This is a genomic window from Trinickia caryophylli, assembly GCF_034424545.1.
Classification (GTDB): Bacteria; Pseudomonadota; Gammaproteobacteria; order Burkholderiales; family Burkholderiaceae; genus Trinickia; species Trinickia caryophylli.
Genome location: NZ_CP139970.1, coordinates 2,405,461 through 2,518,281 on the forward strand (window position 1 = coordinate 2,405,461; position 112,821 = coordinate 2,518,281).

Annotated in this window: 109 protein-coding genes, 1 pseudogene and 1 riboswitch (2 of these 111 cut by a window edge); of the genes and pseudogenes, 57 read left to right on the top strand and 53 right to left on the bottom strand. The window is 64.5% G+C overall.

What is annotated here, in order from left to right; all coding sequences use genetic code 11:
• The 6 genes from U0034_RS10810 to U0034_RS10835 all read right to left on the bottom strand — a co-directional run.
• Positions 1 to 956, bottom strand: the 5' portion of a protein-coding gene (locus U0034_RS10810; RefSeq protein ID WP_085228455.1) for a CobW family GTP-binding protein. It extends 109 nt beyond the left edge of the window; only the first 956 of its 1,065 coding nucleotides appear in the window; its start codon is at positions 954 to 956; the stop codon falls past the left edge of the window.
• A gap of 150 nt (positions 957 to 1,106) precedes the next feature.
• Complete coding sequence (locus U0034_RS10815) at positions 1,107 to 2,396, bottom strand: class I SAM-dependent rRNA methyltransferase (protein WP_085228456.1); 1,290 nt, start codon at positions 2,394 to 2,396, stop codon at positions 1,107 to 1,109.
• Positions 2,397 to 2,489: 93 nt separating this feature from the next.
• Positions 2,490 to 3,419 (bottom strand): tyrosine recombinase XerC, encoded by a 930-nt coding sequence (gene xerC / locus U0034_RS10820; RefSeq protein ID WP_085228457.1) that lies wholly within the window; start codon positions 3,417 to 3,419, stop codon positions 2,490 to 2,492.
• A gap of 52 nt (positions 3,420 to 3,471) precedes the next feature.
• Positions 3,472 to 4,218, bottom strand: coding sequence for a DUF484 family protein (locus U0034_RS10825; RefSeq protein WP_085228458.1), 747 nt, complete (start codon positions 4,216 to 4,218; stop codon positions 3,472 to 3,474).
• Between the two features lie 54 nt (positions 4,219 to 4,272).
• Entirely contained in the window at positions 4,273 to 5,139 is an 867-nt protein-coding gene (gene dapF / locus U0034_RS10830; protein ID WP_085228459.1) for a diaminopimelate epimerase, read from the bottom strand.
• Between the two features lie 52 nt (positions 5,140 to 5,191).
• On the bottom strand, positions 5,192 to 6,076 hold the full coding sequence (locus U0034_RS10835) for a lipid A biosynthesis lauroyl acyltransferase (protein WP_085228460.1): 885 nt from the start codon (positions 6,074 to 6,076) through the stop codon (positions 5,192 to 5,194).
• Between the two features lie 274 nt (positions 6,077 to 6,350).
• Between U0034_RS10835 and metK the strand changes: the two genes are divergently transcribed.
• Positions 6,351 to 7,538 (top strand): methionine adenosyltransferase, encoded by a 1,188-nt coding sequence (metK, locus tag U0034_RS10840; protein ID WP_085228461.1) that lies wholly within the window; start codon positions 6,351 to 6,353, stop codon positions 7,536 to 7,538.
• A 153-nt stretch (positions 7,539 to 7,691) separates the two neighbouring features.
• On the opposite strand, the gene U0034_RS10845 is transcribed toward metK, so the two are convergent.
• The 11 genes from U0034_RS10845 to U0034_RS10895 all read right to left on the bottom strand — a co-directional run bounded on the left by U0034_RS10845 (position 7,692) and on the right by U0034_RS10895 (position 18,752).
• Complete coding sequence (locus U0034_RS10845; RefSeq protein ID WP_085228462.1) at positions 7,692 to 7,889, bottom strand: hypothetical protein; 198 nt, start codon at positions 7,887 to 7,889, stop codon at positions 7,692 to 7,694.
• A 66-nt stretch (positions 7,890 to 7,955) separates the two neighbouring features.
• Complete coding sequence (locus tag U0034_RS10850; RefSeq protein WP_085228463.1) at positions 7,956 to 8,645, bottom strand: nitrous oxide reductase accessory protein NosL; 690 nt, start codon at positions 8,643 to 8,645, stop codon at positions 7,956 to 7,958.
• 2 nt (positions 8,646 to 8,647) lie between these two features.
• Positions 8,648 to 9,481 (bottom strand): ABC transporter permease, encoded by an 834-nt coding sequence (locus tag U0034_RS10855; protein WP_085228464.1) that lies wholly within the window; start codon positions 9,479 to 9,481, stop codon positions 8,648 to 8,650.
• Complete coding sequence (locus tag U0034_RS10860) at positions 9,478 to 10,416, bottom strand: ABC transporter ATP-binding protein (protein ID WP_085228465.1); 939 nt, start codon at positions 10,414 to 10,416, stop codon at positions 9,478 to 9,480. The genes U0034_RS10855 and U0034_RS10860 overlap by 4 nt, the downstream gene beginning before the upstream one ends.
• Positions 10,400 to 11,764 (bottom strand): nitrous oxide reductase family maturation protein NosD, encoded by a 1,365-nt coding sequence (locus U0034_RS10865; RefSeq protein WP_085228466.1) that lies wholly within the window; start codon positions 11,762 to 11,764, stop codon positions 10,400 to 10,402. Before U0034_RS10865 ends, U0034_RS10860 begins: the two co-directional genes overlap by 17 nt.
• A 58-nt stretch (positions 11,765 to 11,822) precedes the next feature.
• The gene (nosZ, locus tag U0034_RS10870; protein ID WP_085228467.1) at positions 11,823 to 13,763 is read right to left on the bottom strand and encodes a TAT-dependent nitrous-oxide reductase; all 1,941 of its coding nucleotides are present in this window, start codon (positions 13,761 to 13,763) and stop codon (positions 11,823 to 11,825) included.
• 13 nt (positions 13,764 to 13,776) lie between these two features.
• A complete protein-coding gene (locus U0034_RS10875; protein ID WP_085228468.1) occupies positions 13,777 to 16,050 on the bottom strand; it encodes a NosR/NirI family protein in 2,274 nt (757 codons plus the stop codon).
• Positions 16,047 to 17,105: an FAD:protein FMN transferase gene (locus U0034_RS10880; protein WP_085228469.1), complete on the bottom strand. Its 1,059-nt coding sequence runs from the start codon at positions 17,103 to 17,105 to the stop codon at positions 16,047 to 16,049. Before U0034_RS10880 ends, U0034_RS10875 begins: the two co-directional genes overlap by 4 nt.
• A 20-nt stretch (positions 17,106 to 17,125) precedes the next feature.
• Positions 17,126 to 17,422 carry a high-potential iron-sulfur protein gene (locus tag U0034_RS10885; RefSeq protein ID WP_158243554.1) on the bottom strand — a complete coding sequence of 99 codons (297 nt, stop codon included), beginning with the start codon at positions 17,420 to 17,422 and terminating at the stop codon, positions 17,126 to 17,128.
• Between the two features lie 683 nt (positions 17,423 to 18,105).
• The gene (locus U0034_RS10890; protein WP_085228471.1) at positions 18,106 to 18,327 is read right to left on the bottom strand and encodes a hypothetical protein; all 222 of its coding nucleotides are present in this window, start codon (positions 18,325 to 18,327) and stop codon (positions 18,106 to 18,108) included.
• Between the two features lie 80 nt (positions 18,328 to 18,407).
• Entirely contained in the window at positions 18,408 to 18,752 is a 345-nt protein-coding gene (locus U0034_RS10895) for a hypothetical protein (protein ID WP_233212001.1), read from the bottom strand.
• A 316-nt stretch (positions 18,753 to 19,068) separates the two neighbouring features.
• Between U0034_RS10895 and U0034_RS10900 the strand changes: the two genes are divergently transcribed.
• Positions 19,069 to 19,830: a phytanoyl-CoA dioxygenase family protein gene (locus U0034_RS10900; protein WP_085228562.1), complete on the top strand. Its 762-nt coding sequence runs from the start codon at positions 19,069 to 19,071 to the stop codon at positions 19,828 to 19,830.
• 21 nt (positions 19,831 to 19,851) lie between these two features.
• Here U0034_RS10900 and U0034_RS10905 read toward each other — a convergent pair whose 3' ends face one another.
• Positions 19,852 to 20,064: a DUF3185 family protein gene (locus U0034_RS10905; RefSeq protein ID WP_085228473.1), complete on the bottom strand. Its 213-nt coding sequence runs from the start codon at positions 20,062 to 20,064 to the stop codon at positions 19,852 to 19,854.
• Positions 20,065 to 20,204: 140 nt separating this feature from the next.
• Between U0034_RS10905 and mgrA the strand changes: the two genes are divergently transcribed.
• Positions 20,205 to 21,251 (top strand): L-glyceraldehyde 3-phosphate reductase, encoded by a 1,047-nt coding sequence (mgrA, locus tag U0034_RS10910; protein WP_085228474.1) that lies wholly within the window; start codon positions 20,205 to 20,207, stop codon positions 21,249 to 21,251.
• A 63-nt stretch (positions 21,252 to 21,314) separates the two neighbouring features.
• On the opposite strand, the gene U0034_RS10915 is transcribed toward mgrA, so the two are convergent.
• Both U0034_RS10915 and U0034_RS10920 read right to left on the bottom strand, forming a co-directional pair.
• Entirely contained in the window at positions 21,315 to 21,500 is a 186-nt protein-coding gene (locus U0034_RS10915; protein WP_085228563.1) for a hypothetical protein, read from the bottom strand.
• A gap of 227 nt (positions 21,501 to 21,727) precedes the next feature.
• Entirely contained in the window at positions 21,728 to 22,003 is a 276-nt protein-coding gene (locus tag U0034_RS10920) for a hypothetical protein (RefSeq protein WP_085228475.1), read from the bottom strand.
• 317 nt (positions 22,004 to 22,320) lie between these two features.
• On the opposite strand from U0034_RS10920, the gene U0034_RS10925 reads away from it, so the two are divergent.
• Both U0034_RS10925 and U0034_RS10930 read left to right on the top strand, forming a co-directional pair.
• Entirely contained in the window at positions 22,321 to 22,536 is a 216-nt protein-coding gene (locus tag U0034_RS10925; protein WP_085228476.1) for a hypothetical protein, read from the top strand.
• 111 nt (positions 22,537 to 22,647) lie between these two features.
• Positions 22,648 to 23,682 (top strand): serine/threonine protein kinase, encoded by a 1,035-nt coding sequence (locus U0034_RS10930; protein WP_085228564.1) that lies wholly within the window; start codon positions 22,648 to 22,650, stop codon positions 23,680 to 23,682.
• 51 nt (positions 23,683 to 23,733) lie between these two features.
• Here the strand turns inward: U0034_RS10930 and U0034_RS10935 are convergent, their stop codons facing one another.
• Entirely contained in the window at positions 23,734 to 25,152 is a 1,419-nt protein-coding gene (locus tag U0034_RS10935; RefSeq protein ID WP_085228565.1) for a coniferyl aldehyde dehydrogenase, read from the bottom strand.
• Between the two features lie 44 nt (positions 25,153 to 25,196).
• A complete protein-coding gene (locus tag U0034_RS10940; RefSeq protein WP_085228477.1) occupies positions 25,197 to 26,900 on the bottom strand; it encodes an isovaleryl-CoA dehydrogenase in 1,704 nt (567 codons plus the stop codon).
• A gap of 362 nt (positions 26,901 to 27,262) precedes the next feature.
• On the opposite strand from U0034_RS10940, the gene U0034_RS10945 reads away from it, so the two are divergent.
• Positions 27,263 to 28,933 (top strand): GMC family oxidoreductase, encoded by a 1,671-nt coding sequence (locus U0034_RS10945; RefSeq protein WP_085228478.1) that lies wholly within the window; start codon positions 27,263 to 27,265, stop codon positions 28,931 to 28,933.
• Here the strand turns inward: U0034_RS10945 and U0034_RS10950 are convergent.
• On the bottom strand, positions 28,888 to 29,832 hold the full coding sequence (locus tag U0034_RS10950) for a LysR family transcriptional regulator (RefSeq protein ID WP_085228479.1): 945 nt from the start codon (positions 29,830 to 29,832) through the stop codon (positions 28,888 to 28,890). The two genes, U0034_RS10945 and U0034_RS10950, sit on opposite strands and share 46 nt — an antisense overlap.
• A gap of 197 nt (positions 29,833 to 30,029) precedes the next feature.
• Between U0034_RS10950 and U0034_RS10955 the strand changes: the two genes are divergently transcribed.
• The 6 genes from U0034_RS10955 to U0034_RS10980 all read left to right on the top strand — a co-directional run bounded on the left by U0034_RS10955 (position 30,030) and on the right by U0034_RS10980 (position 36,175).
• A complete protein-coding gene (locus U0034_RS10955; protein ID WP_085228480.1) occupies positions 30,030 to 30,452 on the top strand; it encodes a CidA/LrgA family protein in 423 nt (140 codons plus the stop codon).
• Between the two features lie 52 nt (positions 30,453 to 30,504).
• Positions 30,505 to 31,242, top strand: coding sequence for an LrgB family protein (locus U0034_RS10960; protein WP_085228481.1), 738 nt, complete (start codon positions 30,505 to 30,507; stop codon positions 31,240 to 31,242).
• 97 nt (positions 31,243 to 31,339) lie between these two features.
• Positions 31,340 to 31,447: riboswitch (S-adenosyl-L-homocysteine riboswitch) on the top strand.
• 32 nt (positions 31,448 to 31,479) lie between these two features.
• Entirely contained in the window at positions 31,480 to 32,901 is a 1,422-nt protein-coding gene (gene ahcY / locus U0034_RS10965; RefSeq protein ID WP_085228482.1) for an adenosylhomocysteinase, read from the top strand.
• Between the two features lie 203 nt (positions 32,902 to 33,104).
• A complete protein-coding gene (locus U0034_RS10970) occupies positions 33,105 to 33,458 on the top strand; it encodes a phage holin family protein (protein WP_085228483.1) in 354 nt (117 codons plus the stop codon).
• 13 nt (positions 33,459 to 33,471) lie between these two features.
• Positions 33,472 to 34,314: a methylenetetrahydrofolate reductase [NAD(P)H] gene (metF, locus tag U0034_RS10975; protein WP_085228484.1), complete on the top strand. Its 843-nt coding sequence runs from the start codon at positions 33,472 to 33,474 to the stop codon at positions 34,312 to 34,314.
• Between the two features lie 265 nt (positions 34,315 to 34,579).
• Entirely contained in the window at positions 34,580 to 36,175 is a 1,596-nt protein-coding gene (locus U0034_RS10980) for an ABC transporter substrate-binding protein (protein WP_233212006.1), read from the top strand.
• Positions 36,176 to 36,246: 71 nt separating this feature from the next.
• Here U0034_RS10980 and U0034_RS10985 read toward each other — a convergent pair whose 3' ends face one another.
• The 4 genes from U0034_RS10985 to U0034_RS11000 are packed head-to-tail and all read right to left on the bottom strand — an operon-like array spanning position 36,247 to position 40,583.
• Entirely contained in the window at positions 36,247 to 37,443 is a 1,197-nt protein-coding gene (locus tag U0034_RS10985) for a hypothetical protein (protein WP_085228486.1), read from the bottom strand.
• A gap of 8 nt (positions 37,444 to 37,451) precedes the next feature.
• Positions 37,452 to 38,393, bottom strand: a complete 942-nt coding sequence (locus U0034_RS10990) for a YcaO-like family protein (protein ID WP_114717964.1) — start codon at positions 38,391 to 38,393, stop codon at positions 37,452 to 37,454.
• Complete coding sequence (locus U0034_RS10995; RefSeq protein ID WP_158243553.1) at positions 38,380 to 39,459, bottom strand: aKG-HExxH-type peptide beta-hydroxylase; 1,080 nt, start codon at positions 39,457 to 39,459, stop codon at positions 38,380 to 38,382. The genes U0034_RS10990 and U0034_RS10995 overlap by 14 nt, the downstream gene beginning before the upstream one ends.
• Positions 39,456 to 40,583, bottom strand: a complete 1,128-nt coding sequence (locus U0034_RS11000; protein WP_158243552.1) for an aKG-HExxH-type peptide beta-hydroxylase — start codon at positions 40,581 to 40,583, stop codon at positions 39,456 to 39,458. Before U0034_RS11000 ends, U0034_RS10995 begins: the two co-directional genes overlap by 4 nt.
• A 416-nt stretch (positions 40,584 to 40,999) precedes the next feature.
• Between U0034_RS11000 and U0034_RS11005 the strand changes: the two genes are divergently transcribed.
• The 7 genes from U0034_RS11005 (at position 41,000) to U0034_RS11035 (ending at position 48,151) form a co-directional block, all read left to right on the top strand.
• The gene (locus tag U0034_RS11005) at positions 41,000 to 41,155 is read left to right on the top strand and encodes a hypothetical protein (protein ID WP_158243551.1); all 156 of its coding nucleotides are present in this window, start codon (positions 41,000 to 41,002) and stop codon (positions 41,153 to 41,155) included.
• A 138-nt stretch (positions 41,156 to 41,293) separates the two neighbouring features.
• Positions 41,294 to 42,928, top strand: coding sequence for an ABC transporter substrate-binding protein (locus U0034_RS11010; protein ID WP_085228490.1), 1,635 nt, complete (start codon positions 41,294 to 41,296; stop codon positions 42,926 to 42,928).
• A 136-nt stretch (positions 42,929 to 43,064) separates the two neighbouring features.
• Positions 43,065 to 44,075, top strand: coding sequence for an ABC transporter permease subunit (locus U0034_RS11015; protein ID WP_085228491.1), 1,011 nt, complete (start codon positions 43,065 to 43,067; stop codon positions 44,073 to 44,075).
• A 9-nt stretch (positions 44,076 to 44,084) separates the two neighbouring features.
• Positions 44,085 to 45,002, top strand: coding sequence for an ABC transporter permease subunit (locus U0034_RS11020; protein WP_085228492.1), 918 nt, complete (start codon positions 44,085 to 44,087; stop codon positions 45,000 to 45,002).
• Positions 45,003 to 45,004: 2 nt separating this feature from the next.
• Complete coding sequence (locus tag U0034_RS11025) at positions 45,005 to 46,015, top strand: ABC transporter ATP-binding protein (protein ID WP_085228493.1); 1,011 nt, start codon at positions 45,005 to 45,007, stop codon at positions 46,013 to 46,015.
• The gene (locus tag U0034_RS11030) at positions 46,012 to 47,028 is read left to right on the top strand and encodes a peptide ABC transporter ATP-binding protein (RefSeq protein ID WP_085228494.1); all 1,017 of its coding nucleotides are present in this window, start codon (positions 46,012 to 46,014) and stop codon (positions 47,026 to 47,028) included. Before U0034_RS11025 ends, U0034_RS11030 begins: the two co-directional genes overlap by 4 nt.
• Positions 47,021 to 48,151: a TraB/GumN family protein gene (locus U0034_RS11035; RefSeq protein ID WP_233212000.1), complete on the top strand. Its 1,131-nt coding sequence runs from the start codon at positions 47,021 to 47,023 to the stop codon at positions 48,149 to 48,151. The genes U0034_RS11030 and U0034_RS11035 overlap by 8 nt, the downstream gene beginning before the upstream one ends.
• A gap of 50 nt (positions 48,152 to 48,201) precedes the next feature.
• Here the strand turns inward: U0034_RS11035 and U0034_RS11040 are convergent, their stop codons facing one another.
• From U0034_RS11040 to U0034_RS29225, 3 genes and pseudogenes are all read right to left on the bottom strand, one after another.
• The gene (locus tag U0034_RS11040; protein ID WP_085228495.1) at positions 48,202 to 48,432 is read right to left on the bottom strand and encodes a hypothetical protein; all 231 of its coding nucleotides are present in this window, start codon (positions 48,430 to 48,432) and stop codon (positions 48,202 to 48,204) included.
• Positions 48,433 to 48,505: 73 nt separating this feature from the next.
• Positions 48,506 to 48,730 carry a response regulator transcription factor gene (locus tag U0034_RS11045; protein ID WP_085228496.1) on the bottom strand — a complete coding sequence of 75 codons (225 nt, stop codon included), beginning with the start codon at positions 48,728 to 48,730 and terminating at the stop codon, positions 48,506 to 48,508.
• A 109-nt stretch (positions 48,731 to 48,839) separates the two neighbouring features.
• Positions 48,840 to 49,148, bottom strand: a pseudogene (locus U0034_RS29225) (LuxR C-terminal-related transcriptional regulator); the annotation flags it as partial.
• 473 nt (positions 49,149 to 49,621) lie between these two features.
• Here U0034_RS29225 and U0034_RS11050 point away from each other — a divergent pair.
• From U0034_RS11050 to U0034_RS11060, 3 genes are read left to right on the top strand one after another with little or no spacing between them, the layout of a single operon-like run.
• Positions 49,622 to 50,032, top strand: coding sequence for a hypothetical protein (locus U0034_RS11050; protein WP_085228498.1), 411 nt, complete (start codon positions 49,622 to 49,624; stop codon positions 50,030 to 50,032).
• Between the two features lie 17 nt (positions 50,033 to 50,049).
• Positions 50,050 to 50,268, top strand: a complete 219-nt coding sequence (locus tag U0034_RS11055) for a hypothetical protein (RefSeq protein WP_085228499.1) — start codon at positions 50,050 to 50,052, stop codon at positions 50,266 to 50,268.
• The gene (locus U0034_RS11060; protein ID WP_085228500.1) at positions 50,269 to 50,871 is read left to right on the top strand and encodes a phasin family protein; all 603 of its coding nucleotides are present in this window, start codon (positions 50,269 to 50,271) and stop codon (positions 50,869 to 50,871) included.
• Between the two features lie 99 nt (positions 50,872 to 50,970).
• On the opposite strand, the gene pxpA is transcribed toward U0034_RS11060, so the two are convergent.
• The 3 genes from pxpA to pxpB are packed head-to-tail and all read right to left on the bottom strand — an operon-like array spanning position 50,971 to position 53,442.
• Positions 50,971 to 51,723, bottom strand: a complete 753-nt coding sequence (gene pxpA / locus U0034_RS11065) for a 5-oxoprolinase subunit PxpA (RefSeq protein ID WP_085228501.1) — start codon at positions 51,721 to 51,723, stop codon at positions 50,971 to 50,973.
• A gap of 19 nt (positions 51,724 to 51,742) precedes the next feature.
• Positions 51,743 to 52,792: a 5-oxoprolinase subunit C family protein gene (locus tag U0034_RS11070; RefSeq protein ID WP_085228502.1), complete on the bottom strand. Its 1,050-nt coding sequence runs from the start codon at positions 52,790 to 52,792 to the stop codon at positions 51,743 to 51,745.
• Positions 52,789 to 53,442 (bottom strand): 5-oxoprolinase subunit PxpB, encoded by a 654-nt coding sequence (gene pxpB, locus U0034_RS11075; protein WP_085228503.1) that lies wholly within the window; start codon positions 53,440 to 53,442, stop codon positions 52,789 to 52,791. Before pxpB ends, U0034_RS11070 begins: the two co-directional genes overlap by 4 nt.
• 223 nt (positions 53,443 to 53,665) lie before the next feature.
• Here pxpB and U0034_RS11080 point away from each other — a divergent pair, with 223 nt between their 5' ends.
• On the top strand, positions 53,666 to 54,178 hold the full coding sequence (locus tag U0034_RS11080; protein WP_085228504.1) for a winged helix DNA-binding protein: 513 nt from the start codon (positions 53,666 to 53,668) through the stop codon (positions 54,176 to 54,178).
• A gap of 51 nt (positions 54,179 to 54,229) precedes the next feature.
• Here the strand turns inward: U0034_RS11080 and U0034_RS11085 are convergent, their stop codons facing one another.
• Positions 54,230 to 54,829 (bottom strand): 5-formyltetrahydrofolate cyclo-ligase, encoded by a 600-nt coding sequence (locus U0034_RS11085; RefSeq protein ID WP_085228567.1) that lies wholly within the window; start codon positions 54,827 to 54,829, stop codon positions 54,230 to 54,232.
• A 20-nt stretch (positions 54,830 to 54,849) separates the two neighbouring features.
• Here U0034_RS11085 and U0034_RS11090 point away from each other — a divergent pair, with 20 nt between their 5' ends.
• The 4 genes from U0034_RS11090 to U0034_RS11105 all read left to right on the top strand — a co-directional run bounded on the left by U0034_RS11090 (position 54,850) and on the right by U0034_RS11105 (position 59,846).
• Positions 54,850 to 56,820 carry a lytic transglycosylase domain-containing protein gene (locus tag U0034_RS11090; protein ID WP_085228568.1) on the top strand — a complete coding sequence of 657 codons (1,971 nt, stop codon included), beginning with the start codon at positions 54,850 to 54,852 and terminating at the stop codon, positions 56,818 to 56,820.
• Positions 56,821 to 56,907: 87 nt separating this feature from the next.
• Positions 56,908 to 57,864 (top strand): complex I NDUFA9 subunit family protein, encoded by a 957-nt coding sequence (locus tag U0034_RS11095; RefSeq protein ID WP_085228505.1) that lies wholly within the window; start codon positions 56,908 to 56,910, stop codon positions 57,862 to 57,864.
• Positions 57,865 to 57,939: 75 nt separating this feature from the next.
• Complete coding sequence (locus U0034_RS11100; RefSeq protein WP_085228506.1) at positions 57,940 to 58,590, top strand: glutathione S-transferase family protein; 651 nt, start codon at positions 57,940 to 57,942, stop codon at positions 58,588 to 58,590.
• The gene (locus U0034_RS11105; RefSeq protein WP_085228507.1) at positions 58,587 to 59,846 is read left to right on the top strand and encodes a multifunctional CCA addition/repair protein; all 1,260 of its coding nucleotides are present in this window, start codon (positions 58,587 to 58,589) and stop codon (positions 59,844 to 59,846) included. The genes U0034_RS11100 and U0034_RS11105 overlap by 4 nt, the downstream gene beginning before the upstream one ends.
• Before the next feature lie 4 nt (positions 59,847 to 59,850).
• Here U0034_RS11105 and U0034_RS11110 read toward each other — a convergent pair whose 3' ends face one another.
• Positions 59,851 to 61,089, bottom strand: coding sequence for a class I SAM-dependent methyltransferase (locus U0034_RS11110; protein WP_085228508.1), 1,239 nt, complete (start codon positions 61,087 to 61,089; stop codon positions 59,851 to 59,853).
• Between the two features lie 13 nt (positions 61,090 to 61,102).
• Between U0034_RS11110 and U0034_RS11115 the strand changes: the two genes are divergently transcribed.
• From U0034_RS11115 to U0034_RS11160, 10 genes are all read left to right on the top strand, one after another.
• Positions 61,103 to 61,936, top strand: a complete 834-nt coding sequence (locus U0034_RS11115; protein ID WP_085228509.1) for an SDR family oxidoreductase — start codon at positions 61,103 to 61,105, stop codon at positions 61,934 to 61,936.
• Positions 61,937 to 62,048: 112 nt separating this feature from the next.
• Positions 62,049 to 62,444, top strand: coding sequence for a dihydroneopterin aldolase (locus tag U0034_RS11120; RefSeq protein WP_085228510.1), 396 nt, complete (start codon positions 62,049 to 62,051; stop codon positions 62,442 to 62,444).
• Positions 62,445 to 62,447: 3 nt separating this feature from the next.
• Positions 62,448 to 63,464: a tRNA 2-thiocytidine(32) synthetase TtcA gene (gene ttcA / locus U0034_RS11125; protein WP_085228511.1), complete on the top strand. Its 1,017-nt coding sequence runs from the start codon at positions 62,448 to 62,450 to the stop codon at positions 63,462 to 63,464.
• Between the two features lie 127 nt (positions 63,465 to 63,591).
• A complete protein-coding gene (glmU, locus tag U0034_RS11130) occupies positions 63,592 to 64,953 on the top strand; it encodes a bifunctional UDP-N-acetylglucosamine diphosphorylase/glucosamine-1-phosphate N-acetyltransferase GlmU (RefSeq protein ID WP_085228512.1) in 1,362 nt (453 codons plus the stop codon).
• An 82-nt stretch (positions 64,954 to 65,035) separates the two neighbouring features.
• The gene (glmS, locus tag U0034_RS11135) at positions 65,036 to 66,853 is read left to right on the top strand and encodes a glutamine--fructose-6-phosphate transaminase (isomerizing) (RefSeq protein WP_085228513.1); all 1,818 of its coding nucleotides are present in this window, start codon (positions 65,036 to 65,038) and stop codon (positions 66,851 to 66,853) included.
• 769 nt (positions 66,854 to 67,622) lie between these two features.
• Positions 67,623 to 68,963, top strand: a complete 1,341-nt coding sequence (locus tag U0034_RS11140; protein ID WP_158243549.1) for a YadA family autotransporter adhesin — start codon at positions 67,623 to 67,625, stop codon at positions 68,961 to 68,963.
• 281 nt (positions 68,964 to 69,244) lie between these two features.
• A complete protein-coding gene (locus U0034_RS11145) occupies positions 69,245 to 70,855 on the top strand; it encodes an ABC transporter permease subunit (protein WP_233211999.1) in 1,611 nt (536 codons plus the stop codon).
• A 16-nt stretch (positions 70,856 to 70,871) separates the two neighbouring features.
• A complete protein-coding gene (locus U0034_RS11150) occupies positions 70,872 to 71,696 on the top strand; it encodes an ABC transporter ATP-binding protein (RefSeq protein WP_085228569.1) in 825 nt (274 codons plus the stop codon).
• A gap of 45 nt (positions 71,697 to 71,741) precedes the next feature.
• On the top strand, positions 71,742 to 72,311 hold the full coding sequence (locus tag U0034_RS11155) for an outer membrane beta-barrel protein (protein WP_158243548.1): 570 nt from the start codon (positions 71,742 to 71,744) through the stop codon (positions 72,309 to 72,311).
• A gap of 44 nt (positions 72,312 to 72,355) precedes the next feature.
• Entirely contained in the window at positions 72,356 to 72,832 is a 477-nt protein-coding gene (locus U0034_RS11160) for a hypothetical protein (RefSeq protein WP_139831172.1), read from the top strand.
• A gap of 196 nt (positions 72,833 to 73,028) precedes the next feature.
• Here the strand turns inward: U0034_RS11160 and U0034_RS11165 are convergent, their stop codons facing one another.
• Positions 73,029 to 73,943: a LysR family transcriptional regulator gene (locus U0034_RS11165; protein ID WP_085228518.1), complete on the bottom strand. Its 915-nt coding sequence runs from the start codon at positions 73,941 to 73,943 to the stop codon at positions 73,029 to 73,031.
• An 89-nt stretch (positions 73,944 to 74,032) separates the two neighbouring features.
• Here U0034_RS11165 and U0034_RS11170 point away from each other — a divergent pair, with 89 nt between their 5' ends.
• Complete coding sequence (locus U0034_RS11170) at positions 74,033 to 74,593, top strand: helix-turn-helix transcriptional regulator (protein WP_085228519.1); 561 nt, start codon at positions 74,033 to 74,035, stop codon at positions 74,591 to 74,593.
• A 296-nt stretch (positions 74,594 to 74,889) separates the two neighbouring features.
• Here U0034_RS11170 and U0034_RS11175 read toward each other — a convergent pair whose 3' ends face one another.
• The 3 genes from U0034_RS11175 to U0034_RS11185 form a co-directional block, all read right to left on the bottom strand.
• Positions 74,890 to 75,585, bottom strand: a complete 696-nt coding sequence (locus U0034_RS11175; RefSeq protein ID WP_085228520.1) for a hypothetical protein — start codon at positions 75,583 to 75,585, stop codon at positions 74,890 to 74,892.
• 171 nt (positions 75,586 to 75,756) lie between these two features.
• Positions 75,757 to 76,782, bottom strand: coding sequence for an aldo/keto reductase (locus U0034_RS11180; protein WP_085228521.1), 1,026 nt, complete (start codon positions 76,780 to 76,782; stop codon positions 75,757 to 75,759).
• Positions 76,783 to 76,948: 166 nt separating this feature from the next.
• Positions 76,949 to 78,721, bottom strand: coding sequence for a phospholipase D-like domain-containing protein (locus U0034_RS11185; protein WP_085228522.1), 1,773 nt, complete (start codon positions 78,719 to 78,721; stop codon positions 76,949 to 76,951).
• A gap of 386 nt (positions 78,722 to 79,107) precedes the next feature.
• Between U0034_RS11185 and U0034_RS11190 the strand changes: the two genes are divergently transcribed.
• Positions 79,108 to 79,398 carry a helix-turn-helix domain-containing protein gene (locus U0034_RS11190; RefSeq protein ID WP_386092278.1) on the top strand — a complete coding sequence of 97 codons (291 nt, stop codon included), beginning with the start codon at positions 79,108 to 79,110 and terminating at the stop codon, positions 79,396 to 79,398.
• A 14-nt stretch (positions 79,399 to 79,412) separates the two neighbouring features.
• Positions 79,413 to 80,699, top strand: a complete 1,287-nt coding sequence (locus tag U0034_RS11195) for a HipA domain-containing protein (protein WP_085228524.1) — start codon at positions 79,413 to 79,415, stop codon at positions 80,697 to 80,699.
• Positions 80,700 to 80,711: 12 nt separating this feature from the next.
• Here U0034_RS11195 and kdgR read toward each other — a convergent pair whose 3' ends face one another.
• The 3 genes from kdgR to kduI all read right to left on the bottom strand — a co-directional run bounded on the left by kdgR (position 80,712) and on the right by kduI (position 83,279).
• Positions 80,712 to 81,569 carry a DNA-binding transcriptional regulator KdgR gene (kdgR, locus tag U0034_RS11200; RefSeq protein WP_102623045.1) on the bottom strand — a complete coding sequence of 286 codons (858 nt, stop codon included), beginning with the start codon at positions 81,567 to 81,569 and terminating at the stop codon, positions 80,712 to 80,714.
• Positions 81,570 to 81,636: 67 nt separating this feature from the next.
• Positions 81,637 to 82,398 carry a 2-dehydro-3-deoxy-D-gluconate 5-dehydrogenase KduD gene (kduD, locus tag U0034_RS11205; RefSeq protein ID WP_085228526.1) on the bottom strand — a complete coding sequence of 254 codons (762 nt, stop codon included), beginning with the start codon at positions 82,396 to 82,398 and terminating at the stop codon, positions 81,637 to 81,639.
• Positions 82,399 to 82,442: 44 nt separating this feature from the next.
• Entirely contained in the window at positions 82,443 to 83,279 is an 837-nt protein-coding gene (gene kduI, locus U0034_RS11210) for a 5-dehydro-4-deoxy-D-glucuronate isomerase (protein ID WP_085228527.1), read from the bottom strand.
• A gap of 223 nt (positions 83,280 to 83,502) precedes the next feature.
• Here kduI and kdgT point away from each other — a divergent pair, with 223 nt between their 5' ends.
• Positions 83,503 to 84,516 carry a 2-keto-3-deoxygluconate transporter gene (gene kdgT, locus U0034_RS11215; RefSeq protein WP_085228528.1) on the top strand — a complete coding sequence of 338 codons (1,014 nt, stop codon included), beginning with the start codon at positions 83,503 to 83,505 and terminating at the stop codon, positions 84,514 to 84,516.
• A gap of 139 nt (positions 84,517 to 84,655) precedes the next feature.
• On the top strand, positions 84,656 to 85,123 hold the full coding sequence (locus U0034_RS11220) for a nuclear transport factor 2 family protein (protein WP_085228529.1): 468 nt from the start codon (positions 84,656 to 84,658) through the stop codon (positions 85,121 to 85,123).
• An 84-nt stretch (positions 85,124 to 85,207) separates the two neighbouring features.
• Here U0034_RS11220 and U0034_RS11225 read toward each other — a convergent pair whose 3' ends face one another.
• Positions 85,208 to 86,308, bottom strand: a complete 1,101-nt coding sequence (locus U0034_RS11225) for an NADH:flavin oxidoreductase/NADH oxidase (RefSeq protein WP_085228530.1) — start codon at positions 86,306 to 86,308, stop codon at positions 85,208 to 85,210.
• Between the two features lie 112 nt (positions 86,309 to 86,420).
• On the opposite strand from U0034_RS11225, the gene U0034_RS11230 reads away from it, so the two are divergent.
• The gene (locus tag U0034_RS11230) at positions 86,421 to 87,371 is read left to right on the top strand and encodes a LysR family transcriptional regulator (RefSeq protein ID WP_085228531.1); all 951 of its coding nucleotides are present in this window, start codon (positions 86,421 to 86,423) and stop codon (positions 87,369 to 87,371) included.
• Here U0034_RS11230 and U0034_RS11235 read toward each other — a convergent pair.
• Genes U0034_RS11235 through U0034_RS11250 form a run of 4 tightly spaced genes read right to left on the bottom strand, consistent with a single transcriptional unit; the run spans position 87,323 to position 90,873 of the window.
• Positions 87,323 to 88,213: an NAD(P)-dependent oxidoreductase gene (locus tag U0034_RS11235; protein WP_085228532.1), complete on the bottom strand. Its 891-nt coding sequence runs from the start codon at positions 88,211 to 88,213 to the stop codon at positions 87,323 to 87,325. The genes U0034_RS11230 and U0034_RS11235 overlap by 49 nt on opposite strands.
• Positions 88,214 to 88,237: 24 nt before the next feature.
• Positions 88,238 to 89,437 (bottom strand): 4-oxalomesaconate tautomerase, encoded by a 1,200-nt coding sequence (locus U0034_RS11240; protein ID WP_085228533.1) that lies wholly within the window; start codon positions 89,435 to 89,437, stop codon positions 88,238 to 88,240.
• Positions 89,438 to 89,449: 12 nt separating this feature from the next.
• On the bottom strand, positions 89,450 to 90,145 hold the full coding sequence (locus tag U0034_RS11245) for a 4-carboxy-4-hydroxy-2-oxoadipate aldolase/oxaloacetate decarboxylase (protein ID WP_085228534.1): 696 nt from the start codon (positions 90,143 to 90,145) through the stop codon (positions 89,450 to 89,452).
• Positions 90,142 to 90,873, bottom strand: a complete 732-nt coding sequence (locus U0034_RS11250; protein ID WP_085228535.1) for a PIG-L deacetylase family protein — start codon at positions 90,871 to 90,873, stop codon at positions 90,142 to 90,144. The genes U0034_RS11245 and U0034_RS11250 overlap by 4 nt, the downstream gene beginning before the upstream one ends.
• Before the next feature lie 291 nt (positions 90,874 to 91,164).
• Here U0034_RS11250 and U0034_RS11255 point away from each other — a divergent pair, with 291 nt between their 5' ends.
• From U0034_RS11255 to U0034_RS11270, 4 genes are all read left to right on the top strand, one after another.
• Positions 91,165 to 91,863, top strand: coding sequence for a GntR family transcriptional regulator (locus U0034_RS11255; protein WP_085228536.1), 699 nt, complete (start codon positions 91,165 to 91,167; stop codon positions 91,861 to 91,863).
• A 516-nt stretch (positions 91,864 to 92,379) separates the two neighbouring features.
• Positions 92,380 to 93,222, top strand: coding sequence for a gallate dioxygenase (locus tag U0034_RS11260; RefSeq protein ID WP_085228537.1), 843 nt, complete (start codon positions 92,380 to 92,382; stop codon positions 93,220 to 93,222).
• A gap of 15 nt (positions 93,223 to 93,237) precedes the next feature.
• Positions 93,238 to 93,597 carry a protocatechuate 3,4-dioxygenase gene (locus tag U0034_RS11265; RefSeq protein WP_085228538.1) on the top strand — a complete coding sequence of 120 codons (360 nt, stop codon included), beginning with the start codon at positions 93,238 to 93,240 and terminating at the stop codon, positions 93,595 to 93,597.
• 87 nt (positions 93,598 to 93,684) lie between these two features.
• On the top strand, positions 93,685 to 95,022 hold the full coding sequence (locus tag U0034_RS11270; RefSeq protein WP_085228539.1) for an MFS transporter: 1,338 nt from the start codon (positions 93,685 to 93,687) through the stop codon (positions 95,020 to 95,022).
• Between the two features lie 94 nt (positions 95,023 to 95,116).
• Here U0034_RS11270 and U0034_RS11275 read toward each other — a convergent pair whose 3' ends face one another.
• Positions 95,117 to 96,367, bottom strand: a complete 1,251-nt coding sequence (locus U0034_RS11275; RefSeq protein WP_085228540.1) for a LysR family transcriptional regulator — start codon at positions 96,365 to 96,367, stop codon at positions 95,117 to 95,119.
• Positions 96,368 to 96,580: 213 nt separating this feature from the next.
• Between U0034_RS11275 and U0034_RS11280 the strand changes: the two genes are divergently transcribed.
• From U0034_RS11280 to U0034_RS11300, 5 genes are all read left to right on the top strand, one after another.
• A complete protein-coding gene (locus tag U0034_RS11280) occupies positions 96,581 to 98,059 on the top strand; it encodes an esterase-like activity of phytase family protein (protein WP_085228541.1) in 1,479 nt (492 codons plus the stop codon).
• Between the two features lie 263 nt (positions 98,060 to 98,322).
• Positions 98,323 to 98,769, top strand: coding sequence for a hypothetical protein (locus tag U0034_RS11285; RefSeq protein WP_085228542.1), 447 nt, complete (start codon positions 98,323 to 98,325; stop codon positions 98,767 to 98,769).
• Positions 98,770 to 98,928: 159 nt separating this feature from the next.
• Positions 98,929 to 100,458 carry a DASS family sodium-coupled anion symporter gene (locus U0034_RS11290; RefSeq protein WP_085228543.1) on the top strand — a complete coding sequence of 510 codons (1,530 nt, stop codon included), beginning with the start codon at positions 98,929 to 98,931 and terminating at the stop codon, positions 100,456 to 100,458.
• A gap of 32 nt (positions 100,459 to 100,490) precedes the next feature.
• Complete coding sequence (locus tag U0034_RS11295; RefSeq protein WP_085228544.1) at positions 100,491 to 102,887, top strand: hypothetical protein; 2,397 nt, start codon at positions 100,491 to 100,493, stop codon at positions 102,885 to 102,887.
• Positions 102,888 to 103,102: 215 nt separating this feature from the next.
• Positions 103,103 to 103,582 (top strand): hypothetical protein, encoded by a 480-nt coding sequence (locus U0034_RS11300; RefSeq protein WP_085228545.1) that lies wholly within the window; start codon positions 103,103 to 103,105, stop codon positions 103,580 to 103,582.
• A gap of 66 nt (positions 103,583 to 103,648) precedes the next feature.
• Here the strand turns inward: U0034_RS11300 and U0034_RS11305 are convergent, their stop codons facing one another.
• Positions 103,649 to 105,670: a TonB-dependent receptor gene (locus U0034_RS11305; protein ID WP_233212003.1), complete on the bottom strand. Its 2,022-nt coding sequence runs from the start codon at positions 105,668 to 105,670 to the stop codon at positions 103,649 to 103,651.
• Between the two features lie 436 nt (positions 105,671 to 106,106).
• On the opposite strand from U0034_RS11305, the gene U0034_RS11310 reads away from it, so the two are divergent.
• The 5 genes from U0034_RS11310 to U0034_RS11330 all read left to right on the top strand — a co-directional run bounded on the left by U0034_RS11310 (position 106,107) and on the right by U0034_RS11330 (position 110,309).
• A complete protein-coding gene (locus tag U0034_RS11310) occupies positions 106,107 to 106,418 on the top strand; it encodes a putative quinol monooxygenase (protein ID WP_085228570.1) in 312 nt (103 codons plus the stop codon).
• Between the two features lie 70 nt (positions 106,419 to 106,488).
• On the top strand, positions 106,489 to 107,634 hold the full coding sequence (locus U0034_RS11315) for a DNA topoisomerase IB (RefSeq protein WP_085228547.1): 1,146 nt from the start codon (positions 106,489 to 106,491) through the stop codon (positions 107,632 to 107,634).
• Positions 107,635 to 107,826: 192 nt separating this feature from the next.
• Positions 107,827 to 108,180, top strand: a complete 354-nt coding sequence (locus tag U0034_RS11320; RefSeq protein WP_085228548.1) for a hypothetical protein — start codon at positions 107,827 to 107,829, stop codon at positions 108,178 to 108,180.
• A 627-nt stretch (positions 108,181 to 108,807) separates the two neighbouring features.
• Positions 108,808 to 109,434: a tyrosine-type recombinase/integrase gene (locus tag U0034_RS11325; protein WP_085228550.1), complete on the top strand. Its 627-nt coding sequence runs from the start codon at positions 108,808 to 108,810 to the stop codon at positions 109,432 to 109,434.
• A 254-nt stretch (positions 109,435 to 109,688) separates the two neighbouring features.
• Positions 109,689 to 110,309, top strand: a complete 621-nt coding sequence (locus tag U0034_RS11330; protein WP_102623167.1) for a LysE/ArgO family amino acid transporter — start codon at positions 109,689 to 109,691, stop codon at positions 110,307 to 110,309.
• Positions 110,310 to 110,523: 214 nt separating this feature from the next.
• Here the strand turns inward: U0034_RS11330 and U0034_RS11335 are convergent, their stop codons facing one another.
• The 4 genes from U0034_RS11335 to narI form a co-directional block, all read right to left on the bottom strand.
• Positions 110,524 to 110,811 carry a HigA family addiction module antitoxin gene (locus U0034_RS11335; protein ID WP_085227707.1) on the bottom strand — a complete coding sequence of 96 codons (288 nt, stop codon included), beginning with the start codon at positions 110,809 to 110,811 and terminating at the stop codon, positions 110,524 to 110,526.
• Positions 110,812 to 110,821: 10 nt separating this feature from the next.
• Complete coding sequence (locus tag U0034_RS11340; protein WP_085227708.1) at positions 110,822 to 111,100, bottom strand: type II toxin-antitoxin system RelE/ParE family toxin; 279 nt, start codon at positions 111,098 to 111,100, stop codon at positions 110,822 to 110,824.
• Positions 111,101 to 111,736: 636 nt separating this feature from the next.
• Entirely contained in the window at positions 111,737 to 112,501 is a 765-nt protein-coding gene (locus U0034_RS11345; protein ID WP_085227709.1) for a peptidylprolyl isomerase, read from the bottom strand.
• A gap of 27 nt (positions 112,502 to 112,528) precedes the next feature.
• Positions 112,529 to 112,821, bottom strand: the final stretch of a protein-coding gene (narI, locus tag U0034_RS11350; RefSeq protein ID WP_085227710.1) for a respiratory nitrate reductase subunit gamma. 436 nt of this gene lie beyond the right edge of the window; the window shows 293 of its 729 coding nt (coding positions 437-729); its start codon lies beyond the right edge, outside the window; it ends in the stop codon at positions 112,529 to 112,531.

Consider the following 112,821-nt stretch of genomic DNA (forward strand, 5'->3'; position numbering starts at 1 on the left):
AAGTCGCTGCCCATCATCTGGTGCACGCCCTGGAATACCACCTTGCGGTCCACGCCCTTCATATACAGCACGCCCTTGTAGCGCAGCAGCCGCTCGCCGTAGATCTGCAGCACCCCCCCGAGAAAATCCTCGAGCTTGTTCGGATCGAACGGGCGGTCGTTGCGGTATACGAACGATTTGATGCGGTCGTCGTGATGCGCGTGGTGATGGTGATGATGCCCTTCGTGCTCGCAATGGCCGTGGTCATGGTCGCAGTGCTCGTGGTCATGGTCATGGTCATGAGCGTGACCGTGGTCGTGCTCCTCTTCCGCCAGGAAGTCCGGATCGAGCTCGAGCTTCGCATTCAGGTTGAAGCCGCGCAGATCGAAGATTTCCTTGATGTCGGCCTCTCCGAAGTTGACGACCTTGATCGTCGCCTTCGGATTCATATGCATCAGGCGATGGCGCAGATCCCCGAGCGTCGCTTCGTCAACGAGATCCGACTTCGTGATGAACAGCCGATCGGCGAAGCCGACCTGGCGCTGCACGACTTCATGTTCGTCGAGCTGCGCGTTCGCATGCTTCGCGTCGACAAGCGTGATGATTGCGTCGAGCAGGAATTCGTCCGCGATCTCGCTGTCGATGAAGAAAGTCTGCGCGACCGGGCCCGGATTCGCGAGGCCCGTCGTCTCGATCACCACGCGGTCGAATTGGATCTCGCCCGCGCGCTTACGGGCCGCGAGATCGCCGAGCGCGCGCGCCAGATCGCCGCGGATCGTACAACAGATGCAGCCGTTGCTCATCTGGACGATCTGCTCCGCCTGCTCCTGGACGAGGATTTCGTTGTCGATGTTCTCTTCGCCGAACTCGTTTTCGATCACGGCGATCTTCATGCCGTGCTTTTCGGTCAGGATGCGCTTGAGCAGCGTGGTTTTGCCGCTGCCGAGAAAGCCGGTCAGGATGGTTACGGGAATCATGTGAGGTTAGCCTGTCAATCGGATCGAGGTGAAATCGGGGTCGGACGGCGCACCGGAAAGGATAGGTCCGTTCGCCTGAATATTGAAGCATACCTGTCAAGGGCGCAGGCGCGCTGCCCGCGGCACGCCGCGCTGCACTGCCCCCTGGCTTCAGACGACTTGCAGCAGTAGCCCTTTCAGGTATTCCCCTTCGGGAAAGGCCGCGAGCAGGGGGTGGTCCATCCCCGCGCCCAGGCGCATCAGAATACGGGCATCGACGCGTGCATCGGCCGCGGCACCGGCCACGATCTTCTGGAAAAGATCCGCATCGATCGCGCCCGAGCACGAGTAGGTGAAGAGCAACCCGCCCGGGCGCAGCAGCCGGAATCCCGAGAGATTGATGTCCTTGTACGCGCGTGCGGCGCGCTCGACGTGCTCGCGCGCCGGCGCGAACTTCGGCGGGTCGAGCACGACGAGATCGAAGCGCTCGCCCTCGTCCGCGAGGCGCCGCAGCGTGCGAAAAGCATCGGCGTCGAGCCATTGCGCGCGGTCTGCGTCGAAACCGTTCGCCGCCACGTTCGCGCGCGCCAGCGCGAGCGCTTCGCCCGACGAGTCGATGGACACCACCCGTCGCGCACCGCCCTTGAGCGCGGCCAGCGAAAACCCGCCCGTGTAGCAAAAGCAGTTCAGCACGTCGCGTTCGGCGCTGTAGCGCTGAACGAGCGCCCGGTTGTCGCGCTGATCGACATAAAAACCTGTCTTGTGGCCGGCGCGCACGTCGACGTGATAACGCACGCCGTTTTCGCGCGTAATCAGCGTCTCGGCGGGCGCCTCGCCGGCAAGCACGCCTGTCGTCTGTTCGAGCCCTTCTTTTTCGCGGATCGACACGTCCGATCGCTCGTAGACGTTCGGGCAACCCGTCGCACCGACGAGTGCGGCGACGATCGCCTCCTTCCAGGCCTCGACGCCGGCTGCCATGAACTGGCAGACGAGCTGGCTGCGCGCCGCCGCGGCGTCTCCGGGCGCCGGTAAGGCGCCGGCTGCGGTGTCGGCGTCGGTGTCGGCCGCAGAGGGAGGCGGCACCGGGGCCGATCCACCGTCATCGGGCACGTAATAGTCGACGATCAGCCCGGGCAGACCGTCCGCTTCTCCGAAGATCAGCCGCACCGCGCCCGTATCGCGCACGAACGCGCGCCGGTGTGCGAGCGCCCGCTGCACGCGCCGCTTGAAGAACGCGTGGTCGATCGGCTCCGCTTCGTCGAAGCTCCAGACGCGCAGCCGGATTTGGGAGTGCGGGCTGTATGCGGCGCGCGCGAGAAAGCGCCCGTCGTGGGCACGTACGATGACTGTGGCACCGGGTGCGGGCTTGCCGTCCACGCGGTCGATCGCATTCGCGTAGACCCACGGATGACGGCGCTGCAGCAGTTTTTCTTTCGACGGTTTCAGTGTGACGGTATTCATAGCGTGTTCGGAACGTTTTGTGGGCACCGCGCGGGGGCTTCTGGACGCAGCCTGAAGACGCGCTCGGCGCTCGCTCGCGAGCGCGGCCCCCGGTCAGTCGCGTTTTTTCGCGCGCGGGTGCGCGGTGTCGTAGACCTGTGCCAGGTGCTGGAAGTCGAGCGACGTGTAGATCTGCGTGGCGGAGACGCTCGCGTGGCCGAGCAGTTCCTGCACGGCTCGCAGATCGCCGCTCGATTGCAGCAGATGCGTGGCGAACGAATGCCGCAGCACGTGCGGATGAACGTTCGCCGGAATTCCGGCTGCGAGCGCCGCGCGCTTGACGCGCTCGCGCACCACGCCCGGCGACATCCGGGCGCCGCGCACGGACAGGAAAAGCGGGTGCGCATCGAGCTTGACGAACGTTTCGCGCACGGCAAGCCAAGCCGTCAGCGCTTCCACGGCCTTGCGGCCGACTGGCACCGTGCGCTGCCTTTTGCCCTTGCCTAACACCGTCACTTCGGCCGCGCCCAGATCGAGCCAGCCGGCCGAGCGATAGCCGCCGCCCTCGGCGAACGCGACGTCGAGCCCAACCAGTTCGGCAAGCCGCAAGCCCGACGAATAGAAGAGTTCGAGGATCGCCTTGTCGCGCAGCGCCTCGGCGCTTTCGGGGTGGCCGCTTTCCATCAGCGCCGTCGTATCGTCGACCGACAGCGCCTTCGGCAGCCGCTTCGGCTGCTTCGGCGCGCGGACCGTCGAGACCGGGTTGGCCGGCAGTTCCACGCGCTCGGCGAGCCAGCGGTAAAACGCGCGCCAGGCCGAAAGCCGGTGCGCGATCGAACGCGCCGACAGCCCGCCCGCATGCGCGCGCGCCACGGCACCGCGCACGTCGGCGGCCGTGAGGCCTGCGAGCGGCCGCTCGCCCGCGAGCGCACCGAGTGCCTCGAGCTCGTGCGCATAGCTGCGCAGCGTATGGGCCGACAAGCGGCGGCCCTGCTCGAGACTCGACAGGTAGCTTGCGACGTGGTCTTGGTCGGAGGGCTGCACGAAAGCGGTCTCGGCTTTGGAGAGGGCGGCGGGCCTCAGGCGTGCGCCGGCATCAATGCGCGAGCAGCCGGCTCAGCGCCGCGCTGGCGAGCGTGCCGATCTGCATGAGGAAGTCCGTTGCCATGCCTTCGTGGAACCGCCGCGGATCGGGCGAGCCCATCACGAGCAGACCGAACGCGGCCGATCCCTCCGCCGCGAGCGGATCCCGCAGCGCAATGAGCGCGACCGACTGCACGCCGGCAGCTTCGTCGTCGCCGCCCGCGGCAGGCGCGGCATCGGTCTCGGCCGGTGCCGTGCCGGTGGCCGTGGCCGGTAGCGGTGCAGCGGCGAGCCACTGCGCCGCCTCGAAGCCGGTGTTCGCGCCGCAGTAGGGCGCCGTCAGGCTGTTCGCGAAGATCCGTACTTCCTCGCCGACCTGCCGTGCGAATTCGGCCTGCGAGTAGGTTTCGGCCACGTCCCACAGGCGCAGTGCCGCGTGCGGGACCTCGAACACGTCGGTGAGTCCTTGCGTGACCGTGCGCGGCAGCGCGTGCGCGTCGCGCTCGGCGATCACGCGTGCCGTCCAGCGGTTGAACTTGGCCGCGATGCTGTCGTTTTCATGGCCGTAGCGCAGGAGCTCGGCAAGGCGCCGCTCGAGCACCTTGTTTTTCTCGCGCAGCATTTCCATCTGACGCTCCTGCAGCGACACGGCTGCTTTGCCGTGCGGGTTCGCCAGCCTGACTGCGGCAAGCAGTTCGGCGTGCTGCGAGAAGAATTCGGGGTTGGCCAGCAGGAATTCGGCGACTTCGCGATCGTTCATGGTCTCGGCGTCAAAGTGCGGTCGGAAAACGGCATGGCGAGAACGGGCCCGACATCAGTCGGCAAGCTCGATCTCGCCTTCGAAAACGGTGACGGCCGGCCCGGCCATCGTGAGGGGTGCCGCTTCGTCGCGCGCACCGTCCCATGCGATCGTCAGCGTACCGCCATGCGTGCGGACGGTGACGGGAGAATCGAGGCGGCCGCGCCGGATGCCGGCCGCCACCGCCGCGCAGGCGCCGGTGCCGCAGGCGAGCGTCTCTCCCGCGCCGCGCTCGAATACGCGCAGCTTCACCTCGTGCCGCGATACGATCTGCATGAAGCCGGCGTTCACGCGCTGCGGAAAACGGGCGTGACGCTCGACGGCGGGCCCGACGCTGCCCACGTCGAACGCTTCGACGTCCTCGACGACCGTCACCGCATGCGGATTGCCCATCGAGACGACCGACACCCACTGCGTCTCGCCGGCCGCCTCGACGGGCCACAGCGTATCGGCGCCTTCGGCATGGCCCGCGAGGCCGCTCGCATCGAACGGCACGCGCGCGGGGTCGAAAACGGGGCGGCCCATGTCGACGACGACCTCCCCGTTGTCCTGCATCGACAGCGTGATGAGCCCGCCGTGCACTTGCACGCGCACGCTGCGTTTGTCGGTGAGCCGCGCGTCGCGCACGAACTTGAGGAAGCAGCGCGCCCCGTTGCCGCAGTGCTCGACCTCGCCGCCGTCGCAATTGAAGATCCGGTACTTGAAGTCGGCGCCTGCGACGTCCGGCCGCTCGACCAGCAGCAACTGATCGGCGCCGACGCCGAAATGGCGGTCGGCGAGCGCGCGGACCTGCTTGCTCGTGAGGGCGAGGGGGCGGGTGTAGCCGTCGAGCACGATGAAGTCGTTGCCCGCGCCTTGCATCTTGGTGAAGTGCAGTTTCATGATGGTCGCTATTGTAAGCGACGCGCGGTGCCGACGGCCCGCCCGGCCGCTGTCAGTAGAAGCCCGGCATGCCCGGGGGGCGCGTCTTGAAACGCTTGTGGACCCAGTAGTACTGCTCGGGCATGAGCGGAATCTGCTCTTCGAGGAAGGCGTTCATGCGGCGCGCGTCGAGGTCGTCGTCGCCGGTCGGATAGTTGTCCCAGGGGGCGAAGACCTTGAGCCGGTAGCCCTTGTAGTTCGGCAGCACTTCGCCGATGAACGGCACGACCTGCGCGCGGCCGACCTTGGCGAGCCGGCCGACGGCCGTGAGCGTGCAGGTGGGCACGCCGAAGAACGGCACGAACGTCGAATTGCGCATGCCGTAGTCCATGTCGGCACCGAGCATCACGGGTTTGCGTTCGCGCAGCCACCGCAGCACGATGCGCGCACTGTCGGCGCGGCTCGCCATGTCCGCGCCGAAGCGCGCGCGCGCCGCTTTCGCGACCGCTTCGAGCTCGGGATTCGACATCGGCTGATACAGCGAGCCGCAGCGGCGCCCGAGCGCGTGGTTGAGAAAGATCGAGCCGGCTTCGATGCCCACGAAGTGCAAGCCGAGAAAGAGCGTGGGCGGCAGATCGGGATCCGTCAGATCCACGGCGCTGTCGACCTGCACGAGCTTTTCGAGCTTGCGCTGCGAGCCGAACCACTGGACGCTGCGCTCGACGTAGCTGCGAATCGCGTGGCGAAAGTGCTGCTGCGCGATGTCTTCGCGCTTTTCGTCGCTCCATTCGGGGAAACAAAGCTTCAGATTCGTGTGGACGATGCGCCGGCGCCGGCTCGGGATCCGATAGAGCAGCCAGCCGAGCCCGTCGCCGAGTCGAGCGACGAGGCCGTACGGCAAAATCGCGAGAAACTTGAGCAACCCGATCGCGAGTTGGGTGCCGATGCGGCTCAGCATGCGGCTACCCTGGCGAGTGTTGCGGCGGCGTGCCGCGCGCAGTGGTCCGAGGACGGGACCAAACGTCCGATAAGAGCATGAAACACGGCCTATCTCTGTGTGTAGCGTCTGCGGAAAGCCGCTATAATACGACCTTCGCCGAGTTAATAGACAACTTGCGGGGCGAGGCCGCCGGTGCCAACAGCACCTTCGCGGTAGGTAAGTCCGCTAAAGCGTCGCCGCTTCACGCTGAGAAGCCGGCTACGTGAACCCAACCGTAACCAGGAGCTCCAGCGTGGCAAACGAATACCTCTTTACCTCCGAATCCGTTTCCGAAGGCCACCCGGACAAAGTCGCGGACCAGATCTCGGACGCGATTCTCGACGCTATCTTCAAGCAGGACAAGTACTCGCGCGTTGCCGCGGAAACGCTTTGCAACACGGGCCTCGTCGTGCTGGCCGGGGAGATCACGACCACGGCCAACGTCGATTACATTCAGATCGCGCGCGATACGATCAAGCGCATCGGCTACGACAACACCGACTACGGCATCGATTACCGCGGCTGCGCCGTGCTCGTCGCCTACGACAAGCAATCGCCCGACATTGCACAAGGCGTGGACCGCGCGCATGACGACAACCTCGATCAGGGCGCCGGCGATCAGGGCCTCATGTTCGGCTACGCCTGCGACGAAACGCCCGAGCTGATGCCGTTGCCGATCCACCTGTCGCACCGCCTCGTGGAACGCCAGGCGAATCTGCGCCGCGATGGGCGTCTGCCCTGGCTGCGCCCGGACGCCAAATCGCAGGTGACGGTGCGCTATGTGGACGGTAAGCCCCATTCGATCGACACCGTGGTGCTCTCCACGCAGCATGCACCCGATATCGAGTTGCCGATGCTGCGCGAGGCCGTGATCGAAGAGGTCATCAAGCCGACACTGCCGGCCGAACTCGTGAAGGGCGACATCAAGTTCCTCGTGAACCCCACGGGCCGTTTCGTGATCGGCGGGCCGCAGGGCGATTGCGGTCTTACCGGCCGCAAGATCATCGTCGATACCTATGGCGGCGCGGCGCCGCACGGCGGCGGTGCGTTCTCGGGCAAGGACCCTTCCAAGGTGGACCGCTCGGCCGCCTACGCGGGCCGCTACGTCGCGAAGAACATCGTGGCCGCGGGCCTCGCCTCGCGCTGTCTGATCCAGGTGTCCTACGCGATCGGCGTGGCACAGCCGACCTCGGTGATGGTCAACACGTTCGGCACGGGCCGCGTATCGGATGCGACGATCACGGAACTCGTGCGCGAGCATTTCGATCTGCGCCCGAAGGGCATCATTCAGATGCTCGACCTGCTGCGCCCGATCTACGAGAAGACGGCCGCGTACGGCCATTTCGGCCGCGAGGAGCCGGAATTCTCGTGGGAAGCCACCGACAAGGCACTGGCGCTCGCGCAGGCAGCCGGCACCGAAGCTGTCGCCGCCGTCGCCTGACGGCTTCGCTTACGCAAAACCCCGATGCGGTTGCTGTATCGGGGGAGCGAATCGATCGCACCCTGCACGCGGGTAACGCTGCAGGGTGTTTTTTCGTCTGCAGGGTGCTTTTTCGTCGCTTGAGCCGTGACGTGGAAACGCCACGGCGCGCCCTCAGCCGTCTTCGCCTACCTCGGCGGGATCGGGCAGATCTGGCAGTTCGGGCCGGTCCTGCTCGTGTTCGGGCTTGTCGGGCCTTTGGGGCCTGGGCGTGGACGTGGGGGTCTGGGGGCTGTCTTCGTCATCGCCGCCGGCGGCTCCAAGCGGGACGCGCGCCGCCAGTGTGCCGGGCGCAGTGAAATCGGTGAGCATGATGAGCTCCTCGCATATCGGGTCACACCGATTCGGCGCAACGCCTGTGCCCGTCCTCCTCGCCTGTCATTGCGCGGATCCGTGTTCGCCCGCGCCATGCGCCGAGCCCGCCTGCGTCACGGCCGCACCCGCAACCGTCTTGCAACTGTGCGCGAGCTTGGCGAGGGCGGAGCCCGGCGGCGGGCAGGTGAACTGCAACTGCGACACCAGCTCCGGCGTGATTTCGCCGAAACTCATGATCTGCCCGCCGTGCGCCGCGACGAACGCCTCGGCGTCGGCGCGCTTCGCGAACGAGGCGAAGGTCGGACCCATGCCGCCGGGCAGCGGTTGCCAGGCGACGTAAAAGGCCGTGCGCGCATCGGTGAAGCTCGCCGGCGATCCCCCCGGATTTTGCCAGTCGATGCGCGCCGTATCCTGTACGTAGACCGCGCCGAGCTGGGCGGCAAGGTCGGGCTGCACGGCATAAGCGAGCAGATCGCGAGTCGACTCGAACTTGAGCGGCTGCGGCGCATCGCCCGCATACGCTTCGGCCCGGGGCCCCGTGCTGCCCTTGACGTACATGCCGCACACGGCGCAGGTATCGGTATCCTTGATTTCGACCGGCGGACGATGGTCTTCGACCGTACGCGTACCGCAGGCGGCCATGACGAGTGCCGCGGCCAGCGCGGCAACGAGCGCGACCGGGCGGACGAGGCCGAAGCCGAAGCGCGCGGTATCGTCGCGGTTCGCGCAGGGGCGAATGAAGGCGTTGTCCAAGTTCAGATCTCCTGGCGGCGAAACACGGCGAGCGCGAGCGCGAACGGGCCCAGGGCCCAGGCGGACATCGCGGCGCCCAGCAACACCGGCGTGTAGGCATGAGCGGCCGTCATCGACATGAAGACGTCGTTGCCGGCCCCTTCGCCAAGCGTGAGCAGGTTGACGAGACGGAACACGTCGATCGGATTGGCCAGCAGCAGATACGGATAGACCGCCCGTTCGAGCGCGTTTCCGCCGCTGACCACGAGCAGCGCCAGCAGTGCGAGATCGAAGACGATCACGAGCGCGAACCAGGCCATGAGCGCGAGGCCCGCTGCCCGGGCTTTTTCCCGCGCGATGGCGCTGACGAGGCAGGCGACGCCGGCGAACGTGGCCCCGAGCATCGACGCGCTCGCGATGAAGACGGCGACGTGCCGCCATGCCTCGAGCGTGCGGGCGGCCGGCGTCATCGCTTGAATCAGCGCGACGGCCGCGCCGAAGCCGAGCGCCGCGGCCGTCGCGAGCATCGCGCTGTGCCCGAGAAACTTGCCGGCGATCAACTGCGCACGCGAGACCGGGTAGCTCAACAGCAGCATCAGCGTGCCGCTTTCACGTTCGCCCACGATCGTGTCGTAGGCGATGAGCAGCCCGATGAGCGGAATCACGAACGCGGCGAGCGTCGTCAGGCTCGCCACCGTCGCGTCGAACGATACGAAGCCGAAGCGGCCCGCCGCGGCCGCGCCGAAATAGGCGATGCCGAGCGCGAGCACGGCGAAGAGCACCGTGATGGCCAGGGTCCAGCGGCTGCGGAAATCGTCGCGGAATTCCTTGCGCGCGACGGCGAGAACGGCATTCATTGCGCGGGCCCTCCGAGAGCGGGATTGCGCGTGCCGATCGCGGCATAAAGGCGCGCGAGCGTCGCTTCGCGAACTTCGATATCGGCCAGATGCGGAACCTGCAGCAGCCGGCGCACCATTTCGAGCTTGGCGTGGCGCGGGACGTCGAATTCGACCGTATCGTTTCCCCGGCGCGGCGCCGCGTCGGCCAGTTCGCGCAGCCATGCGTCGATCCGGGCCGCATCGGTGCCGCCGACGAAGCGAGCCGTTATCGTCACCGGCAACCCCGCCTCCGCCTGCAGTTCGGCCATCGTGCCGTGGGCGACCAGTTGCCCACCGCCGAGAATGACGGCGCGATCGAGATGCGGCTCGAGCTCGGCCAGCACGTGCGAGGAGATGACGATCGTGCGGCCCTGTTGCCGCAAGCCATGCACGAGCGCGAAGAAATCGTCGGTCGCGGCCGGGTCGAGCCCGGACGTCGGCTCGTCGAGCAGCAGCAGCGACGGCTCGCCAAGCAATGCCTGCGCGAGCCCCAGGCGCTGACGCATGCCCTTCGAGTAGGTGCGCACGCGCCGGTCGGCCGCATCGGCAAGGCCGACGCGCGCGAGCAGGGCGGCCGCCTCGGTCTTCGGCGCGCGCTTGAGTTCGGCCAGATAGACGAGCGTTTCGCGGCCGGTGAGGTTGCCGTAGAAGGCGACGTTCTCGGGCAGGTAACCGAGCGCGAGGCGCAGCGAGCGCGCGTGTGCGCCGGCTGGCGCCGCGCCGAGCACATTGAGCATGCCCCGGCTCGGGCGGATCAAGCCGAGCATCAGCTTCATCAACGTCGATTTGCCCGCGCCGTTATGTCCGAGCAGGCCGACGACTTCGCCCGGGGCGACGCGCATATCGATGCCGGCGAGCGCCCAGGCGCTGCCGTATTGCTTGCCGAGGCCGGCAGCTTCAATCACGTGCTGCATGCTGTTCACCGATGCGGCCGGGTGGCCGCTTCATCAAGGGATGGGAGTCGCTCACGCTCGGCGGCGTGAAGACGGGGAATGCGCGCTGGACGTAGCGCAGCGTGAGGATCGCCGGGCTGCTCAAGAGCAGCCGCGCGTTCGGGTACTTCCAGAAGAGGATGTCGACGCCGTCGTTGGGCCGGAACGCCGCATCGCCGATGCCGTCGCCGTTCATGTCCCACCCCACGTAGTCGCTCCAGTAGTTGCCGCGGCCTTGCCACGACCACTCCTCGGCAATGTTCTGCACGTACTGCACCTGCACGCGGTTGTCGACGAACGCATTGCCGTACACGCGGTTGCCCTCGGAGCCTGCCGTGACGTGAATGCCGATCGGCGAGCGCACGATGTCGTTGCCGGCGATGCGGTTGTACTGCGAGTTGTAGACGAACATGCCTTTGCCGTCGCCGCCCGGCAGTGTACGGCCGGTTGCATCCTTCTCGCCGACCACGTCGACGATGGTATTGCCCTCGAAGCGGCTGCGCACGACGTAGTTCAGCAGCATGCCGTAGGTGACATCGCCGACCGACCGGTTTCCCGTGACCGTCAATCCCTCCGACTGCATCAGCGCGTATCCAGCGCGCGTGCGCTCGGTCACGTTGTCGGCGATCATGTTCTCGTGCGAGTACATGTAGTGAATGCCGTAGCGCAGATCGCGCATGCGGTTGCCGACGATGCGATTGCGCGGGCTTACATAGATGTAGATGCCGTCGCGCGTGCCAACGATCTCGTTGTCCCGCACCTCGACGCCGGTGTCGCTCCACAAGTGGATGCCGTCGCCGCGGTCCGGCGAACGCAACTGCGCGATGCCGCTGATCCGGTTGCCGATCACGCGCACATCGGCTGCGCCGTTCAGGTAGATGCCGAAGAGGATGTCCGACAGGACGTTGCGCTCGATCGTCACGCGCCGCGCCGCTTTCTCCACGAAAACACCGGCATTCATCGCGGTGAGATCGGTGCCGGAATGCGTGATGGCGAGATTGCGCACGGTCACGTCCGACGCCGCGATGCGGATCACGTCGCCGGTGCCCGAGCCGTCGAGTACCGCGCCGGGCGCGCCGGCGAGCGTGAGCGGCTTGTCGATGCGCAAGTGCGTGCGATGCACGCCGGGGGGGACTGTGACCACCGCGCCGGGCGCGGCGCGCGCCACCGCCTGTGCAAGCGCGTCGGTGGCGGCACCGGCCGACGCAGCCGGGGCGGATGGGGATGCGAAAACGGGCCCCGCCGCAAGCGCGAGCAACCCCGCAGCCAGTAGGCCTCGCCATGCGTCCGGCAAGGCCTTCCAGATGATCGATACGGTGCGGTGCTTCATGGTCTCACGCTCCCGCGCGAGTCCGGCGGGTGCCGCCCTCGCGCGGTTCGCCATTGGCCTACGCCTCCACCAGCATGCGGCCGCGCATTTCCATGTGCAGCGCATGGCAGAAGAACGTGCAGTAGTACCAGTAGACGCCGGGCTTATCCGCGACGAAGCTGACCGACGCGGTCTGCTGCGGGCTGATCTCCATGTTCACGCCGTGACCCGACACGCAAAAGCCGTGCGACAGATCCTGCACCTGATCGACGTTGGTGATCACGACCGTGACGCGGTCGCCCTTCTTCACGCGGAATTCCTCGAGACCGAACTTCGGTGCGGCGCTCGTCATGTAGACGCGCACGTTCTTGCCGCTGCGGATGACCTTCGAATCCTTCTCGAGCACGACGCCGTCCTTGCGCGCCATCGCCACCGTTTCGGCGAAGAACGGATCGTCGCGGCGGTACGTCGACTTGATCTTGCCCATCAGCACGCGACGGTGAATCAGCAAGGCGTCGTGCGGCTCGCAGTAGACGGGGCCGTCGGCCACGAGCTTCATCTGATCGCCGGAGATGTCGATGAGCTGATCGTTGTCGGGATGCAGCGGGCCCGTCGGCAGGAAGCGGTCTTTCGAGAACTTGTTCAGCGAGATGAGCCACTTGCCGTCAGCGTCGCGCGATTCGCCCATCGACGAGTGGTTGTGGCCCGGTTGATACGCCACGTCGAGCTTCTGGCGGATGTAGTTGACCTTCTCGCCCTTGTACGAGCGAATCGCTTCGTCGATGTTCCACTTGACGATCTGGCTGTCGATGAAGAGCGTCGTATAGGCGTAGCCGCGGCCGTCGAATGCCGTATGCAGCGGACCGAGGCCGAGTTCCGGCTCGGCGACCACCACATCGCGCGGGTTTTTCAGCTTGCCGGCGAAGTGGTCTTCCACGAGCTTCCAGCTGATGACCGTGACCGTCGGCGAAAGCTTGCCCGCTGCCATCAGGTACTTGCCGTCGGGCGAGGCGTTACAGCCGTGCGGGTTCTTCGCGACGGGAATGTAGAGCGTCAGGTCCGAGCCGTGGCGCCCGTCCACGACCGGCACCTTCGAGCCAGGATAGGTCTTGTACTTGCCCTTCTTCACCGCTTCTTCGATGCGCGCGATGTTGAATACGACCACCCAGTCGCGCTCGTCGCGCATCATCTCGCCCAGCGTGGCGCCGCCTTCGCTGTTGTAGCAGGTCGATGCCGAGAACTTGCCCGCGTAGTCGGCGTCGGTGTTGTCGAGATTGCCGTCGACGAGCACCTGCCACGCCACTTCCATCGTGTCGGCGTTGATCGCCGTATGCATCGTGGCGTATTTTTTCGGATCGTCGAGATCGCGCCCGTCGTTCGGATGCGGGATGCGGAATTCGCCGTTGCAAAAGACGTAGTTCGTGCGCGGCACGCGTTGGACGCGCAAGCCGTGCACCGCCTGCACGTTCGGGATCTCGATGATCTTGTCCGTGCGCATGATGTCGCAGCGAATGCGCGCGACGCGCGTATTGGCCTTGTCGTTCACGAAGATGTAGCGGCCATCGTAGTGGCCGTCCGTCATCGTCATGTGCGGGTGGTGGAGATCGCCGCCCGCGGGCGGGTTCTTGCCGAGCACGCGCTTGCTCTCGTTCGTGACACCCCAGCCGATCGTGAAGTCGGGGTTGAAAACGGGAATGCGGCACAGCTCGCGCATCGAGGGCAGGCCGAGCACGCGCACTTCGCCCGATTGGCCGCCGCTCCAGAAGCCGTAGTATTCGTCGAGCTGGCCCGGTGCGACATGGTCTTTCGGCATTTCGGCGGCGGGTGCCGCATGGGCGCTGCGGGCGAGCCCGAGGCCACCCGTCAGGCCGCCAATGCCGGCCACGCCCGCAAGTGCGCTTGTGCCGAGGAAGTTGCGGCGCGCGGCGTTGCGCGGCGCACTGGCGCCGGCTGCGGCCTTGCCTTCGTCCGGCGTGGTGGTCTCGTTGTCGTGCGGCTGATTGCTTCTCTTGTCACTCATTTGCTGTCCTCACCTATTGGGGAGCGTTATCGAGCCTGTTCGGCGTCGGTTTCGAGGCTGCCTTACTGCGTTCGACGACCACCGGCACCTCGATCGGCCGCTCGTTGCGCTTGCGTTGCACGACGAGCGGCGGACATCTGCGGTCGTTCCAATAAGTCACCTGGCAATCGAGGCAGTGATGGCACTCGTTGTGGTTGATCTTCCCGGCCTTGTCGATGGCCTGCACTTCGCATTCGTTCGCGCAAAGCTGGCACGGCTGCCCGCATTCGCGGCGCCGGCGAAGCCAGTCGAAAAGACGCATGCGCGCGCCGATGGCGAGCCCTGCGCCGAGCGGGCATACGTAGCGGCAATAGACCTTGTTCGTGAATGCGGAGGCGGCCACGAGGATCCCGGCATAGAGGACGAAGCCCCACGAGCGCATGAAGTGCAGATCGATGGCGGTCTTGAAGGGCTCGATTTCGGCGTAGCGCTCGGCGAGATTGATCGACTGCAGCGAGAGGCCGAAGAGCACGAGCAGCACGATGTATTTGATCGCCCACAGACGTTCGTGGATATGCATAGGCACTTCGAACTGCTTCACCTTGAAATGCCGGGCGAGCTTGTTGACGAGGGCCTGCAGTGCGCCGAACGGGCAGAGCCAGCCGCAGTACACGCCCCGCCCGATCAGCAGCATCGCCACAGCGGCGAACACCCACAGAATGAAGATCAGCGGGTCCATGAGGAACGTGGACCACTGAAAGCCGTGCAACACCGAGCCGATGAACGCGAAAATGTTGACGACCGACAACTGAGCGAGCGCGTACCAGCCCAGAAAGCCCACGGTGTAGACCAGGAAGCCGGTGCGTATCCGTTCGAGCAGTTTCGGACGCCGCGCGAACCAGTCCTGGAAGACGAGAATGGCCGTGAGCAGCGACAGACCGAGTACGAGCGCGGCGATTTCGAAGCGGCGGCGGTACCAGATCTTCACCCACATCGGGGCGCCGCGCCCCGGTTCGGCGAAGATGCCGGTACGAGGTTGCGCGGCGGCGGGCGGCGGCCCGTCGAGGTATTCGGCCGGCATCTGATAGCCCGCGTCGAATGTGGTGTAGATGCTTTCGAGCGGTCCGATCTGGCGCCGCACGAGTAATTGCAGCGTCCAGGGCCGGCCCGGTTCGAAGCCCGCGCTCTGGCGCACGAAGAAGATCGCCATTTCGCTGAAGGCCGGCATCCCCGGCAGCTGCGCGTCGACGAGCGGTGCGAAATCGGTGTCGTGAAAGAGGATCAGCTTGTTGTTCTGCACGACATGCAGGCGATCGAAAATACCGCCGCGCACATAGCCGAGCCCTTTGAACGAGTAGCGGCCATTCGCCATGACGGCGATGGCCTCGTCACCGGGTTTCATCTGCTTCACGAGATCGGCGTAGGCGGTGTCTCCGAGCAGATTGCGGCCCACGGTGGGCGGCGTGATATCGGCGTAGTAGAGATCGGTGAAACCGCCGGGTGCCGCGCCCGCTTCGACCGCCTCGCTACTGTCGCTGTCGCTCGCGCGCTTCGCATCGGGCAGTTTCTTGAATGCCTCGATGACCTGCGTGCCCGACAACTGCAGGCGCCGGATCGCTCCGTTGCCCGTCAACTGGGTCCAGTCGGCGGGCCGATAGAGATCGCGCCGCACCGCGGCCGAATGATGACTCTGGCCGGCTGCCTCCCCGGCCACGAGCTTGCGCGAGACGGCGACCTTGAGGGCCGCGTCCATGATGGTCTGATTGACGGCCATCGCGGTAACCGTCGCGCTGCTGATCGCGTCGATGGAGACGCTGCCGGGCCCGCCTCCGCCGCCGACCACGATATCGTCGGTCACGCGGTGCCCGATATAGTGGGCGACGAAGTCGTACAGCTTTTGCACCGGTATGCCCACGAGCAGGATCGGCTCGTGTTGTTCGAGCACTTCGGTGCCGACGATGCGGCCCTCGCGGTCGATGGCCACGAGAATGTCGATCGGCTCGCCGGAGTAGGCGGGCACCGGTGCGACGAGCTTTGTCTCGAAGACGTAGCCGAGCACCGTGTCGCCCTGGAAGACCGGCGAAGCGGGCGGCGTACCGCTTTGTTCGCCGAAGCGCGTGGCCGAGGGGAAATAGCCGCGCACCTGCGGATAGACGGTGTCGATGGTGGCGGCATTGGCAACGGCGCCGACGAGCGCGAGCAACGCGAGCAGTGCGAGCCGCGCGAGCTGCGCGAGCTGCGCGGCAAGCCGGGGAAGAACGTTGCGGCCACGTGTGGACGCGGCCGGCTCCGGGTGCGGAACGATCATGAGAAGACCCTCGCTTCACCGGTTACGAGCGGCAGATCGCGCGAGCGCCAGCGTGTCTTGCCGTCCCACGAGAACGTGAGCCACTGCTGGCCGAGACTCGACGCGAATGCGGCGAGCCGCGGCAGCGTCATCGAGAACGCGGCCACGCTCGCCGCATCGGTATCGATCGACGACGGGCCCATGACCGTGACGCTCGAGTAGCGATTGGGCGAGTAGCCTGTGTGCGGGTCGATGATGTGAAAGAGCTGATGATCGGCCGTGAAGAACACTTCGTAATTGCCCGACGTCGAAAGGCCGCCGTTGCGCAGGCGCACGACCGCCGCGACTTTGTCGGGATGCTGCGGATCGACGATGCCGACGTTCCAGCTGCGCTGCGCATCGGCGCCGCAGATGGCGTGCACCTCCCCGCCGGCGTCGACGAGTGCATATTCGATACCGGCACGGCGCAGTGCGGCGATGCCTTGATCGACGACGTACCCCTTCGCGATGCCGTCCAGCGTGATTGCCATCGACGGGCGCAACAAGCGGATGCCCGCATCGTCGAGCTGTACCTGGCGATAGTCGACGAGCTGCTCGCGTGCGGCCACCTTTGTGCGCAGGGCCGGCGACAGCGCGAGCGGGCGCGGCTGCTGGTAGAAATAATCGAGTACGGGGGCGACGGTGATGTCGAAGTCGCCATCCGAGCGCGCTGCGATGGCTTGCGAACGGGCGACGACTTCGCGCACCATGGCCGGCGGACTATCGAGACGGCCGGTGCGGTTGAGCGCGAAGACCGGGCTGGCGGGATCGAAGCGCGACAGCGTGGCGGCCGCGGCGGCCATCGCCGCGAAGGCTGCCTCGATGGCCCGATGGGCGGACTCGGTGTCATCGGTCAAGACGTTGACGGACACCGATGTCTGCATCAGCGTGCGCTCGCGGCGCACGCGAATCAGATCGCGGCTCAGTTTGAAGAACTGATAGCCGCCCGCCGCCACGGCGCCCCCGGCGAGTACCGCGCCGGCCGCTGCCTGAACGAGGCGCCGCCGCGCCGGTGACGAGAGATCGTCCATTGCCATGCCCCCTCGCGTGCGATGCCTCAAGCCTTAGGCGTATAGGCGACGCACCAGGCTTTCGGCGCGATGGAGCCTTCGACCACCTTGCAGGTGCCGTTCGCGGTGGCCGACGGGCCCGGTTCGTATTGAATGCAATTCAGGCAAAATTGCGCGCCGTGCGGCTTGTCCTGATAGAGCATGCCGGCCTTGCCCGCTTTCGCTGCGCGCGCTTGCGTCGGGCGTAGCAGCGAGCCGACCGCGATGGTCGTGGCGCCTGCCACGAGCGTTTGCTTGAGCATTACGCGCCGCTTCGCGTCGAACTTCTTGTCATGGCTGTCCATGGTTTCACTCCAAGGTTGGCTAGAAAAATCGGATGTCCGGGCGAACGCGCAGGCGTACGCCTGCCATCTGCCTTCGTCGAGACATAGAGGCATTGATACGAATCGTTCGATACGAAAGCGGCCGCCTTCGGCAAGAAGGTGTCGGCTTCTTTCGATATTCAGATTCGATGCAATTCCGTATGCGTGAAATTCACGCGAATGGGTGGCGCTTGATTTTTATCAAGTCGATGCGAATGTAATGGTCTCGATTCGTACCCCTGTCGATGCCCGGGCAATGACATGCGATATGGCTTGCCTGATTGCTGCATTCTATATGCGTGTTTAGCATAGTGCGGCACAGGTGCTTCGTTTCGCGACATCACGCCGCATCGGAACAGCTGCGGGAATGCGCGGCATCCAGCCCTTTTGGGGGGGAGCCGGGAGTTCTGTCGCTCTTGAACCGGTTTTATCGGGATTTTATGCGGAGAGGCAATAACGGCGAAATGCGAAGGCGGGTAATTATGCCCGCCATGTGTCGATGTTTCAGGGTTTATTGATCTGCGTCATCGTTCGTTCGATTGAATCGTGAGCATGGATTTTTGTTCGGCCCCGACGGGCCGCTCCGAAATCGACAGCGACATCGAGGCACCGACATCGAGGCGCCGGCATCTGCGGCCTCCCCCTCGGCGCAGGCCGGCACGCAGTCAATCCCAGATATTCCGGAATGCCACGGCCACGATGACGGGCACGGTCAACACGAGCGGAATGGCGAAGTAGGGCACTTCGAGATCGACGATCCACGTATAGACCAGCCAGCCGATGCCGAGCGCGAGCGTGGCAATACCGACCAGCGCGGTCAGCACGTTCAGCATGCGTTTGGATGGGCCCTTGCGGGCTGGCTTCGGATCGGGGGCGGGAGCGTTCATACCAGCAATTATGCCGAGTTGGCCAGTGTAGCGCCGCTGCCCGCGTACGATTGATTGCCCTGCCGGGGGAGGCTTGAGCCTCAGCGTGCGGCGAACGCGAACCACCCGGCACTGGCGCCCGAGCGGCGCGGGCGCCTCGATGCCGCGGCCGGCGCGAAACGTGCGCTCGCCGCGGCACGCACGCGGCGCATCGCGGGTTTGACGATGAGCGTGCGCAGCGAGAAGCGGCGTGTGCCGCGCCGCGCGCCCAATGCGGCGGCGAGCGTTTGCAGCCAGGTGCGTACGATGCCGCCCTGGAGTTCGTGTTCGGCCCGGGCGCGGGCGAGCCCGATCGCGCGGGCCGCATGATGGCGCAGCGCGCGTATCAAGCCGCGCCGGGCCGGACGAGCGGCGCGCAGCACGGCGTGGCCGACGCGGGAAGTCAATCGTCTGTGCATGGCGGAAAGGGACGGAGCAAAGCCGCGGATGATGGGAGATGCCGCGTTCGATGCACCAACCGTGCCATCGCGCGATAGGCGGCCAGGGCGTGGGCGCTCGGGTGCGGAAGCTTCGGCCGCGCGACGCCGCGGGCCGACGAGAGCAAAAATCGACATGGATACGAGCCTACACGGTTCTTGTGACGCGTGTAAGTCGGGCTCCACCTTAGCGCAGCCGATGAACCTTGGCGGTGCGCAGGCACGGAGTTGGCGCCGGCTTTACAATAAAACGTTTCCGATCAACGCCCGCCGAACGGACCGTTTCATGCCAGAGCATTCCAAGAAGGAACAAATCGAGGCGCTGCGCGAGCGCGGCTTCGTCGTCGTGCGCGGCCTCGTGCCGACCGAGCGCTGCGACGCCATCAAGTCTGCGGCGATGCAGCAATTGCGTGAGGCGGCGCAGCCGCTCGAATACGAGGCCGATTTGCGGTATCCGGGTGCGCCCGATTCGAAGCAGGCGCCGGGCGGGCATACGGTGCGGCGGCTCCTGGACGCCTACGCGCGGCACGAAACGATGCGCGCATGGGCGATTTCGCCGGAGGTGCGCGGCTGGATGGAGCTCTATTTCGGCGAGACGCCGCACCTCTCGCGCGCGCATCACAACTGCATGATGACGAAGCATCCGGCCTACGGCAGCCTGACGGGCTGGCACCGCGACGCGCGCTATTGGTCGTTCGAGCGCGACGATCTCGTTTCGACATGGCTCGCGCTCGGCCGCGAGTATGTCGACAACGGCGCGCTCTGGTTCGTGCCGGGCTCGCATCGGATGAGCTTCACGTCGGAGCGTTTCGACGACGCCAAGTTCTTTCGCGGCGACCTGCCGGAGAACCGCGCCATCATCGAGACGGCTGTCTCACCCGAGCTCGAGCCCGGCGACGTCGTGTTCTTCCACTGCAACACGCTGCATTCGGCCGGCCGCAATCTGTCGAACGATGTGAAGTTTTCGCTCGTCTTCACCTATCACGGCGCGAGCAACGTCCCGCTGCCGGGCACGCGCTCGACGTCGAAGCCCGAGGTGACGCTCTGAGCGCGGTGCGCCCGGCCGGCCTCAGCCGCGGCGGCCGGCGCTCGACGAGATGAGCCCGATGAGTCCCGCCAGCGTGGCCACGACCCCGCCCGCGATGAGCCAGATCGTCTTGTCGGTGGGGGCGCCCGTGAACATGCGCGACATGTCGTTCGTGAACGAGTGGAACGACTGGCCGCCGAAATAGAGCAGCACGACGCCGCCCGCAATTAACGCAATGGAAATCGCCTTGATCATGGAGGTTCCTGTCGATGGCATTGAACGGCGCAGTGTATGAAAATTGCGCCGCCGGTGTCCATCCTTTCGCGTGATACCTCCGCTTCCCGAGAGCGGCGGCTCGCGTTCAACGTAGTCGACTTTAGTTCATGAGGACGCACATGGCTTACGAAGCCGCTTCGAACCGATACACGCAAATGCAGTACCGCACATGCGGACGTTCCGGGCTCAAGCTGCCCGCGCTTTCGCTCGGGCTGTGGCATAACTTCGGCGATGCGACCCCGCTCTCGACGCAGCGCGACATTCTGCGCACGGCGTTCGATCTGGGCATCACGCACTTCGATCTGGCGAACAACTATGGTCCTCCTTACGGCACAGCCGAAACGAACTTCGGGCGTCTGTTCAAGGACGATTTTCGACCTTACCGCGACGAGCTGCTGATTTCGACGAAGGCCGGATGGGATATGTGGCCCGGCCCCTACGGGCAAGGCGGCGGTTCGCGCAAATACGTGCTCGCGAGCCTCGACCAAAGCCTGCGGCGCATGGGGCTCGACTATGTGGACATCTTCTATTCGCACCGTTTCGACGCGGAAACGCCGCTCGAAGAAACGGCCGGCGCGCTCGCGAGCGCGGTGCAGCAGGGCAAAGCGCTCTATGTCGGCATTTCCTCGTACTCGGCCGGCAAAACGCGCGAAATGGCCAGCCTGCTTGCCGAATACAAGGTTCCGCTGCTCATTCATCAGCCCTCCTACAACCTGCTCAACCGCTGGGTCGAACGGGAACTGCTCGATGCGCTAGGCGAAACTGGAACCGGTTGCATCGCCTTCACGCCGCTCGCGCAGGGCCTGCTCACATCGAAATATCTCAACGGGGTGCCGGCGGACGCCCGCGTGAACCGCCCGGGCGGCGGCTCGCTGCAAGCCGGGCATCTGAGCGAGCAGAACCTCGAGCGCGTGCGCAAGCTGAATGCCATTGCCGAGCGGCGCGGCCAGAGCCTCGCGCAAATGGCACTCGCCTGGGTGCTGCGCGATGCGCGCGTCACCTCCGCGCTCATCGGCGCGAGCCGCGCCGAGCAGGTGCGCGAGAATGTCGCGGCGCTCGCGAATCTCGCGTTCTCGGAGGAGGAGCTGGCCGAGATCGATCGGCATGCCACCGAAAGTGGCATCAACCTGTGGGAAAAGCCGTCGACGGATCAATCGATCCGCTGACGCACGGCGCACCCATCGTGTCGCGGCGGGCCGGCGCCCGAAACGGCGCGCCGGTGCGCGCTGCTACATCAGCGCGGGCAGCCCTTCGACGAGCACGACCGCGAACACGACGCCGAGCAGTGCGCCCAGCACGCGCAGCGTGTTGTGAACGAGGCCGGACGAGGTGGGCAGCGCGCCGAGGAAAAGTGCGCCGGCCAGCGCCATCGGAATGATCAGGATGAAGTCGCTGACGGTGAAGTTGGTCGGCATGCTCGTCTCCTCCTTCTCGTAGTGGCCGTGCGGCATCGATGCACCGCACGTTGATCGAGTATAGGAGACGCGCGGCGCCGCGCGCCGGCCCGTGTGGCCGGATCGGTGCTGCGCCGCAGCGCGGAGGCTGGCTGCGGCTGGCGGAGGCCGCGCTGCGCGCAACGCTCGCGCCGGTCCGCGCGTGAGCGGCGCTCGCGCGAAGGCGCGTGCGCCGCCCGATGCGCCGTTCAGCCGCGCATGTCGGGCTCACCCAAGCGGTTCCCGCCGGGGGGGCGCCCGTGCTCGGAGGGCCGCCCGCTGCTGGACGGTGCGGCATCGGGCGCCAACTGCTCGATTGTCCCCGGCGCACCAGCGGTACCGAACTCGGGCGGCGCGGCGGTGCCGGCATGGGCCGTCGTCGCGGTGGGTTTTACATAGCCGGGACCATGCTCGCAGCCGCCCAGCGCGGCCAGCGCGGCCATGCTGGCGGCGAGCGCGCCCGCCCGTTTCGAGAGCCTGCTCATCGGTTGCCTCCTTCGCCTGCGCCGCGGGCATGAGTGCGTCGCATCGGGTTGCCCATAGGTATCATCGTAGGCGTCGATCGCCGTCAGTGCTCGCTCCCGGGCGCCGCGCACGACAGGTTCCTGTAAAGACGAAACCAGGAATTGACGGGAGATCGCCCGTTACATTCCCCTTTCCAGGCAGCGCAGTTCAGGGAACAATGGATTTATGCGCCACCCGGTTGGGGCGGACCTGGGATGTACCCGTCATCCCGGTCAGCCCGTACCTTCCGGCGGCGCGTGCGCTTTTAATTTATCCACTCGAAAACGGGGGAAACATCATGCAAATCGGTTCGATCGTCAGGTCCGTGCACATGGCCGTGCCGGCTGGCGCGCGCGGCATCGTCATGCGCATACTCGGCGATATGGCCATGGTCGCCTGGTACGCCGGCGAACCGGGCGCCTCGCTGCAATTGAACACGGAACCGTTCTTCCTCGAGGATCTCATCGATACAGGCGAACTCGTCGCACGCCCGGCTGGCGCGCTCACACACTGAGCAGCACGCTCGAAGTCTGCTGCTCCCAGGCCCGAACCCGCAGCAAGCGGCGGGCCGCGTTCGTCTCGATCCTTACTGCCGGCGCAGGCGCCGATGCGGCACAATGCCGGCATGAGCGATCTTTCCTTCGATTCTTCCGACGAGCGCGGCGACACCTCCGCACACCCGTTCACCCGCCTGACGCCCGAATGCGTGCTCGATGCGCTCGATAGCGTACTCGCGCCCACCGGCGTGCGCACCGATGGGCGGCTCCTGCCGCTCAACAGCTACGAAAACCGCGTCTATCAGGTCGGCGTGGAAGACGGTCCGCCCGTCATCGCGAAGTTTTATCGCCCCGAACGCTGGTCCGACGAAGCCATCCTCGAAGAGCACGCGTTCGTTGCGGAGCTGGCCGCGCGCGAGATTCCCGCCGTGCCGGCGCGCGTCATCGATTCCCGTTCGCTGCATACCTTCGATGGCTTCCGTTTCGCCGTCTTCGAACGGCGCGGCGGCCGTGCCCCCGACCTCGACCGGCGCGACACGCTCGAATGGATGGGCCGCTTCATTGGCCGCATCCACGCCGTTGGCCGCAATGCGTCCTATACGGCGCGCCCGGCGCTCGACATCGTCACGTTCGGCTATGAGCCGCGCGACTTCCTGCTGGAACACGATTTCGTGCCGGCCGACGTGCGCGGCCCCTATGAAGCCGCGGCGGCGCTCGCGCTCGAAGGTGTCGAGCGCGCGTTCCAGGCGGCAGGGGATATCGCTTCGCTGCGGCTGCACGGCGATTGCCATGCGGGCAATGTGCTGTGGACCGACGCGGGCCCGCATTTCGTCGATTTCGACGACAGCCGCATGGGCCCCGCGGTGCAGGATCTCTGGCTGCTGCTGCCGGGCGATCGCGCGGACGCATCGCGCGCGCTCGCCGATCTGCTCGCCGGTTACGAGGATTTCTGCGAGTTCGAGCCGCGCGAGCTGCATCTGATCGAGGCGCTGCGCACGCTGCGCCTCATTCACTACGCGGCCTGGCTGGCTCGGCGTTGGGACGATCCTGCGTTTCCGGCCGCCTTTCCGTGGTTCAACACGCAGCGCTATTGGGAGGCACGCGTGCTCGAATTGCGAGAGCAGATCGGCGCCATGCAGGAAGGCCCGCTCTGGCCCGTGTAATACGTTGCGCAGCGCACGCAGCGCGGTAGGCCGGCGCCGCTGGGCGCATGGTCACAGCCTCAGCATGAGACCGATCAGCGCGTGAAAGCGCCGCCCGTAAGGCGGCAGCAGCAGGGCGCGCCCGTTCAGGCGGGCCTGTGTGAGCACGGGCTTCATCTTCGAGAACGTCATGAAGCCCTCGTAGCCGTGATACGCGCCGATGCCGCTCGCGCCCACTCCGCCGAACGGCAGCCCCTCGCACGCGATGTGCAGCAACGTTTCGTTGACCGCCACCCCGCCCGACACCGTTTCGCGCAGCACACGCTCGACGCTGTGGCGGTCTTCTTCGAAAAGGTAGAGCGCCAGAGGCCGCGCGCGCGCGTTCACGTAGCGGATCGCGTCGTCGAGCGTGTCGTATGGCACGAGCGGCAGCAGCGGCCCGAAGATCTCCTCGTGCATCAGCGCGGACGTCTCGGGCGCATCGGTCACGATCGTCGGCACGAAGAGGCGGCGCGATGCGTCGTGCGGCGCATCGACGAGTGGATGCAGCGTCGCGCCGGCCGCGCGCGCTTCGTCGGCAAGGCGCTCGAGCCGCCCATAGTGACGCGGCGAAATGATCGACGTGTAGTCGCGATTGCGCGCGAAGTCGGGGTAAAGCGCCGCCATGCGGCTCCGGGCGCGCGCAATGAAGGCCTGCTCGCTGCCGCGAGGCACGAGCACATAGTCGGGGGCGATGCATGTCTGGCCCGCGTTGAGCGTCTTGCCGGCGACGATGCTGTCGACGGCCGCGGCAAAACGAGCCGAGCCGCCGACGATGGCCGGCGATTTGCCGCCGAGCTCGAGCGTCACCGGCGTCAGGTTTTCGGCTGCGGCGCGCATGACTTGCCGCCCGACGGGCGTCGAGCCTGTGAAGAGCAGATGATCGAACGGCAGCGCGCTGAATGCAGCGCCGACCGCGGCGTCGCCGTCCACGACGCACACGTGATCGCGCGCGAAGATGCCGCCGATGAGCCGCGCGACGAGCGCCGACGTGCGTGGCGTGAGCTCCGGCATCTTGATCATCGCGCGGTTGCCCGCCGCGAGCGCGCACACGAGCGGGCCGAGCGAAAGGAGCACCGGGTAATTCCATGGCGCCACGATGCCGACCACGCCGAGCGGCTGGGGCAGTACTTTCGCACGAGCGGGCCGCAGCCAGATGCCCGTGGCGCGGCGCTGCGGCTTCATCCACCGCCGGCCCGCGCGCAACGCCGAGTCGATCTCGCTTTTCACGAGCCAGAGCTCCGAGAGCAGCAACTCGGCCTTTGCGCGCTGACCGAAATCGGCGTCGAGCGCTTCGGCGAGTGCGTCGCGGTGATCGAGCAGCGTTGCGCGCAGCGCGCGCAAATGCGCCGCGCGATCTTCCCAGGCTGGAAAGGGGGCACGCAGATAGGCGCTGCGCTGCGCATGCAGCAGCGATTCCAGCGTGGCGATATCGGGCAAGTCATGTTTCATGTTTTCGTCTCCCTGGTCTTGCCGGACAAGGCTCGAGTGGACGCTCATCCGGCGAATGCACGCGCGACGATGGCGCCATGATCGAGGCCGGCCGGCAGCGTGCCATAGACGCGGCCGCATCGATCGCTCTCCCCAATGCGCGTCGCGATAAAGGCATCGGCGCTCGGGCCGGGCGCCGCATCGAGCATCAGCACGCCCTGCGCGCAAAGCACGAGTTGCTGCGCGAGCCGTCGCGCCTGCGCTTCGCGCTCCTGCGGCGGGGCTTCGACGAGGCCCGCAAGCGTCCCGAGCGCGGCGGTGAGCGCCGGGTGCCCCTGCGCCTGCGCCCGCCATTGCGCGAGCAGCGCCTGCGCGCCTTGCGGATCGCGCTCGAGCGCACGCAGCACATCGAGACACATGACGTTGCCCGAGCCTTCCCAGATCGAGTTGACCGGGGCCTCGCGATAAAAGCGCGCCATCGGCCCTTCTTCCACGTAGCCGTTGCCGCCCAGCACTTCCATTGTCTCGCCCGTGAATTCGAGGGTGCGCTTGCAGACCCAGAATTTCGCCGCGGGCGTGACGATTCGGCGCCAGGCACGCTCCACATCGGTTTCGGCGGCGGCGCGGGCGGGGTCGGCCTCGGCTTCGATGTGCGCATCGTAGGCGCGCGCGAGCCGCATGAAGAGCAACGTGGCCGCTTCCGATTCGAGCGCGAGATCCGCGAGCACGTTGCGCATCAGCGGCTGATCGGCCAGCAACCGCCCGAAGGCGCTGCGGTGCCGTACATGGTGAATCGCCTGCACGAGCGCCGCGCGCATCAGCGCCGCGCTGCCGATGACGCAATCGAGCCGCGTGTAGTTCGCCATCTCGATGATGGTCGGCACGCCCCGGCCCGGTTCGCCGATCAGTATTCCCCAGGCATCGAGGAATTCGACTTCGCTGCTGGCGTTCGAACGATTGCCGAGCTTGTCCTTGAGCCGCTGGATACGTACGGCGTTGCGGCTGCCGTCGGGCGTGAAACGCGGCACGTAAAAGCATGAGACGCCTTCGTCGCCGTCGATGCGGGCGAGCACGAGGTGCGCGTCGCATTGCGGCGCCGAAAAGAACCACTTGTGGCCGACGAGGCGGTAGGCGCCGCCGCGTCCGCCGGCATCGAGTGCGAACGCCTGCGTGCGGTTCGTGCGTACGTCGGAGCCGCCTTGCTTTTCGGTCATTCCCATGCCGACCATCATCGAGCGTTTCTGCACAAGCGGCACGTCGCGCGCGTCATGCTCGCGTGCGTACAGCTTCTCGGCGAACTGCGCGAAAAGCGCCGGCTCCCGCCGCAGCACGGGGACGCTCGCGAACGTCATCGTGAGCGGACATAGCGAGCCCGATTCGAGCTGCGCGTGCAGGAAGTAGCCCGCGCAGCGCGCCGCCATCGCACCCGCGTGCGGATCCGAAAACGGCAGCGCGTGCAGCCCTTCGGCGCGCAGCTGTTCGAGCAGGCGGTGCCAGCTCGGATGGAATTCGAGCGTATCGATGCGTTCGCCGCGCGCGTTGTAATTGGCGAGTTCCGGGGAGTGGCGATTGGCGAGCGCGGCCAGCTCGAGCACCTCCGGCGTGCCGATCAGTGCACCGTCGCGCGCAAGCGCCTCGGCATGCCAGCCAGCGCCTTCGCGCGCGACGGCGGCGACGAGCGCGGCATCGCTCGTATAAAGGTTGTAATGCGCGAGCGGCGGCGCCTGGTTGGTGACTTCGTGCGTGCTCCACGATGCCTGTCGATTCATGGCAATTGTCTCCGGTGACGGCGGCGCACGCTGAGCGCCGCAGGGCATGCGAGGCGCCTTCGTCTTCTTTTTCGGGGTCGCCTGCGGGCGGTATCCGTTCGAGCATCGGGTGGGGCCGCGCGCCGGGTCTCGCTTTGCTTCCGGCAAGCTGTTTGAACGGCATCGCGCAGGCCGGCGCCGGCCTCCGATGCCCTTGCATGATAGGTTCAGAGGGCCCTTGGCGTTTAGAGGAATCGCTCTCGCAATGGGGGCATCCCGGGCGCCCGCTCGTCTCTACAATGCGCTCGAAACGCATAGCCCGTCCGTGCAAAACGGCCGGGTGCCGCATCGGCTCGAGCCGGGCGGAACGAGGAGGGAGGCAGATGGAATACGACTACATCATCGTCGGTGCCGGTTCGGGCGGCGCCGCGCTCGCAGGGCGCCTCGCGGCGCTCTGTCCCGACGCCTCGATCGCGCTCGTCGAGGCCGGGCCACATACCGATCGCAACTGGCTCGTCAATACGCCGCTCGGCATCGCGGCGCTCGTGCCCTTCAAGCTCAACACGAACTATGGCTACCGCACCGTGCCGCAGCCGGGGCTCGCGGGGCGCAGCGGCTATCAGCCGCGCGGCAAGGGAATGGGCGGCTCGAGCGCGATCAACGCGATGATCTACACGCGCGGGCATCCGCTCGACTATGACGAATGGGCACAGCTCGGCTGCAGGGGATGGGCGTGGTCCGACGTCCTGCCGTATTTCCGCCGGGCGGAAGGCAATGTGCGCGGCCAGAATGCATGGCACGGCGCCGATGGTCCGCTTACCGTTTCCGATCTGCGGTTCCGCAATCCGTTTTCCGAGCGCTTCGTGGCGGCGGCCGTCGAGGCCGGGTTTCGCCCCAATGACGATTTCAACGGCCCCGAGCAGGAAGGCGTCGGCTTCTATCAGGTCACCCAGCGCGGCGGGCGGCGCTGCAGCGTCGCACGCGCCTATTTGTATGAGGTCGAAGCCGAAGGCGAAGCGGGCACGCCGCGCGGGAACATCGCCATGATCGCCGATGCGCTCGTGCGTCGCGTGCTCTTCGATCAGGCCCGGCGTGCGACCGGCGTGGAGGTGGTGCGCGCGGGCCGCGTGGAGGTGCTGCGCGCGCGAGCCGAGGTCGTGCTCGCGGCAGGCGCGTTCGGCTCGCCGCAACTGCTGATGTGCTCCGGCATCGGGCCCGAACGGAACCTGCGCGCACTCGGCATTCCCGTCATAGGCGATGCGCCGGAGGTGGGCGCCAACCTCATCGATCACATCGATTTCACGCTGAACGTGCGCGTGCGCTCGAGCGAACCCGTCGGCTACTCGCTGCGCGGTCTTGTCCGAATGGGCGCGCAGCTGCCGCGCTATCTCTCGCGCGGCGAAGGGCTCTGGTCGAGCAACGTGGCCGAGGCCGGGGGCTTCCTCAAGAGCGATCCCGCGCTCGATCGGCCCGATCTGCAACTGCACTTTTGCGCGGCGCTCGTCGACGACCATAGCCGGCGCCTGCATTGGGGCCATGGCTACTCGGTACACGTATGCGTGCTGCGCCCTGAAAGCCGCGGCAGCGTGACGCTCGCGAGCCCCGACGCGCGCGTGGCGCCCGCGATCGATCCGCGCTTTCTGTCCGATCCGCGCGACGCCGAACTGCTCGCGCGCGGCGTACGGATCGCGCAAAGGATCGTCGCCGCGCCGTCGCTGGCGGTGCCGGGCTCGCGCATGCTTCATGTGGGCACCGATACGTCCGATGCCGACCTCGCCCGCCTCATCGCGCGGCACGCCGACACCATTTATCACCCTGTCGGCACCTGCCGCATGGGCAGCGACGCGCGCTCGGTCGTCGACTGCGAGCTGCGCGTGCGCGGTGTGGAGCGACTGCGCGTGGTGGATGCGTCGGTGATGCCGACGCTCGTGGGCGGCAACACCAACGCGCCGACCGTGATGATCGGCGAGCGCGCGGCCGAGTTCATCGCGGCTGCGCGCCGCGCGGCTCACCAGCCGTCGGCCGTGCCGCCTGCCTTGCCCGAGCGGGTGTAGACGACGTCGTCGCCGGGCTGGCCCGGCAGTGTCTCGCGCGCGACGTCGAGCCACGCGCGCGCCGCGTGCGAGAGGTAGCCGTTGCGGCGCCATCCGATCGCCATCTCCCAGGGAATTTCCGGATCCGACAACGGGCGGCAGGTGAAGAGTGCCGGATCGAGCCGCCGGCAGTAGGGCGCCGGCAGCAGGGCAATGCCGAGCCCCGCGTGCACGAGCGCCGCCATGAAGTCCCAATGGCTGCTGCGCGCGACGATCGTGGGCGTGAAGCCGATATCGCGGCAGGCGCCGATCACCACGTCGTTCAGCGCGAGGCTTTCGCCATAGAAGACGAACGGTTCGCCAGCCAGATCGGCGAGCCGCACGGCGCTCCTGCCGTCCCAGCGGTCGCCCTGGCGGGCGACGAGCCACAGCAGCTGGCGCGACATCGGCAGGACGTCGAACAGTTCGGAGTCGACCGGGAGCAGCAGTCCGCCGAGCTCCAGTTCGCCCGCCGTGAGTGCCGCTTCGATCCCGCGCGAACCCTGCTCGAAGAGCTTCAACTCGATCTTCGGATAACGCCGCTTGAACTCCGCAATGGCCGGCGTGAAAAGCGAGCCGCCCATCGGCGGAATGCCGACTGTCAGTTCGCCGCGCCCGAGAGTGCCGACGTCATCGAGCTCGGCTTGCAACTGCGCGTGGGCGGCCAGCACGTCCTGCCCGCGCTGAAAGACGATCCGTCCCTCGTCTGTCAGCACCATCTGGCGCCCCTCCCGCAAAAGAAGCGGGGCACCGACTTCGTCCTCGAGCGCCTTCACCATCTTGCTGATCGTGGGCTGGGTGACGAACATGCGCTCGGCCGCCAGCGTGAAGCTCTGCTGGCGGACGACCTCGACGAAATAGCGCAGTGCGCGCAACTCCATGGCGTTTCTCTCCCTCGTTTCTCGTTTCTCGTTGCTCTTTGGCGGCCGGGCGGCCGGGCGGTCGGGCGGTCGGGCGGTCGGGCGGTCGGGCGGTCGGCCAGTGTTCCAATTTGGAATGGATCGAATGAGTTTAAGTCATTTTATTTATGACGCTCCTGTCTCTTACAATTTCGACACGGAGTCAATAGGGGGTTGCCATGGCCGTCAAGCGGATGGGGTGTCTCGTGCAAGTCGTCTTGCAAAGTGCGTTTCTGGCTGCGCTCTGGTTCGGCGCGGACTTCGTTTCGCGACGCCTGAACCTGCCCGTGCCTGGCAGCGTGATCGGTCTCGCCGCGCTGCTGGCGCTGCTCTTCACCGGTGGCGTAGCCCCGCGCCGGGTGAAGGCCGGCGCCGACTGGCTGCTCTCGCACATGTTGCTGTTCTTCATTCCGGCTGCCGTGGCAGTCGTGCAATACGGCGGACTTTTCAAAGCCGATGGCTGGCGCCTTGCGCTCGTCGTCGTCGCGGGGACGTTCGCAGTGATGGTGGCGGTGGCGTTCACGGTCGATCAGGCCGCCCGCTTCGAGCGCAGGCTCGCGCTGCGCCGCGTGCGCGTCTCGCGCGGCGTGCCCGGCCACTGAGCCGCCCGCCTCGCTGACTCCCTCTCCCCCGGTTCGAATCTGGAGATAAATCGTGCTCGCTTCGCTCACCCAATCCCCGCTCGCCGCTTTCGGGCCGCAATGGGTCGCGGCGGGCTGCTTCGTGCTGACGATCGTCTTCTATGCATTCGGCAAGCGCCTGTATGCGCGGTTCAAGCGCCCGTGGCTCACGCCGCTCGTGGTGGTGCCGGCGCTGCTCGCCGTGCTCGTGCTCGTCGCGCGGATCCCGTACGCGGTCTATTTTGCGGATACGCGCTGGCTCATGTGGCTGCTCGGCCCCGCGACCGTCGCCTTCGCCGTGCCGATCTACGAGTACCGAGAGCTCATGAAGCGTCACTGGCTGTCGCTCGCCGCGGGCGTGACGGTGGGCATCGTCGTGGCCGTGGGCGGTTCGTTCGCGCTCGCCAAGCTCTTGCATCTGTCGCCTGACGTTGCGCGAAGTCTGCTCACGCGGTCGGTATCGACGCCGTTCGCGCTCGCGGTGTCGGACGAGATCCGCGCACCGAAGCAGTTGACCGCGCTTTTCGTCATCGCTACGGGCGTGACCGGCATGCTGCTCGGCGAACTCGTGCTGGCGTTGCTGCCGCTGCGCACGCGGCTCGCGCGCGGCGCGCTCTTTGGCGCCGCCGCGCATGGCGTGGGTACCGTCAAGGCCCGCGAGCTGGGCAGCGAGGAAGGCGTCATCGCCAGCCTCACGATGATGATCGCGGGTGTGGTCATGGTGCTCATCGCGCCGGCGATCGGCGCGATTTTCGGCAACGCGCTCGGCTGATCCGGATTGCCGGCGCGGCCCCCCGCGTCTCCTCGCGCCCGCTCGCGGCGGTGTTTTCCGGCATCGCGCGCGTCGGCTTTTTTGCTACAATCGCTGCGTTTCCGAGGAGCGTTGCGACGGACCACTCCGCCAGGCTCGGAAACTTCACTCGGACCCCCGGTGCGGCTTATGCCCCGGCGGCTCCCCTGAACGGCGCTCACGTCTATCTTCTAGATCCATCTTAGAAAGGAGGGCGTGATGAACGCCGCAGTTTTCGAATCGAACGCGTCTCAGGATTTCGTCGTTGCCGACCTGTCGCTTGCCGACTGGGGCCGCAAAGAGCTCGACATCGCCGAGACCGAGATGCCCGGCCTCGTGCAGATCCGTGCCGAATACAAGGCCGCGCAGCCGCTGAAGGGCGCGCGCATTGCAGGCTCGCTGCATATGACGATCCAGACGGGCGTGCTGATCGAGACGCTCAAGGCGCTCGGTGCGGACGTGCGCTGGGCCTCGTGCAATATTTTCTCGACGCAGGATCATGCCGCCGCTGCGATCGCCAGGACGGGCACGCCCGTTTTCGCCTACAAGGGCGAGTCGCTCGACGAGTACTGGGAGTTCACGCACCGCATCTTCGAATGGCCGAACGGTGAGTTCGCCAACATGATCCTCGACGACGGCGGCGACGCCACGCTGCTGTTGATCCTCGGCTCGAAGGCCGAGAACGACCGCAGCGTGATCGCCACGCCCACGAACGAAGAAGAAACGGCGCTCTACAAGTCGATCGAGCGCCACCTCGCGATCGACCCCACGTGGTATTCGAAGCGCCTTGCGCAGATCAAGGGCGTGACCGAGGAAACGACCACGGGCGTGCATCGTCTCTATCAAATGGAAAAGGACGGCCGTCTGCCGTTCCCGGCCATCAACGTCAACGATTCGGTCACGAAGTCGAAGTTCGACAACCTGTACGGCTGCCGCGAATCGCTCGTCGACGGCATCAAGCGCGCGACCGACGTGATGATCGCCGGCAAGGTGGCCGTCGTGGCGGGCTACGGCGACGTGGGCAAGGGCTGCGCGCAATCGCTGCGCGGCCTCGGCGCCACGGTATGGGTGACGGAAATCGACCCGATCTGCGCGCTTCAGGCCGCGATGGAAGGCTATCGCGTCGTGACGATGGAGTACGCGGCCGACAAGGCCGACATCTTCGTCACGGCCACCGGCAACTACCACGTCATCAATCACGACCACATGAAGGCGATGCGCCACAACGCGATCGTCTGCAACATCGGTCACTTCGATTCGGAAATCGATGTCGCGTCGACGCGCCAGTACACGTGGGAAAACATCAAGCCGCAGGTCGATCACATCGTGTTCCCCGACGGCAAGCGCATCATCCTGCTCGCGGAGGGGCGCCTCGTGAACCTCGGCTGCGCCACGGGCCATCCGTCGTTCGTCATGTCGAATTCGTTCACGAACCAGACGCTCGCGCAAATCGAGCTCTTCACGCGCGGCGGCGAGTACGAGAAGAAGGTCTACGTGTTGCCGAAGCACCTCGACGAGAAGGTCGCACGCCTGCATCTCGAGCGCATCGGCGTGCAACTGACCGTGCTCAGCGACGACCAGGCGAAGTACATCGGCGTCGAGAAGAACGGTCCGTTCAAGCCGAATCATTATCGCTACTGATGATTGGCCGGCCTGCCGGCGCCTGTGGCATGCTTTGCCTCGAGCGGCCGGTGCCGCGGAGGCGGCGCGGCTTGTCGCGACGCCCGCGGGTAGGCCGGCGCATCGGCGCGTGGCCCGACCTCGCATGCCGGCGTATTGCCAGCATGCGGGTGCGTGGCCGCACGCACCGATAACCGAAACGCAGTCGAAAAGGAGCCACCCAAATGACCGTGCTGCTGACCTGGCTGATCAACGCGCTCGCGCTTTTGATCATCACCTACCTCGTTCCGTCGATCCACGTGCGCAGCTTCGGCACGGCGCTCATCGTCGCGCTCGTGCTCGGGCTCATCAATGCGATCATCCGCCCGGTGCTGATCGTGCTCACGTTGCCGGTGACGGTGCTCACACTCGGTCTGTTCATCCTCGTCGTCAACGCGCTGTGTTTCTGGATGGCCGCGTCGCTGCTCAAGGGCTTCGAGGTTTCGGGATTCTGGTCGGCCTTTTTCGGCTCCATCCTTTACAGCATCGTGTCGTGGCTGCTGTCGGCCGTCATTCTCGGCAATCGCAGCCTCGGCTGATCACCGCCGCATCATGAAGCCCATCGAAATTTCTTTCGAATTTTTCCCGCCCAAGACGCCCGAGGGCGTAGAGAAGCTGCGGGCCACGCGCGCGCAGCTCGCGCTGTTCAAGCCCAAGTTCGTCTCGGTCACGTTCGGCGCAGGCGGCTCGACGCAGCAGGGCACGCTCGATACCGTGCTCGAGATGGCGGCCGACGGCCTCGAAGCCGCGCCGCACCTGTCGTGCATCGGCTCCTCGAAGGAAAGCCTGCGCGCGATTCTCGAGCGCTATCGCAGTCACGGCATCCGCCATATCGTCGCATTGCGCGGCGATCTGCCCTCGGGCATGGGCGAGGTCGGCGAATTGCGCTATGCGTCGGAACTCGTCGCTTTCATCCGCGCCGAGTACGGCGACTGGTTCCGCATCGAAGTGGCGGGCTACCCCGAGTACCATCCGCAATCGCGTTCGCCGAAGCTCGATCTCGAGAACTTCGCGCGCAAGGTCAAGGCCGGCGCGGACGCGGCGATTACGCAGTACTTCTACAACGCCGATGCGTATTTCCGGTTCGTCGACGATGCGCGCAAGCTTGGCGTCGATGTACCGATCGTGCCGGGCATCATGCCGATCACGAACTATTCGCAGCTGATGCGCTTTTCCGATATGTGCGGCGCCGAAGTGCCGCGCTGGATCGCGCGCCGGCTCGAGAGCTTCGGCGACGACCGCGAGGCGATTCGTGCGTTCGGACTCGATGTCGTCACGCAACTGTGTGAACGTCTCGTCAGGGAAGGCGCGCCCGGTCTGCATTTCTATACGCTGAACGCCGCCACGGCGTCGAAGGCCATTTGCGAGCGGCTTGGCTACGCGCGCGGCGTTTGACGCCAGGCCTTCGGGCGGGCGCCTCGCTTTGCTGCCCGCGCCAGCCGCGTCGAAGCTGGCGCACCGCTTGCGCGCGGGCGTGTTCCATCGGTTTCGGTTGCCTCGAATGATGAAGCGCCGGCAGGTGCGTTGGCGGGCTCGGCCCGCCGCGCGCATCGGACCGGCGCCCTTGCGACCTGTCTCGGGGGCGTGTCGATAAGGAGCCGCGATGCCCAGCCGTGTCCTGCCGTTTTCCGTCAAGCGCTTCGCCGGTCTGGCGGCGCGCATGTCGATCCTCGTTGTCACCGCATGCGCGGCGTTCGCCTGGCTCGATGCGCATGCGGCTGAGCCCCCGGCGAAAACGCTCGTGTATTGCTCGGATGCGAGCCCGGCCGGCTTCGATACCGCGCAATACACGACAAGCGTCGAAAATTCGGCTGCGGGCTACACCGTCTATGACCGGCTGCTCGAATTCGAGCATGGCGGCACGAGAGTCGAGCCGGGCCTCGCCGAGTCCTGGGACATTTCCCCCGACGGCAAGCGCTATACGTTTCATCTGCGCCGCGGCGTGAAGTTTCAGACGACGGCGTACTTCACGCCCACACGCGAGTTCGACGCGGATGACGTCATGCTGACGTTCGAGCGCATGCTCGATCCCGACAATGCATTGCGCAAGGCGTATCCCGTATCGTTTCCGTACGTCGTCGATCTCGGGCTCGACAAGAACATCGCGAAAATCGAAAAGCTCGACCCCTACACGGTCCGCTTCACGTTGAAGGCCGTCGATGCGCCCTTTTTGTCCGAACTTGCGATGCCATTCACTTCGGTGCTGTCGGCCGAATACGCCGAACAGTTGATGACGGCGGGCAAGGCCGCCGATCTGAACCGCTATCCGGTCGGCACCGGGCCTTTCGTTTTCCGCGGCTATACGAAGGACGCGTCGATCCGCTTCGACGGCAATCGCGATTATTGGAAGCCGGGCGTCGTGCGCCTTGCCAAGCTCATCTTCGAGATCACTCCGGATGCGGGCGTACGAGAAGAGAAGCTGCGCCGCAACGAGTGCCAGGTGATGACCTACCCGCGCCCGGCCGACGTGGCGGCGCTGAAAGCCGATTCCCGCCTGCAGGTGCCCTCGCAGGTCGGTTTCAATCTCGGGTATCTGGCGTACAACACGACGAGAAAGCCGCTCGACAACGTGGATGTACGGCGTGCGCTCGACATGGCCATCGACAAGCAGGCGATCGTCGAGATGGTCTATCAGGGCGCCGCGCAGGTGGCGAGCCACCCGATGCCGCCCACGCAATGGTCCTACGATCCGACGGTGAAGGACGCGCCGCGCGACATCGCGCAAGCGAAGCGCCTGCTGGAGAAGGCGGGGTTGAAGGACGGCTTCGAGTTGACGCTGTGGGCCATGCCGGTTCAGCGCGCGTACAACCCGAACGCGCGGCTCATGGCCGAGATGATCCAGGCCGATTGGGCGAAGATCGGCGTCAAGGCGAGAATCGTGAGCTACGAATGGGGCGAATACGTGAAGCGTGCGCGTGCCGGTGAGCACGACGCGGCGCTGCTCGGGTGGACCGGCGACAACGGCGACCCGGACAACTGGCTCGGTGTGCTGCTCGGCTGCGCGTCCGTGAAGGGCGGCAATTTCGCCAAGTGGTGCTACAAGCCCTTCGACGATCTGATCGTCAAGGCCCGCGAGACGACCGCTCCGGCCGAGCGTGCCGCGCTGTATATGCGCGCACAACGGATTTTCGCTGAACAACGGCCGTTCACGCCGATCGCGCACTCGGTCGTCTATCAGCCGATGCGCAAGGAGGTGACCGGGTTCAAGATCGATCCGTTTGGGCCGACGCAGTTTTGGAATGTGGGATTGCGGTAGGCGAGCGGCGCGACCAACGCTTTGCGGCATCATCGTAATCCCGATCTACCTCGGATCGAGGGTGCCCTACATCACGAGCTTAGCCCTATCGTCCGTTCCGGATTGACGATATTCAGCAGCAGTGCGCTTGCGCACCCTAGCAAGCCAGACACGACCAGGAGAGCCGGAGAGGGGACACCGCTGCCAACGGCGAATCCGAGTATTGCCACACTGGCGGCCGACGCGATTCGTGAGCAAGTCTTTGACCACGCGCAATATTCAATAAAGTCTGGCCCTCGAACACCTGCAATCACTATTTTTTGGATCGACTGTATCTCGAAGCCGTATAAGATGCCCATGATCGCGCAGAGAATCAGTGTCAGCCAATTTTCGTTCGTGATGCCGACGGCGATGGTCGCGGTAGCGGACAGTGTAATGATCACGACGATGTGACGAATTTCCTTGGCCGGTACAACGGTATCACCGGCTATCATCACCGCGATCTGGTAGCTAAAAAACAGCGCGTAAAATATGGTGAGGCTGTTGAGTGAGAAATTGGATTCGCCTTGAAGCTCGATGGCAAGAAGGTACGTAATTCCGGAGAATGAAAAATTGACGGTCAATTGATAGAGTAGCCCCCAGCGCATTAACTTATTTCTGAACACGCCTATGCCGCTATAAAGGCGAGTGGTGTCGCCTTGCTTGCGTGCGGAAAGTGTATTATTTGCTTGGGGCGCGAGCCGAGCGCGGAGCATATAAAACGACCCGACGGAAAAAGCTGCTAGGAGCGGTAGCGCTCCGTCTGGCGATAGATGTCCTTGATTAAGCTTCAGGGCGATGGCCGGAGCGATGGCGAGAGATCCCCGCGCGATAATATTTTGGATGCTTGCCTGTTGTGTTAGATCAATGCCGAATGCATCCCTCGCCAAGAATTGGAGATCGGAGCTCATCGTGCCATCGATGATCGCGGCAAGCTTGAATGTTAAAAACAGGCTGATGGCAATATGAAACTGCCCTCGTGTCAGAGATTCAACGGCCGCGATCCAGATGCAGGTCGCTGCAGGGCGAATAATCGAGCATAACACGAGCCTCTGTCGCTGCGTGCATAGCGACGCGACTGCGGCTCCGGGCAAAGCGAGCGTGAGCTTTAAAAGTGAGTCTGCGACCGGAACTGCTGCAGCCAACTCATAGCGGCCTTCCATTGCAAAGAAAATAAGAAATATTTGTGTGATAACTACATCTAATGCCAAATGAAGGCTGAGGAATGTGCCGGTGGCGATCTTGAGCATGCGGCTTATCAAAAAATCGGGAGCACCGGGACGTCGGTGTTGTGATTATGGAATTGCCTAGGCGTAAGCAGATCCTTTGTTGATGCGCGTGCCGCATGGAACTCACCTAAGACGCTAAACGAATAGACCGACGGCACTAGGGGAATCGTGTGAGCGCTAGCCGGGTGCGAGCTCAGAGACAAGAAGTAGCGCTTGCGCTCGTGGAATTGTTCTCTATCTCGCAGCGACAGGATATTGCTTCTTGCGGCGACCGTCGCCGCGTACCCGCTTCGTTCCAGTTTGGCATCCTCGTATGCAACCGCTACTTCGCCGACCGCGTGCGAGCATGCGGCAATCAGCGAGTTCCGTATCCCTGCCCCGATAGCAAAAAAGGGAAGCTCCTCGGATTCAGCGGTCGCAATCACCAGGAAACCCTCTATCGGAACCTCAAGGCGATAAGCCCGCAGGTGAACGTCTGACGCACGCCCCGATGAACGAGCCTGCCAGATTGGCCTCATGCCAACGGAGCGCCGGTACCACATCTCGCAGCAATAGTGGCGCTCGAGTACCTCGTTTCGGGCATGGGCTACGGCACGGTGACAGTCGGTGTGTATTGCACACCCGTTGCCGTGCAATGCAGCGCCATGCAACGACGCACCGAGAAGTATGTCCTCCGTCGCCAGGGATGCCAACCGCGGGGAGCTGATAGCTGAGTGCTCGTATAGTTCGACGTCCTCGCCGAGAATCGGTTTCGCGGGATGGAATGCAAGGTGTTCGATCATTTCGAACGTTGCTTTCCATTCGCTGAGGTTCCGGTTGAAGTCAGATGCAAACCCAAATATCGGTAACCTCGCAGAAAACGCCGTTTTGATTGAGACCGCAGCACGAGAAAGCCATAATCCGGAGACGATCGAGCTCTCTGTCGAAGCGAGTGTCGCAGCGTCCAAAATCCCTTGCTTAGTTGACGGCATTAACAAGCTCCTTCAATCTAAGGAATCTTGCTTCTCCGGCACCGCACCGGTGCGGCTGCTTGCGATCAAAATCAAACTTCCTTAACTGAGATAGCTGAATAATGCGGTCGGTAAGTTCTATCATTGATGAGGTGAGCTGCCTGCCCATCGGAGTAAGAGACGCATGGTGCTCGATCGTCTCGAGTCCTCTGATTGCCTCATCAGTCACTTCGGCAAGTAGCTTGATATACCTTTCGTCGCAAGTTTTATCGTAAATCTCTCGAAATGAAAGGGCCATACGCGAAGCGACGAACGTGGCGTGAAATACGCCGTACATGGGACGAGGGTCCGATCTCAGCGGTGATGCAAACGTTGCCGCTTTGTCGTTCAGCACGATCGGATCTGCTGCCATGAGACAGTTTAAGTACGTGTGCGACGCCTCATGCACGATATGCTCAACGTAGTACAAGTCAGGAGACAAACACGGACGTGGCGTACGTATATAGATCTCACCAAACACGGTCGTGTCAGTGAGCCCTTGTGTGATTTTTCCGGAGAACAACTTGATCGATCGAACCAAGCTTATTATCTCGGTATGCATCTCGGGCTGATGGAGATAAAGGATGTTCAGCGCATTTTCGATGTGCCCTCTATGCGATAATTCCTCTTGTTCGGTGAGGGGCTCGGCTATTGCGTCAAGGCCGGTCTCCTTCCGCGCCACTTGCGTCGCTCGGCAGATTGCTTGGCCCTCCCAGCTGTCGGTGCCTATCGATTCTATCTGAAGCTTATGGCTGATTGGCGCTCCATCGAGTACATGGACAAGCTTGCGCGCAATTATGCGTGAAGTGTCGAGGTCGCCTTGCCGCATCGCGTGAATTAATACGTTATGAAGATAATGAACCTCGACCGGTAAACCTGCAGAAGATGAAATTTTCATCTCAATGTCATCGAGACTTGACGCGCCGAAGTCGAAAGTTGCGGGTAAGCAGCGAAGCAAATGCAGTATGCTGCGTTGCATTCTGAGCGTGTGCGTGCGGAGCGCTGCGATTGCGGATTTCGAGTTTGGATAGATGTCGAAAATAATCATTTGATTTTGTGGAAGCTTGGGTTGGAGATAAACGCTGCGAAACGGGTGGCGCACGTCTGTTTCCCGTGCCATCTATGCGGCCGGCACACTGTCGGGTCGTATCGTATCCACATCTTGTCGGAAGATATGGAGGCGGCTATGTCTCGGAACTCGGACAGTAGCTCGTTTCCATGCGGAGTAAACTCGTAGCGACTCATCGCGTCGATTCCAAGAAGCAACTCGTTCATCACTTGAGCGAGTGAATGGCGTAGATCTTCGCTGTGGTTCGTTGAGTAAAGTGCATGCAGTGCATGCGCCACCTTGGCGGAAACAAATGTCGCATGAAAGACGCCGAATAGTGGCCTAAGGTCGGCGCGAAGCGGGGAGCAGAGCTTTTGCGAACGATCGCTAATCAGTAGACTGTCAAGAGCGAACATGCAGTTCAGCTGCATATGTGCCATCTCATGTATCAGATGTTCGTAGTAGTAATAAGACGGGCTGGGGTGCGGTCCGCAATCGCGTATGAACATGGCACCCATTATTCGGGCGTCGCTGAATCCCTGCGTTACACGTGCGCGGAACAGTCTTACATTCGATACATGCGTTTTAAATTCGGAAGAGAGATCGGATCCGGCGAGTTGAATCATTTTCATTGCATTGTGGATGTGCCCGATGCATGCGGCGATCCTGGTGCAAGGTATAGCGGTGATTTCTTCTTTTTCGTTCTGCTCCCTAAGCGTCGCTAAGGCTGCTTCCTCAATCGAGAATTTTTCCCACTCGCTGTCCCGGAGCGACGATACCGACGCTGGTCGTGGCCATACTGATGCATCGTAAATTGCCCTGCAAAGGCCGAGAACATGTCGGTTGACCCCGGGCAAATCAGACGCACGCATCGCATTTTGCAGCTTATGGTGACGATAATGCACTTCCGGTGTCATTTGACAGCGCGATAGCTTATCAGCCAAGTGGCTTGGATCGACCGGGGATGAACACCTTTGCGTGTATTCGTGAACCAGCCTGAGAATGCTTCCTTGGATCTTTAGATCAAAGCTGCGGGCCAAGACTCTTGCGTGATCAGCTGATGGGCGCACAAAGAATAACGTCTTTAATGCCGTTTTCGCCACATCGGTACGTAGATAATCCATTTCGTATGGCATCCTCTTCATACAAAAACGCGAAGAGCCGGCGAGCATGGACCGCTCGCCGGCTCTTCGGAATTACCCGTTAGCGATGATCGAGCGTTCTTGTGTTGCCAGTGCCGTATCGAAAATTTCCTTGTCGTCCAGCTTGAAGATTACAGCAGGGGTGTCGATGTTCTCGGTCGAGTCCATTTGTGGTTCTCCATAAAGAGTCTGTTGACGGCCAATGGGGACCGCCGAGAACCAATCTACTGTCTCGAAATTGATGTGTAAACAAATTGAAAGACGCCCTATCCGGATGAATAGGCTATGACGGAAGTGCGTGGCGGCGGGCAAGCGTGACGTCGTCGGACGCTAGTGCAGAAGTTGCGACTCGTGACAGGCGGGTGCACCCGGACGTGCTTGCCCGACGAGGGCCCACCGTGTGGTGGTCAGCTGCAGCGCAACGGATCTTCGCCGAACAACGGCCGTTCACGCCGATCGCGCATTCGGTCGTCTATCAGCCGATGCGCAAGGAAGTGACCGGGTTCAAGATCGATCCGTTTGGGCCGACGCAGTTTTGGAGTGTGGGATTGTGATGAAAGGACATTGTTCGGAATGGGCCGATAATCGCCTGAGCACCGCTACTAGTATTATTTTCGACCGCTTGTTCGGCTAATCAAAGGTCAGTAATATCCGCCTACGCCGGCCCGTCCGGCCTACGAATAGGGGGAAACATGATGCAAGACAGCCTGGTGCGCGCCGCGCGAGCGACCGCTTTCGCAGCCGCAGCCCTGGCGGTGTCTCTCGGCGCCGCGACGATCTCGCAAGCCGCGACGATTCCGAACAAGACGCTCGTTTACTGCTCCGAGGGCAGCCCCGCCGGCTTCGATCCGGCTCAATACACGACGAGCGTCGATTTCACCGCGAACACCTTCACGAGCTATAACCGCCTCGTCGAATTTGCCCGCGGCAGCACGAAGATCGAGCCGGGCCTCGCGGAAAAGTGGGATGTCTCGCCCGACGGCAAGACCTATACGTTCCATCTGCGGCACGGCGTCAAATTCCAGACGACGTCCTTCTTCAAGCCGACGCGCGAATTCAACGCCGACGACGTCGTCTTTACGTTCGAGCGCATGCTCGATCCGAACCAGCCGTTCCGCAAGGCCTACCCGGTGTCGTTTCCGTACTTCACCGACATGGGCCTCGACAAGCTGATCAAGAAAATCGAGAAGGTCGACCCCTACACCGTCCGCTTCGTGCTCAACGACGTCAACGCGCCGTTCCTGCAGAACATGGGCATGGAATACGCGTCGATTCTCTCTGCCGAATACGCCGATCAATTGCTGAAAGCGGGCAAGGCAGCCGACATCAATCAATACCCGGTCGGCACGGGCCCCTTCATCTTCCGCAGCTATACGAAGGATTCCGCGATCCGCTTCGACGGCAACCCCGACTACTGGAAGCCGAATGCGGTCAAGGTTTCGAAGCTCATTTTCTCGATCACGACCGACTCGAGCGTGCGCGCGCAGAAGATCAAGCGCAACGAATGCCAGATCATGAGCTATCCGAAGCCGGCCGATCTCGCCACGCTCAAGAGCGATGCGAATGTCGACATGGCGTCGCAAGCAGGCTTCAACCTCGGCTATCTTGCTTATAACGTGCAGCACAAGCCGCTCGACAACGTCGATGTGCGGCGTGCGCTCGACATGGCGATCAACAAGAAGGCGATCGTCGAGTCGGTCTATCAGGGCGCGGGCCAGGCCGCGACGAACCCGATGCCGCCCACGCAGTGGTCGTACGACAAGAACCTGAAGGCCGCAGCGTACGATCCGGCGAAGGCCAAGGCGCTGCTTGCCAAGGCCGGCTTTCCGAACGGCTTCGAAATCGCGCTCTGGGCCATGCCGGTGCAGCGCCCGTACAACCCGAACGCCAAGCTGATGGCCGAGATGATCCAGTCCGACTGGGCCAAGATCGGCGTGAAGGCCAAGATCGTCACGTATGAGTGGGGCGAGTACATCAAGCGCGGCCACGCGGGCGATCAGGACGCCTATCTGATCGGCTGGACCGGCGACAACGGCGACCCCGACAACTGGCTCGGCACGCTGCTCGGCTGCGAGGCCATCAACGGCAACAACTTCTCGAAGTGGTGCTACAAGCCGTTCGACGAACTCGTCCAGAAGGGCCGCACGACGACGGATCAGGCCAAGCGCACGAAGTACTACGAGGAGGCCCAGAAGATCTTCGCCGATCAGCTCCCGTTCTCGCCGATCGCGCACTCGACCGTCTATCAGCCGACGACGAAGGCCGTCGTCGACATGAAGATCGACCCGCTCGGCTATACCCGCTTTGACGGTGTCGGCATGAAGTGATGCGACGCTCGCGCATGTCGATGTTTCATCGGCATGCGCGTCGACGACCGAAGACTGCGACAATCGATCCGGCGACAGGGGCGGCGAGCCCCTCGTCGCCGGTCGCTTTTTCCCCACGACGATAAAGGGACGAACCATGTTCCGATTCGCTTTGCGCCGCGTCGGCATGGTGATACCGACTTTCATCGGCATTACCTTGCTCGCGTTCGCGCTCATCCACCTCATCCCGGGCGACCCCATCGAAGTCATGATGGGCGAGCGCGGCGTCGATCCGGCCATGCATGCCGAGGCCTTGCATCGGCTGGGGCTCGACGAGCCGCTGCCGCTGCAGTACATCCATTACGTCGGGCGTGCGTTGCATGGCAATCTCGGGCTCTCCATCATCACGAATACCAGTGTGATGGGCGAATTCCTCGCGCGCTTTCCGGCCACGGTCGAGCTTTCCGTCTGCGCGATGCTCTTCGCGCTCTTGATCGGGCTGCCGGCCGGCGTGTTCGCGGCGCTCAGGCGCGGGACCATCGTCGATCACGGCGTCATGGGCACCGCGCTCACCGGCTATTCGATGCCGATCTTCTGGTGGGGCCTCATCCTGATCATGGTGTTCTCGGGCACGCTCGGGTGGACGCCGGTGTCCGGCCGCATCGGCATCGAATACGATCTGCCGCGCGTAACCGGATTTTTGCTCGTCGATTCGCTGCTCGCGCCTGACGAAGGCTCCTTCAAATCGGCCGTGAGCCATCTGATCCTGCCGTCGATCGTGCTCGGCACGATTCCGCTCGCCGTCGTCGCGCGCATGACGCGTTCGTCGATGCTCGAGGTGCTGCGCGAAGACTACATCCGCACCGCGCGCGCGAAGGGGCTTTCACCGGTGCGCGTCGTCGTCGTCCATGCACTGCGCAATGCGCTGATTCCCGTGGTGACGGTGATCGGCCTGCAAGTGGGCACGCTGCTCGCGGGCGCCGTGCTGACCGAGACGCTCTTTTCCTGGCCGGGCATCGGCAAGTGGCTGATCGATGCGATCGCGCGGCGCGACTATCCCGTCGTGCAAGGCGGCATTTTGCTCATCGCCACGCTTGTCATCGTCGTCAACCTCGTCGTCGATCTGCTCTACGGCGTGTTGAACCCCCGCATTCGCCATACGCGCTAAGAGGTTCCTATGGCAGACATACAAAACGTAGTGCCCGAGGCCGTCACGCCGGCGGGCGGGCGCGTGCTGGCCGCCCGCGAGTTCTGGGCCAACTTCTCGCGCAACCGCGGCGCCGTGATCGCGGGTGCGATCGTGATCCTGCTCGTTGCGCTCGCCATCGCCGCACCGGCCATCGCGCCGCACAGCCCCGCCGAGCAGTACCGCGATTTCGTCAAGATTCCGCCCGCCTGGCTCGAAGGCGGCAACTGGCGCTTCGTGCTCGGCACCGACGAAGCGGGGCGCGACATTCTTTCGCGCCTCATCTACGGCGCGCGGATGTCGTTCTGGATCGGCTGCGTGTCGGTCGTGCTCGCGCTCATTCCAGGCATCGTGCTCGGTCTCGTGGCCGCCTTCTTCGAGAAGTGGGCCGACGCGCCGATCATGCGCCTTATGGACGTGCTGCTCGCGCTGCCCTCGCTGCTGCTGGCGGTGGCCGTCGTTGCGATCATCGGCCCGGGTCTCACCAACACGATGCTCGCCATCGCGATCGTTGCGCTGCCGGGCTATGTGCGGCTCACGCGCGCGGCCGCGCAGGGCGAACTGCAAAAGGAGTACGTGACGGCCTCGCGCGTAGCGGGTGCGGGGACGCTGCGCCTGATGTTCTCGCAGGTGCTGCCGAACTGCGCGGCACCGCTCATCGTGCAGGCGACGCTCGGCTTTTCCTCGGCCATTCTCGATGCGGCCGCGCTCGGCTTTCTCGGGCTCGGCGTACAGCCGCCGACCGCCGAGTGGGGCGCGATGCTCGCCTCCGCGCGCGATTACATCGACAATGCGTGGTGGATCGTGACGATGCCGGGTCTCGCGATTCTCGTGTCGGTGTTGACGATCAACCTGCTCGGCGACGGTTTGCGCGATGCGCTCGACCCCAAACTGAAACGGATGGCCTGACCATGAAAGATCTATTGACCATCCGCAATCTGGCCGTGACCTTTGGCGGCACGCCCGCCGTGGACGGTGTCGATTTTTCGATCGCGCCGGGCGAGGTCGTCGGCGTGGTGGGCGAATCGGGCTCGGGCAAAAGCGTGACGATGATGGCGCTGATGGGCCTCATCGACGCGCCGGGCATCGTTACCGCGGACGAAATCTCCTTCGACGGGAAGGATTTGCTGCGCGCCTCGGGCAAGGCCCGCCGCAAGATCGTTGGCAAGGACATCGCGATGGTGTTTCAGGACGCGCTGACGAGCCTGAACCCGAGCTATACCGTCGGCTATCAGATCAAGGAGGTGCTCAAGCTGCACGAAGGGCTGCGCGGCGCGGCGCTCGAGCGGCGCGCGCTGGAACTGCTCGAGCTGGTGGGCATACCCGACGCGAAGAACCGTATTCAGGCCTTCCCGCACCAGATGTCGGGGGGCATGAATCAGCGTGTGATGATCGCGATGGCCGTGGCCTGCAACCCGAAGCTGCTGATTGCCGACGAACCGACCACCGCGCTCGACGTCACGATCCAGGCGCAGATCATGGACCTGCTCGTCGCGCTGCAAAAGGAGCGTGGTATGGCGCTCGTGCTGATTTCGCACGATCTCGCCGTCGTCTCGCAGGTGGCTCAGCGCGTGGCTGTCATGTACGCCGGGCAGGTCATCGAAACGAACGACGTGCCCGACATTTTCGCGCATCCGCATCATCCCTATACCGAGGCATTGCTCGCGGCCATTCCCGAGCACAATCTCGGCGCGCGGCGTCTGGCGGCCCTGCCGGGCGTCGTGCCGGGACGCGACGACCGCCCGAAAGGGTGTCTCTTCGCGCCGCGCTGCAAGTACGTGGTCGACGATTGCTGGAAGGGCCGTCCAGCGCTCGCGCCGCTCGACGTACGCAAGGAGGGCATGCGCGCTCGCTGCATCAAGCCGCTCAATACCGATCCGCATGCGTCCGCCGGCGCGTTCGCGCAAGGAGGTGCACGATGAACGCCGTGCCTCAAACCCCGCGTATGCCGGGCCATGAAGACGACGTGCTCGTGGCCGATGGGCTGACGAAGCATTATCACGTGCGCCGGGGGCTCTTCGGCCACGGTACGGTCAAAGCCCTGAACGGCGTGTCGTTTTCGCTTGCGCGTGGCAAGACGCTCGCCGTCGTCGGCGAATCGGGCTGCGGCAAATCGACGCTTGCGCGCCAGCTGACGATGATCGAGGCACCGACCTCCGGCCGTCTCGAAATCGAAGGGGAGAACGTGCTGGCGGCCGATCGCGCGAAGCTTGCCGAACTGCGCCGGCGCGTGCAGATGGTGTTCCAGAATCCGTTTGCCTCGCTGAACCCGCGCAAGACGGTCGAGCAGACGCTCGGCGAGCCGCTTGCGATCAACACGTCGCTCACGGCGACCGAGCGGGCCGAGCGCATTGCCCAGATGATGCGCACGGTCGGGCTGCGGCCCGAACATGCGAAGCGCTATCCGCACATGTTCTCGGGCGGCCAGCGCCAGCGCATCGCCATCGCGCGTGCGATGATTCTCGATCCGCGCATCGTGGTGGCCGACGAGCCCGTTTCCGCGCTCGACGTGTCGATCCAGGCGCAGATCCTCAATCTGTTCATGGACCTGCAAGAGCAGTTCAAGACGAGCTACGTGTTCGTCTCGCACAATCTGGCCGTGGTCGAACACGTGGCCGACGACGTGATGGTCATGTACTTCGGCGGCGTTGCGGAACTCGGCGCGAAGCAAACGATCTTCGCAAAGCCGCGCCATCCCTACACGCGCTCGCTGATGTCGGCGACACCGGCCATCTTCGAGTCGGATCGCCGCATGCGGATCAAGCTGCAGGGCGAGTTGCCGTCGCCGCTCAACCCGCCGTCGGGGTGCACGTTTCATCAGCGCTGCCCCTACGCGATCGAGCGCTGCCGGCGCGAAGAGCCGCTCCTGCGCGAGGTGGACGCGCGACTCGTTTCCTGTCACCGCGCCGAGGAGGTGGGGGAGATGGATGGCTGAAACCCGGGCGGCGCGGCGCGTGCGCTGGCTGTCGCAAGGCGGCGTTGCCGCCTGCGCGCGCGCGCTGCGCTCGTTCGTGCGCCGCACCGCCGTTGCCGCCATGGCTGCCATGGCGGTTCATGCGGCGGGGGGCGCCATGAGTGGCGCCGGCGGGTCCGGCGATAGCGGTGGCGGCCCGATAGCGGCGGCCCGGGCGGCCGGCAGCGTCCGGCCGCCCGCCTCCATCCCCGGCTTTCATGCGCCGCCCGACGCCTCGGGCACGAGCGCAAGCGGCCCCGTGCGGGCCGAGCCCGCCCATATGCCGTTCTATGTGGCGACGAAGGGCACGACCACCATCTATCTGCTCGGCACGCTGCACGTCGGCGACCCATCCGACTATCCGGCCAATCAGCCGTTTCGGCGTCCCATTCTCGCCGCGCTCGCCGCCTCGCCCACGCTCGCGCTGGAGCTGTCTCCCGACGACCTCATCGAATCGCAGGACGATGTTTCGAAGTACGGCGTGTGCACCTACGCCTGCCTGCCGCGGCTGCTGCCGCCGCTGTTGTGGCGCAAGCTCGCGGCGCGCTTGCGCGGCAATCCGGCCGCGCTCGCCGAAATTCAGAAGACGCGGCCGTGGCTTGCTTCGCTGCTCGTCGAGACGTACGGCGCGCTCAGTGCCGGCCTGCAGACCGAGTACGGGACGGAGGCGCAGCTTCAGAACGTCTACCTGCGTTCGCGCGGCAAGGTCGTGGGCCTCGAGACGCTCGCCGAGCAGATGCGTGCGTTCACGAACCTGACGCTTTCCGAGCAGCGCGAAATGCTCGCGCAGGACCTCGAGGAAACGCCGGCCGGCATGGTGGCCGACGTGAAAGAGCTGCACCGGCTCTGGCGCGCGGGCGACGCCGACGCGATCGCGGCATGGGCCAGTGCGAAATCGGAGCGCCTTGCCGTGGCGCCGGCCGTCGCCCGCTCGCTCGACAACAAGATCGTGTACGAGCGCAATCGCCGTTTCACCGCCCGCATGCTGGCGCTGGCCGCGCCGAACCGGCCCGTCTTCATCGCGATCGGCGCGCTTCATCTCGGGGGCCCCAAAGGCGTGCTGGCGCTGCTGCGCCAGCATGGCTTCGTCGTGGATCCGAACTGATTGACGGACATGGCGGCCAACTGCTGCCGAGCGCGAGCGTGGCTTGCAGGCTACTCGAGTTCGATCGCTTTCGTCCCGGGCGGGTTTTGCCGCACCAGCAGGAGCCGGCTCGGCACCACTTCGGTTACAGATACATCGCGCAGACGCGCGAAGCTGCGGCGGGCGTCCTCCGTAAAACGCCGTTTCTCGGCGTTCGAGGGCCGGCCCGTCGGTTCGCGTCTGAAGTATTCGATTTCGGTCAGTGGGCCACACGACATCTTTTGCACCAGATAGCAACTCATCGTGCACTCGTGGAAGCGGAGGTGGCGCGCGCATGGGCACGCGTCATCGCGGCAGCGGCGGCAAAAAAGAAGTTCAGCCCGGCTGACGGGGGCCATTGATTTTTAACCAGCCGGACTGAACCGAAACGAAAAGCAGCGAGCAAACGTTTCTCGCGTTCGCTTTTTTCAGCAGATTGGCGCGATGCTTACGGGCGGTCAGGTCGCTGATGCCGAGATTGCGGGCGATCTGTTTGTCGCTGAGCCCTTCTCCGAGCAGGTGCAGAACCTGTAGTTCGCGTGCTGAAAACGGCGCCGCCATAGGGTCCGTCGTTTTTTTTTAAAGCATGCGGATATCGCACGAAATAGCGCGATACCAGTTGCGCCGATTTCCTGGCGTGAAACTTCGCAAGCAGCGCCTCGCGATGCTTGCGCGCGGTCGATATCGAGAAGGACAACTGTGCCGCGATTTCGCGGTCTGTCATGCCTTGCGCGATCAATGCAAGCACGGTTTCCTCACGACTCGTGGGCGTCATGCCTTCTCCTGTGACATTCGGTAAGAGTTGCGCCGCAACGGGAGCAGCCATCTTCGCGGCGCAGCGCGTTCCGGCAATGCGCGGCGCGGGCCACGCTTCGCTTCGCGAGCGATCCGGGGAAGCCGCGCGTGCCGGAAATCGGCTTTCGTGCGCTGAAATGCGCGTTCCATGCGGACAATGTTTTCGGTGCGTCGAATTTTCCATATATCGGGATTTCCATGGAATTAATGGGAGCCTCGGTGATTCGATATCAACTTGTCGCGGCGCGCGGTGTCGCGTTTTTTTGACGGACCCATTCTCTTTTTCGACGTTGCTTAGGGCTATTAGGCAAATGCGGTAGAAAATTCAGTTTCTGTAATGCCGAGATTTTTATTCTGGTTTGTGAATCTGCAAGGCTGAAATGCCGGCTACTTCATTTGCCGAATAGAGCCCACAGCATCGCGCGCCCACAATGAAATACATCGGTCGCGCTCCCCACGATTGGTGCAATAAGCACGATTTCTCTCAGGGCACTTATCGTCTCCCGCGTGAGGGCTTCGTAGTCCCGGTTGCGGGACGCATCCGATTAATGAGCTTGTTATCGAAACGTAACGATACCGTTTGCTCGCCCGAGGGGGCGGCCGCTTGCGGCCGGCTCCGTCGCGTACCGGGCAACGACGACATGCGGAGAAATTGCCATGGATGAGCGAGTCGAGCCGCTTCGCGCGCGGCAACAGGGCACAGCGATGGAGACGGCGCAGAGGATGCCGGGCGAGGACGATCGCGACGCGCATCTTTTCACCCCGTCGTTTTTCGAGCGGTTGCGAAGGCTCAATCGCGTACGCCGCGAGTTGCGTCGCATGCAGTTGCGCATCACACAAATCGATTGGGTTGGCGCGGAACTGTCGGTGCGCATCGAGCGCGACCCGGCGAAATCGCTCGCGCCGCTGCTCGACAGCATGGAGCGGCGCCGCTTTCGCCCCGTGGATGCGGGGGTGGAGGTGGCGGGGCAGTTCAAGGGCGTGACCGTGCGCTGGATCGAGCGCGGGGGGCCGGGCGTGGGCGCGGGGCGCAGTGCCCGGCTGCGGCCGGGCTGTGCGTCGTTGTGAATGTTCGGGAGACAAGCATGTTGAGTCTGCACGAACTCGCAGCATTGATTCTTCTCGAAGCGGCGCTCGATCGCGGCAACCTCGATCTCGCCGATATCGAGACGTTGCTCGCCCAGGAACTCGTGACGTTGGAGCCGTTGCCGTGCGGCCGCGAAGAACCCCGTCTTACGAGCCGTGGAGCGTCGATGGTCGCGTCCCTCACGCGTGTGGGGCGTCCGCGCACCGATTTTCATTGAATGCCGGCATGGCCGGGTCCTGCAAATGCGGATAAACGGAGTCCAATCATGAATTTTTCATGGAAGCAAATCGCGGCACAGCAAAAAGCGAATCTCGGTGTGGCGTTCGGGGTCGCCGATGTCGTATTCGATAGCGCGGAAAGGCTGGGCAACCTCAACATGGAAGCGATGAATTCGCTGATCAAGGATGCGCAGGACAACGTCATCCGCAGCGCATTGCCGAGATTGCCATTCGACGTGCTCCTGCCCCCGTCCTTTCCTCCATTGTTCTTCATCGAGAAGACCCAGTCTTATGGGCGGAAAGTCTATGACATCGCAGCGGGCGCGCAGGCGGAAATTGCGGATGTCGTGCGTTCGCGCTGCGACACGTATCGCGACTGGTTCTCTGACGAAGGGAGCAAAGGGAGTGCGCCGCCCGCGGAGTCCGCGGTCGTCGTATGGAAAGCGGCCATCGAGGCTGGCAATGCCTTTTCGGAGACGATTCAGAAGGCGGGCCTGCAGGCGCTGCAGGCCGCGGCCACCAACCTCGACGCGATGACGGTCGCAACGGCCAAGGCTGCGCGGCGAGCGACCGAGGGGGCGTCGTCCAACGGTCGGCGCTGAGGCAGCAAGGGTTGCGCGAGCCGCCGCTGCGGCTCGCGCAACCCCGGCGTTCGACGTGTGTGTTCCGATACCCCCGGCGATTGCCGCGGGTTTGTCCGTTCAGGTACGCAGTGTCGACGCGGCGAGCACCTCGATGCCGCTCGCATCGAGCGCGGATCGCAGGCGGCGTGCGAACGCCAGAGCATGCTCGCCGTCGCCGTGCAGACAGAGGGTGCGCACGTTGAGCGGCACCCAGCCGCCGTCGATGGCGCGCACGCGTTTGTCGCGCACCATCGACAGCACGTGGTCCAGCATCTCGTCTTCCGACTCGATCAGCGCTCCCGGCTCGTTGCGCGGCACGAGCGAGCCGTCGCCGCGGTAGCCGCGATCGGCGAAGCCTTCTTCGATTGCCGCGAGCCCGGCTTCGCGGGCCGTTTCGATGAAGCGGCTATTGGCAAGCCCGAAAATCGCAAGCGACGGATCGAAATCGTGCACGGCCGATACGATCGCATCGGCGATCGCGGGATCGCGCGCCGCCTGGTTGTAGAGAGCGCCGTGGGGCTTCATGTGGGCGACCCGTCCGCCTTCCGCCTGCGCGATGGCGGAAAGCGCGCCGAGCTGATAAAGGATGCCGGCGTAGATGTCGTCCGCCGGGAGGTCCATCTCCTTGCGCCCGAAGTTGTCGGGATCGTGGAAGCTCGGGTGCGCGCCTATGGCCACCCCTTTGTCGATGGCGAGCCGCACGCAGTCGCGCATGGCATTGGCACCGCCCGCGTGCCAGCCGCAGGCGATGTTCGCCGAGCTCACGAGGCCGAGCAGCGCCTCGTCGGAGCCGCTTCCTTCGCCGAGATCGGCATTCAGATCGATTTCCATGACTACCTCTTTCAAACCCTCAGGCTGCATGCGCCGCGCGCCGCAGCCGCTCTTCGTGCATGGCCATCGCCACGTCGATCTGCCGCAAGTACGCCTGCTGCTCGCCGAGCGTGGCAAGCGCTTCCTCGCGCGAGCTATGGACGAAGCGTACGCCACCGTTCAATCGCACCTGGGCGAGCTTCCACAGGTCCGCCTGGATCACCGCACCGATACGCGCATAGCCGCCCGTCGTCTGCGCATCACCCATCAGCACGATCGGCTGCCCGTTCGGCGGAACCTGTATCGTGCCCGGCAGCACCGCATGCGACAGCAATTCCGTGGGCGTGGAGCGGGTCAGCGCGCTGCCGGCCAGCCGGTATCCCATGCGGTTGCTCTGCGTGGTGACGCGCCACTCCTCCGACCAGAACGACTCTTTCGCTTCGTCGGCGAAGCTGTCGTATTCGGGGCCGCGCAGCACCCGGATCAACGTGGCGCGCTCGGCACCGGCCGTGTGCCGGCCGCGGCGCGCGGGCTCGTGCGATGGCACGGCGAAACGGCACCACTGCGGCGCCTTTACCCCGAATGGCGGTGCATCGAGTGCGATGCCGGCACCGGCGCCACCGGCCAGGCTGGCGGTGGCGAGACGGTCGCCCTCGCGCAGGGCCCGCCCGCCGAGCCCGCCGAAGTGGGCGCATAGATCGGTGGCGCGCGAGCCGAGGATCGGCAGAACGTCGACACCGCCGCGCACGCAGACATAGCCGCGCATGCCGCGCGAGGCCGCACGCAGCACAAGTTCCGTGCCCGCCGGCACCGGCAGGCTCCACCATGCATGCACGGCCGTACCGCCCAGCGTGGCCTCGAACTGCGCACCCGCCAGCGCAATGCGCGTGGCGCGCGTGAAGCGCAGCACCGCGGGCCCGAGCGTGACCTCGATGGCGGCGGCGTGCGGCGCGTTGCCCACGAGGCGGTTGCCGACCTCGAGCGCGAGCGAATCGAGCGCGCCGGCCGTCGCGACGCCGAGATGCCGGTAGCCGGGCCGTCCGAGGTCCTGCACCGACGTGAGAATGCCTGCCCGTACGACTTCGATCATGGCTCGATCTCCGCAATCGTGAAGCGCACGAGATCGCCGGGCTGCAGCAATGCGAACGGCTCGCGCGCCGGATCGAAAAGCGCGAGCGCGGTGCGTCCTATCAATTGCCAGCCACCGGGCGACGCAGCCGGATAGATGCCCGTCTGCGCGCCGCCGATGCCGACCGCGCCGGCCGGCACTTCGATGCGCGGCACTTTGCGCCGCGGCGTGTGCAGCGATTCGTCGAGGCCGCCCAGATACGCGAAGCCGGGCTGAAACCCGAGAAAGAACACGATGTAGTTGCCGCCGGCGTGGCGCGCGACCACTTCTTCGGCGGATAGCCCCGTGTGCTCGGCCACCGCCCCGAGATCGGGACCGAATGCCCCGCCGTAGCGGACCGGTACGTCGATCACGCGCGCTTCGGCATCGACGATCTCCGCCTGCTCCCAGGCCAGGGCGAGCTCGGCGGCGAGCGAGGAAACATCGGCCGAAAGCGGATCGAACACGATCGTCAGATTGTTCATGCCGGGCACGACGTCGACAACGTGCGGCCATTGCCGGGTCAGTGCGGCAACGGCCCACACGCGCTTTTGGCACTCGAGCGTGGCGGGCGGCGGCACTTCGCAAACAAGGGCCGTATCGCCGAACGGAAAGATGCGGGGCTGGTTCATCGAGGGTATCCAGGAAGCCGACACGGTAGGCGCGCGGCGCCGGTGCGCGGATACCCGCGGCACCCCTCGCCGTCCGTGTATCCGGCGCATATTATCGGTAAAATGTCGACAATTTACAAACGAGCGCATTGGCCGGGCGTGCGGCGGCCGGCGCGCGGCGCACCCTGCGCCAACCGTTGCCCCCTATTCGGCCCGGTCATCCCGGCCATTTCGATTCGCAGCCATGTCGCGCCATCCAACCAAGATCGTTTCCTCTGAGCACCTCGTCTCGGATACGAGTGCCGAGCTGTCCGAATTCGAATACGGGCTCATCATGATGGGCAACGCGTTCAACCGCTGGATGGTCCGCTGCATGTCCGCCGCCGGCGGCAAGGACATGACGGCCATCGAGGTTTCGCTGCTGCACCACGTGGGCCATCGCGAGCGCAAGAAGAAACTCGCGGATATCTGCTTCGTGCTCAATATTGAAGATACGCACGTCGCCACGTATGCGTTGAAGAAGCTCGTAGTGAGAGGGTACGTAAAAAGCGAAAAGACAGGCAAGGAAGTGTTCTTTTCGGTCACGCCGGCTGGCCGCGAACTGTGCGCCCGATACCGTGAGGTGCGGGAGCGCTGCCTGATCGCCGCGCTCAAGGAGAGCGGGCTCGGCAACGCGCAGATCGGCGAGGCCGCGCAACTCATGCGCAACGCATCGGGACTTTACGATACGGCCGCCCGCGCTGCCGCATCGCTTTGACGAAAACAGGACGAGCGCCGCATGCCCGGGCGGCCGAACCCGGTGGTTTCCTCAAGCGCGCTCGCGCAGGCGCGTGGCGACTTCGGTGACGATGCCGTCGAGCGGGCGATCGTGTGGTTCGTGCGCCAGCGCTTCGATCCGGCATGCCTCGTAGGCGATACCGACCGTTATGGGCTGCGATGGGCCGGGCCATGCCGCGAGCGTGCGGTCGTAGTAGCCGCCGCCATAGCCGAGCCGGTAGCCTGCATCGTCGAAGCCGACGCAGGGCACGAGCAGCAGATCGGGCAGGACGGCCGGCGTATCGAGCGGTTCCGGTATTCGATGATGGCCCATGCGCATCGGAGTATCGGGCGACCAGGCATGAAACGCGAGCGCCTGGCCCTTGACGGCGATGACAGGCAGCGCGGCTTGCCGCCGCGCATCGCCCGCCAGCCACGCTACGAGCGCGTCGCGCGCGTCGAATTCGCCCGGCAGCGGCCAATAGAACCCGACGGAGAGGGGCGACAAGCGAGCGAGCACGCTGTCGAGCCGAGCGGCGAGCGCATCGTTGGCGCCGATCGTCGCGGCCGCGCGGTGACGCACGTCACGCAAGGCTTTGCGCAATTCGGCTTTCGAATTCGCCGCCGCGTTGCATGCTATGCTTTCGCTCAATTTTTGCTCCACTCAACATGATGTCGAAACGCCTTGTTCGAGTATATCGCGCGGCTTGCTCCGCCCTGGCCGCCGCGGCACTCGTCGCGTGCGGCACGGCGTCTGCCGGGCGTCATGCCGCTACGCCCGCGGCACTGACCGACGATCAGATCTTCGTGCAACTGCGCGAGGCTGCCCGCAACAACGACGCGGCGAAAGCCGCGCGGCTCGCGGCGCAGATTCCCGACTATCCCGCGCCGTCGTATCTCGAGTATTTTCAGCTCAAACCGCAGCTCTTCGACGGCAGCGGCCATGCCCGGCTCGATGCGCCCGACGCGCCGGTGCTCTCGTTTCTGCAGCGCCATGACGGCGAGGCAATCGCCGATCGCCTGCGCAACGATTATCTGACCGTGCTCGGCGCGCGCCACGACTGGCGCACCTTCGACGCCCAATACGCGCGCTTCGTGCTCAACGACGATACCCAGGTGAAGTGCTACGCGCTCGAATCGCGCGCGTCGCGCGGCGAGAACGTTGCCGAGGCGGCCCGCGCATTGCTCGTCGAGCCGCGCTACTACGGCGACGGCTGCGTCGATCTGGTGACGGCGCTCGCGGCCAACGGGCAACTCACGTCGGACGACGTGTGGCAGCAGATCCGGCTCGCCTACGAGCAGGGCGTGACGTCTACCGGCGCGAAGCTCGTAGACGCGCTCGGTGCGGTGCGTCCCGACCCGACGAAGCTCGACCAGGCTACGAGCGCGCCGCCGCTCCTGCTCGCGCGCGGCGTGGGCGCCGATTCGGCATCGCATCAACTCGCGCTGTTGGCGACCACGCAAATGGCGCGCACCGACGCGGCAACCGCCGCTGCCACGTTCGCGACCGTTGCGCCCCAGCTCTCGCTGGCGGAACGGGCGATCGGCTGGGGCACGATCGGGTATCAGGCGGCCGCGCGGCAGGTGTCGGGGGCGGTCGACTGGTTCCGGCTCTCGGCGAATGCGCCGCTGTCGTATCCCGCTTATGAATGGCGCACCCGCAGCGCGTTGCTCGCGGGCGACTGGACGATGGTGCGCTGGTCGATCGAGCAAATGCCGCCCGCGCTGCGCAGCCGGCCGGCATGGGTGTATTGGCATGCGCGCGCGCTCAAGCAGGCAGGCGAAACGGCCGGCGCCAATCAGGAATTCGCGCAGATTGCGCCGCGCTTCGATTTCTACGGCCAGCTCGCCACCGAAGAGCTGGGCGGCAAGATCTCCGTCCCGCCGAAGACCGTCGTCAGCGATGCCGAGGTGGATGCCGTTTCCAAGACGCCGGGCTTCGATCTTGCTCGCCGCTTTTACGCGCTCAATTTGCGGCTCGAAGGCAACCGGGAATGGAATTGGCCGCTGCGCGGCATGACGGACAGGCAGCTGCTTGCCGTGGCCGAGTATGCACGCCGCATCCGCCTTTACGACCGCACCGTCAATACGGCTGACCGGACGCAGGCGGACCACGACTTTTCGCTGCGCTACCTGTCGCCCTTTCGCGACATCGTCGAGCGCGACGCGCAATCGAACGGGCTCGATGTGGAATGGGCCTACGGGCTGATCCGGCAGGAGTCGCGCTTCATCCTGAACGCGCGCTCCGAGGTGGGGGCGGGCGGCCTCATGCAATTGATGCCCGGCACGGCGAAGATGGTCGCGAAGAAGATCGGCCTCGGCCCGGTGACGGCCTCGGAGCTGAACGACATCAACACGAACATCCTGCTCGGTACGACCTATCTGTCGATGATCTACAATCAGTTCGACGGTTCCGCCGTGCTCGCGACGGCCGGCTACAACGCCGGGCCCGGGCGCCCGCGGCAGTGGCGGGCGACGCTGCAGCGGCCCGTCGAGGGTGCGATATTCGCGGAGACGATCCCGTTCAACGAGACCCGCGACTACGTCAAGAATGTGCTGTCCAACACGGTCTATTACGCGGCGCTGTTCGAAGGCCGTCCGCAGTCGCTGAAGGCACGGCTCGGCGCCATTTTGCCCGACTGACGCCGCGCCGGTGTGTGCCGCGCCCCGTTGCCGGGCGCACGGCGCCGCGCCGGATCGTCGCGGCGCCCGCCAGCCAGGGAGTCGAAGATGCGACATCAATCGGTAGCGTTGATCGGCGGTTCGGGCTTCGTCGGTACGCATCTCGCAAACGCGCTGATCGCGGCCGGCAAGAGCGTGCGCATCGCCACGCGGCGCCGGCAGCGTGCGGCGCATCTCACTTTGCTGCCGCTCGACGTGATCGAGCTCGACGTGTTCGATCCGATCGAGCTTGCGCGCTTCGTCGAGGGGGCCGATGCGGTCATCAATCTCGTCGGCACGCTGCATGGCCGGCGCGGCACGCCGTACGGTCCCGAGTTCGCCAGGCTTCATGTCGAGCTGCCATCGAAGATCGCGGCCGCCTGCGAGGGCAAGAGCGTGCATCGCCTCATCCATCTGAGTGCGCTCAATGCCGACCCGCAGGGCCCGAGCATGTACCTGCGCTCGAAAGGCGATGGCGAGAAGGCGGTGCGCGGCGCGACGCGGCTCGCCACGACGATTTTCCGGCCGTCGGTCGTCTTCGGCCCCGAAGATCGTTTTCTCAATACGTTCGCGCTGCTGCAGCGGCTCTTCCCCGTCATACCGCTCGCCAAGCCCGATGCCAGGTTCCAGCCTGTCTACGTGGGCGACGTGGCCAAGGCGATCGTGCGCGCACTCGATCTCGATGCCGCGACAGGGCGCATCTACGAACTCGGCGGGCCGACGGTCTATACGCTCGAAGCGCTCGTGAAATATTGCGGGGAAGTGATCGGCCGCCACGCGCGGATCGTGCGGCTGCCCGGCGCATTCGCCTACATGCAGGCGTTGACGTTCGAGATGCTGCCCGGCGAGCCCGTGCTCGCGCGCGACAACCTCGATTCGATGATGCGCGATGCAATCATGTCGGGCCCGATCGCGCCGGAGCTCGATCTCGATCCGGTGAGCATCGAGGCGATCGCGCCGGCCTACCTCGGCGCGGCGTCGCTGCGCTCGCGCTTCAACGCGTTTCGCACGACAGCGGGACGGTAGGATCGAATCGTCGGCTCGTGGCAGCGAGCACCGTTTTTTTCAACCTGCACCTCAACCTGCACCATTACGCGCGATATGAAACTCGTCATCGGAGACAAGAACTATTCTTCCTGGTCCATGAGGCCCTGGGTGTTGATGCGTCATGCCGGTATTCCCTTCGAAGAGGTCGGAATCGAGCTTGGCGAGGACGAAACGCCGGCGCGTATCGCACAGCATTCGCCGTCGGGCAAGGTGCCTTGCCTCGTGACCGATGACGGGCAGTCGGTCTGGGAGTCGCTTGCGATCCTCGAGACGCTGGCCGAGCGCCATCCCGAGCATGCGCTCTGGCCGCGCGATGCGGCCGTGCGCGCACACGCCCGCTCGGTGTCGAGCGAGATGCATGGCGGCTTCGGCGATATGCGCACGACGATGTCGATGAACATCCGCGCGAAGCGCCCTGGCGCGGGCGCCACGCCGGGCACGCTGGCCGATGTCGCCCGCATCGACACGATCTGGAACGACTGCCTGAAACGCTACGGCGGCCCTTTCCTTTTCGGCGAGACGTTCGGCATCGCCGATGCGATGTATGCGCCCGTCGTGATGCGCTTCAACACCTATGCACCGACGCTTTCGGCGGCAGCGGCGGCCTACTGCGAGCGCGTGACGGCACTGCCGGCCGTGCGCGAGTGGATCGAGGCGGCCGAGCGCGAAACGCACCGGCTCGCCAAGTACGACGACCTCGCATGAAGATTTACGCGGTAGGCGGCGCCATTCGCGACGAGCTGCTCGGCATGCCGGTGTCCGACCGCGACTATGTCGTGGTCGGCGCCACGCCCGAGCAGATGATCGCGCAAGGGTTCAGGCCCGTCGGCAAGGATTTTCCGGTGTTCCTGCACCCGCAGACGCACGAGGAGTATGCGCTCGCGCGCACGGAGCGCAAGACGGCCGCTGGCTATCACGGCTTTCAGTTCTACTATGCGCCCGACGTCACGCTCGAAGACGACCTCGCGCGGCGCGACCTCACGATCAACGCGATGGCGCGCGAGCTGCGGGCCGACGGGGTGCTCGTCGGCCCCGTGATCGACCCGTTCGGCGGGCGCGCGGATCTCGAGGCCAAGCGCTTTCGGCACGTGGGCGACGCGTTCGTCGAGGATCCGGTGCGCATACTCAGGCTTGCACGCTTCGCCTCGCGTTTTCACGACTTCGAGGTCGCCCCGGAAACCCTCGCGTTGATGAAGCGGATGGTGCAAGCCGGCGAAGTCGACGCGCTCGTGCCCGAGCGCGTGTGGCAGGAAATCTCGCGCGGGCTCATGGAAAGGAAGCCCTCGCGGATGTTCGCGGCCCTGCGCGAGTGCGGCGCGCTGGTGCGCGTGCTGCCCGAGATCGATGCGCTCTTCGGCGTGGCGCAACGCGCCGATTACCATCCCGAGGTCGATACCGGCGTGCACGTGATGATGGTCGTCGATCATGCCGCCGCGCGCGGCTATGCGCTCGCCGTGCGCTTTGCGGCGCTCACGCACGACCTCGGCAAGGCCACCACGCCGGCCGACGTACTGCCGCGCCATATCGGTCACGAAATGCGCAGCGTCGATCTGCTCAAACCGATGTGCGAGCGGCTGCGCGTGCCGAACGAATGCCGTGATCTCGCGCTGCTCGTCGCACGCGAGCACGGCAACATTCATCGCGTGATGGAAATGGGGGCAGCCGCGCTCGTGCGCCTGCTCGAGCGCGCCGATGCCCTGCGCAAGCCCGCGCGCTTCGCCGAGGCTCTGCAGGCATGCGAAGCCGATGCGCGGGGCCGGCTCAACTTCGAAACGCGGGACTATCCGCAACCGGAGCGGCTGCGCGTGGCGCTCGCCGCGGCGCGTTCGGTCGATGCCGGCGCGGTGGCGCAGGCCTTCGCGAGCGAGCCCGCGAAGATCAAGGACGCCGTGCATCGCGCGCGCATCAAAGCCGTGGCCGAGGCCCTCGGCCAGGATGCCGAAGCGAATAGCGATTCTTAGCGATTCATAAGGTATGCGAACGATCGCCGCGGCCAAAGGCGGCGATCGTGGTGTCGAGGCCGCGCGAGAAGGCGATCACCTTGAAGAGTTCGCCCATCTCGGCCTCCGAGACGAGTTTCTGCACGGCGTTCGCGGCGGGCAGGTAGCGGGCCGTATCGGCGGGATCGATGCCGGCCAGCACCTCGACGACGCCCGCATTCATCAGAAACCGCGCCTGTGACGTGTACCCGAGCAGATCCGCCCCCGTTTCGACGCCCGCCTCGGCGATGGCCGTGAATTCGACGTGCGCCGTGATGTCCTGCAGCCCCGGGTAGAAGAACGGGTCGCCGTGCGAGCGGTGGCGATAGTGGCAGATCAGCGTACCCTCGGCGCGCTGCAGGTGATAGTACTCGTGCCGCGGAAAGCCATAATCGATGAAGAAGGCCGCCCCGCGCCCGAGCATCGAGCAAACGGTGCGCGTGAAGGCCGCGGCTGCCGCGTGCGTTTCGGTGACGTAATCCGCGCCTGTGCCCGCGCCTGTGTCTGTTTCGGCATCGACGGCAGCGAGCGCCGCCGCATCGTAGGCGGAAAGGCCGACGGCGCCCGGTTCGTCGCCGAGCGGGCGATCTTCGAAGCCGAGCCGGCCATCGCCGAGCACCGCCGCGCCGCGCTCATGCCATACGCCTGCCTTGCGCGCGAAAAGCTTGACGGGCATTGCGTCGAGCACCTCGTTGCCCACGGCTACGCCCTCGAAATGCGTCGGCAGCGAATCGAGCCAGCGCACGCGGGCGGCAAGCGCACCGGCCTGCGCCTCGATCGTGGCGCGTTGCCGCTCGCGCAGCTCGCCGGAAAGTTCGACGATCGAATAGCTTTCGATGTCCACGCCGAGCGCATCGAGTGCGCCGAGCAACCCCGCGGCGAGCTTGCCCGTGCCGGCGCCGAACTCGATCAGCGCGCGCGTGCCGCTTGCCGCGAGCGCCTCGGCGACGGCGCGCGCCAGCGTCTGCGCGAAGAGCGGCGAGAGTTCGGGGGCCGTGACGAAGTCGCTGCCGTCCTCGGCGTACAGGCCGAATTTTCGGGCGCCGCCGCTGTAGTAGCCGAGCCTGGGCGCGTAAAGGGCGCGCTCCATGTAGCGGTCGAACGGCAGCCAGCCGCCCGCAGCCGCGATTTCCTCGCGCACGAGGGCGCCGAGGGCCGCGCTGGCGGCGAGCGCATCGGCGCCGGGAACGGGTAAACTACCGGGTTCGTGAGCATTCTGATTCATCCCGGCATTGTAAATGAGCGCTTCTGTCGACCCACGCACCCGCGCCGAAGCGGCACCCGCGAGCGGTACACCGGCTGGCCGCGTCGTGCTCGTCACGGGCGCGGCCAAGCGGATCGGGCGCGCGCTCGCGCTCGGCTTCGCGGAAAAAGGGTGGGATGTCGCGGTCCATTACGGCAGCTCGCGCCACGAGGCCGAGGCCGTGGTGGCCGAAATCGAAGCGCTGGGCCGCCGTGCGTGCGCGTTGCGCGCCGATCTGGGCGTGGAGGCGGAGGCGGCAGCGCTCGTTGGCGCGTGCGCGACGGCGCTCGGCCGGCCCCGTTGCATCGTCAACAATGCATCGCTCTTCAGCGAGGATCGGGCCACCGATGTCGGCTACGACCTGCTCGCACGGACGATGTCGATCAACGTTGGGGCGCCGCTCGTGCTGGCGCGCACGCTTTACGACGCGACGCCCGATGCCGCGCTCGAAGACGAGCGGGAGCGGGCGGTGGTCATCAACGTGCTCGATCAGAAGCTTTACAACCTGAATCCGGATTACCTGTCGTACACGCTGTCGAAGGCGGCCTTGCAAACGGCCACGGTCACGCTGGCGCAGGCGCTGGCACCGAAAGTGCGCGTCGTGGGCATTGCGCCGGGGCTCACGTTGCAATCGGCCGACCAGACGCCGGACGGCTTTGCGGCCGCGCACCGCGTCACGCCGCTCGGGCGCGCGTCGCGGGTCGAGGATATCGTCGGCGCGGCCTGCTACCTGGCCGAGGCGGGCGGCGTGACGGGAGCGACGCTCGTCGTCGATGGTGGGCAGCATCTCGTGCCGCTGCCGCGCGACGTGATGTTTTTGGCGCGGTGAACGGGCCGGTGCACGGGCGGCAGGGGCGGCAGGGGCGTGGTCGGCCTGCCGATCGCGCACCGCAGATCGTGCATGGCGTGCTTGCCGCACGCAAATTTTGATTGGAACGAATATGGTTGGCGCCCTTTTGCATCCCCGGCTCGCCGATTGCCGCAGGCTCTTTCTGCGCAACTACGAGGTCTTCATCAACATCGGCGTGCACGACTTCGAAAAGCGAGGCGAGCAGCGCGTCGTAATCAACGTCGAGCTTTTCGTGCCGTTGAGGGACACGACGCCCGTCGAGGACAAACTGCATGAGGTCGTCGATTACGACTTCATGCGCGCGACGATTGCCGCGCGCGTGGGCAAAGGGCACATCCATTTGCAGGAAACGCTGTGCGACGACGTGGCCGCCGTCCTGCTCGCGCACCCCAAGGTGCGGGCCGTGTGCGTTTCGACCGAGAAGCCCGACGTTTATCCCGACTGCGATGCCGTGGGCGTCGAAGTCTTTCGTATCAAAGAGGATTGATTCATGAACGCGCCTGACACCGCTGCCGCGCAGGCAGCCGCCACCCAAGCATCCGAACAAGGCATGGCGGCCGGAAGCGGGCCCGAGGCCGGCGCACGCCGCGCGCTCACGCGCCGCGAACAGAAAGAAGCATACGAGAACAACAAGCTCTTCAAGCGGCTCGCGCGCCAGGTCGGCCAGGCGATTGGCGACTACAACATGATCGAAGCGGGCGACAAGGTCATGGTCTGCATGTCGGGCGGCAAGGACAGCTACGCGCTGCTCGACATCCTGCTGCGCCTGCGCGAGCGCGCGCCGATCGACTTCGAGATCGTGGCGGTGAATCTCGACCAGAAGCAACCCGGGTTTCCCGAGCACGTGCTGCCCGAGTACCTCGCTAGCCAGGGTGTGCCGTTTCATATCGAGAATCAGGACACGTACAGCATCGTCAAGCGGCTCGTGCCCGAGGGCAAGACCACGTGCTCGCTCTGCTCGCGGCTGCGGCGCGGAATCCTTTACCGGGTGGCGGGCGAGCTCGGGGCGACGAAGATCGCGCTGGGCCATCATCGCGACGACATCTTGCAGACGCTGCTGCTGAACCTTTTTTACGGCGGCAAGATGAAGGGCATGCCGCCGAAGCTGCAGTCCGATGACGGCAAGAACGTCGTCATTCGCCCGCTTGCGTACGTGAAGGAAGTCGATCTCGAGAAATATGCCGAATTGCGTGCGTTCCCGATCATCCCGTGCAATCTCTGCGGCAGCCAGCCGAATCTGAAACGTGCGGAAATGAAGGCGTTGATCCGCGAGTGGGACAAGCGCTTTCCGGGCCGCACCGACAACATGTTCAACGCATTGGGGAACGTCGTGCCGTCGCACCTGATGGACACGAACCTGTTCCCGTTCGCGGGCTTGCGGGCAACGGGCGTGGCCGATCCGCTCGGCGATATCGCGTTCGACGACGATCCTTGCTCGACTGATGCCGCCGGTGGCGAGGGGCCGGGCACACAGCGTATTTCGTTTTCCGGTTTCGACGATCTCTGAGCGGGCGGTGTCGCCCGGTATGCTTGCCGGGCGGCTTGCGAATGTGCCCGACGCCGCCTTCGGGCGGAAGGGGTGGTGCTAAAATCGAACCACTGTTTTCGTTTTTCGAACCACTTCCGCCGACGCAATGAATATTGTCATTCTCGCCGCGGGCGCCGGCAAACGGATGCGCTCGGCCCTGCCGAAAGTGCTCCACCCGCTGGCCGGCCGGCCGCTTCTTTCCCACGTCATCGATACGGCGCGTGCATTGGCGCCGTCACGCATCGTCGTCGTCGTCGGACACGGCGGTGACGCCGTGCGCGAGGCCGTTGCCGCACCCGATATCCAATTCGCCGTACAGACGGATCAACTCGGCACCGGGCACGCCGTGCAGCAGGCGCTCCCGCTGCTCGATCCCGCTCAGCCCACGCTCGTGCTCTACGGCGACGTGCCGCTCACGAAGGCTTCCACGCTCAAGCGCCTCGCCGATGCAGCCGTGGACGGCCGTTACGGCGTGCTGACCGTCACGCTCGCCGATCCACACGGCTACGGGCGCATCGTTCGCGATGCGGCGGGATACGTCGTGCGCATCGTCGAGCAGAAGGATGCGACGCCCGAAGAGCTGCGCATCGCCGAAGTGAACACCGGCATCGTCGTGACGCCTACGGCACAGCTTGCGATGTGGCTTGGCGCGCTGAAGAACGACAACGCACAGGGCGAGTTCTACCTGACCGACGTCGTCGAGCATGCGATCGAAGCGGGTTTCGACGTGGTGACGACGCAGCCCGACGAAGAGTGGGAAACGCTCGGCGTGAACAGCAAGGCGCAGCTCGCCCAGCTCGAGCGGATCTATCAGCGCAATGTGGCCGATTCGCTGCTGCAAGGCGGCGTGACGTTGGCAGACCCGGCGCGCATCGACGTGCGAGGCTCGCTCACGTGCGGGGGCGACGTCTCGATCGATGTCGGTTGCGTGTTCGAGGGCAATGTCGTGCTGGGAGACAACGTGACGGTTGCCGCGCATTGCGTGCTGCGCAACGCGACGATCGGCGCCGGCACGCGCATCGAGCCGTTTACGCATATCGATGGCGCAAGCGTTGGCGCGGGCGCCGTGCTGGGGCCTTATGCGCGGCTACGGCCGGGCGCCGCGCTCGCGGACGAAGTGCACGTCGGCAATTTCGTCGAAGTCAAGAATGCCGCGCTTGGACAGGGTTCGAAGGCGAACCATCTCACCTACATTGGCGACGCCGACATAGGTGCGCGCGTGAATGTGGGCGCGGGCACGATCACCTGCAACTATGACGGCGCGAACAAGTATCGTACGGTAATCGAGGACGACGTTTTCGTCGGCTCCGACACGCAGCTCGTGGCACCTGTGCGCGTGGGCCGCGGCGTGACGATCGCGGCTGGCACGACGGTATGGAAAGACGTGCCCGAGGGCACGCTCGTGCTCAACGAGAAAACGCAGACGGCGCGCTCGGGCTATGTTCGCCCGGTCAAGAAAAAGGGCTGAGCAGCCCCGGTGAAATGCAGGAAACGGCGCGCGCGGCGAGCGGGCGCCGAATAAGTGACAGCGACATCGAAGGGATGAACCCATGTGCGGCATAGTCGGCGCGGTTGCGCAACGTAACATCGTTTCCGTTCTTATCGAAGGACTTCGCCGCCTGGAGTATCGCGGCTATGACTCGTGCGGCGTGGCCGTGCTGGCGGGCGGCGAACCGCGGCGCGCACGCAGCGTCTCGCGCGTGGCCGATCTCGATTCGCAGGTGCGCGAGGCCCATCTCGATGGCCCCACGGGCATTGCGCATACGCGCTGGGCGACGCACGGCGCACCGGTGACGGACAACGCGCATCCGATCTTCTCGCGCGACGCGATCGCGCTCGTGCACAACGGGATCATCGAGAATTACGAGCCGCTGCGCGAGATGCTGCGCGGCAAGGGCTACGAGTTCGTTTCCCAGACCGATACCGAAGTCATCGCGCATCTGATTCACAGCCTTTATCGCGGCAGCTTGTTCGATGCCGTGTGCGAGGCCGTGCAGCAGTTGCACGGAGCGTATGCAATCGGCGTGCTGCACAAGGACGAGCCGAATACGGTGGTGGGCGCGCGCCAGGGTTCGCCGCTCGTGGTCGGGCTCGGCGATGGCGAGAACTTTTTGGCTTCCGATGCGTTGGCGCTGGCCGGCAGCACCGATCGATTCATGTTCCTCGAAGAGGGGGACGTGTGCGAGCTGACGCTCGACGCCGTGCGGATTCGCGATCGCGAAGGGCATGATGCGACGCGTGAGGTCAGGACGGTGCAGGCTTATGGTGGCGCCGTCGAGCTGGGTCCGTATCGGCATTTCATGCAGAAGGAAATTTTCGAGCAGCCGCGTGCGATTTCCGACACCCTGCCCGCCGGCGACAGTCTCGAGCCCGCATTGTTCGGAGAGGCGGCCGCCAAGGCGTTTGGCGAGATCGACAGCCTGTTGATTCTTGCTTGCGGCACGAGTTATTACTCGGGGCTCACGGCGAAGTATTGGATCGAGTCGATTGCCAAGATTCCCACGCAGGTGGAAATCGCCAGCGAGTATCGGTACCGCGAGTCGGTGCCGAATCCGAATGCGCTCGTCGTTGTCATTTCGCAGTCGGGTGAAACGGCCGATACGCTCGCCGCGCTCAAGCACGCGCAGGCGTTGGGGCACAGGCACACGCTTTCCATCTGCAACGTTTCGACGAGTGCGATGGTGCGCCTGACCGAGATGTCGTTCCTTACGCGCGCCGGACGCGAGATCGGGGTGGCGTCGACGAAGGCTTTCACGACGCAGCTCGTCGCGCTGTTCGTGCTCGCCGTGACGCTCGGGAAGTTGCGCGGGCAGGTGGATGCGGCGCGCGAGGCCGGGTATGTGAAGAGCCTGCGGCATCTGCCCGCGGCGCTCAACAGCGTGCTCGCGCTGGAGCCGCAGATCATTGCCTGGTCGGAGGAGTTTTCGCGCAAGGAGAATGCGCTCTTCCTCGGGCGCGGCATGCATTATCCGATCGCGCTCGAAGGGGCTTTGAAGCTCAAGGAGATCTCCTATATTCACGCCGAGGCTTATCCGGCCGGGGAATTGAAGCACGGGCCGCTCGCGCTCGTGACCGAGGCTATGCCCGTGGTGACCGTGGCACCGAACGACGCGCTGCTCGAGAAGCTCAAGTCGAATATTCAGGAAGTCAGGGCCAGAGGTGGGCAGCTTTATGTGTTTGCCGATGCTGATACGCGCATCGTCAATGGCGAAGGGATTCATGTCATTCGCATGCCCGAGCACTATGGGATGCTCTCGCCTATTCTCCATGTCGTGCCGCTGCAGTTGCTTGCCTATCACACCGCTTGCGCAAGGGGCACCGATGTCGATAAGCCCAGGAATTTGGCTAAGTCGGTGACGGTGGAGTGAGGGGGGGCTATATGATTCGTAGCCTGTGCTCCCCGAAAATGAAAGCGTGCCACGGCTCCTTTTAGAAGCGTTATGTGAAGGGGCTTCGTTCCCGCAAACCCCTATCAGCAGGGCATGGCGTGCTTCCCGGACGCGCCGCGTGCACGCCAGTTCTCTGCAAGCATCCAAACCGCTCCGCTGTTTTCAAGCCAGCGCGTTCCCATCCTGACCTACCCCGTTTTAGTACGAAGGGCAGCTAGAGTCCGTGGTTGAAAATCCCGTTATTTCGTGTGTCTTCGCGAACTGCACTAGCGCGAGATAGCCGAGCGAACCGTGAGGTCGCTCGGTGTTGTACTCGATTCACCGCTTTTCGATCAAGTGTCTGGCATGCCGCATTGACACGAACTAGTATTCGTTCAGACATTCGTCGCTGAATCGCCCGCTAACGTCTCGATATAAGCCGTCGAACCGAGACAGCGCACCGGAGTTGCTCGCTATCCATAAATAGCGAGATTTAACAAACGCGAATCAGTATCGAAGAATTCGCAGAATTGTCAGATCGAGTTTCGGTCAGATCCAATATCCATGGTCGGAGCGGCTTTGTATATTTCGGATCTCGTTTTGTTCGCAAGTGACTAGTGCCATTGCAGATTACTCCCGACGCCAAAGAAAAGCTGGAAGCGACGGGTAGTCCTCACTCACGCATCGCGCGATGCGCCATGATGTATCGCACGACCATGAGTTGGCGGGAGGAGCCGCGCGGTCGGCCGCCTGCGGAGCAGACGAATCATTGAAACAATGGGAAAGAAGAAAGGATTTCACTTTCTTCAATGGGCAATTCTGCTACCTTGGATTCGTACAAACTATGAAGACCATGCAGTCAGGTGGGATGGGCGTCCGCTTCAGGTGCATTCCGTTAGCACTCGTCCTTATAAAAGCGTCGGTATCCGTTGCTGCCACCGCTCCGGCCTCTGAAGAGGCGAAGATCCGGCATCGGCACGATAAATCATTTCATATGATCGGCTCGCGCGCACTATTAAATGCGGGCGAGGGCCGCAGTGACTCATTCGGTGGAATTTATATCGGCGATGAATCAGGGATCATCAATACGCCCGAGCATGTCGGACCAAACCATCCATCCAACGGCGTTGCCATCGGGACCAGGGCAAAAATAGGCACGAACGCGGCAGTCGCCATCGGACGAGATGCAGTGGTCACAGGCGATGAGGCGATTGCACTTGGGCGTGAGGCGAAAGCCGAGAGCGACCTGTCCGTTGCATTGGGAGCCGGCTCGCGCACGGTCGCCTCGAATTCCGTTGCGTTGGGTCCGGATTCGTTCGCGGATCGCGCAAACACAGTGTCGGTCGGCAGCGCGAAACTGCAGCGGCAGATCACCAACGTTGCACCCGGCACCGCGGACACAGATGCTGTCAATCTGGGCCAGCTGAAAGCTGCCGGGCTCGACACGGCCAACGCTCTACGAGATGTCGTCTTCTATGACTCCGGAAAAAACCACTCCACCGTCACACTTGGCGGTGTGGGCGCCGTGTCGCAGGTCTCGCTGACGAACGTCGCCGCAGGCCGCATCGGCGCGAACAGCACAGACGCCGTCAACGGCAGCCAACTATTCAGCCTGACGGGGCGTGTCGAAAAGCTCGAGAAGCGCAGCCCGCGCCGCGACGAGTCGCCCCACGATGAACGGCCCGTCGTCACCCCTGATAAGCCGATCGCCAAGGGGCTCGACGGCGGGAGGATGCGCGTCACGAACGTAGTGGATGGCGTGCAGAACACCGATGCGGCGAACGTCGGCCAGCTCAATGCGGCGGTTGAGGACAATCTGCGTAAGGCGAAGAGCTACACCGACGAGCAGGTCGGCAAACTCCAGTCGAAAATCGACACGGACCGAAAGGATGCGTTCGGCGGGACAGCCTCGGCCATCGCTATCGCCAATTTGCCGCAGGCCTATCCGGGCGAGAGCATGATCTCCGTGGCCGGCGGGACCTTCGAGGGGCAATCCGCCGCCGCCATCGGTGTCTCCACGTCCACGTCGAAATGGTCCGTGAAAGGATCCTTTGCGGCCAACTCGCGCGGTTCGTATGGCGGCGGCGTAGGCGCCGGGTATCGATTTTAGAGCCCGCGCATCGGTACCCCCAGCCACCCGCGCCGAGAACCACGGCGGAACCATGAATCCATGGTTCGCGGGCAATTCGAGCGCGGGCAAGGGGGGCTTCGCCGGACTACCGACTATCGACTAACGGAGGGCATTGCCCAAGTCGATTTGAAATCAAGAGGTCCTGTTGTATGACTTGGAGTGACCGGCCTGCGCGCGGATGGTTTTCGCTACTGAGCGATGTGGTCGTCCTGACCCTCGCCGCGCTGTTCGTGTGGTTTTGCAGCGTTGCTTGGCACGGTATGTCTCAACCGATAAACAGCAACGCCGAAGTTACGCTCGATGCGGCAAATCTGCCGTATTACTCGTCTCGTACAACCATGCGTTTTCTGCTCGGCTTGGTGTGCTCGACGCTATTTTCGTTTTCGCTCAGCGTGCTCGCGGCCCGGTATACGCCGATGCGGCGGATCATCCTGCCGTTCATCGATTTCGTCCAGTCCGTACCGCTGGTCGGCTTCATGACCTTTACCACCGCCTTCTTCCTGAACCTCTTTCCGAACAACACGATGGGAATGGAGGCGGCCGCCGTCTTCGCGGTCTTCACCGGCCAGACGTGGAACATGATGCTTAGCCTCTATCAGACCATCAAGGTGGTGCCGCAGGATCTGCGCGACGTCGCCGACTCGTTCAATTACAACGCCTGGCAGCGGTTCTGGCGTCTGGAGTGGCCGTATTCGGCACCGGGCTTCCTATGGAACGTCATCAATTCTCAAACCGCCGCGTGGTTTGCATTGGTCGCGTCCGAAGCGATACCTGCCGCGAAGGGCGGCACGGTATTGCTTCCCGGCATCGGTTCGTATGTGTCCGTCGCATTGAGGCAGGGAAGTGTCCCCGGAATCGCGTGGGCCTTCATCGCGCTCGCGCTCAATGTCGTATTGACCGACCAGCTCGTATTCAGGCCGCTTGTGCGCTACACGATACGGTTCAAGAACGACAACACATCATCCAGACGGGACGGCTTGCACAGGTCCTGGCTCTATGACTGCCTTCGAGCATCCAGCATCGCGCAGGGCGCAGTTCAACCTTTGCGTGCCGTGGTTCGTTTCTGGCTCTTTCAGCTACCCAAGGCATGGTACGCGCTGCACTTGCATCGCGTAACGGCAACGCTTGCACGCCTGAACCAATTATGGGCAACGCTGTGGTATGCCGGCCTGGCCACGGCCGGCGTGTATGTGGGCTACAAGCTCTGGACGATCTATCCCAAGGACAGCTTCGATGTCCTTCCCTGGTGGATGTTGGAGACGGTCTCACGCGTCCTGCTGGCGATCGTGCTGAGCATGCTGCTATTCGTGCCTATCGGAGTCTGGTTGGCGCGCGCCCCGAGGCGGCTCGCCATTGCTCAACCGGTTGTGCAGATTCTCGCTGCGATGCCGTCCAACATCTATTACCCGATCATCGCGTTCTTCGTTACGACACGACATCAGAGCCACGGCTGGTGGACCATCCCGATGATCATGGCGGGGACGCAGTGGTACTACCTGTTCAATACGATCGGCGGCACGCTTGCGATTCCAAACCACATCACGGACGTCAGCAGGTCGTTCGGTCTGAGAGGAAAAGCGTGGTGGCGTCTTTACATGCTGCCATCGATCTACCCCTATCTGGTCACGGGCACCATCGCGGCTGTCGGCGGCGCATGGAATGCCGCCATCGCGGCCGAGGTCATGCAATGGGGCTCGCAGACGGTCCACGCGTCGGGCTTGGGGGCATATATCTCGCAGGCCATGGATAGAGGCGACGAAGGCGCGGTCGCGCTCGGCTGCTCCGCCATGTGCCTCATGGTCGGCATCGTCTTCGTGTTCGTCTGGCGCCCCCTGCATCGCTTCGCCGAACACAGATACAGGCACGACTAATGGAGAGATGTACGAGATGCACGAACCGGCATTGCTGAAATTGAAGAACGTCGGCAAGACGTTTGTGAACAGCCGCGGAACACGCGAAGCGGTGCTGCAGGGAATCGATCTGGACGTCGGGCCGCGCGAGTTCGTCAGTATCCTGGGGAGATCGGGTTGCGGAAAGTCCACGCTCTTGAAGGTGATGGGCGGGCTGGTTACGCCGACACATGGCACGGTCTCGCTGATGGGCCAAAAGGTGAGTGGGCCTCAAAGCGCGGTCGGCATGGTATTTCAGACATTCGCGTTGTACCCCTGGCTTTCTGTATTTGACAACATCGCGTTCGGGCTCATTGCGAGGGGCTGCGCGCGTGCGGCTATCGATGCAGCAGTGTCCCCCCTGGTCGAGCTGATCGGCCTCCAGGGCTATGCAGACGCGTATCCACGGGAACTTTCCGGCGGGATGCGCCAGCGAGTCGGCTTCGCTCGCGCGTTAGCGGTGCAGCCGGACTTGCTGTTGCTGGACGAACCGTTTTCGGCGTTGGATATGTTCACCGCTCGGAAACTGCGAGCCGATCTGATGGCGATGTGGACGGGCGCCAGGATCCGCACGCGCTCCATGATCATGGTTACGCACGACGTCTCGGAGGCCGTCATGCTGTCCGATCGTGTGTTCTTGCTCGAAGGCCGTCCAGGCCGGATTACGGAACGCATCAGGATCGATACGCCGCGCGAGGAGCGCGTGCTCGGCAACATGCACGGCATGATCGAGTACATCACGGACTTGCTCGAGCTGCCGACGGGCGGCCACGCGAGCCATTCGCACTTATCCGATTCCATTGGCAGAAGGAGCGGCGATTGAATCGTTCGACGAAAACAGTTTCGCAAGTCAGAAAGCATGTCAGTGATGACGAAGTTCTCGATTGCAGCGCTACTCGGTATCGCCTGGTCGGCCGCTTTCGGCTCTCCCGGCGAGCCATCCGAAACGAACTGGGGGTTCTACGTCGGCGTAGCACCCAGTTACACATCGATCGACCATCAGGGCGCAATGGCATATGTGGGCCACAGGGGGCTCGCATACGGTGACATCCTTCGTGTCGGAGCCGAGTTTCAACTGGCCAGCTTTGGGGTGGCGCCGATAACGGATGAACATGGCACGACACACCGCATCAACACCTACAGCTCGAGTGCCTCGACCGTCATCGCCTTCGATATAGGGAGGTTTCAATTCTTCACCAAACTCGGTGTGGCCAAGATGACCACGCTTCCAACCGCATTCAGCGCTAACCCGAAGGAGAAGTTCTACGAGACGTTTGGCCCCTCGCTCGGCCTGGGTGCGGCGTTCAAGGTTACGGAGCATCTTGCCGCGCGCATCGAGTGGCACCAGGATTTTTCGATTGGGCAGCAGGCATTCGATGGGGGGAAGGGATCGCGGAACCCCGGGATGTTGGCAGCCGGGTTGCGATTTATGTTTTAGGCGCTCAGTACGCGTCAAGCGCCGCCTCGGAGTACAGGAACACCATGAAAGCACGCTCAATCCTGGCACTTGTCGTAGCGATCTGCGGACTTGTGGCTTGCTCGACCGAGAACAGCGTGAGGGAACACTATCGTCCAACGGAGGGGCTCGCAAAACGATCGAGCGGCACCGGACAAAAAAAATTCACGTTCAGCGTGACCAGCGATTTTGCGGTCTATACCGATGAATTACGTTCTCTTCTGGCTCAAGGCTACTATGTGAAGGGGGCCTCCATCTGGCTCGACCAAAATTCTGATGACTATCTGAAGCAATCGATCGACGTACGTTCGGAAAATTGGGCTGATGTCGTTCTCGTGAACGCAGGATTCGATCACGAGGACGAAATGCTTTTTGACAGGCCGCTCCCGGCATGCTGTTCGAAACCGCGTCGGGAGCAAGGCGACAACTGCGACTGCTGCAAAAAACAGGATCGCATCAAGCGCTACTGGTACCGGCACGTCATACATTTCCTGGCGAAATGACCGGGGCGTCCGGCACGCCGGGCCTCGCGCAAAATGGTTTCGGTATCGACCGGTTCACGCTCTCGGTTCGTGCGACGGACTCGAACGCGATGATCGCTTTCATCGGGGGAGGCGCGTGCCGGCGGGACCTCCCAGGTGGACGGGTGGCGCAATGGGAGCGGCTATCGTACGTACCGCACCGGCCTCGATCGCCGCGCTAGATGGCGCCCCGGTCGCGCGGCGCATCGCTGCACACGCGCCGGAGCGAGGCGCGCAGCCATCGATGTGCCGAATCGCCTTCCAGGCGCGGATGCCAGATCTGCGACACGGTGATGTCGGGCGTGTGCACGGGCAACCGAAACATATGCATGCCGTCCCGCGCGTGTTCGGTCTGTTTTTGCGGCACGTTTGCGATGAGGTCGCTCGTTCGGGCGAGCGCGAGCGCGTCGGCGAAGTTCGGCACGATGACGCTGACCACGCGCTCGATGCCGAATGCAGCGAGCGCTTCATCGATCGGCCCGAATGGCAGCCCGCGGCGCGACACACTGATATGCCGGAACGCCGCATATTGCTGCACGGTGACTTCCGTGTCGGCGAGCGGGTGCTCGCGCCGCACGACGCCGACATAGCTGTCGCGAAACAGCGCCTGAATGCGCAGCTCGGGCGCCATATGATTGACGACGCCCACCTCCAGGTCCGCCACGCCGTCGCGCAGCATGGCCCCGCTCTTGTCGGGCTTGGCGGCGAATCGCACCCGTACGTGAGGAGCCTCCGCCTCTATCAGCGCAGCGATTCCCGCGCCATAGCGTTCGATAAAACCATCGTTGGCGCGAATCGTAAACGTTCTCTCCAACGAGTTCAGATCGAGGTGGGCGGAGGGCCGCAGTACCGTCTGCGCATCCGCCACGACCGAATGCACCTTGTCGCGCAATTCGAGCGCGAGCGGCGTGGGCACGAGCCGATGCCCTGCCCGTACGAGCAACTGGTCGCCCATGATCGTGCGCAGCCGGGCCAGCGCGCGGCTCATGCCTGACGGACTCAACTCGAGCCGCTGTGCCGCCCGTGCGACGCTTTGCTCGGTCAACAGCACGTCGAGCACTACAAGCATGTTCAAGTCCACGGAGGAGGTCATGGCGGTAACCGATCAGCACGCCGCATGTGGCGCCGTAATCATGAATATAGTGCGTGCCACGCATCTTCCGTAGCCCGATAGGTGGGATTATGCTGATCGGCATTAATGCGCGCCGCGATATTCGGTTACTCGTCGTCGTTTATGGCCTATACGAGGACGGTACGGCCGCCGATACGTTCAATTCCATTGCCTCGAGCGAAGCGGGGATTCCAACTCTTCTTGTCCGTCTTCCTTCCTTGCCGGTACGCCGGCAGTCATCCTCGATTTTCGAAGTAGCCGTCCAGATCCGGGTTCATGCGGAGTGCTGCTTGCTGCCGTCGGCACGGATGGCGATCAAACTGGTGACATGGCAGCGATTGCTTTCTATTGCGGAGCAAAATATGGAGCAACTGATTAATCGCGAGGGGTATAAACCCCCACTGCCGCTACGGGGCGATGCAACGGGTGTGACGCCGCTCAGCGAGCGCGAATGCGAAGTCATGCACTGGGCCGCGGCAGGCAAGACCTCGTGCGAAATTGGCCTCATTCTCGGCGTGACCGAAAGAACGATCAACTTTCACGTAGCGCGCGCGATATCCAAACTGAACGCATCGAACAAGACGCATGCCGCGGTCAAGGCGGTTATGCTCGGCATCATCGGGTTCCGCTGACGGGCCGAGCCCATACCGCGCGGCGGCGGCCGGTACCATAACTACGGCCGGCCCGCGGTGCGCGAAATTCGAATAAAACCAATAGAAGAGGAAAGAGACGGGGCAAAACGTTTACCATTGAACCCCTTTTCATTCGCGCGTTTGGAACCGGTAACGCGAGATGATCGCACGCAATGCGCAGTCTCCGAGCATGCGCGTAATGACTCGAATGAAAATGTATAGACTGCTTGATCTATTCCCGCCGAACGGGCATTGCATATGCTTTGTGATTCTGAATGCGAAATTCAGCATGCGGCTTAAAGAAATTGCGCGCGTGGCTCGGTGTGCCGATGAACCACGCCGTGGCGTGGCCGCTGCGCGCGAGGCGAAACGCGCCGTTGCCGAACGGCGCCGGCGAGCCTCGACAGCAAAGGCTGATGCTCCCCGGCGGGTGCTCCGCACGAAATCGGCAGAATCCGCAGAACGAGCCCGCATGCGGATGCATCGCCATGCGCGATACAGGCGGCCGTTTCGCTGGCTAGCGTCATATGGCGGTGCGCCTCGGCGCCCGTCTGGCAACCGATGATCGTGGCGCTTGCGTCGTCGCCGCCACGCACGTGGGTGTCTGCGACAAGCGCGGGATGGGCGGCCCCATCGTTGTCGAGCCAATTCCAGCGCACGATGCCGGCGGCGAGCGGCCATGACGGCGCGGCCGGCCCGAGCGGATTGCCCGCATCGATGCCGATGGCGACGGGCACGCCCAGCGCATGCAGCCGGCGCGCGACGGCAGCGCGACGATGATCGCCGCGCGTGACCGACTCGATCCGGGTCTTGCGAACGAGCGCGAGTATTTCGAGCTCACCGCCGTACGCGTTGCGCCAGGTCCGCAGATGCCTTGCCATTTCGATGGCGCATAGGGTGGGGTGATCGGCTTCGATCAATACGAGCAGGCGATCGTCGATACCGTGACGGATCGCCTGGACCCGGCGCCACGTCGAATTGGGGCACAGCATGGAGGTCTCCTCGCGAGCAGGGTTCGGTGCCGGCCGTCATGCCGGCGCTCGCGCGAAAAAAACACCGCCCCAATGTAGCCGCGGCAGTTGCGAGGCGAAACTGACAGGAATGTCAGTGGGTGCGCACCCCCTCCCATGATTGCCTGCCCCCACTGCTCACCGCCGGCGCGTTCACACGGGTGCGGGGTTGCGCTCGGCGAAGCTTTCCTGATGCCAGTACGGATAAGCGGGGCGTAGCTTGCTCGCCTCGTCGAGCGTGGCGATGTGCTCGGTGCTCAACGTCCAGCCGACGGCGCCAAGGTTCTGCCGCAACTGCTCCTCGTTGCGCGCGCCGATGATGACGCTCGATACGCTCGGGCGCCGCAGCAGCCAGTTCAGCGCGATCTGCGCAATCGTTTTGCCCGTTTCCTGCGCCACGGCATCGAGTGCATCGACGACGCGGTACAGGTACTCGTCGGGCACGGGCGGTCCGATGTCGGCGGTTTTGTGCAGACGGCTGACGGCGGGCAGCGGCTGACCGCGGCGGATCTTGCCCGTGAGCCGGCCCCAGCCGAGCGGGCTCCAGACCACGGCGCCCACGCCTTGATCGAGTGCGAGCGGCATGAGCTCCCACTCGTAATCGCGGCCGATCAGCGAGTAGTAGGTCTGATTGGCGACGTAGCGCGGGTAGCCATAGCGGTCGGCTACGGCGAGCGACTTCATCAGATGCCAGCCCGAAAAGTTCGATACGCCCGCATAACGGATCTTGCCTGCACGCACGAGGTCGTCGAGCGTGGAGAGCACCTCTTCCACGGGGGTCCTCGCATCGAAGCCGTGCAGTTGGAAGAGATCGATGTAATCGGTCTGCAAACGTTTGAGCGCCGCATCGACCGCCTTGATCAGGTGGTGGCGCGACGAGCCGACGTTGTTCGGCTCGTCGTCGAAACGAAACGTTGCCTTCGTGGAAATCAACGCCTTGTCGCGACGGCCCTTGAGCGCTTCGCCGAGTATCGATTCGGATGCGCCGCTCGAATAGATATCGGCACTGTCGAACATCGTCACCCCCGCGTCGAGGCAGATGTCGACGAGCCTGCGCGCCTCGGCGACGTCCGTCTCGCCCCACGCCTGAAAGAGTTCCCCTTTGCCGCCGAATGTCCCTGTGCCGAAGCTCAGCACCGGGACCTTGAGTCCCGATGCGCCGAGATGTCGATATTCCATGGTGTTCCTCGATAAAAAGGGCTGTTCGATCCACCCGCGCGGCGCACCGCACCGCGCCGGCGCGAGTCGATCAGCCTACTGCAACGCCCTGGCGCGTGCAGGCAGGTGCGCAACCGCCGACATGGCTGCGCTTTCGGTGCCGGATCGGGCCCGCCGCGCCGCGGGCTCAGGTTTCGGCTGGCGCCGGCATGGCGAGCGCGACGCGTGCTTTCTCCTCGGGGCTGCCGGGCTTGTAGTACTTGTCGGCCCACCGGCGATCGGGCTGCAGGGAAAGGCGCTGCCGTGTGCTGCGCTTGCGCTGGTCGATTGCGATAGCCCGCGCACGATAGTGCTCGTAAAGGCGCAGGAATTCGGCGAGATAGATGCCGGCGATGCGCCGGTCCCGGATCTCGAGCAGGTTCTCGTCGTTGTAGTGCTCCGAGTTATTGCTCATGTTCGCCGAGCCGGTGTAGACGAGCGGATGAGGGCCTTCCGCATCGATCACGATGAACTTGTGATGAATGATGACGGGCGCGTAGGCAGGAGGCGTTTCGCCGGGAAAGAGGCGTAGCTCGGGCTCGAAGCCGTCCGGCACCGTGGCGGGCGAGAAGTAGCCGGCATCGATGACGTCGCGGTTGTCGCGGCTGCGGTGATAGAGCGCGAGATTGGCGAGTTGGGCCGCGTCGAGCGTGCCGTCGTCACCGGGCGCTTCGTCGGCTTGTTTCGCGCTGATGTGATTGACGAGCCCGAACATCATGAGACCGTTGTCGCCGGCCTGAAAGCAGGCGTCGCGCAAGGCTTCGTCCGTTGGCATGAAGAGGCAGAAGAGGACGGAGTGCGACGCGTTGCCGATCGCTTCGACGATCGTATCGATCTGCGAGCGCGAGCCCTTGGGCTCGGGCGAGAACGACACGCGCACCGATGCACGGCCGACTTCGACGGGCGCCGACCAGCCGGGCGCGAGTTTAGCCGTCTCGGCAATGGATGGATCGCCGGCAAGGCTATGAGCGCGCTCGGCGTAACGTGCGGCGAGTGCGGGCGACGCGAATGTGTGCAGCACGTTGGCCTGTTCGGTGATGCCCTCGGTCGTGAAGTTGGCCGAGCCGGTCAGCAGTTGCATGGGTGCGCCGCGCGTTTCGCCGTCGCTCGCGACGATGAACTTGTTATGCATGATGTGCGTGCGCTCGCGCGGGTAGCAGATTGCCGCCTCGGCCAGCGCGGCAACGGCGACGGCATTCGGAGACGGGGCGGGCGGCCCGCCTTTCCGGGGCACGGTGTGCGCATCGTAGACGAGCGCGAGCTTGTCTTTGCCGTGGGCTTCGCCGAACGATTCGAAGGCGGGAATGGCCCAGAGCGGATCGGTCAGGTGATACACGGCTGCGGCTGCCTCGTGCGCACTGGAGAAAATTTCGGCGAACGTCTGCTCGAGATCGTTGGCGAGCCATGTGCGCAGCGCGCGCGCGGCTTCGGGGGGCGGCGATTCGTTGCGCGCGATGCCGAGTGTTTTCAACTGGCGCGAGAATGCCTGCGAGCTGACGACGGCGCGATTGAACCAGGTGCCGATGCCGTCTTCGATATGCGCCGGCAGCGTGATCGTTACGGCTGCCGCCTCGTGCTCGAGCAAGGTCGGATCGGCGGAGTGACCCACAACGGGATAGACGTCGTAGCGGAACGTCTTGCGTCGGTCGCCCGGTTCGATGCGCGCATCCCACCACATGAACTTTTGGATCGGCGCGATGCGGGAGGGGGCGTCGGCCTGCGTGTCGGGTACGGGGCCCTCGAACGTGAGCCGGTTGGGCAACCAGCTTTCGGGGGTCTCCGATTGTCCGTCGGGACTCGTGAAGCCGGGCGTGCGCTTGATCGCGAAGCCAAGGAAGTCCTCGCGCGAGCGGCCTTCGGTCCAGTCGAAGGCGAGCAGCACGAGCGTGGGGGAGAGATAGCTGCGGACCCGAACGGCCATCGTCGGTCTCCTGCGGATGGGCGGATAGCCAATCTCCCAGCTTCTTTTGTTAATGGTGTGACGATATCGTGACGGTTATGTGGCGGTGCCGCGACCGCAGACGAGCGTTAGCCCCTCTCCGCGGATCAAGGTCAGTTCAAGGCCGACACAGCGCGCTGCCGCCGTCTGATTGCCGGCTGGGCAGGTCGGGCGCGGTAGCCCGTTTTTTTCGTTCCCAGTCGGGAACGAAGCAATCATTCTTCGACCCGGATAGGTTCATTCGTTCCCGAGCGGGAACGGAACGTATGACAATGCTTGCTAGAAACCCCATTCGTTCCCGAGCGGATACGAATCGGTCAGTTTTCGCTCTCTTTATGGCAGAATGTTCCCGAGCGGGAACGAACCAGATATCCATGAGCCAGATCATCCGTCAAAGCGAAGAGTTGGGGGCGTTCGTGCGCGCGGTGCGCATGGCGCAAAATCTGTCACGCGATGAGCTGGCAAACGCTACCGGCTTGTCGCCGAAATTCATTTCCCAGGTGGAGGGTGGCAAGGCAACGGCCCAGTTAGGCAAGGTGCTACAGCTTCTCGATGAACTCGGTATCAGGCTTCGGGCGGAAACGTCGTTTCTTGTTTCGGCGGAAGCTTTGGCGCGGGCATCGCGTCGGCGGCGGAAAACCGGCGCCGCAGGTAGCTGACCAAGAGGGGTGGCATGGCTGCGAGAACGTTGATCGCCTGGGCGAATGGGCGGCGAGTCGGAACGTTGACGGATGACGATGGCATCTGGTCATTCGCTTACGATGCCGAATGGGCGTCGTCGCCCGACGCATTTCCTATTGCGCCCGCGTTTCCGTTGAACAGTGAGTCCGTGACCGATGGGGCGCGGGACCGTCCGGTCCAATGGTTCTTCGACAATCTTTTGCCCGAAGAGGCCATGCGTGTAGCGCTAGCACGTGAAGCAAAGCTGGATGCGAGCGACGCGTGGGGCCTGCTTGCTTACTACGGCCGTGAATCGGCCGGCGCGTTGACGCTGTTACCCGATGGGGATGCCGATCTGCCCGGGTCCCGCGTGCCGCTGTCGTTCGAGCAACTCGAGGCGCGGATCCGCGCGATGCCTCGGCATGCGTTGACGGCGCAGGCGCCGAAGCGAATGTCGGCAGCGGGTGCGCAACAGAAGTTGCTCGTGATACTGGAAGGCAGTCACCCGGACTATTCGCTCTTCGAGCCGCAAGGCGCGCAGCCGTCGATGCACCTGCTGAAACCCGACATGAGAGTGAACGGCTACCCTCATTCGGCCATCAACGAGTTTTTCTGCATGCGCCTGGCCGCCCGGTTGGGCTTGCGCGTTCCTGCGACGCATTTCATTCGCGTACCGTCGGCGTGCTATGTGGTCGACCGGTTTGACCGCAATACGGCGACCGACCCGGCAGGGCGGCTGCACACTCTGGATGCGATGCAGTTGCTCAATAAGGACAAGGCGTTCAAGTATGCCAATGCGACCGTGACCTCGCTCACCGAATGCATCGACAAGCTCGGTGCGAAGGGGGGCGCACGTCTCGCGTTATTTCGTTGGGCGGTGTTCAACGTGCTGATCGGCAATGCCGATGCGCATTTAAAGAACCTCTCTTTTTTTTCGACGAGCGTTGGGTATGAACTCGCGCCGTTTTACGACCTCGTCTCTACCGCTGCCTACAACACGCCCACCTATAGCGAAGGCGGCGAGCGTTGGCCCGACTGCGAGCTCTCGATGCGAATCGGGGAGGCCATCCGCTTCAGCGAGGTCGGGCGCGCCGATGTTTTGCTTATGGCCGAGCAGTTGGGGATGCCCCGCACGGGCGCGGAGCGTGAGCTCGATGATTTGCTTCGGGGGCTTGGCAAAGCCATCGCTCGTGTCAAGGCTGATGTCAGCGAGATCGCGCGTCCCGATGCAGGAGAAATTCGATTGCTCGCAACGATCGAGCATCTGCCTCTTGCTGAAATGGCGCGCGCGCTGGCCTGATTCGGCTCGCGTCTACCGCGCCTGCTCCTCGGCCCGATAGCCCAGCCGCTCGGAAATCGCCCGCCCGGCGTCCTTCAGCAACGCGACGTAATGGGCTTTCGTGTCGGCGCCGCAGCGCATCGTCGGAAAGGAAAGCGAGAGCCCCGCGAGCACGTGGCCGAACCGGTCGAATACGGGCACCGCGATGCAAAGCAGGCCGTCTTCCTGTTCTTCGTTGTCTTCGGCGTAGCCGCGCTCGCGCACGTTGGGCAGGATGCTCAGCACGGCCTGCGCGGAGGCGAGCGTCTTCGGCGTCGACTTCTTGAACTCCACGCGCGAGAGCACCGCCTTCGCCTCTTCGGGACTCATCCACGCCAGCAGCACCTTGCCGATCGCGGTGCTGTAAAGCGGATTGCGCCGCCCGACGCGCGACTGCATGCGCAAGCCGTAATCGGCATCGATCTTGTGGATGTAGATGATGTGGTCTTCGTCGAATGCCCCGAGGTGCACCGCTTCGCGCGTGGTCTGCCCGATACGCCGCATCTCGGTGTTGGCCTCGCGCACCAGATCCACGCTCTCCAATGCCTTCGCGCCCAGTTCGAAAAGCCGGATCGTCAGCCGGTAGCGGTCGGTCTCGCCTTCCTGCGCGACGTAGCCGAGCCCCTTGAGCGTTTGCAGGAAGCGGTGCACCGTCGTCTTCGACATGCCGAGGTGCTGCGACAGCTCGCTGATGCCGATCTGGCCACGCTCGCCGAGCGCGGCGAGGATCGAGAACACCTTGCCGACGGCCGAAACCGATTCGCTCTTTTCGCCGCCCGCGCGCGCTTCGGCGGCTTCGACGTCGCGCGGAGCGGCGGCGTCGCGATCCTGTTGTCTGGATCTTGCTCTCATCTTGCTTCGTTCTGTCGCTGTGGGATCTGACGAGAGCATAACGCGTCCTGGCGGCGGGGCCGCGCTTTTAGCGGGCGAGCCAGCCGCCGTCCACGGCAAGCGTGTGCCCGTGCACATAATCGGAGGCCGCCGAGGCAAGGAACACCACGGCGCCCGCCAGATCGTCGGGCACGCCCCAGCGGCCGGCTGGAATGCGCGCCCGAATTTCGTCGTTGCGATCGCGGTCGCTGCGCAGCGCGGCCGTGTTGTTCGTCTCCATATACCCGGGCGCGATCGCGTTCACGTTGATGCCCTTGGCCGCCCATTCGTTGGCGAGCAGCCGCGTGAGCCCGAGCACGCCGCTTTTCGAGGCCGTGTACGACGCCACGCGAATGCCGCCCTGAAACGAGAGCATCGAGGCCACGTTGACGATCTTGCCGCCCGAGCCCTGGCGGACGAACTGGCGCGCGACGGCCTGCGAAAGAAAGAACACGCTCTTCAGATTGACGTCGAGCACCGTGTCCCAATCGGTCTCGCTGAATTCGAGCGCGTCGTTGCGGCGGATGACGCCCGCGTTGTTCACGAGCACGTCGATGTGCCCGAACGCTTCGACGCCCGCCGCGACCGCCGTATCGATGGCATCGAGCGAGGCGAGATCGGCGCGGACGTCGACGAAGCGGCGGCCCGCCGCCTCGACGCGCGCCATCGTGTCGGCAGGGGCACTGCGGTTGACGCCGACGATCTGACATCCGGCTTCGGCCAGCGCGACGGCCATCGCCGCACCGAGGCCGGTATTGCAGCCTGTGACGACGGCCGTCTTGCCGGCCAGGTCGAACAATCGTGCTGACATGGTTATCCCTGCATGGTCTGTCGGTGACGATGGACGGTGCGCGATCAGCGCAGATCGGCCACGGCGATGTGGTCCATGTCCTTGAAAACCTGGTTTTCGCCGACCATTCCCCAGACGAAGCTGTAGGCGCGCGTGCCCACGCCCGAATGAATCGACCAGCTCGGCGAAATCACGGCTTGCTCGTTGTGCACGACGATGTGCCGCGTTTCGCGCGGCTCGCCAAGCATATGGAATACCGCCGCATCGTCGGCGAGACCGAAATAGAAATACACCTCCATACGCCGCTCGTGCGTATGGCAAGGCATTGTGTTCCAGAGGTTGCCCGGCTCGAGCTTCGTCATGCCCATCGACAACTGGCAGGTGGGCAGCACTTCGGGCACGATGAACTTGTAGATCGTCCGGCGGTTGCTCGTGGCCGGGTCGCCCAGCGTTTCGGGCGAGGCCTGCTCGAGTGTGATCGTGCGCGTGGGGTAATGCGTGTGAGCCGGCGCGCAGTTCAGGTAGAACTTCGCCGGACGGGCCGTGTCGGCGCTGCCGAATACGAGCGCCTGCGCGCCCTGGCCGACGTAGATCGCCTCTTCGGTGCGCACGGTGTGGCGCACGCCGTCCACTTCGACCCAACCGTCGCCGCCCACGTTGATCGCACCCAGTTCGCGGCGCTCGAGCAAATGGCCCACGCCCATGGCCTTGCCGAGCGAGCCCGGCACCTCGACGGGCCGCGTGGCCGGCCATGCGCCGCCGACGATGATGCGGTCGATATGACTATAGGTGAGCGAAAGCGCATCGCGCTCGAAGACGCGCTCGACGAGGAACTGCCGGCGCAGCCCGGCCGTGTCGAGCGTTTTCGCATGCTCGCTGTGAATACCTTGCCTCACTTCCATCGGGTCTCTCCTTGAACGCGCTGGGTCGCATTGAAACACAGATTTTCGATTTTCGGAACGTCGATCCGAAACTGGAAAATGTTTCTGTCGGCCGGGCGGAGTGAGTGTAAAAACATCCGAGGGTATACGACGACGTGCAGCACTGAGGAATTCGGAATATCGTTCCGATTCAACAAAAACAACCGATATCCCGTCAACAGGACGCAGAGTCCACGGAGGAGACGTGAACCTCAAGAACGCAATAGACCGTATTCCGGGCGGCCTGATGCTCGTGCCGATGGTGCTCGGCGCCTGTGTGCATACGTTCGCGCCGGGCGCCGGCAAGTACCTCGGCTCATTTACGAACGGGCTCATCAGCGGCACCGTGCCGATTCTCGCCGTCTGGTTCTTCTGCATGGGCGCGACGATCGACCTGCGTGCCACCGGTGTCGTGCTGCGCAAGTCGGGCACGCTCGTGCTGACGAAGATTCTCGTCGCCTGGCTTGCCACGTTGCTCGCGGCGCAGTTCATTCCCGACGACGGGATCAAGTCCGGCGTGCTGGCCGGCTTGTCGCTACTCGCGATCACCGCCGCGATGGACATGACCAACGGCGGACTCTACGCCGCGGTCATGCAGCAATACGGCACCAAGGAGGAAGCCGGCGCGTTCGTGCTGATGTCGATCGAATCGGGGCCGCTCGTGAGTATGTTCATACTCGGGGCAACCGGCGTGGCCGTTTTCGAGGCCCGGCTTTTCGTGGGTGCGGTACTGCCGTTTCTGATCGGCTTCGCGCTGGGCAATCTCGACAAGCAGTTGCGCGAGCTCTTCGGCCGGTGCGTTGTCCCGCTCATCCCGTTCTTCGGCTTTGCCCTTGGCAACGGCATCGATCTCGGCGTGATCGCGAAAAGCGGCCTGCCGGGCTTGCTGCTCGGCCTCGTCGTCATCGTCATCACCGGCATCCCGCTCATGCTGTCGGACAAGCTGATCGGCGGCGGCAACGGTACGGCCGGGCTCGCCGCGTCTTCGACGGCCGGCGCGGCGGTGGCGAACCCCGCCATCATCGGCGAGATGGTGCCGAAGCTCAAACCGATGGTGCCGGCGGCCACCGCGCTCGTCGCCACGGCCTGCCTCGTTACCGCCATCCTCGTGCCGATTCTCACGGCGATGTGGGCGCGCCGGGTCGGCAACGGCGCGGCACGCTCCGACGCGATGCCGGCTGCGCACGGCCGTCCGCTCGAGCAGGAAGGACACATCTGAACGCTCGGGTGTCGGCGTATCCGAACGATGCGGGACGCGGCTCGGCCGTCGTCCGTCCCGCGCGCTTCGCCCCTGGCGCCAGGCAGACCCTTGGCGCCAAACGGAGGACCCATTGACGGCAACGACAAGGAGACGCTGCATGATCGTTTCATCTTCGTTTCGACGGACGCTGTGCTCGCTGGCCGGTGTGACGCTGATCGTGGCGAGCGGCGCGGTGCGCGCCACGGCCCCCGACGAGAACGGTGCCGCGGTGGCGAGCGCGGTGGAGGCCATGCGCTCGGCCATGCTCGCGAGCGACGGCGCCGCGCTCGCCAAACTCGTCGAAGACGATCTGACCTACGGTCACTCGTCAGGACGTATCCAGGACAAGGCCGCTTTCCTCAAGGAGCTCGACGGCACGCATGCGTTCCGTTCGCTCACGCTGTCGAATCAGACGGTCAGGGTCGTGGGCGACGACGCGATCGTGCGTCACGTGTTCGACTCGGAAAACAATCAGCCCGACGGCAAGGTGACGACCTCGCACATCGGCGTATTGCAGGTATGGAAGCATCGCCCCGAAGGCTGGCGGCTGCTCGCGCGTCAGGCTTATCTGCTGCCGAAGCAATAACGGCTGGCGTACGCGTCAACCACTTGCGCACCTTCAGACGTTCGCCCGGGCCGGCCGCACGCATGCGCGGCCCGCGGCGGCGCCTCACTCGGCTACCCGGTAGCGTTCGAGCCAGTGCGCATAAGGTGCCGGCAACACCCATGACGGGCGCTCGATTTCGAGCCGCAGCGCGGCCTGATAGGGCCAATGCGGATTGGCGAGGTGCGCGCGGCCGACCATGACGAGGTCGAGCTGGCCTTCGGCAACCGTCCGGTTCGCGATGGCGGGCGAATCGATGCCCCAGGCCGACGCAACGGGCAACTCCGCTTCGCGGCGTACACGCTCGGCAAGCGGCGCGAGGAAGGCCGGACCCCAGGGAATCTTCGCATCGGGCGTCGAGAACCCGGCGCTGACACTGAGCAGATCGAGGCCGCCGCGGCGCAATCCCTTTGCGAGTTCGATCGACTCGGCGAGCGTGGTTTCGTCGCGGCCGTCGTACTCGATCACGCCGAAGCGCGCCGTGAGCGGCAGGCGCTCGGGCCACACGTCCCTTACCGCCGCGAGCGTTTCGAGCAGGAACCGGCTGCGGCCGGCGAGATCGCCGCCATAAGCGTCGTCGCGCCGGTTCGAATGAACCGAGAAGAAGCTCTGCGCCAGATAGCCGTGAGCGAAATGCAGCTCGAGCCATTCGAAGCCGGCATCGCGCGCGCGTTTCGCGGCCGCGACGAAATCCGCCTTCACGCGGGCGATGTCTTCGAGCGTCATGGCCTTCGGCACCTTCGGCAACTGCGCGCCGTATGCGACGGCGGACGGCGCGAGCGTCGCCCAGCCGCGCGGGTCGCCGTCGGCGATATGATCGTCGCCCTCCCACGGGCGGTTCGCGCTGGCCTTGCGCCCCGCGTGCGCGAGCTGAATGCCGGGCACGGCGCCGGCCGCCTTGATCGAGGCGGCGATGCGCGCCATGCCTTCGGCCTGCTCGTCGTTCCAGAGGCCCGTGCAGCCGGGCGTGATCCGGCCTTCGGGCGAAACGGCCGTCGCCTCGACGATCACGAGGCTCGCACCGCCGCGCGCAAGGCTCGCGTAGTGCGTGAAGTGCCAGTCGTCGACGAACCCGTCGACCGCGCTGTATTGGCACATCGGCGGCACGGCTATGCGATTGCGCAACGAGACGTCTTTGAGTCGGAAGGGGGTGAATAAAGCAGCCATAGCGGGTGGTTTGCCTCGGGTTGGACAACGTCTTGGGTCAGGCTCGATAGCCTACGGCTCCGGCGCTATAATTAAAACCACCCGCTGGTTATCGGTTTGATAAGAGTTGCTTATGCTGAATCCGCAATGGCTGCGTACGTTCGCGGCGCTGGCCGAGCTCGGTCACTTCACCAAAACGGCCGAACGGCTCGGCCTGACGCAAGCTGCGGTGAGCCAGCACCTGCGCCACCTCGAGCAGGCGCTCGGGCCGCTCTTGATTCGCCGGCCTCGCAGCTTGGAACTCACGCCGGCCGGCCGTGCGCTGCTCGAGTACTGTGACGAGGTGGACTGTGCCGACGAGCGTCTCAAGCTGCGCCTGACCGAAGCCGACAGGGATCGTGGCGAGATCAGCATCATTACGCCGGGCAGCATCGGGCTGTCGGTGTATCCGTTGCTGCTCGAGTTGCAGCAGATGAGCCCCGGGCTCTCGGTGCGGCACCGCTTCGCCCCCGATAGCGAAGTGCTCGACGGGGTGCTGACGAATCGCTACGAGTTGGGCATCGTGACACTGAAGCCCGACGACGTGCGCCTGGAGGCGAGCTATTTCGCCGAGGAGCCGCTGGAACTCGTGGTGCCGGCGGGCGAGTGCGTGCATACCTGGGAGGATCTCGAGCGCCTGGGATTCATCGATCACCCCGACGGCAAGGCCATGGCGAGCCGCCTGCTGAGCCGGCGCTTTCCGGGCAACCCGGGCGTGCGCACGCTGCCGTGCCGCGGCTTCAGCAATCAGGTGGGACTCATTCTCGAGCCGGTGGCGCGCGGTTTCGGCTTCACCGTCATACCGCGTCACGCGCGCACGGCGTTCGGCCGACCGGACGCGATCGAAGTCGTCGAATGCGGTGCGACGGTGGTGGATACGCTATGGCTCATCCATCGCGCGGAATGGCCCGTCTCGGCCCGCGCACTGCGTGCGATCGCTCATCTCCAGCAAAGCTGCAGCGCGAAGCAAAGCGCCGAGCCGGCGCCGGTGCCGGCCTACTTGCGCAAACTATCGAGCACGTCGCGCCAGACGAACGGCGCGTAGTCCGCGTAGCACGCGCCGGCCGCGGCCATCGTGTCGACGAAACGGTCCTGCAGCTGTGCGCAGGCTGCGCTCATCGAAGGCTCGATGCCCGCATCGCGCAGCGTCTCGGCCACTTCGCGCATCTCGGCCGCGCGGCGCCGCCCGTGCTCGGCCACGCGGCTGATCAGATAACCGGGAAGGTCCGCATTCGTGCGGAACTTGTCGAACGTCTCGCGCAACGAAGCGAGCACGATTTCGTCGGCGCCGTAGACGCGCGCCGCGCTCAGGCACTCGACGGTCAACGCCTCGATGCCCTTGATCATGACGCTGCGGCACATCTTCGCGGCCGACGCGACGCCGACCTTCGTCGAGACCGCGCGCGCGTCGAACCCGAGGGCGCGCAGCGCGTCGGCCACCGCTTCCGCATCCCTGCCGCCAAGCAGCATCGGCACCGCGATGCCGTAAGGCGGGACCGGCGCCATCACGGCCGATTCCACGAAGCGGCCGCCGGCCGCCTCGATCACCGTGCAGCCGTGCGTTTTCGTGGCGGGCGAGACCGAGTTGATGTCGAGGAACACCTGCCCGGGTGCGATCGCCGCCGCCACGCCGGCCGCCACTTCGAGATCGGAGGCGGCCGTGACGGCCGATACGATGAGATCGGCGCCGCGAATCGCGTCGGCCACCGAGGCGCCCGCGCGTACGCCGGCACGGCGCGCCTTGCCGCGCATGGCCTCCGCCTCGCGCGCGTCGTCGAGCAGCAGGTCGTACATCGAAACTTCGGCGCCCTTTACCGCGAGGGCGGCACCGAGAATACCGCCCGCTTCGCCGAAGCCGATGAATGCAATGCGTTCAAACGTCGTCATGAGTCCGAGCCTTTGGCCTGAGCTTTATCCGTCCAACCGCGTGCCGTCTAACCGCGTGCCGTCCAACCGCGTGCCGTCCAACCGTTTGCCGTCCCACACGCTCGTCGCGATTCCGACTTCGCCGTCGAACATCCAGCGAGCCGTGCGCAGCAGCGCGGCACCGACCACGGCCGGCGCCTCGGGCGTGCCGCCCATCTCCAGCTCGACCGTGAATTCGCCCGTCGGATGCTCGACGCTCACGCGCCGGCGCATGCCACCGGTGGGGGCGGCCACGCCGTCGCAAACGGTGCCGGGCATGACTGCCGCCGTCGCGACGCTCACGGCGCCAAGCACGCCGATCGAAGCGTGGCAGCGGTGCGGAATGAAGCTGCGCGTCGAGATCGTGCCGGGCGGCGCCGTGTTGCTGCCGTGCGAGTCCGGCGTGGCGCGCGGGGGCGCGATAAGGCACATTTTCGGTACCGTGCGCGCAGCCACGTCGCCAAGCTTCATCATCGGCCCGGCCTTCAGGCGGATCGCCTCGACGCGAGCCTTCAGTTCAGTGTCGGCATCGAGCGCCTCGCGGCTCTCGTAGCCGGTACGTCCGAGGTCCGCTGCGCGAATCAGCACGAGCGGCATGCCGTTGTCGATGCAGGTGACGTCGACCCCGCCGATGGTGTCGCGCGCATTGCCCGTCGGCAGCAGGGCTCCGCAGGTCGAGCCCGCCGTGTCCTTGAATGCGAGCGGAATCGGCGCGGCCGTGCCGGGCACCCCATCGATGCGGGTGTCGCCCTCGTAGCACACATAACCGCCCGGCGTCTGCACGGTCGCCACAGCCGTCTGGCCCGTGTTGACCATATGAATGGCGACCTTCGTCGTGCCGTCGGCTGCCGGCACGAGCCCGCGCTCGATCGCGAACGGACCTACGGCGGCGAGCATGTTGCCGCAGTTCTGGCCGTAATCGACACGTGCTTCGTCCACGACCACCTGCGCGAACAGATAGTCGACGTCAGCGTCCGGCCGCGCCGAGCGCGACACGATAGCCACCTTGCTCGTAAGAGGATCGGCGCCGCCGATGCCGTCGATCTGACGCTTGTCGGGCGAACCCATCACGGCCAGCAGCACGCGGTCGCGCGTGGCCGGATCGGCCGGCAGGTCGTCGGCGAGAAAGAAACCGCCCTTCGACGTGCCGCCGCGCATCATCATGCAGGCAATGCGTGTCTGGCGTCGTGCCGCGCTGGTCGACATCGGCGGGTCTCCTCAAAGTTGATCGGCGGACTCGACGTAGCGCAGGCCCTTGGCGGCCAGCTTGTCGCGCATGTCGTAGTAATCGAGGCCGAGCTTGCCCGTGGCCAGCACGCCGCGCGTCTTTTCTTCCTTCTCGAGCCGCGCTCGCGCGGCGGTGGCCACCGCCTCGACCGTTTCGAGCGGCACGACCACGACGCCGTCATCGTCGGCGACGATCACGTCGCCGGCGCGCACGAGCTGCTGTGCGCAGACGACGGGTACGTTCACCGAGCCGAGCGTTTCCTTTACCGTGCCTTGCGCCGAGACGGCTTTCGACCAGACGGGAAAGTTCATCTGCTGCAACGCGCGTACGTCGCGGCAGCCGGCATCAATGACGAGGCCGCGCACGCCGCGATGCGCGAGCGAGGTCGCGAGCAACTCGCCGAAGTAGCCGTCCTCGCAAGGGGAGGTCGGCGCGACGACGAGAACGTCGCCCGCCCGGCACTGTTCGACGGCCACGTGCAGCATCCAGTTGTCGGAGGGCGGCACGAGTACGGTGACGGCCGAGCCGGCGATCGCGGCACCGGGGTAGATCGGGCGCATGTAGGCGGCGAGCAGGCCGAGGCGGCTTTGCGCCTCGTGCACGGTGGCCACGCCGGCTTCCCGCAGCACGGCTACGCTTTCGGGGTTGGCCCGGGCGATATGAGTGACGACGACGCCGCGCTTCATGACAGGTCTCCGACGACGGCCGGGGTGATGCGCTGATAGGCCTCGGCGTACTCGATGTTGCGTGCCGCCGTGATGCCGATGTTGCGCTTTGCCTGCACGCCGCGTTGCAGCGCCACGCGCGTGTAGTACTCCCACAGGTGTTCCTGACCGGCCATGCACTCGATGGCGCGGCGCTTCGCGTCCCATACTTCGGTGATGTCGAGGAACGTGTTCGGCATCCACTCGCATTGTTCGGTTTGATGCGGCTCGAATGCATAGACGGGCGGCGCGCCGACGATCTTCTGCCCCGGATTGTGTCCTTCGGCCTGCGCGATGATGCGGGCTTCCTGCGCCACGTGCATTGCGAGCGGGTGATCGAAGTTGTAGGGATCCTTCAGCGAATGGCTCAGCACGAACGCGGGCTGTACGTCGCGGTAGACGTCGACGAGACGCAGCAACGCTTCGTCCGAAACGCGCAGCGGATAATCGCCGAGATCGAAGAATTCCACTTCGGCGCCCAGCACGTCTGCGGCGCGCTCGGCCTCTTCCCGGCGGGCGGTCTTCACTTTCTCGATCGTCATTTCGCCCTTGCGCCAGAGCTTGGCCGATTCCCCGCGCTCGCCAAACGAGAGGCACACGACTTTCACGCGGTAGCCGTTCTTCTTGTGAAGCGCGATCGCGCCGCCCGCGCGCCAGACGAAGTCGGCGCTGTGCGCGCTGACCACCAACATCGATTGATTCGCTGCCATCTGCTGTCCTTTCCCGATTGAATCGTTAGGGGGATTCTAGGTCTGGGACATGGGCCGGGGATGTGCAAACGACGCTCGTCGCCGTTCTCGTTTATTTATCGGTCCAGGCGAACAGGGGGCCGGAAAAGCGGCGCCTATGCGCTTGCCCGCGCGATATGGCGGGTTTTGGGCGCCACCGATTGGCTTATCACTGGTCGACGGCGCGGAGGGCCTGCCGTGCACGCGGCGACGGTGGCGAACCGCCAGATATACTAGCGCGGCATCTTCTCACGACAGCATGAGCACAAAGGCATGGCCCTCACGACGCAACAGGCAATCGTCCAGACACTGCGCGAACGCGTGCTGAGCGGCGAACTCGCGCCGGGCGAGCGGCTCGTCGAATTGCAGCTTGCCGAGCGGCTCGGCGTTTCGCGCACGCCGCTGCGCCTCGCGTTGAGCGTGCTGGCCACGGAGGGGCTGCTCGAGCGGTCTTCGGCGCGCGGCTTCACGGTGCGGCGGTTTTCGGTCAGGGACATTCTCAACGCGATCGACGTGCGCGGCGTGCTCGAGGGGCTCGCCGCGCGCACGCTCGCCGAGCGTGGGTTCAGCGCCGAGCTGGCCGATCGACTCGACGCCTTGCTGGAAGAAGGCGACAGGCTTTTCGCCGGAGGCGCCGCAGCGCTTACCGAAACCAATTATGCGGACCTGAACGGACGGTTTCACGCACTTATCGTCGAGCAGGCGACGAACCAGGCCCTCAGTACCGCGCTGTTGCTCAACGACCGCATTCCCTTCGTTTCCCCGGCAACGGTGGTCTTCGACAAGGATGCAAAGGAAAAGCAGTTTCAGACGCTGATGTTCGCCCACCGTCAGCATCACAGCATCGTCGCTGCGCTCAAGGCGGGGGAGGGAGCGCGCGTCGAAGCGCTGATGAAAGAGCATACGAACATATCGAAGGAAAGCCTCAATTTCCCCGGTCGGCGGCTGCATCCGGTGATGGTCGAGTCGTAATGGCTCCCCGCGTACCGGCCGCAGGTTGCGAACTCTCAGGCAGATCGTTCTAATTTATTTATCGATATCGCGTGTACGGGGGCTGAAAGCGTCGCCGCGACGGTGAATTTGTCCCTTGTCCGAGTTTGCCATGCTTCCTCATTCGGGATACAAAACTCCCTGATTTTTAAAGAATCTCCTTGTGCCGGCATGGTTCGACGCGCACCGCGCCATGACCTGTTTATTCGTATAAACCCTTGAATATTTGGGCGACTTCGGCGGCGAAGGACGTGTCGGAGAAGCACGGCATCCGTCTTCTCACCGGCGCCGCCGACGACTATATTGGATCCCATCGAGTGGGTGGGCACGTTCCCAAGCCTGCTACTCATTCCTTCCGCGCGCTCTATCGTTAGCGCTTTTCGATGTTTTATCGGCCGCCGGCTCGGGCGGCGCAAATTCGGTCTGGCACTTCGAATGCGCGAACGCCCGGGCGCGGGGTGGCCGATGTGATGGACACGCAGTCAGGACAGCAGAGAAATGGCGAGAATCATTGGCGGTATCGGCACCTCTCATGTGCCGGCGATCGGGTTGGCATACGACCGGGGGCGTCAGACGGACCCCGCATGGGTGCCGTTGTTCGAGGGCTACGAGCCGGTCGCGCAATGGCTCGCGCACGCGAAGCCGGATGTGCTTCTGATGTTCTACAACGATCATGCGAACAGCTTCTTTTTCGATTGCTATCCGACTTTCGCGCTCGGCGTGAGCCCGACGCACGAGTTTGCCGACGAAGGTGCGGGCCCGCGCCCGCTGCCGCCGATTGCCGGCCACACGGAGTTGGCCGCGCATTTGGCCGAGTGCCTCGTCAACGACGAATTCGACCTCACCGTCTTCCAGGAAAAGCCGCTCGATCATGGCTGCAATTCGCCCCTGCCTCTTTTGTGGCCCCACGACCACGGCTGGCCCGGCGCGCTCGTGCCGTTCGAAATCAATGTGCTTCAGTACCCGCTTCCCACGGCGGCGCGCTGCTTCAAACTCGGCCAGGCACTGCGGCGCGCGATCGCGTCGTTTCCGGAGGATTTGAAAGTCGTGGTGGTCGGCACCGGCGGTCTTTCGCATCAGGTGCACGGCGAACGCTCCGGCTTCAACGACGAGCAATGGGACACGACGTTTCTCGAGTTGATCGCCAACGACCCCGAGACGCTCGCGCGCATGACGCACGCCGATTACGTTCGCCGCGGCGGTGCGGAAGGTGTCGAAGTCATCATGTGGCTAGCGATGCGCGGCGCGCTCGGCGCTCGCGTGCGCGAGGTCCATCGCAACTATTACCTGGCGACCAGCACGGCGATGGCCGTGACGGTCTATGAAAACGCCGACGATTGAGACGAAGAGGCACGCATGAATCCGCAACTTGCCGGCATCGAAGACCTGCCGGGCACCTATCCGTTCGACGTGCGCCAAAGTGTGCGCGCGCTGCGTCTGAACCGCTTTTTCTGGCGCATGCGCGAGCAGGCGTGGCGTAACAAATGGCTCGCCGATCGCGCGGCTGCCTACGATGAGGCCGGCCTCACCGAGGCGGAGCGCGCGCTCGTCGATCGTCAGGACTGGATCGGCCTTATCCGCCATGGCGTGTGCTTTTTCGTACTCGAAAAGTTCGCGCGCGTGGTCGGCGTATCGAATCTCGCCATGTACGCCGCGATGCGCGGCGAAACGCTCGAGGTTTTTTTGGCCACCCGGCGGGTGCCCGCAGCGGCCTGAAGACACCCGCCCCCCGCACGCAACGACAAATTCCGGCCGGCGCACTCGGCCCGCGACGACGCGCCGGACTGGAGTCAGGAGACAGTGATGACATCCGCTACGACCAACATCAAGAACCTCATCGACGAGCGCCCCGTTTCGCGTTATCAGTGGCTCGTCCTCTTCCTTTGTTTTTTTATCGTGATGCTCGACGGCATCGATACCGCCGTCATGGGCTTCGTCGCACCGGCGCTCATGCATGAATGGAACGTGACGCGCGCCGCGTTCGGCCCCGTCATGAGTGCTGCGATGTTCGGCCTCGCCGTGGGCGCGCTCGTGGCCGGCCCCTATGCGGACCGTGTCGGCCGCAAGACGGTGCTGATCTCGTCCGTGTTCGTCTTCGGCCTGTTCAGCGCGGCTTGTGCGTTCGCGCAAACGCCGGGGCAACTGATGGCGCTGCGTTTCCTCACGGGCCTGGGGCTCGGGGCCGCGATGCCGAACTCGACGACGCTGCTCTCCGAATACATTCCGACACGCGTGCGCTCGCTGCTCGTGACGATCATGTTCACGGGCTTCAATCTCGGCTCGGGCTGCGCGGGCTTTCTCGCCTCGTTCATCATCGCGCATCAGGGCTGGCGCGGTGTGCTCTTCATCGGCGGCCTCCTGCCGGTACTCAGCGTCCCGTTGCTGCTGTGGCTGCTGCCGGAGTCGGCGCGCTTTCTCGTTGCGCAAAAGCGTCCCGCGCAACGGGTGGCCGCCGTCGTCAACCGTGTGGTGGGTACGCGTTTCGCGGCCGATACGGTGTTTACGACCCCCGAGCCCGATACCGCCGGCAAGGCGCCTGTGCGCGTGCTCTTCAGCGACGGTTATGCGTTCGGCACGATCATGCTGTGGACCACCTATTTCATGGGCCTGCTGATCATCTACCTGCTGACGGGCTGGCTGCCCACGCTCATCAAGGATGCGGGGTTTCCGATCGAGCGCGCGGCGTCGATCACGGCGATGTTCCAGATCGGCGGCACGGTGGGCGCGATTCTCGTCGGCTTTGCGATGGACCGCTTCGACCGCAATCGCGTCATCGCCTTTGCGTATCTGATGGGCGGCGTGTTCATTTTCGCGCTCGGTGCCGGTACGCTCAATTCGTCCTGGCTGCCGGTGCTCGTCACGATCTCGGGCTTTTTCATGAGCGGTGCCCAAACGGGCCTCAATGCGCTCGCGCCGACCTGCTATCCCACGCGTGCGCGTGCCACCGGCGTGAGCTGGATGCTCGGCATGGGCCGCTGCGGCGGCATTCTCGGCTCGCTGATGGGCGGCGTGCTGCTTTCGATGGGCTTCCAGTTCAGCGTGGTGTTTTCGATTCTGGCCGTGCCCGCGGTGCTAGCGGCCGTCGCGATCGTCATGAATCGCTTCGCTGCGCGCTTCGTCACGTACAAGGTCAACTTCTGACGGGTACCGTCGGGCGCGCAAAGGTGCGGCAAAAGCGCGGCAAAAGCGGTTCGATCAGCGAGCGACCTGAATCGCGCGATTGCCGTGTTCCGCCTCAGTTGAACGCCACGCGCGTCGTGCGCGAGACTTCCCCTACCACCACGCGGATCGCATCGATGAGCGCACGCGCGGCCGGCGACGGTGTGCCGGCCGCGCGCAGCGTCAGCCCGATGTCGCGGCTCGTCGCGCGCGTCGGCACATCGAGCACGGTCAACTGCCCCGCCTGCACCTCATAGTGCAACTGCTGCGCGGAGACGGCCGCCACCATGTCGGTACGCAGCAGCACGCCGCGAATGACGGCGAGGTCGGCTGTTTCGACGCTCGGCATCGGCGGCTTCACGCGTGCCCGCTTGAACATGGCCTCGATGAGCGCGCGCGCAGGCGCATGGCTGCGCGGCAGAATCCAGCGTGCATCGGCCAGATCCTTCAGCGCGAGCTCGCCGCGCCCCGCCAGCGGGTGATCGTAACGCGCGAGCACCACGAGATCCTCCGACATCAGCCGCTCGTTTTCCAGGCCGCTTGCCGCATCGTTCGCGCGCAGCGCGCCGAGAATGAAGTCGATATCGCCTGCGCGCACGCCCGCGACGAGCGTTTCGTATGCGCTTTCGTCGGTGACCACGCGCACACCGGGGTACTTCATGCTGACGCGCGCGATGGCGGCGGGCAGGATCAGCGTGCGGCCGAGCGGCAACGCGCCCACAGTGACGCTGCCCTGCACCGTGCCGCGCAGTGCGGCGATATCGTCGGCGACATGGCGCAACTCGTTCAGTGCGCGCCGCACGTGTAGCAGGAACGTTTCGCCGTCGGCGGTGAGGAGCAGGCCGCGCGGGTTGCGATGAAAAAGCGGCATGCCCGCGCCGCTTTCGAGGATGCGGATCGCGCTGCTGACAGCGGGCTGCGTGATACCGAGCGCATGCGCGGCGCTCGGCATGTGCTTGTGCTTCGCCAGTTCGGAAAACACCTGCAGCCGCCGCGTGTTGAGCAAAAAGGCCGGCACCGGCATGCCAGCCTTGAGCGAGCGCGTGCGCGACTGGCGCGTCGCGCACCAGCGGTCGAGCGCTTCGAGTTCCGCGAACACACGCTCGCTTCGCTCGAGCACGACGCGGCCCGCGGCAGTGGGCAGCATGCCGGAGGGCTTGCGGTCGAAGAGCGCTTCGCCGAGTTCTGCCTCGATTTCCTGCACGGCGCGGCTCACGGCCGATTGCGCGCGATAGAGCGCGCTTGCGGCCTGGCTGACGCTGCCGGTGTCGGCCACGAGCCGCACGGCGCGAAGATGCGCAAGACTGAGTTGGACGCTCGAGTTCATCGTGATCGTTCGGGGGCCCGGCCGGGCGAGGTGTCGGATGCCCCGAGAGTATAGCGAGAGGCGGCCCTGTCATGCTGCCGACACACGGCTGACCGAGCATCTTTCGCCAGCAAGAAACGGTAAGGGTGCGCTGCCTGCGGCGGCCAACGCCGCCGCATTGCTCGCTGAACGACGAAGCGAAGAAGCGAAGAAACGGACGACAAAGGAGTGGCCATGATCTGTATTCGACCGCGAATTGGGCGGCTCGCGCCGGTGGCGCACGTTGCCTCGGCTATCGCCACGGTTTGCGCCTTCAGTCTCGGCACCGCGGCGGATGCCGCTCAGCTCATTGCCGTGGGCCAGTTGAGTGGCACGGCGGCGGATCGGTCGACCGGGACGGCCGCCGCGCTCGAAAACGGCGTGGCCGGCAATCTCTTCGGCGGCATCGGCTCGGGCATGGCGTACGCGGGCTGCGAGACGTTCCTCGCCGTGCCCGATCGCGGCCCCAACGCGGTGCCGTACGACGCGGCGCTCGACGATACGACCTCCTACATCACCCGCTTCCACACGCTGCGGCTGCACCTCGAGCGTGCGCCCGAAGGCGCGGCGCTGCCTTTCACGCTCACGCCGCAGTTGCGCGCCACAACGCTGCTCCATGCATCCGAGCGTCTCGTCTATGGCAACGGCGCATCGCTTGGCGTGCCCGATGGCACGCCCGCGCTCAATCGCCGCGATCGCACTCACTACTTCACGGGGCGCTCGGACAATTTCGATCCGACGCACCGATCCACCTATCCATTCAACGCGCGTTTCGATCCCGAAAGCATCCGCGTGAGCAATGACGGCGAGAGTGTCTACATCTCGGACGAATACGGGCCGCACATCTACCGCTTCGAGCGCCGCACGGGCCGCCGCACGGGCGTATTCGACGTGCCCGATACCTTTGCGGTGACGGCATCGAGCCCCGTCGGCAACGATGAAATCGCGCAGAACGCCACGGGCCGCGTTGCCAACAAGGGCATGGAGGGGCTCGCGATTTCGCCCGATGGCAAGAGCCTTTTCGGCATGATGCAAAGCCCGTTGCTGCAGGATGGCGGCACGAGCGCCGCATATACGCGCATTGTGCGCATCGACTTGCGCACCGGCGCGACACGTCAATATGCCTACCCGTTGACGAACATCGGCACCGCCGCCAAGCCCAAATATCCGACTGTGAGCGAAGTGCTCGCCGTCAACGACCATCAACTGCTCGTGGACGAGCGCGACGGCAAAGGGCTCGGCGACGATTCGAGCGCCGGATTCAAAAAGGTGTTTCTCGTCGATCTATCCGGCGCTCAGGACGTGAGCCAGGCGTCGGGCGAAGCGGGTCTTGCACCCTATGCGTTGAAGAAGTCGCTCTTTCTCGACGTGGTGGCGGCATTGACGGCAAACGGCATGGACGCAGCCGATATTCCGGCGAAGCTCGAGAGCCTCGCGTTCGGCTACGACGTGACCGTCGATGGCGTTCGCAAGCACACGCTGTTCATCGCAAACGACAACGACTTTCTCGGTGCGATCACCGATACCCATCATCCGGCCGGCACGGCGAATCCGAATCGCTTCTTCGTGTTCTCCTTCGATCGCACGGAGTTGCCGGGTTATGCGCCGCAGCAGTTGCGGCCGCGTGCATGCCACTGGCATGCGGATCGCGACGGGCGCGACGGCGAGGACTGAGCCTTGCGCCGGCTCGTTCTCATGCCTTGAGCGTTGCCGCGCGCCCTCGGCCCGAGCCGGCAGCAACGGGTCATGCGCATCGGGCGCGCGACAAAATTTGCGCTCGATGGCGAAGATATTCGCCTTCTGTCCTAAGGTTATGGACCTATTTTGCCGACAAAGGGCGTGACGGGTATTCGGCGCGCGCGCATGACGCGGCGCATCGCTCGTCACCTCGGTAATCGAACGAACTCGACTCAGTCGACAGAACATAGGACCGATCCATGATCATCGTCAACGCAACGACCGCCGCAACGTCGACGGCACCCGACACCGCGGCTTCGGCCACGACGTCGGCGGCGAGCGGGGCCGCCGCGCCGGCCGGCAGCAGCTCGTCCACCCGGACTCAAACCGGCTCGGCGTCGTCTTCCGCCTCTTCGGCTTCATCCGCTTCCAGCTCGGCCGGCGGCAGCACGCAAAGCGATGCTGAAAAGCAATTGAAAGCATTGATCGAATCCCTGCAAAGGCAATTGGCCGAAATCCGGCAGGAGGTTGCGCGCGCATCGGAGCAGGCCGGCAAGTCGACGGACGAGCTCCACACCTCGCAGGTCGAGGCGCTGACGGCGCGCGAGAGCGCCATCTCTTCCGCCCTGCAGACGGCAACGGCGGAACTCGCAAGCGTCATGCTCAAGAGCGGCAAGACCACGGGGATCGTCTCCGTCCAGAGCTGACCCGCCGCGTCTCTTCGGCGCAGCCGCTCGGCTGCGCCTTCTTTTTTCGCTGTGCTGCTTTCGATAGCAGAAACGATTGGTTGGCCGCCGATGGCGCGGCGGCGATCATGCCCACATGGCTTCCGATGGGGAAGCCTGTTTTTTTCGAGGGCGGCAGCGATGGCGGTATCTCCCGATCGGTTGGCTTTGGGCCCGGCAGCGGCGGAGCAGGCCGCCCATGGCGGCGCTCGTGTCCGCCGCGATGTCGGCACGCGGCGCGCGCAGCTCGGCTTTTTGGCTGCCTGGCTTGCCTTCGGCACCGTGCTTTTGCTGTTGCCGGCTCCGCAGGGCCTCGGCGCACGCGGGCACGCAACGCTCGCCGTGGTCGTCTGGGCCGCCATCGTCTGGATGACCGAAGCGGTTCCCGTAGGGGTGAGCGGGCTCGGCATCGTATTGCTGCTCGTCGTCTCGCACGCGGTACCGCAGTTCGCGCAGGCAGCCGGCGGCTTCGCGACGCGCGTGGTCTTTCTCTGCCTCGGCGCCTTTCTGTTTTCGGCGGTCATGCAAGCGGCCGGGCTCGATCGCCGCATCGCGCTGTGGCTGCTCGACCGGCTGCGCGCGAGCACGGCCAACGGCGTGATATGGGCGATGTTCGCGGCGAACGTCGTACTGTCATTCGTCGTGCCGGCGGCCAATGCGCGCGCCGCGGCCCTGCTGCCGGTCACGAACGGCATCGTGAAGCTCTTCGGCGATACGGCGGACGAGCGTCGCGCGAGAAAGGCCATCGTCATTCAGGCGCTCGTCTACGGCTCGATGATCAGCGGCATGTGCATCCTGACCGCGCACCTGCCCAACATGGTGATCGTCGGCCTCTTTCAGAAAACGCTCGGCGTGCATATCTCGTACGCCGACTGGTTCAAGCTGCAGTGGCCCTATCTCGGCATGTTCGCCATCACGCAGCTCTGGGTGCAGTGGTATTTCGGATCGCGCGGCGTGGCCATTCCGGGTGGCCGCGAAGCGGTCGCGGCTGCGCGGCGGGCCGCGTCCCCCGCCGGCTGGCGCGATGTCGCGATCCTCGCCGTGCTCGCCGCAGTGGCCGTACTCTGGGCCACCGAATCGCTGCATGGCATCGCCTCGGAAAACGTCGCCCTGCTCGGCACGGCATGCCTCTTCGCGCCCGGGCTGCTCGGCTTCGGCTGGAAGGAGGTTCAGGAGCGCACGATCTGGGGAACGGTGCTGCTGCTCGGCGGCGCGCTCTCGCTATCGAGCGCCATCAGCGCGACGGGGCTCGCGCAATGGGCTGCGGCGCACATCTACGCACTCGCGAGCGGGCACCCGTGGTGGGCCGCGCTTGCGATCGTGATGGCGGCCACGCACGTTATTCGCATCGGCATGCTGTCGAACGTGGCAGCGGTCACCATGATCGCGCCGATCATGCTCGCGCTCGCGCCGCGCCTCGGCCTGCATCCGCTCGCGTTCACGCTGCTCGTGAGCGACACCGACAGCTTTGCCTACATCCTGCCGACGCAAATCACGGCAGGCGTCATCGCATATAGCAGCGGCGCCTTCACGACGGCCGACTACGCGAAGGTCGGCGTCGTCTCGGTGGTGATCGCGATCGTCTACGGCATCGTGGTGATTGCGCCTTGGTACGCGCACATGGGCATCCCCATCTGGGATCCTTCCGCGCCCTTGCCGTTCAGCCGCTGAGCCGGCCGCTGCCTGTTTCACGAGGAGTTGCGATGAAAAACGAGGCATCGCCGTTCGCGGCGGCGTACGAAGCGCTGCGCGCACGGCTCGGCGAGCACGTGGCGCCGCAGGGGCTTTACGTGCAAAACAAGGCATTGCCGTTCGCCGGGCGGATCGAATGCAACGTCGAGCGCATCGAAGCGGGCAGTTGGCACGAGATCGTGCTCGTGTACGAGGTGGGGGCCTCGGGCATTGCGGACGGCGCGTCGCTGAAAGCCACCTTCAAGTTCTACTCGGATTGGGCGCTCTTTCAGACGTCCGACCCAACGGCTGCCAACTATGTGAGCGCCGAGTATCAGGCCGGGCCGCTCGTCGCGGGCCAAAGCCCGGCCACCGTGCAGGCGCTCCATGTCCGCTTCGATCAGAAGGGCCACGAACGTCCGTTTCAGAAAGCGGTGATCGTCGATATCGTCGACGGCTATCTGAACGCGGGCGACCGTATCGTGATCCGTCTCGGCGACCGGCGGCGAGGCCCCGGCACGCGCGTGCAGACGTTCGTCGAAGACGCATTCAAGATCCGCGTCTACGTCGATCCGCTCGGCACCTCGCGGTTCGTTGCCGTGCCCGGCGATGTCGCGATCGCCATCGAACCGGGCGCGGCCTCGCACGTCGTCGTCAACGGGCCGCGCTTCGTGCAACCGGGCGTGCCCGCACGGCTCGGCATCTCGCTTCAGGACAAGTGGGGCAACGTTTGCCGCGATGCGCGCGGCGCGGTACGCGTGCGCGCCTATGCGGGCGAGCGAATCGTCTACGAGCGCGCCCATGCCCTCGCGCAGGGCGGCTGGGCCGTCGCGCACGTGGGCGATCTGCCGACCGACCGCGGCGATCTGCGCATCGTGGCGGACGTGCCCGAGGCCCGGGACGTGGCAGCGGCCGAGGCGCGCCTGAGCGTGGGCGATTTTCCGGCACCGCGCGCGCTTTACGCCGACCTCCACGTTCACGCCCACGACACGGTCGGCACGAACAGCCCCGCCTATAACGCGGCTTATGCGCGCGATATCGGTCGTATCGACGTGTTCGGCTACACGGCCAACGACTTCCAAATCACGGACGAGAACTGGGGCTTTGGCGTGCAATCGGTGGCGGATCTCCACAAACCCGGCGAGTTCGTCGTCTACCCGGTGCAGGAATGGTGCGGCAGCTCGACGGCCGGCGGGGACCACAACGTGGTCTTTCTCGGAGAAGCGGCGCCTTCGTTTCCATACAACGCACGCGGCGAGCACAATCGCACGTTCGTCTGGAACGAGGACATGAAGGGCGCGTCCGTCGAGCTGGGGCGCTGGCCCGTGGAGGAGCTTTGGGACGCCTATATCGATGATGCCGAATCGCATCTGATCATCCCGCATGTCGGCGGCAGACGCTACATCCCCGACTGGCATCATCCCGAACTCGAGCGGCTCGTCGAGATCGCGTCGAGCTGGGGGCATTTCGATTGGCTCTACCGCGACGTAATCGCGCGCGGGTACAAGCTCGGCGTGGCCGCGAGCGGTGACGAGCATCGTGGGCGGCCCGCGGGCGGCGCGCCGGGCGTGCAGGTGTTCGGTGTGAAGGGCGGGCTCACAGGCGTTATTGCGGAGCAGCTCGATCGCGGTACCGTCGCGCGTGCACTGAGGGCCCGCCATACCTGGGCGACCACAGGCGAGCGCTCGGCCGTGCTCGTGCGCTGCGGCAACCGCCTGCAAGGCGATGCGTTCACCCACGCCGGGCCGGCCACGCTCGACTATCGCTTCCTCGGCGATACCGGATGGGAATACGTGGCGGCCTTCGATCACACCGGGCCCATCTGGTCGCGCAATCTGCATGCGGAACTCGGCTTCTCCGACAGGCTGATCCGCGTGCGCTGGGGCGGGGCGCGCATTCGCGATCGCTATCGCTGGGCCGCGTGGCAGGGCCGCATTCGCATCCTGAACGGCACGATCAACCGGTTCGGCGCACACGGGCTCGAACATCTCGAAGAGACGGTGTGGCGCGAGGGCGCGACCGACATCGGTTTTCGCAGCGACACCTACGGCGATGCCGATTCGATCGAAATCGACGTGAGCAATCTGGCGAAAGCGAGGATCGTCGTCGAGGGCACGATCGACGGTTTCGTGAAGGTCGGCGATCCACTGGCCGGCAATCCGTTTGCGCATGCGCCGACGTTTCATTGGGAGACGACGGGGGCCGAACTTCTTGCGCAAGGCGGCGCGTTGCAGTTCGAGCTCGGCGGCACCGAGCTTTTCATCGCGCTCGAACGGCTCACCGAAGCGTCGCTGCCGGCCGATCTGGCCGGGCATTTCACGGTGGCGCCCGAGAATGGGCCCTTCGGTCATCGGCCGGTTTATTTTTTCGGCCGTCAGCGCAACGACGCAAAAGTGTGGTCGTCGGCGCAATTCATCACGTTCGAATGACGGATATCGCGTGCGGCGCGAGCCGAACATTCGATGAAAACGTGACGAATGTGTCGGCATGCAACGCTGCACTCGCCGCAAATGCCTGTCGTACAAAGAGATTGCCATTTCCTTTCGTGCAGCCTGTTGCTTCCCGATACATCCCGTAACGTGCGCCGCGGCATCGCCTTCATAGAATCTTCTCACCGCAACTCGTTTTTTTGGGAGAACTTCAAATGAAGACGAAACGCTGGACACTTTGGGCTGCTACCGGTATGTCGGTGATCGTGTCGTCGGTTGCTTTCGCGGCCGGCAGTGCAGGCACCGCCGCGACGGGCACGTCGACGGATACGACGGTCGGCACGTCGGCAGGCGCCACCGTTGGCGGCACGAGCGGCAGCGGCGCGAGCACGAACCTCAACGGCGGTGCTGGCGTGAATGCGGCAACGGCCCCGGGCATCAATGCGGGCGGAACCTCGTCGAGCCATATGAGCAGCGAGGGCACGGCAAACAGCAACGGCGTCGATTCGCAAAACCGCGCAACGGGCCTCTCGCGCGCCGAAGACCGCGCATCGGCACAGTCGGACCTCGGCGGCGCTCAATCCACGCAGGATCAATCCGGTGCAACGACCAAATCGACGACCAAGTCCAAGAAGACGCAGCGCCATCACGTGCGCAAGCCGACTTCGACGACGTCACCCGATAGCGGCTCCTGATTCTCATTGATCGGATACGTCCGACAGGCGGGTGGGCCGGCAGGCTCACCCGCCTTCACTTGGGAGTCAGAAGCGTGTACGTAATCCCACCATCACACTGCGGCCGCCCTCGGGGGCGATGTCGCGCACGACCGAGCTCGCGTAACGGACGTCCTGGTTCGTGAGATTCTGCCCGCGCAGATAAGCCAGCCAGTCCGTGGATCTCACGCGGAACCTGTAGGTCAACGAGAGGGCGAGCGTCGTATAACCGTCGGTTGACAGATCTTCGGCCGGTACCCGATGCTGGGCCCACGCGTGAACCATTTCGGCTCTCGCGCCGAAGCGGCCGTATCCGTAGTCCGCGGCCAGCGTGGCTCGCAGCGGGGAAATTCTCGGCAATGCCTCGCCCGTGTCGACGTTGCGCGCATGCGTATAGTCCGCGCTCAACTCCACGTCCACGTGGTGCGGGCCCTTCACGAACACGCGCCATTTGCCGTCCAGCTCCACGCCGTAGAACTCGGCGCGTACGCCGCGGTAGACGGCTTCCTTGAGTGCGTCGTCGGTCCCGGCCGGCACCGGTTGGTCGTCGCCGTCCACGAGCCGCCCCGTGTTGAACTCCGTCAGATAGTTCGCGAAACGGCTGTAGAACAGGCCGGCGCTGGCCTTGTTGGGGCCGCGTTGGAAGCGCAGCGACAGATCGGTCGAAATGGCTTTCTCTTTTTGCGCATCTGGGTTGCCGATCAGATACTGACCGGTGGCATCGTGCGGGCCGTTCGCGTACAACTCGTAGAGCGCAGGCGCGCGCTCGGTGTAGGCGACGTTGCCGACGAGCGACCAGGCTGGCGTCAGCGCATAGCGTGCGCCCGCCGACAAGCTGCCCGCATTGAAATCGCGCCGGCGCGCCGAAGCAAACTTCGAGTCGCTCTCTGCCGTCGGGTCGGTCCGCACGTGCTCGATGCGCGCGCCCACGCTCAGCTCGAGCGCCTGCGTGGCGGCCCATTCCTCGAGGCCGAAGAGCGCGACGTTCGTGGTGCGCGTGGTCGGCACGAGGGTTTCGTCGCCGAGCGCCGAAAACGTGTTCTGGCTCGCCTGTATGCCGATGGCGCCTTCGAGCGGCCCAAGCGGACGGTGGCGCGCTTCGACGCGGGCCTCGTAGCCATGATTGCGAAACGTCGTGCTCGTTTCGCCGTGGTCGATTTCCCGGTGCTCGTAATCGGTGTAGCCGAAATCGAACTTGAGGCGGCTGAACGGGCCCCGCAGATTGCGCAGTTCCGAGGCGAACGCGATGTGGTCCTGGTGCATCCTCAGGCGGACGTTCTCTTCGGCGACCGAACCGTAGTTTGCTTCGTAGCCGTTGTACGAGAGGCCCGCATAGCCATCGGCCCAGGTGTACGAGCCGCCAGCGGAGCCGCCGTGCCAGCGGCCATTGCTGTTCGGAATGCTGCCGTACGGCTCGGCGGCGTCGGCGCCGTCGAGCGCGCGCTGGCGCGGCGAATGCGCGAAGCCCGGGATACGCTCCTTGCTCGTTTCGCGCTCGAATGCGTCTATATGAAACGCGAAACGATTATTGCCGCCTTCGATCTGCGCCGCGCCCGCGCGCGCATCGTTCGCGCCGCCGTAGCTGACGTCGGCTTCGCCCGTCACGCCGCTGATCGCTTCGCGCGGAATGCGATTGTCGATCGTATTGATCACCCCGCCGATCGCGTTTCCGCCGTAAAGCAGCGCGGCCGGCCCGCGCACGATTTCCACGCGCTCGATCGACAGCGGGTCCTGCGGCACGGCGTGGTCGTACGAAAGCGACGATGCGTCATAGGCCGCCACGCCGTTTTGCAGCAGTCGGATACGGTCGCCGTCCATGCCGCGAATGATCGGCCGGCCGACGAGCGGGCCGTACGTGGTGGTGGACACCCCCGGCAACCCGTTGAGCGTTTCGCCGAGCGAGTCGGCGCGGCGCAGCGTGAGCCTGTCGCTGTCGAGCGCCGTGGAAGGCGCGAGCGGGTCGGTATCGCCGAGCGGATTGGCCGTGACGAATATGGGCGCCAATGAGGCTGTCGGCGGCGTCCCGGCCCCCGGCTGAGCTTGCGCCTGAGCCAGGCAGACGGCATTCACCAGCGCGAGCGAGAGCGGCGAGAGCCGGATGATTGGGCCGGCCGCGCGGCGCGAAGATCGGTAGCGGGTTTCCACGGTTTGTCGTCGTTCGTTGTCGATTTATTCGATTCGATGAGCCGGCTTGCCACGGATCTCGATGTCTCGATGGCCGACTCGCGTGCCAGTCTCGGAAAGTTGCTGCAATTTCGAGGGCGGATGATATGTTATATCATTGCATTGTGTACAGAGAATTGCGCAAACAGCGTTGCGGAAAGCGAAATGCGAGGAGGGCGGCAGGGCACGGGGCGGCGGCATTTGCTGCACTGCGCATGGGCCGTGATGCGGTTGGTGGCAGAATCGACGGCGCGCAGTGCAGCCGCGGGGTTCGCTCGTTTCGCCGGCAACGGAGGAAACGGCCGATCGCCGTTTCATCGAAGTGATCATTGGAGGATCTGGAGTGAGCACCTATATCATTGCCACCGTGACACCGAAGGCCGAACATGCAGCCGATGTGGAAGGAGCGCTGCGTCACATGGTCGAGGTGACGCGCAAGGAGCCGGGCAACCGCCGCTACGATCTTTTCCGGGAGACCAGGCAGGACGGCGGTGTGGCGCTGCACCTGTACGAAATCTACGTCGACCGTGCCGCGTTCGATGCGCACATTGCGAGCGCGCACTTCCAGGCATTCCGCTCGAAGATCGGCGACTGGATTGCCGAGCCGCCGCAGGTGCGCGTACTGGATGGCCTCGACGTCGCGCCCGATCGTTGAGGCGGTACGTGCGGGGTTGATGGCATGTGGCTTGCAGAAGGGATGGGGTCGTGACCACCCTGATTTAGCGATGCCAGCAACCGTCTTGTTGTCGTCCTCCCCGCGCGCGGTGCCGCGGGCCGGCGCTGTACCGCGAGGCGCTGCGGCAGCCGATCCGCGCTCCGGCACAGGCGGAGCGGGTGCCGCTGATCTTCCGCCGGGGCTGCGCCATGTCGACGACCGCCGGCCCGGCATCACGCGCAAGCTCGTGCGCGGGCATTTCGCTTACTTCGATCCCAGTGGCCGGCGCATTCGCGATCGCGACGAAATTGCGCGCATCGATGCGCTGGCGATTCCGCCCGCCTATACGGACGTCTGGATCTGCCCCGATCCGCTCGGCCATCTTCAGGCCACCGGGCGCGACGCGAGAGCACGCAAGCAATATCGGTATCACCCTCAGTGGCGCGAGACGCGCGATGCGACGAAGTACGAGCGCATGGCGGCATTCGGCGATGCACTGCCGAAAATCCGCGCGCGTATCCGGCGCGATCTGCGGCTGCCGGGCATGCCGTGGGGGAAAGTGGTCGCGACGGTCGTGCGGCTGCTCGACATCACGCTCGTGCGTGTGGGCAGTCCCGAGTACGCGCGGGAGAACAATTCATACGGACTGACGACGCTGCGCAAGCGCCATGCGGCCGTGCGCGCCGGGCATCTGCGTTTTCGGTTTCGCGGCAAGAGCGGCGTGGAGCACGACATCGACGTGGACGATCCGCGCATCGCGCGCATCGTTCGGCGCTGCCTCGATCTGCCGGGGCATGAACTCTTCCAGTACATCGACGAGGCGGGTATGCGCCGGCCCGTGGGATCGTCGGACATCAACGATTATCTGCGCGAAGCGAGCGGCGCCGATTTCACGGCGAAGGACTACCGCACGTGGGCGGGCAGCGTGCTCGCGCTCGCCGCGCTGCGCAAGATCGAGCCGCGGGGAACGGCCCGGCATGTTCGCAGCCACGTGGTGGAGACGATCAAAAGCGTGGCTGCCACCCTGCGCAACACGCCGGCTGTCTGCCGGCGCTGCTATGTGCATCCCACGGTAATCGATGCGTTCGAGGCCGGTGAGCTGCATGCGCTGCCCAAAGGGCGCACGCGGCAGGGGCTGAAGGCCGACGAAGCGGCTTTTGCGGCGTTGCTCAGGCGAGAGAAGCGGCGGAGGGGACGGGGAGGGGCGGCGAGGTAGTGGACGGGAAAGGCCCTTCGCCGGGGTGTTACTTTTTCGCTCGCTTGTGGAGGAAATAGCTGTAAAAGGTTGGACCAGATCGGACAGGCAGTGTCGGATCGATCGGCTCCGTTCCGGCCAAGAGCGGACGCTCGACTTCGTCGGCTGGATTGCTGACAATCTCGGCAAGTCCAAACCGAAAGAGCGCACCGAATGATGCAGTTGCAAGCTCTGCCGCGCGAACTCGCGCTGCAATCGATTTCGCAGCAGGAAATCGTACTTCCACTAGATGCGGCTATCGCTGCGATTGACTACTGTGCGAACCACCAGATCCAGATTTTGGGCTGGGAGGGATGGATTCAGTCCTCGGATGGGCGGGTCGGCCACGGGAACGCGCCGCAGGGAACTACGAGTCTCGAGCATCTTACGATAGCGGAGGCTGCCGACTTCTGTCGTCGGACAATCACAGCGGCCGCAACGGCATGGTTGGAAAGCTGTGCAGGAACGACGGATCAACTGCACTTTTGTGTCACCATTGACTCGACTGGCGCCGCGGCAGCGCCATAGGGAGCTGGATTCGGCCAGAATTGGACACTCGACGGGGATCTCGGAATCGTAATCAATCTGTCGATGGACCATGAGATGAGGTTAAATTCAAATCAAGGCCAAATCCTGTCCCCACGCACGGACCCCATCCGCCAAACAGAATGACCTGGACGCCTCCACCTCAAGGCAAGAGCAATGCGCCAACGTGGTTAAAGACGAGCCTTACTCTCCTCTATCGTTTGCTATGCGGACTTTTGGTACTAGGCACGCTTGTGCTCATTGTGATGCAAGTATTTGACATGCCGATTCCGTTCGATACGCCTCGGACATTTTCGCTATTCATCCTGACCGGGGGAGTGCTCGCGCTCACACACGCGTTGCGCACTTGCCTTTTGCGCCTGCCTATCCCGACCCGATACTCCCAGCCGGTGCCATATGGCTATCCAGGATGGCGCGGCTTTCTCCAAGCCCAGTTTGCTACAGGATGTGTCCTGTTTTTCTTCGGTGCGCTGCTGCTCCTGATTTGAGTCGTAAACGTCGCCGAGTCTAATGGCCGCTTTGTAGAAAGATCGTTGTCTCTTATGGGTCGAGCTGCAACCACCCGACGCGGCGCACACTCAATCTCCATTCGCTTGAAAGGAGATTGTCATGGAATCCGAGAATGTCGTGGTTGTCCACCGCGTGCCGTGGAACAAGGGCAAGCTCACCGGGCAGAAGCCGCCGTTGAAGCTTCGGGAAATCTGGGCGATCCGGACGAGACTTCAAATGGCGTCGAACGTTCGTGAGCTCGCGATGTTCAATCTCGCGATTGATAGCAAGCTGCGGGCATGCGACCTCACGCGGTTACGGGTCCAGGATGTCCGTCACGGAAGCCAAGTGGCGTCGAGAGCGACAGTCATGCAGCAGAAGACCCAGCGGCCGGTGCAATTTGAGGTCACAGAACAGGCCCGGGAGAGCCTCGAAGCGTGGATCGAAGCCCGGGGACTGAAGGCGGCGGATTTTCTGTTCCCGAGCCGGATTCATACGTCACCGCACCTGTCGACGCGGCAATATGCCCGGCTGGTACACCGCTGGGTCGCATCGATTGGCCTCGACGATACCGCATACGGCACCCACACGATGCGCCGCACGAAAGCTTCGCTGATCTACCGGCGGACGAAGAACCTTCGAGCGGTGCAGTTGCTGCTTGGACACACAAAGCTGGAAAGTACGGTTCGCTACCTGGGAATCGAGGTCGACGATGCCCTCGAGATGGCGGAGCAGACCGAGGTTTGATGGCATGGCGGCCGGCGAGCGGTCGCTTGCGGCCATGAACAGTCAGTCGATGACCTTGGTTGGATCGTCAACGATTTCCGAAGCTATCGGCGCGTCAACGCAATTGCCGATTCGCTGTTACGTCGCAGTGAGCAACCCGCCAACTGCAATGTGCTAAATTTTCGGGTGAGATTGAAATGCAAACGCGGCTCTCGTATAGTCAGTATCTACTGTAACTATCCCCGGTTCAGCTTAAGAGGTTGTCGGCATGACTCATGTTAGACACCTCCGTCTTTGTCGAAGGTCTACTACTTGGCCTCGGACTGTTCTCCTCTGTGGGTCCGAAAGACGTATTCGTTATCAGACACTCGATCTCCGGTCAGCATTTGCTTCTTGTTGTAGCGGTTTGCGCCGGCAGTGATGCTCTGCTCATTGCACTCGGCGCCGGCGGTTTTACAGCGCTGCTGACGAGCCACCCCATTGTCGTTTCTATCTCGTTATGGGGAGGAGTCGCGTATCTCATTTGCCATGGCGCGCTGGCTTTCCGCGCTGCAATTGGCACCGAGCGGACAGTTCATGCTGGAGATGTAAGCACCAGTTTTTCTTTCAAAAAAACGTTGCTTGCCACGGCCGTAGTGTCGCTGCTAAACCCTTACGCATGGATCGACACAGTGTTTGTGCTCGGGGCGATGACCGCAAGCAAGTCGCCAGGCGCCCGCTGGCCTTTCGTTCTCGGCGCGATCATAGCGTCCTCTGCCTGGTTTCTTTTCCTTTCGCGACTTTCATATGCTTGCCGCTGGATCTTTTGTCGCAGCATCGCCTGGCGAACGCTTGACGGCTTCGTTGCCGTCACAATGTTCGGGATCGCTGCTCACCTAGTCACGACCAACCTTTGAAGATCGGCATCTGCGAACGTCTCCCCATGACAATTGCCCGCCGCGATTACGACGCGAGACCCTCGGGACAACCCCACCTAGACGTGAGGAGCCGGATTTCTTGTTGGCCTTGGTGGTGACTGAATGGCCGCTTTGGAGAAGTGTGAAGGGCAGAAACGGGTCGTTCAACGTCCTTCCGAAAACACCGATGCCGACAAGGTGCGGGGTCATTGCATCAAGCGGCGTGCCGAGGAAGCGGTTTAATCTTCGGGGTAGGCTGCTGCTGCGCCTGCCACAAATCCCATTGCGCCTGCATGCCGACCCACATTTCGGGCGACGTGCCGAGCCACGCGGCAAGCCTAAGCGCGAAACTGGCCGTCACGCCCGACTTGCCATTCAGCACGTTGGACAGCGTAACGCGGTTGATCTGCAACGCCTGCGCTGCCTGCCCCACGGTCATGTCCTCAGGGATCCATTCCCGCAGCACCTCGCCCGGGTGCGCAGGATTGTGCATCATCGTCATAACAATCACCTTAATGATAGTCCTGGTAATCGACCAGGATTGCGTCCGTACCTTCGAACGTGAAGGTCAGCCGCCAGTTTCCGTTGACCCAAATTGACCAATGCCCTTTCAGATCGTCTTCGAGCGAATGCAATTTCCAGCCCGGAGCGTTCATGTCGTCCGGCTTTGTGGCTGAATTCAGAGCCGTTAGCTGGATACGAAGGCGCGTCGCGTGATGCGGTTGGATTCCAGCCTTGCTGCCTTTCATGAAAAACCGTTCGAGCCCTTTATGTCGGAAGGTTTTGATCATGAGGGCTATTGTAGCCTGTAATGCAACACACTACAATGGCTTCCGGTGTATTTATCCATTCCGAAAGTTCGGAGCGCCCGTCGCCAGACGGGCCTGCGCCAAGTGGCCGTTGTAGTCGGGTAGCTGCCATCGAAGCGGCGCGGGTCGGAGTGACGCCTTCGGGTCGATCACAGCCATCGGCAACGAGCCGTCTCGCTGTCTAAGACCAACCCGACATTAACAGACCGATGAGGTTTCAACTTATACACCGGCGTCCGCTACCTGGGCGATAGCTGCACGCTGTCCGTCACTGAGGGGAGTAATGGCCAAACGGGGGAAGACGATTCCTCACGAATGCGAGGATCGAAAGATGTGGCCCGACGTGACCGACTGATGGTATCGAAGCCGGTTGTCGGGCCGTATGTGAAAGGGCGGGGAAGTGAAAGTCGCCCCGGGGCGTCTACGATCTCGCGACCGGCAAGGCCAACCTCGTCTGATCGTCATGTGAGCCCCGCACCTGGGTAGGCGGCGCCCCTGGGGGAGCTATGACGTGGCGCGCCGGCGATGCCGACGGCCGCCTGCCACCCGCCATAACCGCCGGCCGGCACCCAGCGAAGGCTACAAGCGACACGTCACCACAACCAGCCCCCAACTCCCTCAACCGTCGAACGCGATACCCTCGAGCTCGGCCTGCCCGGCAAGCAGATCGATGTACTGCCGCAGTCCCGTCGCAAACGCCTGTTGCCGCAGCGCCTGCCCCACAGCCGGGCGGACCGCCTCGAACGGCGGCACTTCGCCGGCATCGCGCTCGAGCACTTCGACCACGTGAAAGCCGAAGCGGGTCAGCACGAGGCGAGGCAGGACGCCGAGCTCCTTGTTGCCGAACAGTTCGCGTGCGAATTCGGGCGCGCATTCGGTGCTCGTCAGCCACCCCAGGTCACCGCCTTGCGCACCGCTCGGGCAGTTCGAAAGCTCGCCCGCCGCGTGCGCGAAGCGATCGCCCTTGTCCTCTTCCTTGCAGCGCAGCTCGAGCAGGCAGGCTTCGGCCCGCGTGCGCAGCTGAGCGACGTCGACGCCGGGCGTCACGGCAAACAGCACATGCCGGGCGCGTACGCGCTCGCCCACCGCGTAGCGGCCGGCGTACGCCGCGTAATAGCGGCGGCAGGCGTCTTCCTCCGGTTCGGCAACGGGTACGGCCTGATCGAGCAGGGCTTCTATCGCGGCCGTCGCTTCCACGCTGATCATGCCGCTTACGGGCGTGGGATCGTCTTCCGCCAGCAACCGTGCCTCGATGGCAGCCTGGCGCAGCAGCTCCGTGCAGGCGCGCTGGCGCAGTTCTTCCTTGCCGAGCACCTCATCGGCCTCGTGCAGCGCGACGCCGTTGACCGAGGCGATATCGCTCGTCGTTCTTTGCAATGTCATTTTGGACTCCTATCCGTCGCGTCGCACTCAGGCGCGGCCGCGCGGATCGTTATGGCCGTTCGGCAGGTTGAGCCGGCGCGAGCGCACGAGCTGATACGGGCGGAATGCGTAGGAGACCGCACCGAAGCCGCTCCAGATGTGAACGAGGCGCGTGAACGGGAACAGCAGGAAGATCGTCATGCCGAGCACGAGGTGAATCTTGAACGGCCATTCCACGGCCACGAGCGAGGCCGCGTCCGGATGCAGCGTGACGACGCCTTGCGCCCAGTTCGCGAGCACGAGCATCGTGGAGGCGGTCTCGCGGTCGGCGAACGAGAACG

Coding starts and splice junctions, on each gene's coding strand:
- U0034_RS11150 (WP_085228569.1), top strand. CDS start 70,872: ATGCACGAACCGGCATTGCTGAAATTGAAGAACGTCGGCAAGACGTTT.
- U0034_RS10990 (WP_114717964.1), bottom strand. CDS start 38,393: ATGCCGTCAACTAAGCAAGGGATTTTGGACGCTGCGACACTCGCTTCG.
- U0034_RS10920 (WP_085228475.1), bottom strand. CDS start 22,003: ATGAGCAGGCTCTCGAAACGGGCGGGCGCGCTCGCCGCCAGCATGGCC.
- U0034_RS11060 (WP_085228500.1), top strand. CDS start 50,269: ATGCCGGCATGGCCGGGTCCTGCAAATGCGGATAAACGGAGTCCAATC.
- U0034_RS10930 (WP_085228564.1), top strand. CDS start 22,648: ATGAGCGATCTTTCCTTCGATTCTTCCGACGAGCGCGGCGACACCTCC.
- U0034_RS11225 (WP_085228530.1), bottom strand. CDS start 86,308: ATGGCTGCTTTATTCACCCCCTTCCGACTCAAAGACGTCTCGTTGCGC.
- U0034_RS11035 (WP_233212000.1), top strand. CDS start 47,021: ATGGCTGAAACCCGGGCGGCGCGGCGCGTGCGCTGGCTGTCGCAAGGC.
- U0034_RS11055 (WP_085228499.1), top strand. CDS start 50,050: ATGTTGAGTCTGCACGAACTCGCAGCATTGATTCTTCTCGAAGCGGCG.
- U0034_RS11015 (WP_085228491.1), top strand. CDS start 43,065: ATGTTCCGATTCGCTTTGCGCCGCGTCGGCATGGTGATACCGACTTTC.
- U0034_RS11170 (WP_085228519.1), top strand. CDS start 74,033: ATGCTGATCGGCATTAATGCGCGCCGCGATATTCGGTTACTCGTCGTC.
- ttcA (WP_085228511.1), top strand. CDS start 62,448: ATGAACGCGCCTGACACCGCTGCCGCGCAGGCAGCCGCCACCCAAGCA.
- U0034_RS11240 (WP_085228533.1), bottom strand. CDS start 89,437: ATGTCGACCAGCGCGGCACGACGCCAGACACGCATTGCCTGCATGATG.
- U0034_RS10845 (WP_085228462.1), bottom strand. CDS start 7,889: ATGCTCACCGATTTCACTGCGCCCGGCACACTGGCGGCGCGCGTCCCG.
- ahcY (WP_085228482.1), top strand. CDS start 31,480: ATGAACGCCGCAGTTTTCGAATCGAACGCGTCTCAGGATTTCGTCGTT.
- U0034_RS11010 (WP_085228490.1), top strand. CDS start 41,294: ATGATGCAAGACAGCCTGGTGCGCGCCGCGCGAGCGACCGCTTTCGCA.
- kduD (WP_085228526.1), bottom strand. CDS start 82,398: ATGTCAGCACGATTGTTCGACCTGGCCGGCAAGACGGCCGTCGTCACA.
- U0034_RS10860 (WP_085228465.1), bottom strand. CDS start 10,416: ATGCAGCACGTGATTGAAGCTGCCGGCCTCGGCAAGCAATACGGCAGC.
- U0034_RS11000 (WP_158243552.1), bottom strand. CDS start 40,583: ATGGATTATCTACGTACCGATGTGGCGAAAACGGCATTAAAGACGTTA.
- U0034_RS11335 (WP_085227707.1), bottom strand. CDS start 110,811: ATGACGATGATGCACAATCCTGCGCACCCGGGCGAGGTGCTGCGGGAA.
- U0034_RS11235 (WP_085228532.1), bottom strand. CDS start 88,213: ATGACGACGTTTGAACGCATTGCATTCATCGGCTTCGGCGAAGCGGGC.
- U0034_RS10970 (WP_085228483.1), top strand. CDS start 33,105: ATGACCGTGCTGCTGACCTGGCTGATCAACGCGCTCGCGCTTTTGATC.
- U0034_RS11340 (WP_085227708.1), bottom strand. CDS start 111,100: ATGATCAAAACCTTCCGACATAAAGGGCTCGAACGGTTTTTCATGAAA.
- U0034_RS10980 (WP_233212006.1), top strand. CDS start 34,580: ATGTCGATCCTCGTTGTCACCGCATGCGCGGCGTTCGCCTGGCTCGAT.
- U0034_RS11030 (WP_085228494.1), top strand. CDS start 46,012: ATGAACGCCGTGCCTCAAACCCCGCGTATGCCGGGCCATGAAGACGAC.
- U0034_RS11270 (WP_085228539.1), top strand. CDS start 93,685: ATGACATCCGCTACGACCAACATCAAGAACCTCATCGACGAGCGCCCC.
- U0034_RS11295 (WP_085228544.1), top strand. CDS start 100,491: ATGAAAAACGAGGCATCGCCGTTCGCGGCGGCGTACGAAGCGCTGCGC.
- U0034_RS10925 (WP_085228476.1), top strand. CDS start 22,321: ATGCAAATCGGTTCGATCGTCAGGTCCGTGCACATGGCCGTGCCGGCT.
- U0034_RS10995 (WP_158243553.1), bottom strand. CDS start 39,459: ATGATTATTTTCGACATCTATCCAAACTCGAAATCCGCAATCGCAGCG.
- metF (WP_085228484.1), top strand. CDS start 33,472: ATGAAGCCCATCGAAATTTCTTTCGAATTTTTCCCGCCCAAGACGCCC.
- U0034_RS11230 (WP_085228531.1), top strand. CDS start 86,421: ATGCTGAATCCGCAATGGCTGCGTACGTTCGCGGCGCTGGCCGAGCTC.
- U0034_RS11070 (WP_085228502.1), bottom strand. CDS start 52,792: ATGATCGAAGTCGTACGGGCAGGCATTCTCACGTCGGTGCAGGACCTC.
- U0034_RS10885 (WP_158243554.1), bottom strand. CDS start 17,422: ATGGACAGCCATGACAAGAAGTTCGACGCGAAGCGGCGCGTAATGCTC.
- U0034_RS11090 (WP_085228568.1), top strand. CDS start 54,850: ATGTCGAAACGCCTTGTTCGAGTATATCGCGCGGCTTGCTCCGCCCTG.
- U0034_RS11245 (WP_085228534.1), bottom strand. CDS start 90,145: ATGAAGCGCGGCGTCGTCGTCACTCATATCGCCCGGGCCAACCCCGAA.
- U0034_RS11265 (WP_085228538.1), top strand. CDS start 93,238: ATGAATCCGCAACTTGCCGGCATCGAAGACCTGCCGGGCACCTATCCG.
- U0034_RS11115 (WP_085228509.1), top strand. CDS start 61,103: ATGAGCGCTTCTGTCGACCCACGCACCCGCGCCGAAGCGGCACCCGCG.
- U0034_RS10835 (WP_085228460.1), bottom strand. CDS start 6,076: ATGCTGAGCCGCATCGGCACCCAACTCGCGATCGGGTTGCTCAAGTTT.
- U0034_RS11120 (WP_085228510.1), top strand. CDS start 62,049: ATGGTTGGCGCCCTTTTGCATCCCCGGCTCGCCGATTGCCGCAGGCTC.
- U0034_RS11160 (WP_139831172.1), top strand. CDS start 72,356: ATGAAAGCACGCTCAATCCTGGCACTTGTCGTAGCGATCTGCGGACTT.
- U0034_RS11020 (WP_085228492.1), top strand. CDS start 44,085: ATGGCAGACATACAAAACGTAGTGCCCGAGGCCGTCACGCCGGCGGGC.
- mgrA (WP_085228474.1), top strand. CDS start 20,205: ATGGCTTACGAAGCCGCTTCGAACCGATACACGCAAATGCAGTACCGC.
- U0034_RS11040 (WP_085228495.1), bottom strand. CDS start 48,432: ATGAGTTGCTATCTGGTGCAAAAGATGTCGTGTGGCCCACTGACCGAA.
- U0034_RS11285 (WP_085228542.1), top strand. CDS start 98,323: ATGATCATCGTCAACGCAACGACCGCCGCAACGTCGACGGCACCCGAC.
- U0034_RS11300 (WP_085228545.1), top strand. CDS start 103,103: ATGAAGACGAAACGCTGGACACTTTGGGCTGCTACCGGTATGTCGGTG.
- U0034_RS11195 (WP_085228524.1), top strand. CDS start 79,413: ATGGCTGCGAGAACGTTGATCGCCTGGGCGAATGGGCGGCGAGTCGGA.
- U0034_RS10950 (WP_085228479.1), bottom strand. CDS start 29,832: ATGGAGTTGCGCGCACTGCGCTATTTCGTCGAGGTCGTCCGCCAGCAG.
- U0034_RS10940 (WP_085228477.1), bottom strand. CDS start 26,900: ATGAATCGACAGGCATCGTGGAGCACGCACGAAGTCACCAACCAGGCG.
- pxpA (WP_085228501.1), bottom strand. CDS start 51,723: ATGGAAATCGATCTGAATGCCGATCTCGGCGAAGGAAGCGGCTCCGAC.
- U0034_RS11080 (WP_085228504.1), top strand. CDS start 53,666: ATGTCGCGCCATCCAACCAAGATCGTTTCCTCTGAGCACCTCGTCTCG.
- U0034_RS11280 (WP_085228541.1), top strand. CDS start 96,581: ATGATCTGTATTCGACCGCGAATTGGGCGGCTCGCGCCGGTGGCGCAC.
- U0034_RS11185 (WP_085228522.1), bottom strand. CDS start 78,721: ATGGCCGTTCGGGTCCGCAGCTATCTCTCCCCCACGCTCGTGCTGCTC.
- pxpB (WP_085228503.1), bottom strand. CDS start 53,442: ATGAACCAGCCCCGCATCTTTCCGTTCGGCGATACGGCCCTTGTTTGC.
- U0034_RS11105 (WP_085228507.1), top strand. CDS start 58,587: ATGAAGATTTACGCGGTAGGCGGCGCCATTCGCGACGAGCTGCTCGGC.
- U0034_RS11345 (WP_085227709.1), bottom strand. CDS start 112,501: ATGACATTGCAAAGAACGACGAGCGATATCGCCTCGGTCAACGGCGTC.
- U0034_RS10865 (WP_085228466.1), bottom strand. CDS start 11,764: ATGAAGCACCGCACCGTATCGATCATCTGGAAGGCCTTGCCGGACGCA.
- U0034_RS11320 (WP_085228548.1), top strand. CDS start 107,827: ATGATGCAGTTGCAAGCTCTGCCGCGCGAACTCGCGCTGCAATCGATT.
- U0034_RS10955 (WP_085228480.1), top strand. CDS start 30,030: ATGGCCGTCAAGCGGATGGGGTGTCTCGTGCAAGTCGTCTTGCAAAGT.
- U0034_RS10815 (WP_085228456.1), bottom strand. CDS start 2,396: ATGAATACCGTCACACTGAAACCGTCGAAAGAAAAACTGCTGCAGCGC.
- U0034_RS11155 (WP_158243548.1), top strand. CDS start 71,742: ATGACGAAGTTCTCGATTGCAGCGCTACTCGGTATCGCCTGGTCGGCC.
- U0034_RS10875 (WP_085228468.1), bottom strand. CDS start 16,050: ATGATCGTTCCGCACCCGGAGCCGGCCGCGTCCACACGTGGCCGCAAC.
- U0034_RS11220 (WP_085228529.1), top strand. CDS start 84,656: ATGATCGTTTCATCTTCGTTTCGACGGACGCTGTGCTCGCTGGCCGGT.
- U0034_RS11290 (WP_085228543.1), top strand. CDS start 98,929: ATGGCGGTATCTCCCGATCGGTTGGCTTTGGGCCCGGCAGCGGCGGAG.
- U0034_RS10890 (WP_085228471.1), bottom strand. CDS start 18,327: ATGAACGCTCCCGCCCCCGATCCGAAGCCAGCCCGCAAGGGCCCATCC.
- U0034_RS11050 (WP_085228498.1), top strand. CDS start 49,622: ATGGATGAGCGAGTCGAGCCGCTTCGCGCGCGGCAACAGGGCACAGCG.
- U0034_RS10905 (WP_085228473.1), bottom strand. CDS start 20,064: ATGATCAAGGCGATTTCCATTGCGTTAATTGCGGGCGGCGTCGTGCTG.
- U0034_RS10855 (WP_085228464.1), bottom strand. CDS start 9,481: ATGAATGCCGTTCTCGCCGTCGCGCGCAAGGAATTCCGCGACGATTTC.
- U0034_RS11110 (WP_085228508.1), bottom strand. CDS start 61,089: ATGAATCAGAATGCTCACGAACCCGGTAGTTTACCCGTTCCCGGCGCC.
- U0034_RS11025 (WP_085228493.1), top strand. CDS start 45,005: ATGAAAGATCTATTGACCATCCGCAATCTGGCCGTGACCTTTGGCGGC.
- U0034_RS10945 (WP_085228478.1), top strand. CDS start 27,263: ATGGAATACGACTACATCATCGTCGGTGCCGGTTCGGGCGGCGCCGCG.
- U0034_RS11100 (WP_085228506.1), top strand. CDS start 57,940: ATGAAACTCGTCATCGGAGACAAGAACTATTCTTCCTGGTCCATGAGG.
- U0034_RS10880 (WP_085228469.1), bottom strand. CDS start 17,105: ATGGCAATGGACGATCTCTCGTCACCGGCGCGGCGGCGCCTCGTTCAG.
- kdgR (WP_102623045.1), bottom strand. CDS start 81,569: ATGAGAGCAAGATCCAGACAACAGGATCGCGACGCCGCCGCTCCGCGC.
- U0034_RS11325 (WP_085228550.1), top strand. CDS start 108,808: ATGGAATCCGAGAATGTCGTGGTTGTCCACCGCGTGCCGTGGAACAAG.
- nosZ (WP_085228467.1), bottom strand. CDS start 13,763: ATGAGTGACAAGAGAAGCAATCAGCCGCACGACAACGAGACCACCACG.
- dapF (WP_085228459.1), bottom strand. CDS start 5,139: ATGAAACTGCACTTCACCAAGATGCAAGGCGCGGGCAACGACTTCATC.
- U0034_RS11165 (WP_085228518.1), bottom strand. CDS start 73,943: ATGACCTCCTCCGTGGACTTGAACATGCTTGTAGTGCTCGACGTGCTG.
- kduI (WP_085228527.1), bottom strand. CDS start 83,279: ATGGAAGTGAGGCAAGGTATTCACAGCGAGCATGCGAAAACGCTCGAC.
- U0034_RS11275 (WP_085228540.1), bottom strand. CDS start 96,367: ATGAACTCGAGCGTCCAACTCAGTCTTGCGCATCTTCGCGCCGTGCGG.
- U0034_RS11145 (WP_233211999.1), top strand. CDS start 69,245: ATGTCTCAACCGATAAACAGCAACGCCGAAGTTACGCTCGATGCGGCA.
- U0034_RS11095 (WP_085228505.1), top strand. CDS start 56,908: ATGCGACATCAATCGGTAGCGTTGATCGGCGGTTCGGGCTTCGTCGGT.
- U0034_RS10915 (WP_085228563.1), bottom strand. CDS start 21,500: ATGCCGACCAACTTCACCGTCAGCGACTTCATCCTGATCATTCCGATG.
- U0034_RS11180 (WP_085228521.1), bottom strand. CDS start 76,782: ATGGAATATCGACATCTCGGCGCATCGGGACTCAAGGTCCCGGTGCTG.
- U0034_RS11250 (WP_085228535.1), bottom strand. CDS start 90,873: ATGGCAGCGAATCAATCGATGTTGGTGGTCAGCGCGCACAGCGCCGAC.
- U0034_RS10825 (WP_085228458.1), bottom strand. CDS start 4,218: ATGAACGATCGCGAAGTCGCCGAATTCCTGCTGGCCAACCCCGAATTC.
- U0034_RS11315 (WP_085228547.1), top strand. CDS start 106,489: ATGCCAGCAACCGTCTTGTTGTCGTCCTCCCCGCGCGCGGTGCCGCGG.
- U0034_RS11260 (WP_085228537.1), top strand. CDS start 92,380: ATGGCGAGAATCATTGGCGGTATCGGCACCTCTCATGTGCCGGCGATC.
- U0034_RS11175 (WP_085228520.1), bottom strand. CDS start 75,585: ATGCTGTGCCCCAATTCGACGTGGCGCCGGGTCCAGGCGATCCGTCAC.
- U0034_RS10985 (WP_085228486.1), bottom strand. CDS start 37,443: ATGCTCAAGATCGCCACCGGCACATTCCTCAGCCTTCATTTGGCATTA.
- glmU (WP_085228512.1), top strand. CDS start 63,592: ATGAATATTGTCATTCTCGCCGCGGGCGCCGGCAAACGGATGCGCTCG.
- U0034_RS11045 (WP_085228496.1), bottom strand. CDS start 48,730: ATGGCGGCGCCGTTTTCAGCACGCGAACTACAGGTTCTGCACCTGCTC.
- U0034_RS10900 (WP_085228562.1), top strand. CDS start 19,069: ATGCCAGAGCATTCCAAGAAGGAACAAATCGAGGCGCTGCGCGAGCGC.
- U0034_RS10935 (WP_085228565.1), bottom strand. CDS start 25,152: ATGAAACATGACTTGCCCGATATCGCCACGCTGGAATCGCTGCTGCAT.
- U0034_RS11255 (WP_085228536.1), top strand. CDS start 91,165: ATGGCCCTCACGACGCAACAGGCAATCGTCCAGACACTGCGCGAACGC.
- U0034_RS11330 (WP_102623167.1), top strand. CDS start 109,689: ATGTTAGACACCTCCGTCTTTGTCGAAGGTCTACTACTTGGCCTCGGA.
- glmS (WP_085228513.1), top strand. CDS start 65,036: ATGTGCGGCATAGTCGGCGCGGTTGCGCAACGTAACATCGTTTCCGTT.